Source organism: Streptomyces sp. DT2A-34 (genome assembly GCF_030499515.1).
GTDB lineage: Bacteria > Actinomycetota > Actinomycetes > Streptomycetales > Streptomycetaceae > Streptomyces.
This window is the reverse complement of sequence record NZ_JASTWJ010000001.1, coordinates 1,253,437-1,365,760: the sequence shown is the minus strand read 5'-3', so window position 1 is coordinate 1,365,760 and position 112,324 is coordinate 1,253,437. Positions and strand designations below refer to the sequence as shown.

General features: G+C 71.2%; 101 protein-coding genes, 12 pseudogenes and 1 riboswitch (2 of these 114 running past the window's edge). Of the genes and pseudogenes, 65 read left to right on the top strand and 48 right to left on the bottom strand.

The window, feature by feature from the left end:
• From QQM39_RS05930 to QQM39_RS05920, 3 genes and pseudogenes are all read left to right on the top strand, one after another.
• Positions 1-71, top strand: a pseudogene (locus tag QQM39_RS05930) (ABC transporter substrate-binding protein) (its annotated part extends 145 nt beyond the left edge of the window); the annotation flags it as partial.
• Between the two features lie 148 nt (positions 72-219).
• Positions 220-717 (top strand): FAD-binding protein, encoded by a 498-nt coding sequence (locus QQM39_RS05925; RefSeq protein WP_301995571.1) that lies wholly within the window; start codon positions 220-222, stop codon positions 715-717.
• 45 nt (positions 718-762) lie between these two features.
• On the top strand, positions 763-1,062 hold the full coding sequence (locus tag QQM39_RS05920) for an FAD-binding protein (protein WP_301995570.1): 300 nt from the start codon (positions 763-765) through the stop codon (positions 1,060-1,062).
• Positions 1,063-1,142: 80 nt separating this feature from the next.
• Here the strand turns inward: QQM39_RS05920 and QQM39_RS05915 are convergent, their stop codons facing one another.
• The 5 genes from QQM39_RS05915 to QQM39_RS05895 all read right to left on the bottom strand — a co-directional run bounded on the left by QQM39_RS05915 (position 1,143) and on the right by QQM39_RS05895 (position 5,381).
• On the bottom strand, positions 1,143-2,618 hold the full coding sequence (locus tag QQM39_RS05915; protein WP_301995569.1) for an APC family permease: 1,476 nt from the start codon (positions 2,616-2,618) through the stop codon (positions 1,143-1,145).
• Positions 2,619-2,698: 80 nt separating this feature from the next.
• On the bottom strand, positions 2,699-3,550 hold the full coding sequence (locus QQM39_RS05910) for an energy-coupling factor ABC transporter ATP-binding protein (RefSeq protein ID WP_301995568.1): 852 nt from the start codon (positions 3,548-3,550) through the stop codon (positions 2,699-2,701).
• Complete coding sequence (gene cbiQ / locus QQM39_RS05905) at positions 3,547-4,296, bottom strand: cobalt ECF transporter T component CbiQ (RefSeq protein ID WP_301995566.1); 750 nt, start codon at positions 4,294-4,296, stop codon at positions 3,547-3,549. Before cbiQ ends, QQM39_RS05910 begins: the two co-directional genes overlap by 4 nt.
• Positions 4,297-4,302: 6 nt before the next feature.
• Positions 4,303-4,677, bottom strand: a complete 375-nt coding sequence (locus QQM39_RS05900) for an energy-coupling factor ABC transporter substrate-binding protein (RefSeq protein ID WP_301995565.1) — start codon at positions 4,675-4,677, stop codon at positions 4,303-4,305.
• On the bottom strand, positions 4,674-5,381 hold the full coding sequence (locus QQM39_RS05895) for an energy-coupling factor ABC transporter permease (protein WP_301995564.1): 708 nt from the start codon (positions 5,379-5,381) through the stop codon (positions 4,674-4,676). The genes QQM39_RS05900 and QQM39_RS05895 overlap by 4 nt, the downstream gene beginning before the upstream one ends.
• 29 nt (positions 5,382-5,410) lie before the next feature.
• A riboswitch (cobalamin riboswitch) is annotated at positions 5,411-5,597 on the bottom strand.
• A gap of 65 nt (positions 5,598-5,662) precedes the next feature.
• On the opposite strand from QQM39_RS05895, the gene QQM39_RS05890 reads away from it, so the two are divergent.
• The 8 genes from QQM39_RS05890 to QQM39_RS05855 all read left to right on the top strand — a co-directional run bounded on the left by QQM39_RS05890 (position 5,663) and on the right by QQM39_RS05855 (position 14,347).
• On the top strand, positions 5,663-6,331 hold the full coding sequence (locus QQM39_RS05890) for a hypothetical protein (RefSeq protein ID WP_301995563.1): 669 nt from the start codon (positions 5,663-5,665) through the stop codon (positions 6,329-6,331).
• A 164-nt stretch (positions 6,332-6,495) separates the two neighbouring features.
• Positions 6,496-7,329, top strand: a complete 834-nt coding sequence (locus QQM39_RS05885) for a M55 family metallopeptidase (RefSeq protein ID WP_301995562.1) — start codon at positions 6,496-6,498, stop codon at positions 7,327-7,329.
• Positions 7,322-8,626, top strand: coding sequence for a M20/M25/M40 family metallo-hydrolase (locus tag QQM39_RS05880; protein WP_301995561.1), 1,305 nt, complete (start codon positions 7,322-7,324; stop codon positions 8,624-8,626). Before QQM39_RS05885 ends, QQM39_RS05880 begins: the two co-directional genes overlap by 8 nt.
• A 5-nt stretch (positions 8,627-8,631) precedes the next feature.
• Positions 8,632-10,596 carry a prolyl oligopeptidase family serine peptidase gene (locus QQM39_RS05875; RefSeq protein WP_301995560.1) on the top strand — a complete coding sequence of 655 codons (1,965 nt, stop codon included), beginning with the start codon at positions 8,632-8,634 and terminating at the stop codon, positions 10,594-10,596.
• The gene (locus tag QQM39_RS05870) at positions 10,593-11,531 is read left to right on the top strand and encodes an LD-carboxypeptidase (RefSeq protein ID WP_301995559.1); all 939 of its coding nucleotides are present in this window, start codon (positions 10,593-10,595) and stop codon (positions 11,529-11,531) included. Before QQM39_RS05875 ends, QQM39_RS05870 begins: the two co-directional genes overlap by 4 nt.
• 143 nt (positions 11,532-11,674) lie before the next feature.
• Entirely contained in the window at positions 11,675-13,453 is a 1,779-nt protein-coding gene (locus QQM39_RS05865) for a CocE/NonD family hydrolase (RefSeq protein WP_301995558.1), read from the top strand.
• Positions 13,454-13,509: 56 nt separating this feature from the next.
• Positions 13,510-13,764 carry a LapA family protein gene (locus QQM39_RS05860; protein WP_301995557.1) on the top strand — a complete coding sequence of 85 codons (255 nt, stop codon included), beginning with the start codon at positions 13,510-13,512 and terminating at the stop codon, positions 13,762-13,764.
• Positions 13,765-13,786: 22 nt separating this feature from the next.
• On the top strand, positions 13,787-14,347 hold the full coding sequence (locus QQM39_RS05855; RefSeq protein ID WP_301995556.1) for a GNAT family N-acetyltransferase: 561 nt from the start codon (positions 13,787-13,789) through the stop codon (positions 14,345-14,347).
• Positions 14,348-14,391: 44 nt separating this feature from the next.
• Here the strand turns inward: QQM39_RS05855 and QQM39_RS05850 are convergent, their stop codons facing one another.
• Complete coding sequence (locus tag QQM39_RS05850) at positions 14,392-14,748, bottom strand: VOC family protein (protein ID WP_301995555.1); 357 nt, start codon at positions 14,746-14,748, stop codon at positions 14,392-14,394.
• Between the two features lie 137 nt (positions 14,749-14,885).
• Between QQM39_RS05850 and QQM39_RS05845 the strand changes: the two genes are divergently transcribed.
• Complete coding sequence (locus QQM39_RS05845; RefSeq protein WP_301995554.1) at positions 14,886-15,407, top strand: phage holin family protein; 522 nt, start codon at positions 14,886-14,888, stop codon at positions 15,405-15,407.
• A pseudogene (locus QQM39_RS05840) lies at positions 15,407-16,382 on the top strand (SDR family NAD(P)-dependent oxidoreductase). The gene QQM39_RS05845 and the pseudogene QQM39_RS05840 overlap by 1 nt, the downstream one beginning before the upstream one ends.
• Before the next feature lie 19 nt (positions 16,383-16,401).
• Here QQM39_RS05840 and QQM39_RS05835 read toward each other — a convergent pair.
• Together QQM39_RS05835 and QQM39_RS05830 are read right to left on the bottom strand one after the other, a co-directional pair.
• Positions 16,402-17,493, bottom strand: a complete 1,092-nt coding sequence (locus tag QQM39_RS05835; protein WP_301995553.1) for an enolase C-terminal domain-like protein — start codon at positions 17,491-17,493, stop codon at positions 16,402-16,404.
• A gap of 19 nt (positions 17,494-17,512) precedes the next feature.
• Positions 17,513-18,469 (bottom strand): LLM class F420-dependent oxidoreductase, encoded by a 957-nt coding sequence (locus QQM39_RS05830; RefSeq protein WP_301995552.1) that lies wholly within the window; start codon positions 18,467-18,469, stop codon positions 17,513-17,515.
• Positions 18,470-18,666: 197 nt separating this feature from the next.
• On the opposite strand from QQM39_RS05830, the gene QQM39_RS05825 reads away from it, so the two are divergent.
• From QQM39_RS05825 to QQM39_RS05765, 13 genes are read left to right on the top strand one after another with little or no spacing between them, the layout of a single operon-like run.
• Complete coding sequence (locus QQM39_RS05825) at positions 18,667-20,442, top strand: NAD(P)/FAD-dependent oxidoreductase (RefSeq protein ID WP_301995551.1); 1,776 nt, start codon at positions 18,667-18,669, stop codon at positions 20,440-20,442.
• Positions 20,429-22,276, top strand: a complete 1,848-nt coding sequence (locus tag QQM39_RS05820; protein ID WP_301995550.1) for a transketolase — start codon at positions 20,429-20,431, stop codon at positions 22,274-22,276. The genes QQM39_RS05825 and QQM39_RS05820 overlap by 14 nt, the downstream gene beginning before the upstream one ends.
• Positions 22,273-23,202, top strand: coding sequence for a non-homologous end-joining DNA ligase (ligD, locus tag QQM39_RS05815; protein WP_301995549.1), 930 nt, complete (start codon positions 22,273-22,275; stop codon positions 23,200-23,202). Before QQM39_RS05820 ends, ligD begins: the two co-directional genes overlap by 4 nt.
• 60 nt (positions 23,203-23,262) lie before the next feature.
• Positions 23,263-23,595, top strand: a complete 333-nt coding sequence (locus QQM39_RS05810) for a gas vesicle protein (protein ID WP_301995548.1) — start codon at positions 23,263-23,265, stop codon at positions 23,593-23,595.
• A 52-nt stretch (positions 23,596-23,647) separates the two neighbouring features.
• Positions 23,648-24,073, top strand: a complete 426-nt coding sequence (locus QQM39_RS05805) for a gas vesicle structural protein GvpA (RefSeq protein ID WP_301995547.1) — start codon at positions 23,648-23,650, stop codon at positions 24,071-24,073.
• A complete protein-coding gene (locus tag QQM39_RS05800) occupies positions 24,070-24,840 on the top strand; it encodes a GvpL/GvpF family gas vesicle protein (RefSeq protein ID WP_301995546.1) in 771 nt (256 codons plus the stop codon). The genes QQM39_RS05805 and QQM39_RS05800 overlap by 4 nt, the downstream gene beginning before the upstream one ends.
• Positions 24,841-24,844: 4 nt before the next feature.
• Complete coding sequence (locus tag QQM39_RS05795) at positions 24,845-25,108, top strand: gas vesicle protein GvpG (RefSeq protein ID WP_301995545.1); 264 nt, start codon at positions 24,845-24,847, stop codon at positions 25,106-25,108.
• Positions 25,105-25,920 carry a DNA primase gene (locus tag QQM39_RS05790; protein WP_301995544.1) on the top strand — a complete coding sequence of 272 codons (816 nt, stop codon included), beginning with the start codon at positions 25,105-25,107 and terminating at the stop codon, positions 25,918-25,920. The genes QQM39_RS05795 and QQM39_RS05790 overlap by 4 nt, the downstream gene beginning before the upstream one ends.
• A complete protein-coding gene (locus QQM39_RS05785; RefSeq protein ID WP_301995543.1) occupies positions 25,920-27,044 on the top strand; it encodes an SRPBCC family protein in 1,125 nt (374 codons plus the stop codon). The genes QQM39_RS05790 and QQM39_RS05785 overlap by 1 nt, the downstream gene beginning before the upstream one ends.
• Positions 27,041-27,367, top strand: a complete 327-nt coding sequence (locus tag QQM39_RS05780) for a gas vesicle protein (RefSeq protein WP_301995542.1) — start codon at positions 27,041-27,043, stop codon at positions 27,365-27,367. Before QQM39_RS05785 ends, QQM39_RS05780 begins: the two co-directional genes overlap by 4 nt.
• On the top strand, positions 27,364-28,158 hold the full coding sequence (locus tag QQM39_RS05775) for a GvpL/GvpF family gas vesicle protein (protein WP_301995541.1): 795 nt from the start codon (positions 27,364-27,366) through the stop codon (positions 28,156-28,158). Before QQM39_RS05780 ends, QQM39_RS05775 begins: the two co-directional genes overlap by 4 nt.
• Positions 28,155-28,337, top strand: coding sequence for a gas vesicle protein (locus tag QQM39_RS05770; protein ID WP_301995540.1), 183 nt, complete (start codon positions 28,155-28,157; stop codon positions 28,335-28,337). The genes QQM39_RS05775 and QQM39_RS05770 overlap by 4 nt, the downstream gene beginning before the upstream one ends.
• Before the next feature lies 1 nt (position 28,338).
• The gene (locus QQM39_RS05765) at positions 28,339-28,623 is read left to right on the top strand and encodes a gas vesicle protein K (RefSeq protein WP_274245718.1); all 285 of its coding nucleotides are present in this window, start codon (positions 28,339-28,341) and stop codon (positions 28,621-28,623) included.
• Positions 28,624-28,662: 39 nt separating this feature from the next.
• Here QQM39_RS05765 and QQM39_RS05760 read toward each other — a convergent pair whose 3' ends face one another.
• The 3 genes from QQM39_RS05760 to QQM39_RS05750 all read right to left on the bottom strand — a co-directional run bounded on the left by QQM39_RS05760 (position 28,663) and on the right by QQM39_RS05750 (position 31,330).
• On the bottom strand, positions 28,663-28,833 hold the full coding sequence (locus QQM39_RS05760; protein ID WP_301995539.1) for a hydrophobic protein: 171 nt from the start codon (positions 28,831-28,833) through the stop codon (positions 28,663-28,665).
• A 41-nt stretch (positions 28,834-28,874) separates the two neighbouring features.
• On the bottom strand, positions 28,875-29,696 hold the full coding sequence (locus tag QQM39_RS05755; RefSeq protein ID WP_301995538.1) for a methyltransferase domain-containing protein: 822 nt from the start codon (positions 29,694-29,696) through the stop codon (positions 28,875-28,877).
• 140 nt (positions 29,697-29,836) lie between these two features.
• A complete protein-coding gene (locus QQM39_RS05750; protein WP_301995537.1) occupies positions 29,837-31,330 on the bottom strand; it encodes a bifunctional phosphatase PAP2/diacylglycerol kinase family protein in 1,494 nt (497 codons plus the stop codon).
• A 681-nt stretch (positions 31,331-32,011) separates the two neighbouring features.
• Here QQM39_RS05750 and QQM39_RS05745 point away from each other — a divergent pair.
• Positions 32,012-33,631 carry an ABC-F family ATP-binding cassette domain-containing protein gene (locus QQM39_RS05745; protein ID WP_301995536.1) on the top strand — a complete coding sequence of 540 codons (1,620 nt, stop codon included), beginning with the start codon at positions 32,012-32,014 and terminating at the stop codon, positions 33,629-33,631.
• A 159-nt stretch (positions 33,632-33,790) separates the two neighbouring features.
• Here QQM39_RS05745 and QQM39_RS05740 read toward each other — a convergent pair whose 3' ends face one another.
• Complete coding sequence (locus QQM39_RS05740) at positions 33,791-34,897, bottom strand: Vms1/Ankzf1 family peptidyl-tRNA hydrolase (RefSeq protein WP_301995535.1); 1,107 nt, start codon at positions 34,895-34,897, stop codon at positions 33,791-33,793.
• Between the two features lie 58 nt (positions 34,898-34,955).
• Between QQM39_RS05740 and QQM39_RS05735 the strand changes: the two genes are divergently transcribed.
• Positions 34,956-35,240: a DUF6158 family protein gene (locus QQM39_RS05735; RefSeq protein WP_301995534.1), complete on the top strand. Its 285-nt coding sequence runs from the start codon at positions 34,956-34,958 to the stop codon at positions 35,238-35,240.
• A 101-nt stretch (positions 35,241-35,341) separates the two neighbouring features.
• Here the strand turns inward: QQM39_RS05735 and QQM39_RS05730 are convergent, their stop codons facing one another.
• The 4 genes from QQM39_RS05730 to QQM39_RS05715 all read right to left on the bottom strand — a co-directional run bounded on the left by QQM39_RS05730 (position 35,342) and on the right by QQM39_RS05715 (position 39,047).
• The gene (locus tag QQM39_RS05730) at positions 35,342-37,435 is read right to left on the bottom strand and encodes a catalase (RefSeq protein ID WP_301995533.1); all 2,094 of its coding nucleotides are present in this window, start codon (positions 37,433-37,435) and stop codon (positions 35,342-35,344) included.
• Positions 37,435-37,989: a type 1 glutamine amidotransferase domain-containing protein gene (locus QQM39_RS05725; protein WP_301995532.1), complete on the bottom strand. Its 555-nt coding sequence runs from the start codon at positions 37,987-37,989 to the stop codon at positions 37,435-37,437. The genes QQM39_RS05730 and QQM39_RS05725 overlap by 1 nt, the downstream gene beginning before the upstream one ends.
• 148 nt (positions 37,990-38,137) lie before the next feature.
• Positions 38,138-38,557: a CBS domain-containing protein gene (locus tag QQM39_RS05720; RefSeq protein WP_301995531.1), complete on the bottom strand. Its 420-nt coding sequence runs from the start codon at positions 38,555-38,557 to the stop codon at positions 38,138-38,140.
• An 85-nt stretch (positions 38,558-38,642) separates the two neighbouring features.
• A complete protein-coding gene (locus QQM39_RS05715) occupies positions 38,643-39,047 on the bottom strand; it encodes a DUF2795 domain-containing protein (protein WP_301995530.1) in 405 nt (134 codons plus the stop codon).
• A 134-nt stretch (positions 39,048-39,181) separates the two neighbouring features.
• Between QQM39_RS05715 and QQM39_RS05710 the strand changes: the two genes are divergently transcribed.
• The gene (locus tag QQM39_RS05710; protein ID WP_301995529.1) at positions 39,182-39,337 is read left to right on the top strand and encodes a hypothetical protein; all 156 of its coding nucleotides are present in this window, start codon (positions 39,182-39,184) and stop codon (positions 39,335-39,337) included.
• Here the strand turns inward: QQM39_RS05710 and QQM39_RS46085 are convergent.
• The 3 genes and pseudogenes from QQM39_RS46085 to QQM39_RS05700 all read right to left on the bottom strand — a co-directional run bounded on the left by QQM39_RS46085 (position 39,322) and on the right by QQM39_RS05700 (position 42,133).
• Positions 39,322-39,738: a tetratricopeptide repeat protein gene (locus tag QQM39_RS46085; protein ID WP_367669685.1), complete on the bottom strand. Its 417-nt coding sequence runs from the start codon at positions 39,736-39,738 to the stop codon at positions 39,322-39,324. The two genes, QQM39_RS05710 and QQM39_RS46085, sit on opposite strands and share 16 nt — an antisense overlap.
• Positions 39,739-40,031: 293 nt before the next feature.
• A pseudogene (locus tag QQM39_RS46080) lies at positions 40,032-40,283 on the bottom strand (toll/interleukin-1 receptor domain-containing protein); the annotation flags it as partial.
• Positions 40,284-40,333: 50 nt separating this feature from the next.
• Positions 40,334-42,133 (bottom strand): thiamine pyrophosphate-requiring protein, encoded by a 1,800-nt coding sequence (locus QQM39_RS05700; RefSeq protein ID WP_301995527.1) that lies wholly within the window; start codon positions 42,131-42,133, stop codon positions 40,334-40,336.
• A 247-nt stretch (positions 42,134-42,380) separates the two neighbouring features.
• Between QQM39_RS05700 and QQM39_RS05695 the strand changes: the two genes are divergently transcribed.
• Entirely contained in the window at positions 42,381-43,172 is a 792-nt protein-coding gene (locus tag QQM39_RS05695) for an RNA polymerase sigma factor SigF (protein ID WP_301995526.1), read from the top strand.
• 64 nt (positions 43,173-43,236) lie between these two features.
• Here the strand turns inward: QQM39_RS05695 and QQM39_RS05690 are convergent, their stop codons facing one another.
• Positions 43,237-44,382: a PAS domain-containing protein gene (locus QQM39_RS05690; RefSeq protein WP_301995525.1), complete on the bottom strand. Its 1,146-nt coding sequence runs from the start codon at positions 44,380-44,382 to the stop codon at positions 43,237-43,239.
• A gap of 154 nt (positions 44,383-44,536) precedes the next feature.
• Here QQM39_RS05690 and QQM39_RS05685 point away from each other — a divergent pair, with 154 nt between their 5' ends.
• The 4 genes from QQM39_RS05685 (at position 44,537) to QQM39_RS05670 (ending at position 48,940) form a co-directional block, all read left to right on the top strand.
• Entirely contained in the window at positions 44,537-45,253 is a 717-nt protein-coding gene (locus QQM39_RS05685) for an ANTAR domain-containing response regulator (protein WP_301995524.1), read from the top strand.
• 258 nt (positions 45,254-45,511) lie between these two features.
• A complete protein-coding gene (locus QQM39_RS05680) occupies positions 45,512-46,486 on the top strand; it encodes a hypothetical protein (protein WP_301995523.1) in 975 nt (324 codons plus the stop codon).
• Positions 46,487-46,613: 127 nt separating this feature from the next.
• Positions 46,614-47,861 (top strand): aminotransferase class I/II-fold pyridoxal phosphate-dependent enzyme, encoded by a 1,248-nt coding sequence (locus QQM39_RS05675; RefSeq protein ID WP_301995522.1) that lies wholly within the window; start codon positions 46,614-46,616, stop codon positions 47,859-47,861.
• Complete coding sequence (locus tag QQM39_RS05670; protein WP_301995521.1) at positions 47,858-48,940, top strand: MBL fold metallo-hydrolase; 1,083 nt, start codon at positions 47,858-47,860, stop codon at positions 48,938-48,940. Before QQM39_RS05675 ends, QQM39_RS05670 begins: the two co-directional genes overlap by 4 nt.
• 93 nt (positions 48,941-49,033) lie before the next feature.
• Here the strand turns inward: QQM39_RS05670 and QQM39_RS05665 are convergent, their stop codons facing one another.
• The gene (locus QQM39_RS05665; RefSeq protein WP_301995520.1) at positions 49,034-49,654 is read right to left on the bottom strand and encodes a DedA family protein; all 621 of its coding nucleotides are present in this window, start codon (positions 49,652-49,654) and stop codon (positions 49,034-49,036) included.
• Complete coding sequence (locus QQM39_RS05660) at positions 49,651-50,424, bottom strand: MBL fold metallo-hydrolase (protein ID WP_301995519.1); 774 nt, start codon at positions 50,422-50,424, stop codon at positions 49,651-49,653. Before QQM39_RS05660 ends, QQM39_RS05665 begins: the two co-directional genes overlap by 4 nt.
• Before the next feature lie 84 nt (positions 50,425-50,508).
• Between QQM39_RS05660 and QQM39_RS05655 the strand changes: the two genes are divergently transcribed.
• From QQM39_RS05655 to dnaK, 6 genes and pseudogenes are all read left to right on the top strand, one after another.
• Positions 50,509-50,916 carry a hypothetical protein gene (locus QQM39_RS05655; protein WP_301995518.1) on the top strand — a complete coding sequence of 136 codons (408 nt, stop codon included), beginning with the start codon at positions 50,509-50,511 and terminating at the stop codon, positions 50,914-50,916.
• 328 nt (positions 50,917-51,244) lie between these two features.
• Complete coding sequence (locus QQM39_RS05650) at positions 51,245-53,290, top strand: phage holin family protein (RefSeq protein WP_301995517.1); 2,046 nt, start codon at positions 51,245-51,247, stop codon at positions 53,288-53,290.
• Between the two features lie 90 nt (positions 53,291-53,380).
• The gene (locus QQM39_RS05645) at positions 53,381-54,442 is read left to right on the top strand and encodes an ATP-binding protein (protein WP_301995516.1); all 1,062 of its coding nucleotides are present in this window, start codon (positions 53,381-53,383) and stop codon (positions 54,440-54,442) included.
• Positions 54,439-56,256, top strand: coding sequence for a hypothetical protein (locus QQM39_RS05640; RefSeq protein ID WP_301995515.1), 1,818 nt, complete (start codon positions 54,439-54,441; stop codon positions 56,254-56,256). Before QQM39_RS05645 ends, QQM39_RS05640 begins: the two co-directional genes overlap by 4 nt.
• Before the next feature lie 74 nt (positions 56,257-56,330).
• A complete protein-coding gene (locus tag QQM39_RS05635) occupies positions 56,331-56,759 on the top strand; it encodes an OsmC family protein (protein WP_301995513.1) in 429 nt (142 codons plus the stop codon).
• A 275-nt stretch (positions 56,760-57,034) separates the two neighbouring features.
• A pseudogene (dnaK, locus tag QQM39_RS05630) lies at positions 57,035-58,892 on the top strand (molecular chaperone DnaK).
• On the opposite strand, the gene narI reads toward dnaK, so the two are convergent.
• The 6 genes from narI to QQM39_RS05600 all read right to left on the bottom strand — a co-directional run bounded on the left by narI (position 58,889) and on the right by QQM39_RS05600 (position 67,141).
• Entirely contained in the window at positions 58,889-59,611 is a 723-nt protein-coding gene (narI, locus tag QQM39_RS05625; RefSeq protein WP_301995512.1) for a respiratory nitrate reductase subunit gamma, read from the bottom strand. The pseudogene dnaK and the gene narI sit on opposite strands and share 4 nt — an antisense overlap.
• A complete protein-coding gene (narJ, locus tag QQM39_RS05620) occupies positions 59,608-60,102 on the bottom strand; it encodes a nitrate reductase molybdenum cofactor assembly chaperone (RefSeq protein WP_301995511.1) in 495 nt (164 codons plus the stop codon). The genes narI and narJ overlap by 4 nt, the downstream gene beginning before the upstream one ends.
• Positions 60,102-61,637 carry a nitrate reductase subunit beta gene (locus QQM39_RS05615; RefSeq protein WP_301995510.1) on the bottom strand — a complete coding sequence of 512 codons (1,536 nt, stop codon included), beginning with the start codon at positions 61,635-61,637 and terminating at the stop codon, positions 60,102-60,104. Before QQM39_RS05615 ends, narJ begins: the two co-directional genes overlap by 1 nt.
• Positions 61,637-65,221 carry a nitrate reductase subunit alpha gene (locus QQM39_RS05610; protein ID WP_302003492.1) on the bottom strand — a complete coding sequence of 1,195 codons (3,585 nt, stop codon included), beginning with the start codon at positions 65,219-65,221 and terminating at the stop codon, positions 61,637-61,639. The genes QQM39_RS05615 and QQM39_RS05610 overlap by 1 nt, the downstream gene beginning before the upstream one ends.
• A 92-nt stretch (positions 65,222-65,313) precedes the next feature.
• On the bottom strand, positions 65,314-66,129 hold the full coding sequence (locus QQM39_RS05605) for an SAM-dependent methyltransferase (RefSeq protein WP_301995509.1): 816 nt from the start codon (positions 66,127-66,129) through the stop codon (positions 65,314-65,316).
• Positions 66,130-66,277: 148 nt separating this feature from the next.
• Positions 66,278-67,141 carry a helix-turn-helix transcriptional regulator gene (locus QQM39_RS05600; protein ID WP_301995508.1) on the bottom strand — a complete coding sequence of 288 codons (864 nt, stop codon included), beginning with the start codon at positions 67,139-67,141 and terminating at the stop codon, positions 66,278-66,280.
• 323 nt (positions 67,142-67,464) lie between these two features.
• Between QQM39_RS05600 and QQM39_RS05595 the strand changes: the two genes are divergently transcribed.
• Positions 67,465-67,890, top strand: coding sequence for a hypothetical protein (locus QQM39_RS05595; RefSeq protein ID WP_301995507.1), 426 nt, complete (start codon positions 67,465-67,467; stop codon positions 67,888-67,890).
• Here QQM39_RS05595 and QQM39_RS05590 read toward each other — a convergent pair.
• Positions 67,872-68,702: a helix-turn-helix domain-containing protein gene (locus tag QQM39_RS05590; RefSeq protein ID WP_301995506.1), complete on the bottom strand. Its 831-nt coding sequence runs from the start codon at positions 68,700-68,702 to the stop codon at positions 67,872-67,874. The two genes, QQM39_RS05595 and QQM39_RS05590, sit on opposite strands and share 19 nt — an antisense overlap.
• A gap of 42 nt (positions 68,703-68,744) precedes the next feature.
• On the opposite strand from QQM39_RS05590, the pseudogene QQM39_RS05585 reads away from it, so the two are divergent.
• The 3 genes and pseudogenes from QQM39_RS05585 to QQM39_RS05575 all read left to right on the top strand — a co-directional run bounded on the left by QQM39_RS05585 (position 68,745) and on the right by QQM39_RS05575 (position 70,939).
• Positions 68,745-69,786, top strand: a pseudogene (locus tag QQM39_RS05585) (ADP-ribosylglycohydrolase family protein).
• A 101-nt stretch (positions 69,787-69,887) separates the two neighbouring features.
• Positions 69,888-70,190 (top strand): 4a-hydroxytetrahydrobiopterin dehydratase, encoded by a 303-nt coding sequence (locus tag QQM39_RS05580; RefSeq protein ID WP_301995505.1) that lies wholly within the window; start codon positions 69,888-69,890, stop codon positions 70,188-70,190.
• Positions 70,191-70,195: 5 nt separating this feature from the next.
• Positions 70,196-70,939, top strand: a complete 744-nt coding sequence (locus QQM39_RS05575) for a class I SAM-dependent methyltransferase (protein WP_301995504.1) — start codon at positions 70,196-70,198, stop codon at positions 70,937-70,939.
• Here the strand turns inward: QQM39_RS05575 and QQM39_RS05570 are convergent.
• Together QQM39_RS05570 and QQM39_RS05565 are read right to left on the bottom strand one after the other, a co-directional pair.
• A complete protein-coding gene (locus tag QQM39_RS05570) occupies positions 70,908-71,384 on the bottom strand; it encodes a hypothetical protein (protein WP_301995503.1) in 477 nt (158 codons plus the stop codon). The two genes, QQM39_RS05575 and QQM39_RS05570, sit on opposite strands and share 32 nt — an antisense overlap.
• Positions 71,381-71,878 (bottom strand): hypothetical protein, encoded by a 498-nt coding sequence (locus QQM39_RS05565; protein ID WP_301995502.1) that lies wholly within the window; start codon positions 71,876-71,878, stop codon positions 71,381-71,383. The genes QQM39_RS05570 and QQM39_RS05565 overlap by 4 nt, the downstream gene beginning before the upstream one ends.
• Before the next feature lie 39 nt (positions 71,879-71,917).
• Here QQM39_RS05565 and QQM39_RS05560 point away from each other — a divergent pair, with 39 nt between their 5' ends.
• From QQM39_RS05560 to QQM39_RS05550, 3 genes are read left to right on the top strand one after another with little or no spacing between them, the layout of a single operon-like run.
• Positions 71,918-72,868 carry a YafY family protein gene (locus QQM39_RS05560; protein ID WP_301995501.1) on the top strand — a complete coding sequence of 317 codons (951 nt, stop codon included), beginning with the start codon at positions 71,918-71,920 and terminating at the stop codon, positions 72,866-72,868.
• Between the two features lie 40 nt (positions 72,869-72,908).
• The gene (locus tag QQM39_RS05555; protein WP_301995500.1) at positions 72,909-74,783 is read left to right on the top strand and encodes a rhamnogalacturonan lyase; all 1,875 of its coding nucleotides are present in this window, start codon (positions 72,909-72,911) and stop codon (positions 74,781-74,783) included.
• 52 nt (positions 74,784-74,835) lie between these two features.
• On the top strand, positions 74,836-75,096 hold the full coding sequence (locus QQM39_RS05550; RefSeq protein ID WP_301995499.1) for a hypothetical protein: 261 nt from the start codon (positions 74,836-74,838) through the stop codon (positions 75,094-75,096).
• Positions 75,097-75,145: 49 nt separating this feature from the next.
• On the opposite strand, the gene QQM39_RS05545 is transcribed toward QQM39_RS05550, so the two are convergent.
• Positions 75,146-77,812, bottom strand: a complete 2,667-nt coding sequence (locus QQM39_RS05545; protein WP_301995498.1) for a cellulose binding domain-containing protein — start codon at positions 77,810-77,812, stop codon at positions 75,146-75,148.
• A gap of 239 nt (positions 77,813-78,051) precedes the next feature.
• A complete protein-coding gene (locus tag QQM39_RS05540) occupies positions 78,052-80,967 on the bottom strand; it encodes a glycoside hydrolase family 48 protein (protein ID WP_301995497.1) in 2,916 nt (971 codons plus the stop codon).
• A 251-nt stretch (positions 80,968-81,218) separates the two neighbouring features.
• Between QQM39_RS05540 and QQM39_RS05535 the strand changes: the two genes are divergently transcribed.
• Together QQM39_RS05535 and QQM39_RS05530 are read left to right on the top strand one after the other, a co-directional pair.
• On the top strand, positions 81,219-82,724 hold the full coding sequence (locus tag QQM39_RS05535; protein WP_301995496.1) for a cellulase family glycosylhydrolase: 1,506 nt from the start codon (positions 81,219-81,221) through the stop codon (positions 82,722-82,724).
• A gap of 36 nt (positions 82,725-82,760) precedes the next feature.
• On the top strand, positions 82,761-84,485 hold the full coding sequence (locus QQM39_RS05530) for a glycoside hydrolase family 6 protein (protein ID WP_301995495.1): 1,725 nt from the start codon (positions 82,761-82,763) through the stop codon (positions 84,483-84,485).
• Positions 84,486-84,511: 26 nt separating this feature from the next.
• Here QQM39_RS05530 and QQM39_RS05525 read toward each other — a convergent pair whose 3' ends face one another.
• Positions 84,512-85,282, bottom strand: coding sequence for a phytanoyl-CoA dioxygenase family protein (locus QQM39_RS05525; RefSeq protein ID WP_301995494.1), 771 nt, complete (start codon positions 85,280-85,282; stop codon positions 84,512-84,514).
• Positions 85,283-85,431: 149 nt separating this feature from the next.
• Here QQM39_RS05525 and QQM39_RS05520 point away from each other — a divergent pair, with 149 nt between their 5' ends.
• The gene (locus QQM39_RS05520; protein WP_301995493.1) at positions 85,432-86,334 is read left to right on the top strand and encodes a trans-aconitate 2-methyltransferase; all 903 of its coding nucleotides are present in this window, start codon (positions 85,432-85,434) and stop codon (positions 86,332-86,334) included.
• A 57-nt stretch (positions 86,335-86,391) separates the two neighbouring features.
• Positions 86,392-86,852, top strand: a pseudogene (locus tag QQM39_RS05515) (short-chain dehydrogenase); the annotation flags it as partial.
• A 13-nt stretch (positions 86,853-86,865) separates the two neighbouring features.
• On the opposite strand, the gene QQM39_RS05510 reads toward QQM39_RS05515, so the two are convergent.
• Positions 86,866-87,561: a glycoside hydrolase family 75 protein gene (locus tag QQM39_RS05510; protein ID WP_301995492.1), complete on the bottom strand. Its 696-nt coding sequence runs from the start codon at positions 87,559-87,561 to the stop codon at positions 86,866-86,868.
• A gap of 145 nt (positions 87,562-87,706) precedes the next feature.
• Here QQM39_RS05510 and QQM39_RS05505 point away from each other — a divergent pair, with 145 nt between their 5' ends.
• A complete protein-coding gene (locus tag QQM39_RS05505; protein WP_301995491.1) occupies positions 87,707-88,318 on the top strand; it encodes a hypothetical protein in 612 nt (203 codons plus the stop codon).
• Between the two features lie 72 nt (positions 88,319-88,390).
• Here QQM39_RS05505 and QQM39_RS05500 read toward each other — a convergent pair whose 3' ends face one another.
• From QQM39_RS05500 to QQM39_RS05490, 3 genes and pseudogenes are all read right to left on the bottom strand, one after another.
• On the bottom strand, positions 88,391-89,227 hold the full coding sequence (locus QQM39_RS05500) for an aldo/keto reductase (protein WP_301995490.1): 837 nt from the start codon (positions 89,225-89,227) through the stop codon (positions 88,391-88,393).
• 103 nt (positions 89,228-89,330) lie between these two features.
• Positions 89,331-91,157, bottom strand: coding sequence for a long-chain fatty acid--CoA ligase (locus QQM39_RS05495; RefSeq protein WP_301995489.1), 1,827 nt, complete (start codon positions 91,155-91,157; stop codon positions 89,331-89,333).
• A 353-nt stretch (positions 91,158-91,510) separates the two neighbouring features.
• Positions 91,511-91,912: pseudogene (locus QQM39_RS05490) on the bottom strand (MFS transporter); the annotation flags it as partial.
• Here QQM39_RS05490 and QQM39_RS05485 point away from each other — a divergent pair.
• Positions 91,912-92,091: pseudogene (locus tag QQM39_RS05485) on the top strand (Lrp/AsnC ligand binding domain-containing protein); the annotation flags it as partial. The pseudogenes QQM39_RS05490 and QQM39_RS05485 sit on opposite strands and share 1 nt — an antisense overlap.
• Here QQM39_RS05485 and QQM39_RS05480 read toward each other — a convergent pair.
• The gene (locus QQM39_RS05480) at positions 92,088-92,951 is read right to left on the bottom strand and encodes a LysR substrate-binding domain-containing protein (protein WP_301995488.1); all 864 of its coding nucleotides are present in this window, start codon (positions 92,949-92,951) and stop codon (positions 92,088-92,090) included. The pseudogene QQM39_RS05485 and the gene QQM39_RS05480 sit on opposite strands and share 4 nt — an antisense overlap.
• A gap of 193 nt (positions 92,952-93,144) precedes the next feature.
• On the opposite strand from QQM39_RS05480, the gene QQM39_RS05475 reads away from it, so the two are divergent.
• Positions 93,145-94,182 (top strand): bile acid:sodium symporter family protein, encoded by a 1,038-nt coding sequence (locus QQM39_RS05475; RefSeq protein ID WP_301995487.1) that lies wholly within the window; start codon positions 93,145-93,147, stop codon positions 94,180-94,182.
• Here QQM39_RS05475 and QQM39_RS05470 read toward each other — a convergent pair.
• The 3 genes and pseudogenes from QQM39_RS05470 to QQM39_RS05460 form a co-directional block, all read right to left on the bottom strand.
• Positions 94,118-95,355: pseudogene (locus QQM39_RS05470) on the bottom strand (DUF4185 domain-containing protein). The gene QQM39_RS05475 and the pseudogene QQM39_RS05470 sit on opposite strands and share 65 nt — an antisense overlap.
• A gap of 10 nt (positions 95,356-95,365) precedes the next feature.
• Entirely contained in the window at positions 95,366-97,255 is a 1,890-nt protein-coding gene (locus QQM39_RS05465) for a sialidase family protein (RefSeq protein WP_301995486.1), read from the bottom strand.
• 132 nt (positions 97,256-97,387) lie between these two features.
• Positions 97,388-98,305 (bottom strand): zinc-binding dehydrogenase, encoded by a 918-nt coding sequence (locus QQM39_RS05460; RefSeq protein WP_301995485.1) that lies wholly within the window; start codon positions 98,303-98,305, stop codon positions 97,388-97,390.
• 103 nt (positions 98,306-98,408) lie between these two features.
• Between QQM39_RS05460 and QQM39_RS05455 the strand changes: the two genes are divergently transcribed.
• Both QQM39_RS05455 and QQM39_RS05450 read left to right on the top strand, forming a co-directional pair.
• Positions 98,409-98,846 (top strand): MarR family winged helix-turn-helix transcriptional regulator, encoded by a 438-nt coding sequence (locus QQM39_RS05455; RefSeq protein WP_301995484.1) that lies wholly within the window; start codon positions 98,409-98,411, stop codon positions 98,844-98,846.
• A gap of 19 nt (positions 98,847-98,865) precedes the next feature.
• Complete coding sequence (locus QQM39_RS05450; RefSeq protein WP_301995483.1) at positions 98,866-99,390, top strand: isochorismatase family protein; 525 nt, start codon at positions 98,866-98,868, stop codon at positions 99,388-99,390.
• 192 nt (positions 99,391-99,582) lie between these two features.
• Here QQM39_RS05450 and fdhD read toward each other — a convergent pair whose 3' ends face one another.
• The 4 genes and pseudogenes from fdhD to QQM39_RS05430 all read right to left on the bottom strand — a co-directional run.
• Positions 99,583-100,437, bottom strand: coding sequence for a formate dehydrogenase accessory sulfurtransferase FdhD (fdhD, locus tag QQM39_RS05445; RefSeq protein WP_301995482.1), 855 nt, complete (start codon positions 100,435-100,437; stop codon positions 99,583-99,585).
• 23 nt (positions 100,438-100,460) lie between these two features.
• Positions 100,461-101,140 (bottom strand): annotated as a pseudogene (locus QQM39_RS05440) (2Fe-2S iron-sulfur cluster-binding protein).
• Positions 101,137-101,994 (bottom strand): annotated as a pseudogene (locus QQM39_RS05435) (NADH-ubiquinone oxidoreductase-F iron-sulfur binding region domain-containing protein); the annotation flags it as partial. The pseudogenes QQM39_RS05440 and QQM39_RS05435, both read right to left, overlap by 4 nt.
• A pseudogene (locus tag QQM39_RS05430) lies at positions 101,993-102,196 on the bottom strand (ketopantoate reductase family protein); the annotation flags it as partial. The pseudogenes QQM39_RS05430 and QQM39_RS05435, both read right to left, overlap by 2 nt.
• Before the next feature lie 306 nt (positions 102,197-102,502).
• Between QQM39_RS05430 and QQM39_RS05425 the strand changes: the two are divergent.
• The 5 genes from QQM39_RS05425 (at position 102,503) to QQM39_RS05405 (ending at position 106,711) form a co-directional block, all read left to right on the top strand.
• The gene (locus QQM39_RS05425; protein ID WP_301995481.1) at positions 102,503-103,834 is read left to right on the top strand and encodes an OFA family MFS transporter; all 1,332 of its coding nucleotides are present in this window, start codon (positions 102,503-102,505) and stop codon (positions 103,832-103,834) included.
• Positions 103,809-103,937: a hypothetical protein gene (locus QQM39_RS05420; RefSeq protein ID WP_301995480.1), complete on the top strand. Its 129-nt coding sequence runs from the start codon at positions 103,809-103,811 to the stop codon at positions 103,935-103,937. Before QQM39_RS05425 ends, QQM39_RS05420 begins: the two co-directional genes overlap by 26 nt.
• A gap of 424 nt (positions 103,938-104,361) precedes the next feature.
• On the top strand, positions 104,362-104,688 hold the full coding sequence (locus tag QQM39_RS05415; protein ID WP_301995479.1) for a hypothetical protein: 327 nt from the start codon (positions 104,362-104,364) through the stop codon (positions 104,686-104,688).
• Between the two features lie 242 nt (positions 104,689-104,930).
• On the top strand, positions 104,931-105,869 hold the full coding sequence (locus tag QQM39_RS05410) for a beta-ketoacyl-ACP synthase III (protein ID WP_301995478.1): 939 nt from the start codon (positions 104,931-104,933) through the stop codon (positions 105,867-105,869).
• A gap of 164 nt (positions 105,870-106,033) precedes the next feature.
• Positions 106,034-106,711 (top strand): GntR family transcriptional regulator, encoded by a 678-nt coding sequence (locus QQM39_RS05405; RefSeq protein ID WP_301995477.1) that lies wholly within the window; start codon positions 106,034-106,036, stop codon positions 106,709-106,711.
• A 37-nt stretch (positions 106,712-106,748) separates the two neighbouring features.
• On the opposite strand, the gene QQM39_RS46075 is transcribed toward QQM39_RS05405, so the two are convergent.
• Both QQM39_RS46075 and QQM39_RS46070 read right to left on the bottom strand, forming a co-directional pair.
• Positions 106,749-106,985 carry a hypothetical protein gene (locus QQM39_RS46075; RefSeq protein ID WP_367668909.1) on the bottom strand — a complete coding sequence of 79 codons (237 nt, stop codon included), beginning with the start codon at positions 106,983-106,985 and terminating at the stop codon, positions 106,749-106,751.
• A 34-nt stretch (positions 106,986-107,019) separates the two neighbouring features.
• The gene (locus tag QQM39_RS46070; RefSeq protein WP_367668908.1) at positions 107,020-107,304 is read right to left on the bottom strand and encodes a hypothetical protein; all 285 of its coding nucleotides are present in this window, start codon (positions 107,302-107,304) and stop codon (positions 107,020-107,022) included.
• Between the two features lie 281 nt (positions 107,305-107,585).
• On the opposite strand from QQM39_RS46070, the gene QQM39_RS05395 reads away from it, so the two are divergent.
• From QQM39_RS05395 to QQM39_RS05380, 4 genes are all read left to right on the top strand, one after another.
• A complete protein-coding gene (locus QQM39_RS05395; RefSeq protein ID WP_302003491.1) occupies positions 107,586-108,767 on the top strand; it encodes an ROK family transcriptional regulator in 1,182 nt (393 codons plus the stop codon).
• A 102-nt stretch (positions 108,768-108,869) separates the two neighbouring features.
• Positions 108,870-110,390 (top strand): sugar ABC transporter ATP-binding protein, encoded by a 1,521-nt coding sequence (locus QQM39_RS05390; protein WP_301995476.1) that lies wholly within the window; start codon positions 108,870-108,872, stop codon positions 110,388-110,390.
• Positions 110,387-111,406 carry an ABC transporter permease gene (locus tag QQM39_RS05385; RefSeq protein WP_301995475.1) on the top strand — a complete coding sequence of 340 codons (1,020 nt, stop codon included), beginning with the start codon at positions 110,387-110,389 and terminating at the stop codon, positions 111,404-111,406. The genes QQM39_RS05390 and QQM39_RS05385 overlap by 4 nt, the downstream gene beginning before the upstream one ends.
• A gap of 17 nt (positions 111,407-111,423) precedes the next feature.
• A protein-coding gene (locus tag QQM39_RS05380) for a substrate-binding domain-containing protein (protein ID WP_301995474.1) crosses the window boundary here: on the top strand, positions 111,424-112,324 show its 5' portion. It continues 149 nt past the right edge of the window; 901 of the gene's 1,050 nt are visible here — the first part of the coding sequence; its start codon is at positions 111,424-111,426; its stop codon lies off the right edge, out of view.

Here is a 112,324-nt window from a genome sequence, read left to right as displayed (position 1 = left end):
TGTTGCTGGGGTTCGGGCCGCGGACGCCGTTGGTGATCGACATCCTGGTCGACCGCCTTCATCGGGCCTGAGGTCAACTTCCGGGCGGCGCAGGGGAGTTGAGTTGAGGGCGGCGGCATCTGGCGGCCCTGAGACTCCCTCGGCTACCGTCGCCCCCTCGCGCAGGCGCCGGTCCCGGCCTTCGCGGCCTCGGGCGCGGCGTCGGACGCGGACGCCGTCGTGGTCGGCCATGGCCTGGCGGGACTGGTCGCCACGGCCGAACTGGCGGCGGCGGGACGCAAGGTGCTGCTGCTGGACCAGGAGCCGGAGGCCGGTCTGGGCGGGCAGGCGTTCTGGTCCTTCGGCGGGCTGTTCTTCGTCGACTCCGGGGAACAGCGGGTGATGGGCATCAAGGGCTCGCACGACCTCGCCCGGCAGGACTGGCTGGGCACGGCCGGCTTCGACCGCGGGATCTCCGACCCGTCGGGGCAGGACCGCTGGGCCTACCAGTGGGCGGAGGCGTATGTGGATTTCGCCTCCGAGGAGAAGCGGGCCTGGCTCGCCCGGCTCGGCATGGGCAGTGGTTCCCGATCGTCGGCTGGGCCGAGCGCGGCGGCGGGCTCGCGGACGGGCACGGCAACTCGGTGCCGCGCTTCCATGTCACCTGGGGCACCGGGCCGGCCGTGGTCGAGCCGTTCGAGAAGAAGGTGCGGGCGGCCGTGGCGGACGGGCTGGTGACCTTCAGGTTCCGCCACCGGGTGGACGAGTTGATCGTCACGGGCGGTGCCGTCACCGGCGTACGCGGAGCCGTCCCGGAGCCCAGCGACGCGGCCCGCGGCAAGCCCAGCTCCCACCGTCGTCGGCGACTTCGACGGGGTGGCGAGCCGGGCGGGCCGGAGCGCGGGCCCTTTGATCGCCGTACGCCTCAACATCCTCACCCGCAAGACCCTCGGCGGCCTCCAGACCGACCTCTCCGGCCGGGTCCTGGACGCCTCCGGCACGCCGATCTCCGGGCTGTACGCCGCCGGAGAGGTCGCCGGCTTCGGCGGTGGCGGCGTGCACGGCTGCCGCTCCGGCCCCTAGAGGCACCTTCCTCGGCGGTTGCCTGTTCTCCGGCAGCGCGGCGGGGCGGGCGGCGGCAGCGGCGACGGCGACCTGAGAGCTTACGGGTCGACCACACCGGGGCGTTCCGACCAGAAGGCGGGAGCCACCAGCCGCCACACGACCATGAGGAGTACGCCCGTGGCGGTGATGCCGATGCCGATGACGAGTGGGGGACCGAGTCCGAACCACGAGTCGCCGCTGTAGGAGTTGGCGGGGTCGGACATGTCGATGACCGATTCCACCAGCAGCCATGCCAGCAGCCCGGCGCCGACGAGCGGGCCGAGACCGATGAGAACGAAGTGGTGGACGCTGCTGGTGAGTTGGCGCCGGTAGTACACGGCGCAGGCGACTCCGGTGAGCGCGTAGTAGAACGCGATCAGCAGCGAGAGCGCGGTGAGCGAGTCGAACAGCGCGTTGGCGCTGATCTCGTTGACGGCGAGATACCAGGCGATGGCGATGGCGGCGACCCACCACGTGCTCACGTCCGGGGTGCGGAAGCGCGGGTGGACGCGGGCGAAACGCGCGGGCAGCGCACGACGGCGCGCCATCGACAGCGCTGTGCGGGACGCCGGGATGATCGTCGTCTGTGTCGACGCGAGCGCGGACGTCGAGACCGAGAGCAGGACCACCCAGTCCCAGCCGCCCATCACCTCGCCGGCGAGCAGGGCGAAGACGAACTCCTCCTCCGCCGCGTTCTCGGCCAGGTAGGCGGTTCCGGCATAGGCGACCACCGCGAAGCCCACCGCCACATAGGTCACCAGCAGAATGACCGTCGACCACACGGCCGCCCTGCCGGGAGCGGTGGCGGAGTCCTCGACCTCCTCGGTGAGATTGACGGCCGACTCCCAGCCCCAGTAGATGAACACGCCGAGCAGCAGGGCCCCGGTCAGGGACGCCCCGCCGGCTCCGAAGGGGTCCAGCCAGCCGATCGACGGTTCGACGGAGCCGAGCGTGCCGGTGTCGGCGTAGACCCGGTACAGCGCCACCACGGCGAAGGCGAGCAGACAGACGACCTGGGCGATGATCAGGACGTTCTGCACCTTCGCCGACACCTCGGTGCCGATGACACACACGGCCGTCATCAGCAGGATGACCAGCGCCGTGAGCAGCCGGCGTACCGCGTCGTTCTCGGCCCAGCTGTCGAGGCCGAAGGCGAGCAGGGCGAAGGTCACGGCGATGTCCGCCAGCGATCCGACGACCAGCACCCCGGTCATCGTGATGGCCCAGCCGCCGAGCCACCCGGCCCACGGCCCCATGGCCCGGGTGACCCAGGAGAAGGTGGTGCCGCAGTCCTGGTCGGCCTTGTTGAGGTAGGAGAAGGCCGAGGCGATCAGCAGCATGGGCACGAACGACGCCAGCATCACGCCGGGCGCGTAGATCCCCACCAGCGCCACGACCGGGCCGATGACCGCCGCGACCGAGTACGCCGGGGAGGTGGAGTTGAGCCCGATGACGAGCGCGTCGACGAACCCGATCGCATCGGGCTTCAAGCCGGCGGACCGCGGTGGGCCCGGATCCGCGACGTCCTTGGCCATGTTCCCTCACTCCCCGAACTCCCGTCGTACGTCGACCCATGGAACAGGGAGTGAGAGAAAATATGAGTCATTGATGGCTTTCAGCGGTCATATGTCGCCTCCGAGACGAGGGCGGCCAGGTCCTCGGCGGTGCGCGGACCGGCCGCCGACTCGGTCAACAGGCCGTGCGAGCACAGGAGTCGGGCCGCCGCCACCCCCCACGGCAGCCGCAGGCCGGCCTGGTGCAGGAGATCGGTGCGGGCCAGCATCGCGGGCGCCGGACCGGTACGTGCACCGGACGGGGTGAGCAGCGCCGCGTCGTCCGCCCAGCGCAGAGCCAGGTCGACGTCGTGGGTGGCCATGACCACCGTGGTGCCCCTCGCACGCAACCCGTCGAGGGTGGCGAGCAGACGCTCCTGTCCGTCCGGGTCGAGACCGGCGGTCGGTTCGTCCAGGATCAGCACACGCGGCCGCATCGCGACGGCCCCCGCGATGGCCGTCCGCTTGCGCTGCCCGTACGACAGCAGGTGCGTCGGCCGGTCGGCCAGCGCGGTGATGTCCAGGGCGGCGAGCGCCTCGTCGACCCGCGCGCGCACCTCGACATCGGGCAGACCGAGGTTCAGCGGGCCGAACGAGACGTCCTGGGCGACGGACGCGGCGAAGAGCTGGTCGTCGGGGTCCTGCACCACCAACTGCACGGTCGTACGCAGCCGGGTCAGCCCCTTGCGGTCGTACGTGACCGGCACGCCCTCCACCGTCAACCGCCCGTCGTGCGGGCGCAGTCCGCCGCTGAGCAGCCGCATCAGCGTGGTCTTGCCGCTGCCGTTGCGGCCGAGCAGCGCCAGCGCGCGCCCCTCGCGGACGTCGAAGTCGAGGTCGCTGAGGACGACGGGGCCGTCCTCGTAGGCGTAGGACGCGCCCCGCAGGGCGACCAGTGCGGTGGGCTCGCTCATGGCAGGGCCCTTTCCAGTACGAGGGTGACGGCGGCCAGCGCTGCGAGGAGTGCGCAACTCGCGGCCGTGAAGCGGACGGAGACCCGGGCCTCGGGCACCAGGACGCGCAGGGTGCCGTCGTAGCCGCGCCCGGCAAGCCCGGCCTGGAGCCGGGTGGCCCGGTCGAAGGCCCGTACGAACGCGGTGGCCCCGAGCCCGGCCAGGGAACGCCACTCCGCGGCCCGGCCGGCATGCCCGAGCCGGGCCGCCTGGGCCTCCCGGATCCGGCGCATCGAGTCCAGCAGCAGGAAGCTCATGCGATACGTCACCAGGGCGACGTCGACGACGGGCGCGGGCACCCCGGCCTTCACCAGGCGGGGCAGCAGGTCGGACATCGGGGTGGTGAAGGCGAACAGCAGTACCCCGAGCGAGGCGGCCGAGGTCCGCAGCAGCAGCTCACCGGCGCGCAGCGGACCGTCGTCGGCGAGGGACACGAAGCCCTCCGGCCCGCTGACCTGGACGAGCAACGTGACCGCGCCGGTCACGCAGAAGCCCAACGGCACACGGTAGGCACGCCACAGTCGGCGGCCAGGCACGCCCGCCGGCCCCAGCAGCACCACGAGAGACGTCAGGAGCACCAGGGCCGCGCCCGGCCAGGGCGGCAGTGAGATCGCGAGCACGGTGAGACCGAGCCCGAGCACGGCCTTGTCCACGGGGTGACGGCGGCGCCAGCGACTGCTGTGCGCCGCCGCGTCGATCGGCAGCACGCGGGCTCAGTCCTGTTCTGCGGGGGACTTCCCCGAGGTGCCGCTGGGCACGCTCTCGGTCTCCGGCTCCCGTTCCAGCGCCCGCTGCTCACCCTGCCGCCGCCCCCGCCGCAGGCCGAAGTAGTAGGCGAGGACACCGGAGCCGAGGGCCGCCTGGAGGGAGAACAGGCCCGACTCGATCTCACCGGACGGCGGCTCGTACAGCGGCGAGAACCACGGCTTGTAGTCCGGCTCGATCTCGCTGATCGCGGACTCCGCCTCGCCGTCGGCGCCCGTGAACGGCTGCTCCTTGTGGTCGCCGAGGCCGAGGGCCAGCGGCAGCACGGCGAGGGCGGCCACGACGAGCAGCAGCAACAGGTTGATCTTCGTGTTCCTGCTCATCGGCCCACCGCCTCGGTCTCGGTCTCGGTCCCGGACTGCTTCTTGGTGAGGAGCACGCCCAGCCGGGTCAGTTCCCCCTTGCTGGACTGCACCAGCAGCCGCATCACGAGCACCGTGAGCAGGCCCTCGCTCACCGCGAGGGGGATCTGGGTGACGGCGAAGATGGAGCCGAACTTGCCGAGCGCGCCCAGGAATCCGCTGCTCGGGTCGGGGAAGGCGAGCGCGAGCTGGACGCTGGTGACGCAGTAGGTGGACAGGTCGGCGACGAACGCCCCGAAGAACACCGCCACCATCAGCGGTACGCCGTACCGCCGCAGCAGTTTGTAGAGGGCGTATCCGGCCCAGGGCCCGACGATCGCCATCGAGAAGACGTTGGCGCCGAGCGTGGTCAGGCCGCCGTGCGCGAGCAGCAGCGCCTGGAAGAGCAGAGTGATGGTGCCCAGGACCGCCATGATCGGCGGCCGGAACAGGATGGCGCCGAGGCCGGTGCCGGTGGGATGCGAGCAGCTGCCGGTCACCGAGGGCAGCTTCAGCGCGGACAGGACGAACGTGAAGGCTCCGGACGCGCCGAGGAGCAGTGTGCTCTCGGGGTGCTCCCTGACCTCACGGGTGAGTGACTTGACTCCGTGGACGACGAATGGCGCGGACGCGACGCCCCAGGCGACCGCGTGCGCCGGAGGTAGGAAACCCTCGGCTATGTGCATGGCTCAGCAGACCCTCTCCAGCACCTCGTGGATGGTTGACGCGCCTTGGCCGGTCTCCTGGCTGACGGGTACCACCGCCCGTGCTCCGCCTTCCCGGGTCCCGAAGGACCCAGTGGCTGCCCGTGAGGGCCGGAGCCGGACTTCCCGATTCACAGTGGCGAGGGCCGCACCGGCATCACACCGGATTTCCCGTTCACCAAGGCGTGGTGACAGTAGTGCCCGTACAGGGTGGCTGACAAGCGCGCCTCGGGGGCGCGAAAGTGGCGTTCGCCTGATGGGACATGAGGATTCTCCTCGCCCGGGGCGACCTGACACGCAGGGCGAATGTGGGGCTCATCGGCGCGCTGGGCGCGACGTGGGCGGTCGGCCGCGAGGGCGGCGACGCCTCGGGGTCCGGCGGTTCGTCGGGGAGCGGGGCAGCGGACGAGAGCGTTCTCGTGGGGTCCTCCGTCCAGGACGCGCAGGACGTGGTGTCGCCGCACACGGCGACGACGGCCTGGGACCAGAACGACGCGGTCCTCCTGACGAACCCGGACGGGACGCTGCGGCTCAGGACCGCCTGCACCTCGGCGGAGATCGAGCAGTTCTACGCCACCGACGTCGCCACCGCCCACAACGACATCCGGGCCACGTTCCTCTTCATCACCTGGCCCGACGGCGTCGTCGGTGAGATCTACTGGGGCGAGCCGCCGTGGGCGCCGGCCTTCGACGTCATGCAGCCCAAGACGCTCACCCACCTGCTGGTCGCGTACGAGAACGCCTGGCGATCCGGCGACGTGGACGTGCGGCTGGCCCTCATCGAGGACCAGACCTGCAGCGTCGTACGCGTGGCCCGCACATCCGGCACCCGTCGCAGCCGCTACGTCGCCCGGACCAAGGACGAACCGCGGGCCGCCTGGACGCCCGTCGGTGTCGGCGAGCTGAGCTACTCGCTGGAAACGGAGCTCTGACGCGGCGCCGAGCGCCGGACTCAGGCCATCCTGGGGCAAAGCCACGTCGACACGACGATGTCGGTCTACACTCACGCTGCCCTCGCCGACGAAACCGATGTCGATCATTGATGTCACCGAGCCGTGGCGGCCGGCTCTCTGACCCGGAGAGGACAGGGCCTGGTATGAAGATCCTCATCAGCGCCGACATGGAGGGCGCCACCGGCGTGACCTGGCCGGCCGACGTGCTGCCCGGGACGCCGCAGTGGGAGCGGTGCCGGGGGATGTTCACCTCGGACGTCAATGCCGCGGTGCTGGGCTTCTTCGACGGCGGTGCCTACGAGGTCGTCATCAACGAGGCGCACTGGACCATGCGCAACCTCCTGCTGGAGCGGCTCGACGAGCGGGCGGAGATGCTCACCGGCCGGCACAAGGCGCTGTCCATGGTCGAGGGCGTGCAGCACGGCGACGTCGACGGCATCGCCTTCGTCGGCTACCACGCGGGCGCCGGTATGGAGGGCGTCCTCGCACACACCTACCTCGCCAACTCCATCACCGGGGTGTGGCTGAACGACGTACGGGCGAGCGAGGGGCTGCTGAACGCGCACGTCGTCGCCGAGTACGGCGTGCCCGTCGTGCTCGTCACCGGCGACGACGTGGCCTGCGAGGACGCGCTCGGATACGCGCCCGGGGCGTTGAAGGTCGCCGTCAAGGACCACGTCTCACGGTACGCGGCCGTGTGCCGTACGCCGGCCAGGACCGCCGCGGACATCCGGGCCGCCGCCAAGGAGGCGGCCGCGCTGGCGGTCCGTCAGGAGCCGGTGAGCGGCGGCCCCTTCACCGTCGCCGTCGAGTTCGACGCCGAGCATCTCGCCATGGCCGCCACCGTCGTCCCCGGTGTCGAACGGATCGGGGAGCGGAAGGTGGCGTACACCAGCGAGCGGATGTACGAGTCGATCCGTACCTTCAAGGCAGTGACCACGATCGTCTCGGCCGCGGTGGAGGAGCAGTATGGCTGACGGGCAGGCACTGGACGAGGTCGTGACGTTCACCTCCGACCTCATCCGCATCGACACGACCAACCGGGGCGGCGGCGACTGCCAGGAGCGGCCCGCCGCCGAGTACGCCGCCGCGCGGCTGGCCGAGGCGGGCCTGGAGCCCACCCTGCTGGAGCGCACGAGCGGCCGTACGAACGTCGTCGCCCGCGTCGAGGGCACCGACCCCTCGGCGGACGCGCTGCTCGTCCACGGCCACCTGGACGTGGTGCCCGCGCAGGCCGCCGAGTGGAGCGTGCACCCCTTCTCCGGGGAGATCCGCGACGGGGTCGTCTGGGGCCGGGGCGCGGTCGACATGAAGAACATGGACGCGATGGTCCTCGCGGTCGTCCGGGGCTGGGCGCGGGAAGGCGTGCGGCCCCGGCGGGATGTCGTGATCGCGTTCACCGCCGACGAGGAGGCGAGCGCCGAGGACGGCTCCGGATTTCTCGCCGACCGGCATGCGGGGCTCTTCGAGGGCTGCACCGAGGGCATCAGCGAGGCCGGTGCCTTCACCTTCCACGACGGTGGCGGGCGGCAGATCTATCCCATCGCGGCCGGGGAGCGCGGCACCGGCTGGGTCAAGCTCACGGCACGCGGGCGGGCCGCGCACGGCTCCAGGCCCAACCGGGAGAACGCGGTCACCCGCCTCGCCGCCGCCGTCACCCGGATCGGCGCCCACGAGTGGCCGCTGCGGCTGACCCCGACGGTCCGTGCCGCCCTCACCGAACTCGCCGCGCTGTACGGCCTGGAGGCCGACCTGGACGACGTGGACGGCCTGCTGGAGAAGCTCGGCCCGGCGGCCGGGCTCGTCGAGGCGACCGTCCGCAACAGCGCCAACCCGACGATGCTGGAAGCCGGTTACAAGGTCAACGTCATCCCGGGCGAGGCCGTGGCCTACGTCGACGGCCGCTGTCTGCCCGGCATGGAGGACGAGTTCGACGCCACCCTCGACGAACTCACCGGGCCCCACGTGGAGTGGGAGTTCCACCATCGCGAGGTGGCGCTCCAGTCGCCGGTGGACTCGCCGACGTACGCCAGGATGCGCGCCGCCGTCGAGGAGTTCGCGCCCGAGGGGCACGTCGTGCCGTACTGCATGCCCGGCGGCACGGACGCCAAGCAGTTCTCCCGGCTCGGCATCACCGGCTACGGCTTCTCCCCGCTGAAGCTGCCGGACGGCTACGACTACGGGGCCATGTTCCACGGCGTCGACGAGCGGGTGCCGGTGGAGGCGCTGCATTTCGGCGTCCGTGTCCTCGACCGGTTTCTGCGGACGGCTTAGGGGAGTTGAGACAGACAGTGCGGACGCTGGCGTATGGTTCCTGGCCCTCGCCCATCGACGCGGCCCTCGCCGCCACACACGACGGGCATCCCGAGTACGTGGGCTTCGTCGGCGACGAGGCGTGGTGGACCGAGGCTCGGCCCGCGGAAGGCGGGCGGCGCACACTCGTGCGGCGGTGGGCCGACGGCCGGGAGGAGTCGGTGCTGCCCGCTCCGTGGAACGTGCGCAGCCGGGTCGTCGAGTACGGCGGACAGCCCTGGGCGGGGATGCTGGTCGACGGCCGGCCGCTCGTCGTCTTCGTCAACTTCGCCGATCAGCGGCTCTACCGGTACGAGGAGGGCGGCGAGCCGCGTCCGCTCACTCCCGTGTCCGCCGTGGGCGGTGGACTGCGCTGGGTGGAACCGCAGGTGCGGCTCGAACTCGGTGAAGTGTGGTGCGTAATGGAGGAATTCACGGGAGACGGGCCCACCGATGTGCGACGCGTCCTGGCGGCTGTCCCGCTGGACGGCTCGGCGGCCCAGCACCGGGACGCCGTACGCGAACTCACCGACGACCGGCACCGGTTCGTCACCGGGCCGCGGATCTCGCCCGACGGGCGGCACGCGGCGTGGCTCGTCTGGGACCATCCGCGGATGCCGTGGGACGGTACGGAGCTGCTGGTCGCGGAGGTCGGCGCCGACGGCACGCTCGGCGGCCCGCGGGCCGTCGCCGGGGGCCCGCAGGAGTCCATCGCGCAGGTGGACTGGTCGCAGGACGGCCGGTTGCTGTACGCGAGCGACCGCAGCGGCTGGTGGAACCTCTACCGCGACGGCGAACCCCTGTGCCCGCGCGAGGAGGAGTTCGGCGGGCCGCTGTGGAAGCCGGGCCTGCGCTGGTTCGCCCCGCTGGCCGGCGCACTGATCGCCGTCGTGCACGGCCGCGGGTCGACCGCCCTCGGGATCCTCGACCCGGAGACCGGCGAGATCGTCGACGCGGCGGGCCCCTGGACGGAGTTCGAGCCCACCCTCGCGGTACACGGCGAGAGGGTCGTCGCCGTCGGCGCCAGCCCCCGCAGCGCGCACGAGGTGATCGAGCTCGACACCTGTACGGGCCGGGCCCGGGTCATCGGCGCCGAGCACGACGACGCCGTCGACCCCGCCTACTACCCCGAACCGCAGATCCGCACCTTCACCGGCCCCGCCGGAGACGAGATCCACGCGCACATCTACCCGCCCCACAACCCCGGCTGCGTCGCCCCCGGCGGCACACCGCCGCCGTACGTCGTCTGGGCGCACGGCGGCCCCACCTCACGGGCACCCCTCGTGCTCGACCTGGCCATCGCCTACTTCACCTCGCGCGGCATCGGGGTCGCGGAGGTCAACTACGGCGGCTCCACCGGCTACGGCAGGGCCTACCGCGACCGGCTGCGCGAGCAGTGGGGCGTGGTCGACGTCGAGGACTGCGCGGCCGTCGCGCTCGCCCTCGCCGACGAGGGCACCGCCGACCGCGACCGGCTCGCCATCCGCGGCGGCAGCGCGGGCGGCTGGACCGCGGCCGCGTCGCTCACCACGACCGACGTCTACGCCTGCGGCACGATCCTCTACCCCATCCTCGACCTGGCCGGCTGGGGCGCCGGAGAGACCCACGACCTCGAGTCGCAGTACCTGGAGACCCTGGTCGGACCGCTCGCCGAGGTACCGGCACGCTACGCGGAACGCTCACCCGCCGCGCACGCCGACCGACTCACCGCGCCCTTCCTGCTGCTGCAGGGCCTGGACGACGTCATCTGCCCTCCCTCCCAGTGCGAGCGGTTCCTGGCCCGCCTGGAGGGCCGCCGGGTACCGCACGCCTACATCGCCTTCGAGGGGGAGGGCCACGGATTCCGGCGGGCGGAGACGATGATCCGTGTCCTGGAGGCCGAACTCTCCCTGTACGCCCAGGTCTTCGGGCTGAACCCGCCCGGGATCCCGAAGCTGGAGCTCGCCAAGTGAAGGCGCCCGTACGGCCACTCGTACGGCCGTCCCGACTCGCTCCCGGCGCCCGCGTGGCCGTCGTCGCCCCCAGCGGGCCCGTGCCCGAGGAGCGGCTGCAGGCCGGGCTCGACGTGCTGCGCGGCTGGGACCTCGACCCGGTGGTGGCGTCCCATGTGCTGGACCGGCACGGCGAGTTCGACTATCTGGCGGGCACGGACGCCGACCGGGCCGCCGACCTGCGGGCCGCCTGGTGCGATCCGTCCGTGGACGCGGTGCTGTGCGCCCGGGGCGGGTACGGAGTGCAGCGGATGATCGACCTGCTCGACTGGGAGGCGATGCGGGCGGCCGGACCGAAGGTGTTCGTCGGCTTCAGCGACATCACCGTGCTGCACGAGGCGTTCGCCGCTCGGCTGGGTCTGGCCACGCTCTACGGGCCGATGGCGGCGGGCGTCGACTTCATCAAGAACGCGCGGGCGCAGGAGCATCTGAAGGCCACCCTGTTCGCGCCGGAGTCGGTCCGCACGATCACCTCCACCGGCGGCTCCGCGCTGGTCCCCGGCCGGGCGCGCGGCGTCACGCTCGGCGGCTGCCTCTGCCTGCTCGCCGCCGAGGCGGGCACCCCGCATGCCAGGACCTCCGCACGCGGCGGCCTGCTGTGCCTGGAGGACGTGGGCGAGGAGACGTACCGGCTCGACCGCTACCTCACCCAACTCCTGCGCGCCGGCCTGTTCGACGGCGTGCGCGGGGTGCTGCTCGGGTCGTGGCAGGAGTGCGAGCCGTACGAGCGGGTGCGTGCGCTGCTCCTGGACCGACTGGGTGGCCTCGGTGTGCCCGTTGTGGAGGAGTTCGGGTTCGGGCACGGTGAAGGGGCGCTGACGATTCCCTTCGGGGTGGGCGCCGAACTCGACGCCGACGCGGGGACCTTGACCCTCGACGAGCCCGCCCTCACCTGACCCACCTCCACTGAATCTCCGTCAAGAAACCTCCGTCACGGCGATTGACCTCGTCTGACACGTGTCACACCATGACAACCGGCCAGTACTTACTGGTCGGTAAGCAGGGCTGTTACCCAGCGTGCCTCAGTGTGGAGGTCCTTGTGTCCCGTCGGTTGCCCAGATTCCGAGCCCCACTCGCCCTCGTCCTCGGCGCCACGCTCACCGCACCCCTCGCGCTCACGGCTCCGGCCGCCGCCGCGACCGGCCAGTTCACCGTCACCGCCCTGAAGTTCACCGTCCAGGCAGGCGGCCGCACCTGCACCGTCGACGCCGACCTGTACCGGCCCGCGGGCGTGGACCGCGCCCACCTCGCGCCCGCCGTCCTCGCCACCAACGGCTTCGGCGGCAGCAAGTCCGACGGCTCGACCGACGCCATCGGCAAGGCCTTCGCCCAGCGCGGGTACGTCTCCCTCGTCTACTCGGGGCTCGGCTTCGGCAGGTCCGGCTGCCTGATCTCGCTCGACGACCCCACCATCGACGGTGTCGCCGCCGCACGGCTGGTCGACTTCCTGGGCGGCACACGCGCCGCCGACGACGGCACGAAGGCCGACTTCGTCACCCTCGACGCCCCCGGCGACCCGCGCGTCGGCATGGTGGGCGGCTCCTACGGCGGGGCCATCCAGCTGGCCACGGCCGCGGTCGACCAGCGCCTCGACGCCCTGGTGCCGATGATCACCTGGAACGACCTGGCCTACTCCCTCGACCCGAACAACGCCGTCGGCAGCGGCAGCGTGCCCGGCGCCTTCAAATGGCAGTGGGCCAACGGCTTCTACCTCATCGGCGAGGGCCAGCCCCTGCTGGAACCGAACCTCGACCCCTCCCGCATCAACTCCCTGGCCTGCCTGCACTTCGTCACCAAGGCCTGCGACACCGTCCGCACCCTCAACTCCGGCCGTTACCCGGCGAAGCAGACCGCCGAACTGCTCGCCTACGCGCGCAGTGTCTCGCCGGTGTCGTACCTGAACCGCGTCAAGGCACCCACCCTCCTCGTCCAGGGCCAGGCCGACAGCCTCTTCAACCTCAACGAGGCGACAGCGACGTACAAGACGCTCAAGGGCCAGGGGACCGCGACGAAGATGATCTGGCAGTCCTGGGGGCACAGCGGCGGCATCAGCGACCCGGCCGCCGGTGAACTCAACCTCGGCCAGGGCAACCTGGAGACCAGCTACGTCGGCCGCCGCATCCTCGCCTGGTTCGACCGCTACCTGGGGAAGAAGAACGTCGACACCGGGCCGGCCTTCGCCTATTACCGCGACTGGATCACCGACCCCAACGGTACGTACGCCACCGCCGACCGCGTCCCCGCGCTCAGCCGGACCCTCTACCTCTCCGGCGACGGCAAGCTCGTCGACAACCGAGGCAAGGTCGCGCGCGGCAGCCGTACGTACACCAACTGGCTCGTCTCCACGAGCCATTCGGAGAGCTCGCTGTACGGGGTCCTCGGGCTGCCGGACCCGGCGCCGTACGACACCCCGGGCACCTACCTCGGCTGGACCAGCGAGCCGCTCGCGCGCACCACCGACGTCGTCGGCGCCCCCCGGGCCACGCTGAAGGTCGTCTCCCCGAAGGCCGAGCGGGCCCAGCACTCGCAGGACGCCGCCGACAAGCTCGTCCTGTTCGCCAAGCTGTACGACGTCGCGCCCGACGGCAAGCAGACGCTGGTGCACCGGCTGGTCGCACCGGTCCGCGTGCCCGACGTCACGAAGAGCTTCACCGTGACCCTGCCGGGGATCGTGCACCGGTACGAGAAGGGGCACCGGCTGCGGTTCGTGATCGCCGCGAGTGACGACGCGTACTTCGGGAACCGGGGGATCAAGCAGGTGACGGTGGTCAGCGCGCCCGGGGAGACGGGGGTGCTCCGGCTGCCGGTCGTCGGCTGAGGGCACTGCCGGCCGCTCACCGTGCGTGAGCGCGCGCTCGGGAGCATTCTTGTCATATGACCGCGAAGTCTTCGAAGATCGGCGGGAGGGGCGGCGGGCGGTGGGGTGGCCTGCGCGAGGCGCTGACCCCCGCCAGGGTCGCCGTGCTGGTGCTCGTCGCCCTCGCGCTGATCTTCATCTTCGAGAACACCCGCGACACCGAGATCCGGCTGCTGATTCCCGAGGTGACGATGCCGCTGTGGCTGGCGCTGCTCGGCACGGGCGTCATCGGGGCGCTGTGCGGTGCGCTCTTCATGGGCCGGCGTCGTTAGGGCGCAGTCGTAGGCTGGCGGAATGCCTCATCCCGCGTCCCGTTATCTCGCCGAAGGCCCTCGCGTGGGCATACGCCACTTCACCTACCAGGACGGTGGTGAGTTCACCGCGCGTGTCCGGGAGAGCAAGGAACTGCATCAGCCGTGGCTCTTCCCGCCGGACAGCGCCGCCGCGTACGCCGCCTACGCGGGGCGGCTGATCGAGGATCCGACCAAGGCGGGGTTCCTGGTCTGCGCGAAGGACGACGGCGGCGGGATCGCCGGGTTCATCAACATCAACAACATCGTCGCGGGCGCCTTCCAGAGCGGGGCCCTCGGTTACGGCGCCTTCGCCCACGCGGCCGGGCGGGGCCTGATGCGGGAGGGCCTGGACCTGGTGGTGGGCCACGCCTTCGGGCCGATGCGGCTGCACCGGCTGGAGATCAACGTCCAGCCCGCCAACACCGCCTCGATCGCCCTCGCCCGCGCCTGCGGCTTCCGCCTGGAGGGCTTCTCGCCGAGCATGCTCTTCATCGACGGGGCCTGGCGCGACCATCAGCGGTGGGCCGTCACCGCCGAGATGCGCGCTCGACGTCGATCCTGATCGCGTGCCGAGCTCGCCGGCCTGAAGACTCCGGACGGCCTCAGCTACGACGCCGATCCCTGACGGTCCACGTACTCGTAGATCGCCCCGTCCGGATGCATGGCGATCAGATTGCGGCCCACCGGCGTCGGCACCGGACCCGCGATGATGTGCGCGCCCAGCTCGCTGAGCACCCGGTGGGCCTCGTCGACGTCCTTGACGGCGATCGTGGCCGCGACCTTGCGCAGCACCTCCAGCTCGGCCTCGGGGCCGCTCATCAGCAGGAAGCAGCCGATCGCGGCCACCTGCACGCCACCGCGTTCGAAGCGGAGGGCTGTGCCGCCCGCGAGGCGCTCGTAGAAGGGGACTGCCCTCTCCAGGTCGTCGACGCATACGCGCAGCGTGGTTCCCAGAATCTCCATGCGGACGAGCCTAGTTGGGGGCGCTCGCAGAGGGAGATCGTTTCACGCGATCCCCTCACTCCGGCGGTGGCTCACGCGCCGGTACCGGAGCGTGACCGAGCGCGTTACCCGTACGCGCGTACGGGTACTCGGCGGCCATGAACCGCTTGGATCATCTTGAGCACCTGGACAAGGAACTGGTCGACGAGCTGGCGCAGGTGGCGCGCGAGACCGTGCGGGACGAACTGCGCGAGCAGACGCGCCGGCAACGCCGCCGGGCCATGCTGTACGCCGGCTCCGGCGCCGTCGCCCTGTACGCGGGCGCCGCCCTCGCGCTCGCCCTGGGGCTGGGCCTCGCCACCGGGCTGCCGGACTGGGCCGCCGCGCTGATCACCGCGGTCATTCTCGGCGCCGTGGCGTATGTGCTGCGGAGCGCGGCACGCCCGTCGGCGTCCCGGCCGACACCGGAGCACGAGGCCGAGCCGGCCGCCGCCCATGGACGCACCGTCGGCGGCACGGCCCCGGCCGCCCCGCCGGGCGGCCTCGGTCTGCCGTACCCGCCGATGCCGCCCGGCCCGCCCGGGACGGGAGTGTCCGGCGCGGTGACGCCGGACATGCCCGACGCGCGGACGCCGCATCCGGACGACATCGACCCCGAGCAGCCGCACCACCGGGCGTGATGCGCGTGCGCGGGCCGTGGGAGACCGCCCTGCCGGGACGTGGCAGGGCCGTCGTGGTGACGGGGGCCAGCGGCGGCGTCGGCCGGGCCGCGGCCCTCGCCTTCGCCGCGCGGGGCGACTGGGTCGCCCTGCTGGCCCGGGGGGCGTGAGGGCCTCGCCGGGGCGGCGGACGAGGTGCAGCGGGCCGGTGGTGAGGCCCTGGTCGTGAGCGTGGACATGGCCGACGCGAAGGCCGTCGACGACGCGGCGCAGAAGGTCGTCGACGCTCCCCCACTGCCTTAAGGGCGTGGGGGACCCCCATGGGCGCATCGACGTCTGGGTCAACAACGCCTTCGCCGGCATCTACGCGCCGTTCACCGAGATCACCCCGGACGAGTTCCGGCGGGTGACCGAAGTGACGTACCTGGGCTATGTGTTCGGCACCCGGGCCGCCCTGCACCACATGGCAGTGGGGGAGAGTCACTGCGGTGCGAGCTGCTGCGCGAGGGCAGCCGGGTGCGTACGACGATGGTGCAGCTGCCGGCTGTCAGCACCCCGCAGTTCGACTGGGTGTTGAACCGACTCCCGGGGCGGGCCCGGCCGGTGGCGCCGGTGTACCAGCCCGAGGTCGCCGCACGGGCGATCGTGCATGCGGCCGGCCACGGACGGCGGCGGGAGTACTGGGTGGGGGGCTCCACGGTCGCGACACTGGTGGCCAACGCGGTCGTTCCCGGCCTGCTGGACCGCTATCTGGCGAAGACCGGTTTCGAGGCACAGCAGGACGAGGGCGAACAGCCGGGTCCGGGGAACCTGTGGACACCGGCGGACGGGGCGCGGGGACGTGACTTCGGGGCGCACGGGCGTTTCGACGACGAGTCCCATCGGGGCAGCTCACAGGAGTGGCTCTCGCGGAATCGCGGCCGGATGGGACAGGCACTCACGCTCGGCGCCGGTGTGCTCGCGGCACGACGGCTGAGCCGCCTGGTTCGCCGATAGGGGCTCTGTCGGGCCTGGCCTAGGCGACCCGGTACTCCTGCACATCCTCCGCCCTAAGCGTCAGCCCGTGACCGATACCCTGCGTCGGGGTCACCGTGCCGCCCCTCGGGTCCAGGGCGCCGTCGAAGAACATGTCCTCGATGCGGACGTGGTCGTGGAACCACTCGATGTGGCGGAGGTTGGGGATCGCGGCGCACGCGGCGGCGTGGGCGTGCGGTGCGCAGTGGGCCGAGACCTGCAGGCCGTGGGCCTGGGCCAGGGCGGCGGCGCGCAGGAACTCGGTCAGGCCGCCGCAGCGGGTCGCGTCGATCTGGAGGCAGTCGACCGCGCCCGCGGCGATCATGCGGGCGAAGTACGGGAGGTCGTAGCCGTATTCGCCGGCCGTGATGTCGCACGGCAAGGCGTCGCGGATCAGGCGCAGGCCCGTCAGGTCGTCCGAGGACACCGGCTCCTCGAACCAGCCGACGCCGTGCTCGGCGAGGGCCCGGCCCACGCGGACCGCCTGCTTTCGGGTGTAGGCGCCGTTGGCGTCGACGTACAACTCGGCCTCGGCGCCGATCACTTGGCGGGCCGCTTCGACGCGGGAGAGGTCGCGCAGGACCGCGCGGCCCCAGTCCTCGCCGATCTTGATCTTCACCCGCGGGATCTGCTGGCCGTGCACCCAGCCGTTCAACTGCGCGGCCAGATGCGTGTCGTGGTACGTGGTGAAGCCTCCGCTGCCGTAGACCGGGACGTCTTCCCGGCAGATGCCCAGCAGCCGGGCCAGGGGCAGTTCGAGGAGGCGGGCCTTGAGGTCCCACAGGGCGATGTCCAGCGCGGAGATCGCGCAGGCGGCGACGCCCGGGCGGCCCGCGTTGCGGATCGCGCGGGACATCGCCTCGTGCGCGGCGGGGATGTCCAGGGCGTTGCGTCCCTCGACCAGGGGCGCGAGATGGTCGCGCAGGAAGTCGCCGACCGCCGCCGGGCCGTACGTCCAGCCGGTGCCGGTCGCGTCCCCCGCCGTCACCTCGGCGATCACCACGGTCGTGGAGTTCCAGGCCAGCGTGCCGTCCGCCTCGGGGGCGTCGGTGGGCACCGTGTACACGGAGACGACAGGGAGACGGAGTTTCATCGCGTGGGCCCGCCCCTCGTCACCGCTGCAGCTGCGGCAGCACCTTCGTACGGTAGAAGTCGAAGAAGCCGCGCTGGTCGGGGCCGATCTGGCTGACGTAGACCCGGTCGAAGCCCGCGTCGGCGAAGGCGTTCAGCTCGGACAGGTGCTCGTCGACGTCGTCCCCGCACACCGTGTTCTCGCTCACCATCTGCTCGGTGACCAGCGGTTCCAGCTGCTCGAAATGGCGCGGCGAGGGCAGGATCTGGGCCATCTCGCCGGGCAGCAGCTGGTTCGACCACATTCGCCGTACGGTCCGTACGGCCTCGTCGCGGTCGGTGCCGTAGCAGACCTTCGTGCCGCCCATGACCGGCTTGCCGTGCCCACCGCCCTTGCGGAACTGGGTCACCAGCTCCTCGTCCGGCATCATCGTGATGAAGCCGTCGCCGACCCGGGCCGCCAGTGACGTCGCCGCCGGGCCGAAGCCGGAGATGTCGATCTGGACCGGCTCGTCGGGGACCGTGTAGAGGCGGGCGTTCTCCACCCGGTAGTGGCTGCCGTAGTGGCTGACCTCCTCGCCGGTGAACAGCCGGCGCATGATCTGGATCGCCTCCTCCAGCATCTCCAGGCGCACGCTCGCGGGCGGCCAGACATGGCCGAGGATGTGCTCGTTCAGGGCCTCGCCGGAGCCGACGCCGAGCCGGAAGCGGCCGTTCGTCATGACCGCGGAGGTCGCCGCCGCCTGCGCCACCACCGCCGGGTGGATCCGCACGGTCGGGCAGGTCACGGCCGTCTCGATCGGCAGCGACACCGCCTCCGAGATCGCGCCGATCACCGACCACACGAACGGGCTCTCGCCCTGTGCGTCGTTCCACGGGTGGTAGTGGTCCGAGATCCACAGCGACTGGAATCCGGCCTGTTCCGCCATCCTCGCCTGCTCGACGAGTTCGGCGGGACGGAACTCCTCGCACGCCAGGAAGTAGCCGTACTCGGGCATGGGGACACCTCCGGGACTGCCGCGTCGAGTGTGCGGCGGGGACGGGTCGCCGTCCGGGTACCCGGCGGCCCGGCGGGAAACCGGGCCGGCCGGGACGGCGTGCCGGAGACCGGCCCCGGCCGGAGGCGACGTTTGGGGGCCTTGACCAGGGGGACGCGGAAGGCTCCCGAGGTACGCCACAGCCCCGGAGGCCAACCGTGAGTCGACCCCGCATAGTGATCGTCGGCGCCGGATTCGCCGGGTACCGGGCAGCCCGCACCCTGTCCCGGCTCACCCGGCACCAAGCCGACATCACCCTGCTGAACCCGACCGACTACTTCCTGTACCTGCCCCTGCTGCCCCAGGTCGCCGCCGGCATCCTGGAACCGCGCCGGGTGACCGTCTCGCTCTCCGGCACCCTGCCGCACGTCCGGCTCGTGCTGGGCGAGGCCGAGGCCATCGACCTCGACGGGCGCACTGTCCACTACACCGGTCCCGAGGGCGACGGCGGGACGCTGACCTTCGACCGGCTGATCCTCGCCGCGGGCAGCGTCAACAAGCTGCTGCCCATCCCCGGCGTCGCCGAGCACGCGCACGGCTTCCGCGGCCTGCCCGAGGCGCTGTATCTGCGGGACCACGTGACCCGGCAGGTGGAACTGGCGGCCGCCGCCGACGACCCCGAGAACTGCTCGGCGCGGTGCACCTTCGTGGTGGTGGGCGCCGGATACACCGGTACGGAGGTCGCCGCGCAGGGCAAGCTGTTCACCGACGCCCAGGTACGCAAACACCCCCTGCGGGCAGGTATACGGCCCCGTTGGCTGCTGCTCGACATCGCCGACCGCGTCCTGCCCGAGCTGGACGAGCGGCTGTCGCGCACCGCCGACCGGGTGCTGCGGCAGCGGGGCGTGGAGGTGCGGATGGGCACCTCCGTGAAGGAGGCCACACACGGCGGAGTGCTGCTGACCGACGGCGAGGTCGTCGACACGCGCACGCTGGTGTGGTGCGTCGGCGTACGGCCCGATCCGCTCGCCGAGTCCCTCGGGCTGCCCCTGGAACGGGGCCGCCTCCTCGTCGACCCGCACCTCCAAGTGCCGGGCCGGCCCGAGGTGTTCGCCGCCGGGGACGGGGCCGCCGTGCCCGACCTGGAGAAGCCCGGCGCGTACACGCCGATGACCGCCCAGCACGCCTGGCGGCAGGGCAAGGCCGTGGCCCACAACGTCGCCGCGTCCCTCGGCATCGGCGAGCGGCGCGCCTACCGCCACCGTGACATGGGCTTCGTCGTGGACCTGGGCGGCGTCAAGGCGGCCGCCAACCCGCTCGGCGTCCACCTGTCCGGCGTGGCGGCGGGCGCGGTCACCCGCGGCTACCACCTCGCCGCGATGCCCGGCAACCGCATCCGCGTCGCCGCCGACTGGCTCCTGGACGCCGTACTGCCGCGCCAGGCCGTCCAGTTGGGCCTCGTACGGGCCTGGTCGGTACCGCTGGACACCGCGTCGCCGGAGGTGGCTCGGGTGCCGGGGCGGGCGGAGCAGGAGGGGGCGGGGGGAGCGGGGGGTCGGGCTGGGGGTGAGCCTGCGAAGGGGGCGGGGGCAGGGACCGCCACGCAGGGCTTCGAATCGCCGAACCCCGCAGATCACCCCAATGCAGCCGAGGCCCAGAACAGCAAGCGCTTCGGCGCGCCCCTTTCCGTCCGGCGCCCCGATGCCGTCAAGGGGGGCGGGGCTTCGGGTTCGGGTGGCCGCGCCGGCAACCCCGAGAAGTCCGAACCCCCCGACCCTGTCCAGGACCCCGACGCCGCCAAGCACGCCGAACCCCCTGGCCCCGTGAAGCGGCCCGACCCCCCACCGGGCGGCGAACCCCACCCCGGCACCCCCGCGCCCGGCACCCCATCCACCCACAAGCCCCACCCCGACACCCCCACAGCCCCCGAACCGCCCGAACCCCTGAACCCCGCTCCCACAACCCCTCCGAAGGAGCCTCATGAACACCGCTGAACTCGTCGAGCTCGCCCAGCAGTTGCGGGTGGACAGTGTGCGGGCCTCAGCTGCGGCCGGGTCGGGGCATCCGACGTCGTCGATGTCTGCCGCCGATCTGACGGCCGTACTCCTCGCGAACCACCTCCGCTATGACTTCGACCGGCCCGCCCACCCCGGCAACGACCGCTTCGTCCTGTCCAAGGGACACGCCTCGCCCCTGCTGTACTCGGCGTACAAGGCGGCGGGCGCCATAGAGGACGGCGAACTGCTCACCTTCCGCAAGATCGGCAGCCGTCTCGAAGGGCACCCCACGCCGCGCCGGCTGCCGTGGCTGGAGACGGCCACCGGATCGCTCGGGCAGGGGCTGCCGATCGGGGTCGGGATCGCGCTGGCCGGGAAGCGGCTCGACCGGGCCGGGTACCGGGTGTGGGTGCTGTGCGGTGACAGTGAGCTCGCCGAGGGGTCCGTGTGGGAGGCCGCCGAGCACGCGGCGTACGAGCATCTGGACAACCTCACCGCGATCGTCGACGTGAACCGGCTCGGCCAGCGCGGCCCGACCCGGCACGGCCATGATCTCGACGCCTACGCCCGCCGCTTCCAGGCCTTCGGCTGGCACACCATCGAGGTGGACGGGCACGACGTGGACGCCATCGACCGGGCGTACGGGGAGGCGCGGTCCACCAGCGGGCAGCCCACCGTCGTCCTCGCCCGCACGCTCAAGGGCAAGGGCGTCCAGTCCGTCCAGGACCGTGAAGGACTGCACGGGAAGCCGCTGCCGGACGCCGACGAGGCGATCGCCGAGCTCGGCGGCCCCCGCGACATCCAGGTGCGCGTCCACGAACCGCCCGCCGCCCGCATGCTGCACGCCGTCCCGGCCGGGCACCTCGAACTGCCCCGCTGGGAGAAGGGGGAGGAGGTCGCCACACGGAACGCCTACGGCGAGGCGCTCGCCGCCCTCGGCGCCGGCCGCGGTGACGTCGTCGCCCTCGACGGCGAGGTCAGCGACTCCACCCGCGCCGAGTTCTTCGCCAAGGCACACCCCGACCGCTTCTTCGAGTGCTACATCGCCGAGCAGCAGTTGGTCGCCGCCGCGGTGGGGCTCTCGACGCGCGGCTGGGTGCCGTACGCCTCCACCTTCGCCGCCTTCCTGACCCGCGCCCACGACTTCGTGCGCATGGCGTCGGTCAGCGGCGTCGGCATCAACCTCGTCGGCTCGCACGCCGGCGTCGCGATCGGGCAGGACGGGCCGAGCCAGATGGGCCTGGAGGACCTGGCGATGATGCGCGCCGTGCACGGCTCGACCGTGCTGTACCCGTGCGACGCCAACCAGACCGCCCAGCTCGTCGCCGCCATGGCCGGACTGGAAGGCGTCCGCTATCTGCGCACCTCCCGCGGCGCCGGCCCGGTCATCTACGGCCCCGACGAGGAGTTCCCCGTCGGCGGCAGCAAGGTGCTGCGGTCCAGCCCCTACGACCGGCTGACCGTCGTCGCCGCCGGCACCACCGTGCACGAGGCCCTCGCCGCCGCCGACGCCCTGGACCGTGAGGGCATCCAGGTCAGGGTCGTCGACCTCTACTCCGTCAAACCCGTCGACCGGGCCACCCTGCGCCAGGCCGCCGAGGACACCGGCTGCCTGCTGACGGTGGAGGACCACCACGAGGAGGGCGGCATCGGCGACGCCGTCCTCGACGCCTTCCTCGACGGGCGCCCCGTGCCGCGCCTGGTGCGCCTCGCCGTCCGCGTGATGCCGGGCTCGGCGTCCCCGGACGAGCAGCTGCACGCGGCCGGCATCGACGCCGCGTCCATCGCCGCCGCGGGCAAGCTGCTGGTGGAGGAGGCCGTCGTACGATGACCGGCGACGACGCCACGAGGAAGGTGCGGGCCGGTCGCCGTACCGTCGAGGTCCAGCGCGTCGACAAGGTCCTGTTCCCCGGTGGCGGCGGCGCCAAGGAGTACACCAAGGGCGACCTCGTCGACTACTACCGGTCCGTCGCCGCGTTCATGCTGCCGCATCTGCGCGGCCGCCCCTTGATGCTGGAGCGGCTTCCCGACGGCGTCGACGGGCCGAGGTTCATGCAGAAGAACACCCCGGAGAACTACCCGGAGTGGATCACGCGGGTCGAGGTGCCCAAAGAGGACGGCACCGTCTGTCACACGGTCTGCGACGACACCGCGAGCCTCGTCTTCCTCACCGACCAGGCCTGCCTCACCCTGCACCGCTGGCTCTCCCGCACCGACCGCCTCGACCGGCCCGACCGGCTGGTCTTCGACCTCGACCCGGGCCAGGACTCCTTCGCGCAGGTCAGGGAGGCGGCCGGGCTGCTCGGTGAGCTGCTCGACGAGTTGGGGCTGCCCTCGGCGCCGATGACCACCGGCTCGCGCGGACTGCACATCGTCGTACCGCTGAACGGGCACCACGACTTCGACGAGGTCCGGGAATTCGCCAAGGACGTCGCCGGCCTGCTCGAGTCGGCCCACCCGGACCGGCTCACCACCGCCGCCCGCAAGAAGGACCGCGGCGACCGCCTCTACCTCGACGTGCAGCGCAACGGCTACGCCCAGACCGCCGTCGTCCCCTACACCGTCCGCGCCCGGCCCGGCGCACCCGTCGCCACGCCCCTGACCTGGGCCGAGCTGGACGACCCCGACCTGGACGCCCGTCGCTGGAGCATCGCCGACGCCGTGGAGCACGCCCGCACCAACCCGTGGTCCGGGCTGCTGGACCGGGGCCGCGCCCTCGCACCGGCCCGGCGCCGGCTCGACGCACTGCGGGGTTGAAGAAGCCGCCCCAGGGGGTTTGGCCCGCGCCTTCCTGGCCACTCGGCGCAGGAGGCGCCCATGAATGATTCACAGAACACACCCAAGTCATCCAGACGGCAGACGGGCGGGGCGGACGAGCGACCGACCCCGATGGAGGTCCTGCGCCAGGCACGGACCCAGCTCGCCGAACTCACCGGCATGAACGCGGAGACCGTGTCGTCCTTCGAGCAGACGGAGGACGGCTGGACGCTCGAGATCGAGGTCCTGGAACTGGTCCGCGTCCCCGACACGATGAGTCTCATGGCGAGCTACCAGGTAGATCTCGACCCCGAGGGACAGCTCACCGGGTATCGGCGCGTGCGCCGCTACGAACGTGGCCGTTCCGACGCACACAGGCCAGGCGGTCGGTAGGCCGCCCGCCCACGCCCAGCACACCGTGATGAGACAAGGAGGAACGGTCGGCATGACCGTTGTCCCGGCACAGCAGACCGGCGGCGGAGGCGGCAGCAGCGGCCTCTACGACGTACTGGAGCTCGTCCTCGACAGGGGGCTGGTGATCGACGCTTTCGTGCGAGTCTCCCTGGTCGGCATTGAAATACTGAAGATCGACATCCGTGTCGTCGTCGCCAGCGTCGACACCTATCTCCGCTTCGCCGAGGCGTGCAACCGGCTCGACCTGGAGGCCGGGCCGCGCAAGTCGCCGGGCCTGCCCGACATGGTCGGTGAGATCACCGAGTCCGGCGCGCGCGGCAAGTCCAAGGGGGCATTGTCCGGTGCCGCGGAGACCATCTCCGACGCCTTCAAGCAGGCGCGTGGGGAAGGCGAGGCGGAGCCCAGGCAGCGCACCCGGAAGTCCACCACGACGCGCAGGAAGGAGGAGCAGGAGTGAGTACGTACGTGTACGGCATCACCGCGAGGTCGCATCCCGACCTTCCGAAGGACCTGGGCGGTGTCGGCGACCCGCCGCGCCCCGTGCGCGTCCTGAAGGAGGGTGCGCTCGCCGCCCTGGTCAGCGACGCCCCCGAAGAGCTGCGCCCCAAGCGCAAGGAACTGCTCGCCCACTCGAACGTGCTCGCCGAGGCGGGCGCGGCCGGCTGCGTTCTGCCCATGCGGTTCGGCAGTGTCGCCCCCGACGACCACACGGTCACCGGGGTGCTCGCCGAACGTGAGGAGCACTACAAGGAACGCCTGCGGGCCCTCGACGGCAAGGTCGAGTACAACGTGAAGGCCACGCACGCCGAGGAGGCCGTGCTGCACCGCGTCCTGGCCGAGAACCCGGAGATCCGGGCCATGACGCAGGCCAACCGGCAGTCCGGCGGCGGAACCTACGAGGAGCGGCTCCGGCTCGGCGAGATGGTGGCCGCCGCGGTCAAGGCCCAGGAGGCCGAGGACGCGACCGATGTCCAGCACACGCTGCAACCGGTGGCGGACGCGGTCAGCGTGGGTCCCGAGTCCACCGGCTGGCTCGCCAACGTGTCGTTCCTGGTCGCCCGGGACTCGGCCGAGACGTTCATGACCGCCGTCGAGCAGCTCCGCAAGGGCCATCCGCACCTCGACCTGCGCGTCAACGGCCCGCTGCCGCCGTACAGCTTCGTCGAGCCCGGCCCCGCCGAGCCCGCGGACAGCATGTCCGGCGGCGAAACGGCGAAGGAGTGAGGTCGTGGGACTGATCGGAGAGGTCCTGCTGCTGCCGTTCGCCCCGGTGCGCGGCAGCGGCTGGGTGATCAGACAGGTGCTGCACGAGGCGGAACGCCTCTACTACGACCCGGCCGCTGTACGGGCCGAACTGGCGAGCCTGGAGGAGCAGTTGACCGCGGGCGAGATCGACGAGGAGGAGTTCGACCGCCGGGAGGACGAGCTCCTCGACCGGCTGGAGATCGGCCTGCGCGCAGGCTACGGGAACGGCGACGGGACGGCACGATGAACCGAGTGGGACTGGGCCTCGCGGTAGGGGCCGGATACGTCCTCGGACGGACGAAGAAGATGAAACTGGCGTTCGCCGTCGGCTCGCTCGTGGCAGGCAAGCGAATGAATCTGAGCCCGCGGGCCGTCACGGACCTGGTGTCCCAGCAGCTGCAGAACAACCCGCAGCTCAAGGAGATCGGGGACCAGCTGCGCGAGGACCTGCGCGGTGTGGGCGGGGCGGCGTCCGGCGCCCTGGTGGAGCGCCGGCTCGACGCGTTCGCCGACCGGCTGCACGGACGCACCGCCAAGATGCGCGAGCAGCTGTCGGGGGCGGTGCCGACGCCGGATCTCGGCGGGCAGGACGAGGAGTCCGAGGAGGAGACCGAGGACGAGGAGCCGCGCGCCGAGGACGAGGAACGCGCATCGGACGAGCCCGAGGGACGCGAGGAACCCGAGGAATCCGAGGAACCCGAAGAATCCGGGGAACCCGAAGAATCCGAGGAACCCGAAGAATCCGAGGAACCCGAAGAATCCGAGGAACCCGAAGAATCCGAGGAACCCGAAGAATCCGAGGAAGGGCCCGAGGGCGAGGAGCCGTCCCGGAAGGCGACGGCGCAGCGGGGCGCGCCGAAGAAGACCGCCAAGAAGGCGGCCAAGAAGGCACCCGCGAAGAAGACGGCGGCGAAGAAGACCACCGCCGGCAGGACAGCGCCCAGGAAGGCGGCGGCGAAGCGGAGCGGGACGGCCAAGTCGGCCGACCGGAAGACGGCCGGGGCCCGCGGATCCGCCCGCAGCGGCCGGGCGCGCCAGTCGAAGGGCGGTGACGGGTGATGACCGAGACACTCGGATCCGCGAGCTCCGCCGCCCGCGGAGCAGCGAAGCAACCACTCGCCGGCGTGGCCCACAGCGAGGCCGCCGACCGGCTCAAGGCCGAACTCCAGGAGTACCTCGCCGCGCAGGCCCAGCGGATGCTGGTCGGCGCCGGCCGCAAACTCGGCGAGGCCACGGTCAAGCTGAACGACATAGCCGAGGGCAACAGCCCGGGCCTGGCCAAGCTGGCCCTCGACGGCGGCCGCAAGCTCGCCGACGGCAAGGGCCCGCTGCGCACCGCGCTGGAGGTCGGCGCGACAAGCGCCAAGGACAACGTGGTCGGGGCGTTCAAGAACCTCACCGGCAAGGGGGAGGACGGCAAGGGGAAGGGCAAGGGCGCGGCGGGCAAGAAGCCCACCGTCATCATCGAGTACGTCGACGTCGGCGTACCGCTGCGCTCCGCGTACGACCAGTGGACCCAGTACCAGGAGTTCAGCACCTTCGCGAAGGGCGTGAAGAGCGCCGAGCGCGCCGATGACACGACCTCCGACTGGCAGCTCAAGGTCTTCTGGTCCAACCGCAGCTGGAAGGCGCACACCACCGAGCAGATACCGGACGACCGGATCGCCTGGACGTCGGAGGGCGCGAAGGGCACCACGAAGGGCGTCGTCTCCTTCCACCGGCTCGCCGACAGCCTCACCCGCGTCCTGCTGGTGGTCGAGTACTACCCGAAGGGCCTGTTCGAGAAGACCGGCAACCTCTGGCGCGCCCAGGGCCGCCGGGCCCGTCTCGACCTCAAGAACTACGTCCGCTTCGTCACCCTCAAGGGAGAGCCGGAGGACGGCTGGCGCGGCGAGATCCACGACGGCGAGGTCGTCCGCAGCCATGAGGACGCGGTCGCGGAGGAGGACGAGGAGTACGACGAGAACGAGGTGAACGGCGAGAACGAGGTGAACGGCGAGAACGGCGAGAACGAGGAGAACGGCGAGTACGCGGAGGACGAGGAGCCCGAGGACGCGTACGAGGAAGAGGAAGACGAAGAGGACGAGGACGAAGAGCGCGAGGACGAAGACGAACCCGAGGACGCGTACGAGGACGAGGACGAGGACGTACCCGAAGACGCCGGCGGCGGGAGCCGACGATGACGATGTCCAGCCGGCTCCCCGAGCCCTACGGCCAGGGCAGCGGCGCCAATCTCGCCGACATCCTGGAAAGGGTGCTGGACAAGGGCATCGTCATCGCGGGCGACATCCGGATCAACCTGCTCGACATCGAGCTGCTCACCATCAAGCTGCGCCTCATCGTCGCCTCGGTCGACAAGGCGAAGGAGATGGGCATCGACTGGTGGGAGGACGATCCGGCACTGTCCTCAGGCGCCCGCCGCAAAGAACTCGCCCGGGAGAACGCCGAGTTGCGCGAGCGTCTGGCCCGGCTGGAGCCCGCCAGGGAAGAGGAGGAGGCCCCATGACCGGCCTGCGCTACGTCTACGCCGTCTGCCGCCCCTTTCGCTCCGCCCTGCAGGCCCAGCTGTCGGGGGTCGCCGGGGCGCCGCCGAAGCAGCTGACGCACCACGGCCTGATCGCCGTGGTCAGTACGGTGCCGGAGGCGGACTTCGCCGAGGAGCCGCTGCGCGCCCACCTGGAGGACCTGGACTGGCTCACGGCGACGGCCCGCGCACACCAGACGGTCATCGACGCGCTCACCGCCGTCACGACCCCGCTGCCGTTGCGGCTGGCCACCGTCTTCCGGGACGACAGCGGCGTACGGGCCATGATGGAGGCACGCGAGGAGGACTTCCGCCGCGTCCTCGACCGGCTGGACGGGCGGGTGGAGTGGGGCGTCAAGGTGTACGCCGAAACGGAACCGGCTCAGGCCGCGAAGCCCACCGAGCCTCGGCCCGAGGCGAAGGCCGTGTCGGGCCGTGACTATCTGCGTCGGCGCCGTACGCAGACACAGGCCCGCGAGGACGTGTGGCACCGGGCCACCGCATTCGCCGGCCGACTGCACGAAACGCTTTCCTCGTTCGCCGAGGATTCCCGGCTGCACGCACCGCAGAACTCCGCGCTTTCCCGCGCACCCGGGCAGAATGTGCTCAACGCCGCCTATCTGGTGCCGCGTGCGGATTCCGAGGAATTCGTGGAGCTCGTGGACCGCGCCAAGGACGACGCCCCCGGAATCCGGGTCGAACTCACCGGGCCTTGGGCGGCCTATTCCTTCACCGGGGAGTTCGCGGTGGAGGAGCCGGAGGTGGGCCCGTGACCGTCGTCGAACGCCGCGAGATCGCGCTCGTGGACCTGCTCGACCGGCTGCTCGCCGGAGGCGTCGTCGTCACGGGGGACATCACCCTGCGCATCGCGGACGTCGACCTCGTCCGTATCGACCTGAACGCGCTGATCAGCTCCGTCAACGAGCAGGTCCCGTCACCCTGGGGGAGTTGACATGACGTCCCGACGCAACCGGCTGGACCTCGAGCCCGACACCGTGGAACGCGACCTGGTGAAACTCGTCCTGACGGTCGTGGAACTGCTGCGCCAGCTCATGGAGCGCCAGGCGCTGCGCCGCTTCGACGAGGGTGACCTGAGCGAGGAGCAGGAGGAACGGATCGGGCTCACGCTGATGCTGCTCGACGACCGTATGACCGAGCTGCGCGAGCGCTACGGACTGCGGCCCGAGGACCTGAACCTGGACCTCGGGCCGCTGGGACCGCTTCTTCCCAGGGAGTGAAATGAGTTCCCCGTTGATTTCCCTGGGAGTGAAATCAACTCACCACCGATACCAGCGGCCCCTGCCGCCTGCCGTGGTCGTGCCACGCAGGACGAAACCGAGGAGCCACACCACGAGAACCGCGATCGCGATCCACCACAGGGCCTTCAGCGCGAATCCGGCACCGAAAAGGATCAGGGCCAGCAGCAACACGAGCAGAATAGGAACCATGATTTGACCTCCTGCTCGCCGAGTCACCAGAAATTCGCGATTCAGACTTCCTTACGGCACAGAATCTCCCCGTGCAGCACGCTGAACCAGCCGTCCTCCTGCCGCCCCCACTCCCGCCACGCCTCCGACACGGCCCGCAGCTGCTCGGCACTCGCGTGCCCGCCCTCCGTGGCCCGCTCGGCATACGCCGAGGCCAGCGTGCGGTCCGCCCACAGGCCGCTCCACCAGGCCCGCTCGTCCGGCGTGGCGAAGGTCCAGGTGCCCGAGCCGGCCGTGATGTCCGTGAGCCCCGCTCGCAGCGCCCAGGCCTTCAGCCGGCGTCCGGCGTCCGGTTCGCCGCCGTTGGCGCGGGCGACCCGGCGGTACAGGTCCAGCCAGTCGTCCATCCCCCGGGACGCGGGATACCAGGTCATCGCCGCGTAGTCCGAGTCGCGGACCGCGATGAACCCGCCCGGTTTGGTGACCCGCCTCATCTCGCGCAGCGCGCCGACCGGATCGCCGACGTGCTGGAGCACCTGGTGGGCGTGGACCACGCAGAACGTGTCGTCCGGGAAGTCCAGGGCATGGACGTCCGCGACGGCGAACTCGACGTTCGTCAGACCTCGTCCGATGGCCGTGGCCCGGGCCTGCTCCAGGATCTCCGGCGCCCGGTCGACACCGGTGACATGCCCGTCGGGGACCAGGGCCGCCAGGTCGGCGGTGATCGTGCCCGGTCCGCAGCCGACGTCCAGGATCTTCATGTGCGGCTTCAGCGAGCCGAGCAGATAGGCCGCCGAGTTGGCGGCGGTGCGCCAGGTGTGCGAGCGCAGCACGGACTCGTGGTGCCCGTGCGTGTAGACGGCGGTCTCCTGTGCCTTCGACATGGCTGTTCCCCTCGTCGCGTCGTACCGGCTCACGGGGCTCACGGCCCCGCCGGGCGGTACGCGACACCGTACGCCCGCATGTCGAATGGTGAGACCTGCGTTTTAGTATCCGGACTGACGGAGGATCAGGAGATGGCTGCTCAGGAGCCGGACAGCGGACGATAGACCGTCAGCGCCTCCGGCAGCTTCTCCAGCGTCACCTCGCCCCCCACCTCGGTGACTTCGCCGTCGTACGCGAGGAGCGCGCCCGGGGTGACGCCCGACAGGTGCAGTCGGCCCACCTGGACCGCCGCATGGGCCGGGGAGCGGGTCAGCGGGCCCGCGAGGGCGGCCGCGAGCAGGCGCAGGGCGGGGCGGCGGCCGCCGTGCACGACCCGTACGTCGAGCACGCCGTCCGCGAGGTCCAGGCGGCGGGCGGGGGCGAGGCCCAGCCGGTGGTAGGTGCCGTTCCCGGCGAACAGCAGCCACAACGGGTGGGCGCGGCCGGCGACTTCGGCGTGCAGCGGGTGGCGGTCGCTGCGCAGGACGCGCAGGGCCGCGAGCACGCCGGCCGGCCAGGCACCGATCCGGGGCGCGAAGCGGTCGCGCTTGCGCACGAGCTCCGGATACACGCCCAGGCTGCAGGTGTTGAGGAACAGACCGTGCTGTCCGTCGCAGGTGAACCGGCCCACGTCCACGCGCACGGCCTCGCCCCGCTGGACGGCCCGGGTCAGATCGCGTTCGCCCTCCACGCCCAGGTCGTGGGCGAAGTGGTTCAGCGTGCCGCCGGGCAGCACGGCGAGGGACAGACCGTGCCGCAGGGCCACCTCCGCGGCCGCGTTCACGGTGCCGTCGCCGCCGCACACGCCGAGCACCCGCGCGCGGGTCGCCGCCTTCTGCAACTCGGCGCGGACATAGCCGGGTTCGCACTCGACGACCTCGGCGCGCGGCAGCGCGTCCAGCAGGGCGTGCACCCGGTCCGCCGTGCCCGCCCCCTTGTTGGCCACCATCACCAGGCCGGCTCCGTCCGGCAGCGCCGGAACGTCCGTACGGGGCCGGGCCGGCGGGATCAGCCGGTCACGCGTCGGCACCATGCCCCGCACCGCGAACGCCGCGCCCGCGCCCAGGGCCGCGCCCGCCAGCACGTCGCTCGGGAAGTGGACGCCGGTGTACACGCGGGACAGCGCGACCGACCACGCGATCGGGGCCACCGCCAGGCCCCACGCGGGCGACTCCAGGGCGACACCGGTCGCGAACGCGGCCGCCGACGCCGCGTGCCCCGACGGGAACGAGGTGGTGATCGGCTGCCGCTTCAGCTGCCGGACCAGCGGTACGGGGTCCAGCAGAGGGCGGGGGCGGCGTACCGATCGCTTGCCGAGGGTGTTGATGGTCAGCGAGGCCAGGCTCAACGAGGCGAGCCCCCGGGCCGCGGCCCGGCGGCCCCGTGGGGTGCGGCCGGCGGCGATGGCGGCGGCCGTCGCGAACCACAGCACTCCGTGGTTCGCGCTCCGGCTCAGCCGCGGCAGGACTCGCTCGGCATACGGCCAGTTCCGTTCCGCGGCGAACTCGAACAGCCGGGAGTCGAGGACGAGGAGTCGGTCGCGCAGGGCGTGCCGGCCGGGTTTCGGGACGGTGAGGTCGACGTCTGGGCTCATACAGGGCTGAGTACCCTGAACTGGCCGGTTCCTGTCCGGTCGGAGGGGGCCGAGGCACGGAGGACGGGCGTGCGCCGCGAGTTCTCGCCCCCGCCGCCCCTACCCGTCCCGTCCCCCAGGGGCTGCCGCCCCTTCGACCCCGCCCCCTGGGGGCCTGCGGCCCCCAGACCCCTGCTTCGGCCCTGAACGGGCCTCGTCCTCAAACGCCGGACGGGCTGAATGACGCGGGCTGGTGTGGAGTGGCGAGGCCACCAGCCGGGTGGGTGGGGGCTGGGGATGGTGTGGGCTCGTCCTTGGGCGCCGGACGGGCTGAATGACGCGGGCTGGTGTGGAGTGGCGAGGCCACCAGCCGGGTGGGTGGGGGCTGGGGATGGTGTGGGCTCGTCCTTGGGCGCCGGACGGGCTGAATGACGCGGGCTGGTGTGGAGTGGCGAGGCCACCAGCCGGGTGGGTGGGGGCTGGGGATGGTGTGGGCTCGTCCTTGGGCGCCGGACGGGCTGAATGACGCGGGCTGGTGTGGAGTGGCGAGGCCACCAGCCGGGTGGGTGGGGGCTGGGGATGGTGTGGGCTCGTCCTTGAACGCCGGACGGGCTGGATGATGCCGGCCGGTGGCCGAGAGGGACCGTGAGTGTCGGATAAGCGTTTGCCCCGTGCCGTCGGTGGACCTCAGAATTCGGCCCCATGGGACATCTGGAAGCCGCGCACCTCGAGTACTACCTCCCCGACGGGAGGGCGTTGCTCGGCGACGTGTCCTTCCGGGTGGGCGAAGGCGCTGTCGTGGCGCTGGTCGGGCCCAACGGTGCCGGCAAGACGACGCTGCTGCGGCTGATCTCCGGCGAGCTGAAACCGCACGGCGGCACCGTCGCCGTCAGCGGCGGCCTCGGCGTGATGCGGCAGTTCGTGGGGTCCGTACGGGACGAGACGACCGTACGCGACCTGCTCGTGTCGGTCGCGCCGCCCCGCATCCGCGAGGCCGCGAAGGCCGTCGACGCCGCCGAGCACGCCCTCATGACCGTCGACGACGAGGCCGCCCAGCTCACGTACGCGCAGGCGCTCGCCGACTGGGCCGAGGCGCGCGGGTACGAGGCCGAGACGCTGTGGGACATGTGCACCACGGCCGCGCTCGGCGTGCCGTACGACAAGGCGCAGTGGCGACAGGTGCGGACCCTGTCGGGCGGCGAGCAGAAGCGGCTGGTGCTGGAGGCGCTGCTGCGCGGCACGGACGAGGTGCTGCTGCTCGACGAGCCGGACAACTACCTCGACGTGCCCGGCAAGCGCTGGCTGGAGGAGCGCCTGAAGGAGACCCGCAAGACGGTCCTCTTCGTCTCCCACGACCGCGAACTCCTCGCCCGCGCCGCCGAGAAGATCGTGTCGGTGGAGCCCTCGCCCGTCGGCGCGGACGCGTGGGTGCACGGTGGCGGCTTCGCGACGTATCACGAGGCGCGACGTCAGCGCTTCGCCCGCTTCGAGGAGTTGCGCAAGCGCTGGGACGAGAAGCACGCCCAGCTGAAGAAGCTGGTGCTGACGCTCCGTCAAGCGGCCGAGAACAGCACCGACATGGCCTCCCGTTACCGGGCCGCCCAGACCCGGCTGCGCAAGTTCGAGGAGGCGGGGCCGCCGCCGGAGCCGCCGCGCGAGCAGGACATCAGGATGCGGCTGAAGGGCGGCCGTACCGGGGTGCGGGCCGTCACCTGCGAGGGACTTGAGCTCACGGGGCTGATGAAGCCGTTCTCCCTGGAGGTCTTCTACGGCGAACGCGTCGCCGTCCTCGGCTCCAACGGCTCCGGCAAGTCGCACTTCCTGCGCCTGCTGGCCGGCGAGGACGTGGCGCACAGGGGGGAGTGGAAGCTGGGGGCGCGCGTCGTGCCCGGGCACTTCGCGCAGACGCACGCGCACCCGGAGCTCGTCGGCCGTACGCTCCTCGACATTCTGTGGAAGGAACACGCCCAGGACCGGGGGGCCGCGATGTCCCGGCTGCGCCGCTACGAGCTCACCCATCAGGCCGAGCAGGCCTTCGACCGCCTCTCCGGTGGCCAGCAGGCCCGCTTCCAGATCCTGCTGCTGGAGCTGGAAGGGGCCACGGCCCTGCTCCTCGACGAGCCGACCGACAACCTCGACCTGGAGTCCGCGGAGGCGCTCCAGGAAGGGCTGGAGGCCTTCGAGGGCACGGTGCTGGCGGTCACACACGACCGCTGGTTCGCCCGGGCCTTCGACCGCTACCTGGTCTTCGGCAGCGACGGACGGGTGCGCGAGACGGCGGAGCCCGTGTGGGACGAACGACGGGTGGAGCGAACGCGATAGCTTCTTCCGACCCCGGCCAGGGATCTTTCAGCCCGTCCGGCGTTTGAGGACGAGGCCCGTTCAGGGCCGAAGCGGGGGCCTGGGGGCCGCAGGCCCCCAGGGATGGGACGGGTAGGGGCGGCGGGGGCGAGGAAACTCAGCGGACCGTACCGGTGGCGGTCACTGCCAGCGCAGCAGCGCGCCCAGGCCGCCCACCGGAGCCTCCCCCTGGCTCGCCGGGGTCACCGACAGCGCCGGCGCCCCCGTCGCGACCGCGCAACGGATCAGCGCGTCGTCCGCACGCGCCGCCCAGGAGCGCTGCTCGCCGAGGATCTTCAGATCCGTACGGCGTACCGCCACCTGGTCCGGCTCCTCACCGATCCACACCTCCCGGTGCGCGTCGGGACCGTCCGGACGAATCAGAAGCTCGTCGATACGGTGCTCCCGGGCGGCCTCGATCAGCGCGGGCACGCCCTCCACCGCGGCGGAGCGCCCCTCGGAATCCGGCGCACGGGCCGCCAGGAACCGCTCCAGCTCACGCTCCGCCCGCTGCCGTACATGCTCCTCACGAGCCCGTTCGACGTCATCGTCGAGCAGCCGGCTGCCGGTGCCGTGCGGGGCCTCGACCACGAGGTCCTGCAGCCGCCGCGGCAGCCGTTCGTGCACGGTCCGCCGCTCCCGGTCGTCACCCACGAGGATCAGCAGGTCGGCCCGCGTCTCCTCCTGGCAGACGGTGAGCGCGTCGGCGATCTCGGCCGCGTTGTGCTCCCAGGTGTTCTCCACCTTGAGCTGAAAGTGCCGTTCGGACCAGTCGGACGTACTCGTACGGTGGATCGGATGCTGCCGGCCGGTGACCGAACCCACGTCCTGCCGGCCCAGCGCGCTGCGCAGCTCGAAGGCGGCACCCTTGCGGTCGACGTAGGCCACCACGCAGACCGGGTCCTCACCTGCCAGCTCCAGCAGCGGCGCGGTGTGCGGCAGCGGCGCCCAGTGGGCGCTGTCGCGCATCGGGGCGCGGGCCAGGGCCGGATCGAGGACCACCTCACCGGCGCGGGCGAAGACCGCACGCCCATGGGGCTCGGAGGAGTGCTCCAACTCCTCCAGCGCGTTCCGTACGGCCCGGCAGGTCGCGTCGTCGGCGCCCTGCTCGGCCAGTTCCCGGGACAGGGCCTGGGCGGTCAGCCGGCGCTCATGCGGTGTGTCCTCCGTGTGCCGGGAGGTGTCCACGTACACGGAGGCCCAGGGCCCGGAGTGTTCGTACAGTGGATGCAGAAAGGCGAGATCCATGGTCTCTCCCGTACGCCGCTCGGGGGCTGTGTGCTCCACGGGCGGGTACCCGGACCGCATGAATGAACACGACGAGCGGGGCACCACCATGACCGGAGTCGACCCCGGCCGGCTGGACGACCAACAGCTCATGAAAGAGCTGGAGACCATCCACCGGACGCGCCACGACACGCTGCTGTACGGCTCGAACGACGCACTGCGGGCCCACAACGAACGCATGGCGCAGTTGGAGGGCGAGTACCTGCGCCGCAACCCACGCCGTACGGTGGCCGCGGGCCGGACCCGCGAGGGCGCCCGCGACCGCGGCGCGGGCGGCCCGGAGCCGACGGGTCCGCCGATGTGAGCGCGAAGATGTGAGCGCACAAAGCGCACAAAGCGCATAAAGGGACGAGGCCGGGCCGCAGCCCAGCCTCGCCTCGTCGATCCTCGCCGCGGTCGGCCTGCTCAGCAGTGCACCGGCGGTCGGCCCCAGTGGCGGTGGGCCGCGAGGGCGGAGGTGAAGGCGCGCAGGAAGTCCTCGCTCGCCGGGCCCGGCGAGGTGTCCGTCACCACGCCCTGGTCGCTCACCGTGCGGTGGAACTCGGCGGACAGGCGCACGCCCTCCGGCTTCAGGGAGGACAGCACACCCACGCCCGAGCCGAGCGCGCCCACCGGCTTGCCGTGCCGGTAGGCGTCCCGTACGAAGCGCATCGCGTCCTGGTCGGCGGCCGTGGGCGGAGTGCCCACGGGGCCGCCGGGCAGCAGTACGGCGTCGTACAGCACGGAGGCGACGGTCGGCAGGGCGCGGTCGACCGCGAGCTCGTCACCGTGGGCGCCGGTGACCGTGCCGTCCGTCGGGGCCAGCGCCTCGACGATCGCGCCCTCGGCCGTGAGCGCCTCACGCACCGACGCGACCTGCGCGGTGTCGACGCCGTCGGCGACGAGGACCGCCACCTGCCGGGTGCGGACCGAGCCGTCGCCGCGCAGCGACTCCAGGCTCAGCGCGGGGGAGGACTGCTTGTCCGCGGCCTGGGTCCCGGACGGTTCCGGCACGCCGATGCCGCGTGCCACCTCGACCGCCAACTCGCCGTTCACCTGGGCGAGATGCTCGACCGTACGGGAGCGCACGGGTTTCGCGCCGACCTTGCCGAGCTCGAACCGGAACGCCTCGACGATGTGCTGCTTCTCCCAGTCCGCCATGCTGTTCCAGAACATCGCGGGCTGGGTGTAGTGGTCCTGGAAACTCGGGCTGCGGCGGCGGATCTTGGCGCCGTCGACGCGTTCGGCGTAGTGCGTGTACGCGCTGCCGTCGACGCCGGCGTGCGCGGGGCAGCCGCCGCCGAGGGAGTTCGGGAAGTAGTTCGTGCCCCGGTGGATCGCGCCCTGGTGGTAGCCGTCGCGCTGGTTGGTGCGTACGGGGGCCACCGGCCGGTTCACCGGCAGCTGAGCGAAGTTGGGACCGCCCAGCCGGATCAACTGCGTGTCCAGGTAGGAGAAGTTGCGGGCCTGGAGCAGCGGGTCGTTGGTGAAGTCGATACCGGGGACGACGTTCGCCGTGTGGAACGCGACCTGTTCGGTCTCCGCGAAGAAGTTCTCCGGGTTGCGGTTCAGCACCATCCGGCCGATCGGCCGCACCGGCACCTGCTCCTCCGGGATGATCTTCGTGGCGTCGAGCAGATCGAAGTCGAAGGCGAACTCGTCCTCCTCCGGCACGAGTTGGACACCCAGCTCCCACTCCGGGTACTCGCCCGCCTCGATCGCGTCCCACAGATCGCGCCGGTTGAAGTCCGGATCACGGCCCTGGCACTCCTGCGCCTCGTCCCACACCAGCGAGTGCACGCCGAGCTTCGGCTTCCAATGGAACTTGACGAAGGTGCCCTTCCCGTCCGCGTTCACGAACCGGAAGGTGTGCACGCCGAAGCCCTGCATCATGCGGTAGCTGCGCGGGATCGCCCGGTCCGACATCAGCCACATGATCGCGTGCAGCGTCTCCGGCTGCAGGGACACGAAGTCCCACAGGGTGTCGTGGGCGGAGGCGCCGGTCGGGATGTCGTTGTGCGGCTCCGGCTTCACCGCGTGCACGAAGTCGGGGAACTTGATGCCGTCCTGGATGAAGAAGACCGGGAAGTTGTTGCCGACCAGGTCGTAATTCCCCTCCGACGTATAGAACTTGGTCGCGAAGCCGCGCACGTCCCGCACGGTGTCCGCGGAGCCCTTCGGCCCCTGCACGGTGGAGAACCGCACGAAGACGGGGGTCTGCACGGACGGGTCCTGGAGGAAGGCCGCACGGGTGAACTCCTCGCAGGACTCGTACGGTTCGAAATAGCCGTACGCGCCCGCGCCCCGCGCGTGCACCACCCGCTCCGGGATCCGCTCGTGGTCGAAGTGGGTGAGCTTCTCCCGGAAGTGGAAGTCCTCCATCAGCGTCGGACCGCGTTCACCGGCGGCCAGTGAGTCGTCCGTGTGGTCGACCTCCACACCCTGGTCGGTGGTGAGCGGCCCGCCAGTCGGGTCGTCCGCCCGGAAGTCCTCCCGCTGCTCCTGTTTGCGGTCTCCCATCAGGCGGCCTCCTCCTTGGACTCCTTGGCGAACACGTCGAGGAACGCCTCGCAGAACGCCTTCAGGTCGTCCGGCTTACGGCTGGTGACGAGCTTGTTGGGGCCGTGGTCGCAGATCCGCACCTGCTCGTCGACCCAGGTGCCGCCCGCGTTGCGGATGTCGGTGCGCAGACTCGGCCAGGAGGTCAGCACCCGGCCGCGCACGACGTCCGCCTCCACCAGCGTCCACGGGGCGTGGCAGATCGCGGCCACCGGCCGGCCCTGCTCGAAGAAGTCCCGCACGAACGCGACGGCCTTGCCGTCCATCCGCAGAAAGTCCGGGTTGGCGACCCCGCCCGGCAGGACGAGTCCGCCGAAGGAGTCGGCCGACGTCTCGCCGACGACCTCCTGCACGGGGAACTTCTCCGCCTTGTCGAGATGGTGGAACGCCTGGATCGCGCCCGGCTTCGTCGACACGAGCACCGGCTCGTGCCCCGCGTCCACCGCCGCCTGCCATGGATCGGTGAGCTCGACCTGTTCGACACCCTCGGGTGCGGTCAGAAAAGCGATACGCATGATGTCTCGATGTCCTTCCGTGGCCCTGAGAACGGGCCTCCTCGCCAGTCGGGCGCTTGTGGTTCCGTCGGGCGCCAGTTGTTCCGTCGGGCCGTACGCATGCCGACACGACCGGGAACCTCAACGGTCCGGTCCCGTCTCGTGCGCCTCACTCGTCCGGAGCGGCGCGGCTGATCTCGGCCAGCGCGGATTCGGGGTCCTGGGTCTCGGCCAGGTCGCCGAGGCTGACGACGCCGACCGGCAGGCCGTTCTCGACGACCGGCAGCCGTCGTACCGCGTGCTCGCGCATCAGGGAGACCGCGACGGACACGCGCTCGCCCGGCTCGATCACCACCGGGTCCCGGCTGCACACCGACTGGACGCTCACCGTCAGCGGATCGGCGCCGTCCGCGACCGCCCGCACCGTGATGTCACGGTCGGTGAGCACGCCCACGACGTGCTGTCCGTCGGCCACCACCACATCGCCGATGTCCTGCGCGCGCATCAACTGCGCGGCCTCGACGAGCGAGGCGTCCGGACGGACGGCGACCACCCCCGGTGTCATGACGTCCCTCACGAAATCAGCCATCTCTGGCCCTCCTGCGTTCCCCGGCCGGTACGGGTGCCGCGGCCGCGTCGGCGTGACCCGCCCGCAGTACCCGCCGAACGGGCCCCTATGCGTTCCTCCGCCGCGTGGACCGCTCGGCCCCGGTCACGGCCTCGGCCAGTTCCTGGACGTTGGCGTAGCGCGACGAGCGCGGCAGCCGCTCCAACGGCTCGACCAGGGCGTCGGGCGCGTACCCGCGGCGCAGCGCGGCGATCAGCTCCCGCGGGGTCGCCGGGAAGGTGCTACGGCCCAGAATCCGCGCCAGCTCGAGCCGGACCGTCGCCAGGGACGCCGGGGCGGGCCCCGGCCACCCCACCGGCCCGCCGGCGACGTCGGGGTCGTCGTCGGCCGACGGCTCCGGATCGTGCCACTCCTCGGTCCGGGTGGGGTGCCCGGACCTCAGCAGCCCCTGCAGTTCGTGCTTCATCTCGTCGTCACGGTGAACGCTCAGCCGGTCGCTGCCTCGCTGCATGACTCCCTCCAGATCTTCGGGCGTGCGCACCGCTACCCGCGCATCCGGCGCCGACACAGGGGTTTGCACACCGGAAGGAGGGAGACCCGTTCCCGCACCCCCCACGTACTTCGGTTCCGGGGAAGGACCAGGCCATGGCGCTGCTCGCTGTGCTACTCCCGCTCCTCATGCTCGGCGTGGTGCTGGCACTGGGCCGGTACGAGGAACTGGTGCTGCCGCGAAGGGAGCCCGATCCCTTCGCGCCCGCCACACCGCCGGCTGCCAAGGTGCGCCGTCAGACTCTGGGCTGACCGTCGTCCGCCGTGCGATGCCGGAGCGCCGCCAGCACGTCCTTGGTGCGCAGGGTGTCGGGGTGGCCGGCGCCGAGGACTCGTCGCTGTCGCTCGTAGGCACCCTCGGCCACGACCCGCGCCTCCCGCAGCCGCAGCGTGCCGGCCAGACGCCTGGCGAGGACAGAGGCCGTGCGCAGGGTGTCCGGGGCGTCGTCACCCAGGGTCCGCCGCCGTCGCTCGTAGGTGTCCGCGGTCAGGCTCAGCGCTCTGTCCGCATGCCCGAGGCGCGCCAGACGGTCGGCGAGGTGGGTGGCCGCACGCAGCGTGTCGGCGTGGTTCTCGCCCAGGAGCCGGCACTGCCGCTCGTACGTGTCCTCGGCCAGGGCACATGACTCCTCCGGGTTCCCCGCCTCGGCCAGGACGATGCCGAGGTGGGCGGCGACGCGCAGGGTGTCGGGATGGTCGGGACCGAGTGAAGCCGTCCAGCCGTCGTGAAGTTCCCGCAGCCGTCGCAGGACGCTCTCGGTCTCGCCCCATTCGTAGAGGTACCGGCAGGCCTCGCCCGCCGCGTGCCGGGCGTCCGAGGTGACGAGGTCGCCGGGGGGGGGTGCGGGCGTGCCGGTGCGGGCCCCGGACGTGCAGCGAGGACTGCCGGCCCGCGCCGGATCCGCCGGTGCCCTCGACGGGTTCCTGGGCCGTCCCGTCCCCCGTGCTCGGCGCGACGTCTGTACTCGGGGGAGGCGACGACAAGGACGTAGTCGGCTTCCGCGAACTCCCGCTCCATCCAGCGCGCCCAGTCCTTGGGCGTCGCGGCCGCGTACAGGTCCATCCTCGCGTCCAACCCGTCCGCGCGCAGGAGTTCGTAGAGCGTCTCCACCTGCTCGATGTGGGCGGCGTCGTCATGGGCGTACGAGATGAACACCCGCGGCCTGTGCTGCTCCGCCGCGTTTCCCCCGTGCTCCATCCCCCGAGCCCCCTTCCGCGCAGGAGCTCAGGGTAGTAGGGCGAGCCGGGTCAGTGGTGCTTCTTCTCCCGCCCCGGCAAAAACTCCTGCATCTTCGCCTTGAACCCCTGCCTGACCATCGAGCCCCGGTCCGCGTCCCCCTTCAGGATCGACGCCGCCGTCGCCTCCATCTGCTCCCACGTGGCATGCGGCGGGATCGGCGGTACGGCGGGGTCGGTGAGGAACTCGATCACCGCGGGGCCGTCGGCCTCCAGGCCCGCGCGCCAGCCCGCCTCGACGTCCTCGGGCTTCTCCACGCGGATGCCCGTCAGGCCGAGGGAGCGGGCGAAGGCGGCGTACTGGACGTCGGGGAGCTCCTGCGAGGGCAGGAAGGACGGGGCGCCCTCCATGGCGCGCATCTCCCAGGTGACCTGGTTGAGGTCGTGGTTGTTCCAGATGCCGACGACCAGGCGCGGGTCCTCCCACAGGTCCTTGTACTTCGCCGCCGTGATCAGCTCCGCCAGGCCGTTCATCTGCATCGCCCCGTCGCCGACCAGCGCGATCGCCGGGCGGTCCGGGTGGGCGAACTTGGCGCCGATCGCGTACGGCACCCCGCAGCCCATCGTCGCCAGCGTCCCCGACAGTGACGAGCGCATGCCGGGCCGCATCGTCAGGTGGCGGGCGTACCAGTTGGCCGCCGAGCCCGAGTCGGACGAGATGATCGCGTTGTCGGGGAGCAGCGGGTCCAGGGCGCGGGCCACGTACTCCGGGTTGATCGGGTCGGCCGACAGGTTCGCCCGCCGCTCCATGACCTCGCGCCAGGTCGTCACGTTGTCGCACACCGTGTCGTACCACTCGCGGCCCCGGCCCTCCTCGATCAGCGGGATCAGCCGCTGAAGCGTCGCCTTCGCGTCGCCGACGAGATTCACCTCGTACGGATAGCGCATCCCCACCATGTGCGGGTCGATGTCGATCTGCACGCCCCGCGCCTTGTCGAAGTCCGGCAGGAACTGGGTGTACGGGAAGGAGGACCCGATGGTCAGCAGGGTGTCGCAGTCCCGCATCAGCTCGTACGACGGGCGGGTGCCCAGCAGGCCGATCGAGCCGGTGACGTACGGCAGTTCGTCGCTCAGGGCGTCCTTGCCGAGCAGCGCCTTGGCCACGCCGGCGCCCAGCAGTTCGGCGATCCGCTCCACCTCGGCCCGCGCGCCGGACGCACCCTGGCCGATCAGGATCGCCACCTTGTCACCGGTGTTGAGGATCTCGGCCGCCCTGCGGATCGAGTCGTCCGAGGGGATCGCCGTCCAACTGCTGCGGTCCAGGCTGGAGGGCACCATCTTGAACTCGTGCGTCGGCGGCGAGTAGTCGAGCTCCTGGACGTCACCGGGGATGATGATCGCCGTCGGGGCGCGGCGCGCGTACGCGGTGCGGATCGCCCGGTCCAGCACGTTCGGCAGTTGTTCGGGGACCGTCACCGTCTCCACGAAGTCCGAGGCCACGTCCTTGAACAGCGTGTGCAGGTCCACCTCCTGCTGGTACGAGCCGCCCATCGCGGTGCGGTGCGTCTGGCCGACGATCGCCAGGACGGGCACGTGGTCGAGCTTGGCGTCGTACAGGCCGTTCAACAGGTGGATCGCGCCCGGGCCGGACGTCGCCGCGCACACTCCGACACGGCCGCTGAACTTGGCGTAACCGACCGCCTGGAACGCGGACATCTCCTCATGCCGGGACTGGATGAAACGGGGCTGGTTCTCGGCCCGCCCCCAGGCGGCGAGCAGACCGTTGATGCCGTCGCCGGGATAGCCGAAGACGTGCTCCACACCCCACTCGCGCAGGCGCTGCAGGACGTGGTCGGCGACCTTGGTGCTCATACGGGACCTCCTGGGCTCCGAGGGACTGCGCGGCACCGCTCCGAGTGACCCTGGGGGCAGCCGGAAAACCTGGCCGCGGTGTTTGCGGGCCGGGGGTCAGGGCAGGCGAAGGAACAGTGCTTCGGACAGGAGGCACGTCCGTGGGAGCGGGGATCACCCGCCACGGGTGTGTCCGGCTCCGGTGCACGCCCGCACTCCCACGGTGACCGTCCAAGCCAGAGCGCAACCAAGGGAGTTGTGGCGCATCATGCCCACCTCAGTGAGCGCGAAGCACCACCCGCACGACGACGCCCCCGACACCGCGGAGGACTTCCGCACACTCGCCGCGCTGCCCGAGGGCCAGCAGCGCGACACCCTCCGCGACAGGATCGTCGAGGCGTGGCTGCCCATGGCCGACCGGCTCGCCGGGCGTTTCCGCAGCCGTGGCGAGAGCTTCGACGACCTGCGGCAGGTCGCCGCCCTAGGGCTGGTCAAGGCCGTCGACCGGTACGACCCCGAGCGCGGCAACGCCTTCGAGAGCTATGCCGTGCCGACCATCACCGGCGAGATCAAGCGGCACTTCCGCGACCACATGTGGACGCTGCATGTGCCGCGCCGGGTGCAGGACCTGCGTAACCGTGTGCGGTTCGCCGTTCAGGATCTGCAGACCGTCTCGGGCCGCAGGCCCACGGTCGGGGAGATCGCCGAGCACGCGGACATGAGTGAGGCCGACGTCCGGGTCGGGCTGGAGGCGCTGGAGAGTTTCACCGCCCTGTCCCTGGACGCCGAGCTGCCCGGCAGCGAGGACGGGTATTCGCTGAGCGACGCGCTGGGTTCCGTGGATCCGGCGCTGGACACGGTCGTCGACCGTGAGGCCGTCGCGCCTCGGCTCGCGGCGCTGCCCGAGCGTGAGCGGGCGATTTTGTACATGCGGTTCTTCGGCGACATGACCCAGAGCCGGATCGCCGAGCAACTGGGTATCTCGCAGATGCATGTGTCCCGGCTCATCAGCCGGTGCTGCAGCCGGGTGCGGGAACAGGTGCTCAGCGACGTGGCGTAGGTCTGGAGAGCAGCGCCGTGGGGGCGTGGGGCCGGCTGCGGATCGCGGCCGGCCCCACGCCCCTTCAGGGCGTTCCCGCGACCGCCACTGCCATGTGCCGGGACATCGTGTCCATCGCCTTGGCCTCTGCCATGGAGAACGCCGGGCGGGCTCCGCATCTGAACAGCGTCAGGACGCCCCGCACGGTGCCGTCGACCGTCACGGGCACGCACAACAGTGACGTGACGTTCGCCTGTACGAGGACGGGGGCGCCCTCGGCGGTGTGGCCGAAGGCGGCCGGGTCCGGTGGGCGGACCTGGAGGGCCGGGGAGGCGGTGCGTGCCGTCTGCACGACCAGGGGGCACGCCGTGGGGGCCTGAGCCGCCAGCGCCTTCGCCTCCTTCTCCGACGGGGCCAGCACCGTCGTACGGGACAGCTCGGCCGTGCCCGTGTCGGCGATCACCCAGTCGGCGAAGCCGCCGTGCAGGACCTGGGCCGCCCGCTGCAGGACCGCCTCGCGGTCGCCGCGTGCTGTGGTCAGCAGCGTCGTGGTCATCTCGTCCGCGAGGTCCGCCAGAGCCGTGTGCCGGGTGGTCTCGCCGAGGTCGGGAACCTGGGCCGCCTGGCTCTCGCCCGGGCCCGGGGCGCCGGGTGCGCGCAGGTCGCCGGGCTGCAGCACCACGAGCACGGTGGTGTGCGGCTCCCCGCTCGGGCGTACGGCGGTCAGGGTCGCGTGGACCGGCGCGGACGGCCGCTGCTGGAGGTGCACGGTGAGACTACGGTCGCCCTCGCCCCGCGCCACCGCCGCGGCCTGGGAACGGAAGGCCGCCCGGTCGGCATGGGTGAGCAAACCGGTCAGGGGCCGGCCCGTCGCATAGCCCGCCCGCACGCCGGTGAAGGACGTCGCCGCGAAGTTCAGCCGACGCACCACCGCCTCCCGGTCCACCAGTGCCACCGGCAGCGGAAACCGCTGGAACACCGCCCGCAGCAGATGGTGCTCCTGACGGTCGGCGGACGCCGTACGGGGCACTCCGCCCGAGGAACCCGAGAAGCCCGAGGACAGCCGCTCGTACCAGGGCCACAACTGGTCGGCGACATGGTCGAGTTCGAAGATCGCCGCGTCCAGGACCGTCGGCAGGTCCCCTCCCGAGAGGGACCGCGCCGCCTTGAGTTCCGCGACGCGGCGCACGAAATCCGCAAGCTCTTCACCGAATTCGTCCGTCTGCGTCATGGGAACGAACCTAGCTGGCGGTGAGGCGTCGCGGAGCGGCGGGTGCCAACTGGTTCTCCCTGTTCTCCGCCGCATTCCCTGTTTTCCCCGCGCGGGTCCGGGAAAGCGCACGGAAGCGGGTCCGGGAACGCGCAGGGAAGAGGAGGAGTTGAGGATGCCCGCTCACGAACAGGTGGGTCACTGGGGTGACGAGTCCGCCGAGGCCGCCCTTCCGGGGCGCAGGCTGTCCGAGTTGGCCGAACAGGCCGTGCGCTGTACCGCCGACTGCTGCGGAGCCAGCAGCCTGGTGGCCGAGGCGGGAGCCGAGCGGCCCGCCGCCGTGACCCATCCCGACCTCGCCGGACTCGTCGCCGTGCAACTGCGGTCCGGGGACGGGCCCATTCCGGCCGCCCTGGAACGGGGCAGGCCCGTCGACTCGGCCGACCTGCTGCGCGACGAGCGCTGGCCGGAGTACCGCGCCATGGCCCTCGACTCGGGCGTGCGCTCCAGTGTCACGCTCCCGTTCCGACGGTCCGGCCTGACGGTCACGCTCAGTCTCTACAGCTTCCGGCCCGGCGCCCTCGGTGACGCCGCGCACGGGCCTGTGCACGCCCTGGGCGAACTCGCCGCGAGCTGCCTGGTCCGCGACCGCTCCTACCGCGCCGCGCTCACCGAGCTCGACCACCTCGGCACCGCCCTGCGCTCCCGGCCCGTCGTCGACCAGGCGTGCGGCATCGTCATGCACGTCCTCGGCTGCGACGCCGACGCCGCCTTCGGCGTACTGCGCCGCATCTCGCAGGGCACCAACCGCAAGCTGTCGGACGTCGCGGCCGGCGTCGTCAGCAGGCGGGGGCGCGGGCTGGAGCGGGACCTGGCGGCGCTGATGAACTGACGGGGTGAGCTGGGATACCGGACGCACTGGGGTGAACTCGGTTCGGAAATCCAACTGGCCAAATGGCTTCGGTCGACGCCTCCAGGCCTCCACGCCTTCCCGCCTCGACACCTCGATGCCCTCCGCGTCACCCGCTCGGCCGTCCACCGTCCCGCGAATGGTGCCCGGCCGCGCGCGCCCGGACGCCGGGCGGGCTGTCATGGCTGCGGGGGCACGAACGCCGTACCCCCGCAGCCGTCGGCCGAAGGAGTTCACCCCATGCGCCGCACCGTCCGTGCCCTGTCCGTCGCCGCTCTGGCCGGTGCCGTCGTCGGCAGTACCGCCTCGGCCGCCTCCGCGGACCCGGCCGCGGAGGTCAGCCCCGGCACGGTCCCGCCGGGCGGCAGCGTCACCGTCTCGGTCTCCTGCGACTCCCTCGGCGGGTCCGCGCCGGCCGCCCTCGAAGCCACCTCGGAGGCGTTCGAGGAAGGCACCGTCCAGCTGAAGAAGGTCTCCGGCAAGGACGAGAAGCAGGCCGGGGCCGCCTACAGCGGAACGGCCCGCGTCCCCCCGGCCGAGAACGTCGAGGGCGACCCGGACGCGGCCGGACCGGCCTCCGCGTGGACGGTCGACGGCACCTGCCCGGCGGCAGCCGGAGGGGAGGGCAAGCCGTGGAGCGCGACGTTCACGGTGGCTCAGGACAGTGGTGGCGGCAAGGGTGCCGCGGAAGGGGGTGCTGCGGATGGGGGTGCCGCGGACGGGGGCGGAAGTGGCACCGAGGGCGGCATGGGGGACGGCGAGGGCGACGGGGGCGGTGCCGAGGGCGGCAAGGGCGGCGTCGACGGGGGCGGCAAGGGCGGCGTCGACGGGGGCCAGGGCAGCAGCGAGGGCGGCAGCCGGCCCTGCGGTGAGCAGCACTCGGGCAACACCGAGTCCCATGGGGACAACGCCGAGCCCTACGCGGACAGCACTGAGTCCTACGCGGACAAGGCCGCGCCCTATACGGACAAGGCCGACCCCTCCCTGGACAAGTCGGAACCTCACTCGTACGAAACCGAGCACCATGCGGACACCGGCGGGCAGCACTCGGAAGACTGCGGCGGCGAGGCGATCCATCGTGGCGTGGAGGCCGGAGCGGGCGGTGCCTTCACCGACTCCGTCCCCGCCCTGGCGGCCGGAGGCCTCCTGATCGCGGGCGCGCTCGGCGGTGCGGTGTACCGGCTGCGCCGCAAGACGCCCTCCGCGGAGGACTGACAGACCGTATGTGACGGGCGCAACCTCAGCGGAGGCTCATGGGGTTGCTCGACGATGGGTACGCAGAGCGCGGGAGCACCGGACCACGACGGACCACCAGGACACCAGGCATTGCGCGGAGGCACGGATGCGCCGGACGGACCCCGAAGACCACGGCCCCGTCCGTTTCGGGCCGCCGCTCCCGGACGACGGGCTGCCCGTGCTGCCCGAACTGGCCGCCGTGCTCGCCGCGGCGGCGGGGCGGGCCGAGAGCGAGCCGGTCGGCGGCGGTGCCGCACTCCTGGAGGCCGCGTGCGGCTACTGGGACCGGCGTGGCCTGCCGACCGAGCCCGGCCGGGCGGTGGCCGCTCCCGGGGCGCCCGCGCTGCTGCTCGCGTTGACCGCCGCGCTCGGCGGCGACGTCCTGGTGCCGCGGCCCTGCGCGGCCTGGTGGGCGCCGTACGCACGCCTGTTGGGCAGACCCGTCTTCCATGTGGCGACACCGGCCGAGTGCGGCGGAGTCCCGGATCCGTACGCCCTTCTGGAGACCGTCCGCCGAGTCCGTGCGGAGGGCGGTGACCCCCGGCTGCTCGTGCTGTCCGTCGCCGACGACCCCACCGCCACGGTGGCCCCGCCCGAAGCGCTGCACGAGACCCTGGAGGCCGCCACCGACGAGGGGCTGCACCTGGTCAGCGACGAGACCTGGCGCGACACCGTGCACGCCCCGCACGACACCGTGCTGCTCAGCCCCGCCGAGATGCTGCCCGACCAAGTCACCGTCGTCACCGACCTGTCCGGCGCCCACCTCCCGCCGGGCTGGCCGGCCGCGGTCGCCCGGTTCCCCGCGGGCGAGGTCGGCGACAGCCTTCACGCGCGCGTGCTCGACGTGCTCACCGCGCTCGGCGCCCGCGTCGCCGGCCCGGTCGCCCTCGCGGCCGGGTACGCGCTGGCCGAGCCCGAGCCGGTCACCGCGCGGGTCACCGCCGCCGTACGCCTGCACGCGCGCGTGGCCGGCGCCATGCACGCGGCCGCTGTGGGGGCCGGGGCCCTGGCACGGCCCCCACAGGCCGGACGGCACCTGTACATCGACCTCGGCCCGCTGCGCGCCGGGCTGTCCGCGCACGACGTGGGGGACGCGCAGGACCTGGAGGACTACCTCGCCGCCCGGCTCGGCCTGCCCGCCCCGGGCGGGCACCGCTTCGGCGACGACCTCGGCGCGCTGCGCGTACGGCTGTCCACCGGGCCGCTGCTGGCCGGCAGCGACGAGGAACGCGCGGAATGCATCACATCACCCTCGCCGTTGGAACTGCCCCACGTGCAACGCGCATTGATCCACTTGAAGACGGTCTTCGACGATCTCCGTGACGACGCTCAGCGATGGGAGCCTCCTCGATGACGCAGCAGTCCGAGTCAGCCATGTCGACCACGCCGCGTACGACGACCACGCCGCGTACGACGACCCGGGAAACCGACGCTCCGGCGGAACCGTCACCACTCTCGCCCCCGTGCCCGCCGCTCGCCGCACCCCGCCCGCTGGGTGAACGCCGGGCGTGGCCGCGGACCTTCCACGACCGTCTCACCGCCCCGCTGCCCGGCTTCAGGACCCTCGCCCGCTTCGCCCGCGAGGGCGCCGTACGCCCCGGCCGCGAGGGCCTGGCCGACATCCCCCGGCTGCCCTTCGAACCGGCCCCGCTGCCCCGCGTGGGCGCGCGCACCGTCGCCGTCTCCTGGGCGGGGCACGCCAGTTGGGTGGTGCGGATCGGCGGGCTGACCGTCCTCACCGACCCCGTCTGGTCGCGCCGCATCCTCGGCACCCCGGCCCGCATCACCCCCGTCGGCATCCCCTGGAGCGCCCTGCCGCGCGTGGACGCGGTGGTCATCAGCCACAACCACTACGACCACCTGGACGCCCCCACGCTGCGCCGACTCCCGCGCGACACCCCCGTGTTCGTGCCGGCCGGCCTCGCGGGCTGGTTCCGTCGCCGCCGCTTCACCCAGGTCACCGAGCTGGACTGGTGGGAAGCGGCCGAACTGTCCGGGGTCCGCTTCGACTTCGTGCCCGCCCACCACTGGTCCAAGCGCACCCTCACCGACACCTGCCGCAGCCTGTGGGGCGGCTGGGTGCTCACCGCCCCCGACGGACAGCGCGTGTACTTCGCGGGCGACACGGGCTACGGCCACTGGTTCCCCCGCATCGGCGGGCGCTACCCCGGCATCGACCTCGCCCTGCTCCCCATCGGCGCCTACGACCCCCGCTGGTGGCTCAGCGACGTCCACTGCGACCCGGAGGAAGCGGTCCGCGCCGCCCAGGACCTCGGCGCGAGGCGGATGGCGCCGATGCACTGGGGCACGTTCGTCCTGTCGGCGGAGCCGGTTCTCGAGCCGCTCACACGCGTGCGGGCGGCTTGGAAGAAGGCGGGGCTGGACCGGGAGGACCTGTGGGACATGCCGGTCGGCGCTTCAAGGGTGCTGTAGTGCGGCCGCCCAGGGGCGCGGGGCTGTATCGATGTGCGGCTCCGCCGCGTGGGCGCGAGCAACCACGAACGACCCGCACTCCGCGACGAATCATCACCTGGCAGATCGAACCCGCCGCCACACACTCGGCGCCACGCTGATGACCAGCGTCAACGCAACCGCCGCGACCACACCCTCCCACGGCTCACTGAACAGCGACCCCCCAAGAATCCCGATCAGCTGATACGTCACCGCCCATGCGAGGCACGCCGGCAAGTTCCCCCGCGCGAACCGCCGCATCGGCCACTTCGCCAGCAGACAGGCCAACATCACCGGCAGCCGCCCCGCCGGCACCAGCCGGGACAGCACCAGCACGGCCACCCCATGCGTGGCGAGCTTCCCCTGCGCCTGAGCGAGCCGTTCCTCCGGGGCGCGCGAGCGGATCGCCTCCAGCCAGCGCGAGCCGTTCTTCGACCGCATCCCGCGCCGCCCCAGCCAGTACAGCGTCGCATCGCCCAGGAACGCGGCGGTCGACGCCGTCAGGAACACCAGCGCCAGCGAGAACGGCGCCGTCTGGTGGAACGCCACCACCGCCGCCGAACTCACCAGCGCCCCGGTCGGCACTATCGGCACCAGCGCCCCGATCAGCACCAGCAGGAACAGCGACGGATAGCCGATCGCCTGCTGCGTCGACTCGGTCGGCACCACCGTCGCCGTGGCGGCCAGCACCGTCACCGGGTCACCTCCAGACGCACGCTCTCCCCGTGTGTGAGCCGGTGCACCGATACGCCGGGCGCGCGCTCCGCCGCGAGCCGCGCGAACTCGTCGCCCGGCGCATGGAATTCATGGGGGCGCACGGCGTCCATGCCGATCGGCCAGTACGTGCCGTAGTGCACCGGCACCGCACTGCGCGGCGCGAGCAGGGCCAGCGCCTCGGCGGCCCGCCCCGCGTCCAGATGCCCCTCCCCGAGATACGGTCCCCAACCGCCCACCGGCAGCAGCGCCACGTCGACCGGCCCGACCTCCTTCGCCATCGACTCGAACAGCCCGGTGTCCCCGGCGAAGTACGTACGGCCCTCGCCCTCGATGACATAGCCCAGGGCGGGGGAGCGGTGCGGTCCGACGGGCAGCCGCCGCCCGTCGTGCCGCGCGGGCACGGCCCGTACGGCCAGCTCGCCCACCGTCGTCACGTCCCCGGGCGCCATCTCGGTCACCCGCAGATGCGTGAGCCGGCGCAGTGCCGGCACCGCGCGGGGCGCACCCCGGGGCACGAGCAGACGGGTGCCCCGCGCCAGCCTCGCCAGGGACGGAACGTGCAGGTGGTCCGCGTGGAGGTGGGAGACCGCGGCGACGTCCGCGCGCCAGGCGCCGGGCGGTGGCAGCGCGCCCCGGCGGCGGCGCAGATGTGCGAGCCGGCGCGCGAACAGGGGGTCGGTGAGAACGCGTACGTTCGAATCGTCGACCGTGCAAGTGGCGTGACCCCACCAGGTGATCTCCACCGGCACCTTCTTTGCCTCCTTCGCGCGACTCCCCGAAGCGTACGGGCTGGAGTAGGGTCGGCGGCGAAACCCGGAGGTGAGGGGGACGCCATGGGGTCATCCGTAGTGCGTGTCACGGCGATCGCCAGTCTGACGCCTCTCGAAGAGCTGGACGCCGACCCCTTCCTGGTGGACTCCCGCAGCCAGCACGCGATGTGCGCGCACTGGGCCGCCGAGCACGGGTACGTCGTCGCGCGCGAACTCCTCGTACGCCGGTTGCGGGCGGACCACAGCGTGCTGTGGGAAGGCGTGCGGCCCGGCCTCGACCTGTTCGTGGCGCCCAGCCGGAGGGTGCTGGAGAGCGCGCTGTCCTCCGTCGAGGAGTTCACCGCGGAGTGCGCCCGGCGGGGAGTGCGGGTGGAGATCGTGGGGCGCGCGGAACCGTTGTACGACGCGCAGATGAAGGCCCGGGTCCATCGGAGACTGTCGATGCCGACGGCCGGCTACGACGGACGTTGACACATTCCAGCCACTCTCAACGCCGGCCCGGGCTTTTCAGCCCGTCCGGCGTTTGAGGACGAGGCCCGTTCAGGGCCGAAGCGGGGGTCTGGGGGCGGCAGCCCTCAGCGGGGTCGAAGGGGCGGAGCCCCTTCAGGATGGGACGGGTAGGGGCGGCGGGGGCGAGAGGGCAGGGCCCGAGCTGTGGCACCGGCCGGTGTCGGTGCCGTGTGCCACGCTGGGGGGCGTAGAGGCCCGGGTCGGGGCGGGGGGTCGGACGTGAGGTGGGCTGGGCGTGCGTGGTGGGCGTTGGCGGCGGGTTGCCAGTCAGGTCGGGCGGAGCGTCACCGTGTGGGCGGTCTCCACCGTCACCATGCTCGTGCTCGCCGGGATCCTGCCCGACTTCCAACTCCAGTCCGCGGACGGTGACAGCGCCACCAGCATCGCCGTCACCGCGGCCCTCGGCGCCGGCGCGTTCGGTCTGCTCTCGGCGATCTTCTGGCCCCTCCTCGTACGGCTCCTGCTGCTGGTGCCCGCCCTGGTGCTCGGCCTGCTGGTGTTCTTCCTCAACGGCTCGCTGCTCATCGTCGCCCTGCGCCTCGTGCCCTCCGGCGACAGCGCGGCCGCCCCCGAGACCGCCGTCATCGTCGCCGCCGTGATGTCCGCCGTCGCCTCCGCCACCGGCGCCGCCCTCGCGGTACGGGACGACGACGCGTACCGGCGCAGGCTGTACCGCCTCGCCGACCGCCGCCGCAGAGCGCTGCCACCCGGCCCGTCCAGCCCCGGCACCGTCTTCCTGCAACTCGACGGCGTGGGCCACGACGTCCTGCGCGCCGCCGTCGACAAGGACCTGATGCCCACAATCGCCCGCTGGCTCGGCGACAGCGCCGGCCATGGCACCGGCGGCGGCGCCCGCCCCACCCACCGGCTCACCCCCTGGCGCACCGACTGGTCCAGCCAGACCGGCGCCAGCCAACTCGGCATCCTGCACGGCAGCAACCACGACGTGCCCGCCTTCCGCTGGTACGAGAAGGCCGGCCGCGAGGTGATGGTCTGCAACCGCCCCACCAGCGCCGCCGAACTCCAGCGCCGCGCCATCGACCGCACCGGCGACGGCGGACTGCTCACCGCCGACGGCGCCAGCCGCGGCAACCTCTTCAGCGGCGGCGCCGACGAGCAGGCCCTCGTGCTGTCCATCGCCACCAAACGCCGCAGCCGCGAGAACCGCTCCCGGGCCGGCTACTTCGCCTACTTCTCCGACCCGGCCAACGCCGTGCGCACCGCCCTGTCCTTCGTCGCCGAGGTCGGCCGCGAGATCGGCCAGTCCACCCGGGCCCGCGCCCGCAAGGTCCGGCCGAGGGTCTCCCGCGGCGGCCTCTACCCGTTCGTCCGCGCCTTCGCGACCGTCGTCGAGCGGGACGTCGTCGTGGCCGCGGTGATGGGCGACATGCTCGCCGGGCGCACCTCCGTCTACGCCGACCTCGTGGCGTACGACGAAGTGGCCCACCACTCGGGGCCGTGCAGCCGGGACGCCGAGAAGGTCCTCGAACGCCTCGACCGGGCTATGGCGTTGATCGAGAAGGTCGCCGAGCATGCGCCGCGGCCGTACCGGTTCGTCGTGCTGTCGGACCACGGCCAGAGCCCCGGCGAGACCTTCCGCGCCCGCTACGGCCTCGGCCTCGGCGACCTGGTGCGGGCCGGCTGCGGGCTGCCCGTGCCGCGCAGGGCGCAGCGCACTCACAGCGGGGCCGAGGCCCGTGCGGCGGTGCGCGCGGCGCTGCGCATCCCCGTCGAGGAGGGCGGCGAGCAGCACCGCCCCTCGCGCCGCCGTTCCGAGCCGATCGTGCTGGCCTCCGGCAACCTCGGCCTGGTCTCCTTCCCGGACGTGCCGCACCGGATGACCAAGGAGGAGATCGACGCCCGCCACCCCGCCCTGCTCGCCACCCTCGCCAACCATCCCGGCGTCGGTTTCCTGCTCGTCCGCAGCGAGAAGCACGGCGGGCTCGTGCTCGGCGCGTACGGCGCGGAGATCCCTCTCGACCAACTGGACGACAAACCCGGGCCGTTGGAGGTCTTCGGGCCGGGCGCCGCCGACGCCGTACGGCGCACGCACTCCTTCCCGAACGTCGCCGACATCATGGTCAACTCCGCGTACGACCCGGCCGACGGCGGCGAGGTCCTCGCCTTCGAGGAGCAGATCGGTTCGCACGGCGGGCTCGGCGGCGCGCAGGGCAAGCCGTTCCTGCTGTCACCGCTCGCCTTCTCCGTGCCGGTCGACGACGGGGAGGACCTCGTCGGCGCCGAGCACGTGCACCGCGTGCTGCGGCGCTGGCTGCGCGAATCGAACGGCCCCCAGGTGCCCTTGGTGGCGGAGCCGGAGGAGCGGGCCGCCTGAAAATCGGCTGCGTCCGAGCGGCCGCAGGCCCACACTGTTCGAGTCGCAAAGTCGCAAACCTCTCGAACACACCCCAAGGAGCACCCTGCGTTGCAGGCAGCCGTCACCGTCACGCCCGCCCGAATCCCCGAACTCCTCCTCGGCCTCGCCACCGTGCGGCCGGTCTTCCTCTGGGGCGCCCCCGGCATCGGAAAGTCTTCCCTCGTCAGGGATTTCGCCGAGTCGCTGGGGCTGGAGTGCGTGAGTCTGCTCGGCACCCAGCTCGCGCCGGAGGACCTGATCGGCGTGCCGCAGATCCGGGACGGGCGGTCGGTGTTCTGCCCGCCGGAGGCGATCGCCCGCGACGAGCCGTACTGCCTGTTCCTGGACGAGCTCAACGCGGCCACCCCGGATGTGCAGAAGGCGTTCTACTCGCTGATCCTGGACCGCCGTATCGGCAACTACGAGCTGCCCAAGGGCTCCATCGTGATCGGCGCCGGCAACCGGGCGACGGACAACGCCCTGGCCCGCCCCATCGCCTCCGCGCTGGTCAACCGCCTGACCCACGTCCACCTTCAGGCCTCCGCCAAGGACTGGCTGGCCTGGGCCGCGAACAACGGCATCCATCCGTGGATCCTGGACCACCTCACCGACCGGCCCGACCACCTGTGGTCCAAGCCGCCGAAGACCGAGGAGCCGTTCTCCACGCCCCGCTCCTGGCACATGCTCTCCGACGCCCTGCACTCCTTCGGCCAGGGCCTCGACGAGGCGACGCTGAAGCTGCTCGCGCACGGCACGCTGACGCCCGTGCACGCCACCGCGTTCTGCGGCTACGTCAAGATCGTGCGCAGCCAGTTCGGCATCGAGGCGATCATCAAGGGCGACGCCCGCTGGCCGCACCGTATGGAGGACCGCGACCTGCTGTACTACCTCGCCGAGTCCTTCCGCGGGCGCCTCGTCAAGGAGCTGCCCGTCAGCAAGGAGCACATGTCGGCGAGCGGCCGGCAGACCGCGTACCGCGCCAAGTCGCTGCTGGTGCAGCTCGCGGAGATCTCCGTCGAGGTCGCCCAGAGCGTCATCGCCTCCGACGCCGACGGCAACCCCGTCCTGCCCGCCTGGTTCCTGGTCGAGGCGGCGCGGGACATGCCGCGGCTGGTGGAGGCGCGGCGATGAGCCGCACCGGCGGCAAGGGGCACAAGGGCGGCAAGCAGGACAAGAAGCGGGAGCGCGCGGAGCAGGCCCTCGCACAGGGGCTGAGCCTGGTGCGAGCCAACCCGGCGCTGTCGACGGTCGAGTTCACCCTGTGCCGCGCCGAGGAGTGCGTACAGGCGCCCCGCGAGGGCCTCGTCCGCGTCGACTCCGACGGCACGCTGCACGTCCGCGCCGACCGGCTCGCCGAACCCGCCGCCTGGGCCTGGGCCATCGCCCACGCCGTCCTGCACCTCGGCTTCGGACACGTCCCCGCCGCGAAGGGCGTGCCCGTGCAGCCCGACCGCTGCGCCGTCACCGCCGGCTGCGTCGTCGTCAACCGCTTCCTGCTCAACTTCCCCATCGGGCAGACCCCGGACCACCTGCCCCTGTCGTACCCGGACGGCGACGAGGAGCAGCTCGCGGCGGGGTGGCGGCAGGGCGGCATCCCGGCCGCGTACGAGCGCTGCGGCACGGCCGGCTCGGAAACCGACCAGCTGCTGGTGGAGTGGCAGAGCTGGTTCGGTCAGCCTCCGGACCACCAGCTGGCCTTCGCCACCGCCCTGACCCGCACCGTCTCCACCGCGATGGACATGGCGGGCGGACGCCGCGACTCCATGGACGGCGAGCCGGTCAAGAAGCGGCCCTGGCAGTGGGCGCTGGAGTGGTTCATCACCTCCTACCCGCTGCTCGGCGGCATCGCGGCCGGCATCAAGCTGGTCGCCGACGCCGAACTCGCCCGCGCCCACGGCATCTCCGTCGCCGCCGTCAACGCCGAGGCCGGCGAGATCTACATCAACCCGCTGCGGACCTTCGGGGACGAGGAATGGCGGTTCATCCTCGCCCACGAGATGCTGCACGCCGCCCTGCGCCACGGCGACCGCTGCGGCGCCCGCGACCCGTACCTGTTCAACGTCGCCTGCGACTACGTCATCAACGGCTGGCTGCGCGAGATGCAGATCGGCGAGATGCCCCAAGGGCTGCTGTACGACGCCCGGTTCACCGGCCTGTCCGCCGAGGAGGTGTACGACCGGATCGTCGGCGACCTGCGCCGGATGCGCCGCCTGGCCACCCTGCGCGGCAAGGGCGTCGGCGATGTCCTGGGCGCCCCGCTCGGCCCGCCCGGCGACACTTGCGACCTCGACGAGTTCTACCGCCGGGGCCTCTCGCACGGCCTGGACCTGCACCAGCAGCAGGAGCGCGGCTTCCTGCCCGGCGGCCTGGTCCAGGAGATCCGCGCGCTGAGCCATCCGCCGCTGCCCTGGGACGCCCGACTGGCCCGCTGGTTCGACGAGTTCGTGCCGCGCCCCGAGCCGGTGCGGTCGTACGCCCGTCCCTCGCGCCGCCAGTCGTCGACGCCCGACATCCCGCGCGCGGGCCGCTGGTTCCCGCCCGAGGAGATCGCCCGCTGCACCTTCGGCGTGGTCCTGGACACCTCCGGCTCCATGGGAGCCGTCCTGCTCGGCAAGGCGCTGGGCGCCATCGCCTCCTACGCGGCGGCCCGGGACGTACCGGCGGCGCGGGTGGTGTTCTGCGACGCGGCCCCGTACGACGCCGGGTATGTGCCGGTGACGGAGATCGCCGGGCGGGTACGGGTGCACGGCCGGGGCGGTACGGTCCTGCAGCCCGGGATCGACCTGCTGCAGCGCGCGGACGACTTCCCGCCGGGCGCGCCCGTCCTGGTCATCACGGACGGCTGGTGCGACGTGTTGCGGGTGCGGCGCGAGCACGCGTACCTGATCCCCCAGGGTCGTCGCCTGCCGTTCACCCCGCGTGGGCCGGTCTTCCGGGTGCAGTGAGCCCGAGTGTGATCGGATGGGGGACACGGAACCCGTACCCGGGACCTCCCCGTAAGCATGTGAAGGGATTCATCGTGGCAACCACGCGCTCCGCACACACCGTGTGGGAAGGCAACCTGTTCAAGGGCAACGGCGTCGTCTCCTTCGACTCCTCCGGCAGCATCGCCGAGCAGCCGGTGACGTGGGCGTCGCGCGCCGAGGACGCGAACGGCAAGACCAGCCCGGAGGAGCTGATCGCCGCCGCCCACTCCAGCTGCTACTCCATGGCCTTCTCGAACATCCTCGACAAGGCCGGCACCCCGCCGACCAAGCTGGTCACCTCCGCCGACGTGACCTTCCAGCCCGGGGAAGGGATCACCGGAATCCACATCACCGTCGAGGCCACGATTCCGGGCATCTCCGAGGAGGACTTCCAGGCCAGGGCCGAGGACGCCAAGGTCAACTGCCCGGTCAGCCAGGCGCTGAAGGCGGTGCCGATCACGCTGTCGGCGAAGTTGGCGTAGCGGGTCGCCTACGGGGGTGCCGCGGCGGCTGTGTGGCGTCTGCGGCGCCGTGGGGGCTTGTCGCGCCCACGCGGCGGAGCCGCATATCGATACAGCCCCGCGCCCCTTGGGGGGCGGCCCTGCGGGCCTGCCCCCCAAGGATCCCCCGCGCAGAGACTGAGCGGGCGCTCAGTTCCCGTTTGGTACCCGTCCCCCCGGTCACCCGTCCCATTGACAAGAACCCACTCAAGTTTTGTGCTGGAGTTCAAGGGGCGCCCTGGCGGAAGGGGACAGCGATGGCACGCGCGGTCGGGATCGATCTCGGGACCACGAACTCGGTGGTGGCCGTCCTTGAGGGCGGCGAGCCCACGGTCGTCGCCAACGCGGAGGGGGCCAGGACCACACCGTCGGTCGTGGCCTTCGCCAAGAACGGCGAGGTACTCGTGGGTGAGGTGGCCAAGCGGCAGGCGGTGACGAACGTCGAGCGCACCGCCCGCTCGATGAAGCGGCACATGGGTGACGGACCCTGGCGCTTCCCGGAACAGGGGGACATCGACGGCGCCCGCTACCGGGCGCAGGAGCTGTCGGCCCGGGTGCTGCAGAAGCTGAAGCGGGACGCCGAGTCCTATCCTGGGCGAGGACGTCACCGACGCGGTGATCACCGTGCCCGCGTACTTCGACGACGCCCAGCGGCAGGCCACCAAGGAGGCCGGGGAGATCGCGGGCCTGAAGGTCCTGAGGATCATCAACGAGCCCACGGCCGCCGCCCTCGCCTACGGCCTCGACCGGGGCGAGGAGCAGACGGTGCTGGTCTTCGACCTCGGCGGCGGCACCTTCGACGTCTCGCTGCTGGAGATCGGCGACGGCGTCATCGAGGTCAAGGCCACCAACGGCGACACGCACCTGGGCGGCGACGACTGGGACCAGCGGGTCGTCGAGCACCTCGTGAAGAAGTTCAAGGGGCAGTACGGCATCGACCTCGGCAACGACAAGATGGCGCTGCAGCGGCTGCGCGAGGGCGCCGAGAAGGCCAAGATCGAGCTGTCCTCCTCCTCCGAGACGACGATCAACCTGCCCTACATCACCGCCTCCGCCGAGGGCCCCCTGCACCTCGACGAGAAGATGACCCGCGCCCAGTTCCAGGAGCTCACCGCCGACCTCCTCGACCGCTGCAAGACCCCCTTCCACCAGGCGGTCAAGGACGCCGGCATCAAGCTCTCCGCGGTCGACCACGTCATCCTCGTCGGCGGCTCCACCCGCATGCCCGCCGTCACCGACCTCGTCAAGGAACTCACCGGCAAGGACCCGCACAAGGGCGTCAACCCCGACGAGGTCGTGGCCGTCGGCGCCGCCCTCCAGGCGGGCGTCATCCGCGGCGACGTCAAGGACGTCCTGCTGCTCGACGTCACCCCGCTGTCCCTCGGCATCGAGACCAAGGGCGGCATCATGACGAAGCTCATCGAACGCAACACGACGATCCCCACCCGGCGTTCGGAGATCTTCACGACGGCCACCGACAACCAGCCCTCCGTCGGCATCCAGGTCTACCAGGGCGAACGCGAGATCGCCGCGTACAACAAGAAGCTCGGCGTCTTCGACCTCACCGGCCTGCCGCCCGCGCCGCGCGGCGTCCCGCAGATCGAGGTCGCGTTCGACATCGACGCCAACGGGATCATGCACGTCTCCGCCAAGGACCTCGCGACGGGCCGCGAGCAGAAGATGACGGTGACGGGCGGCTCGGCGCTCCCGAAGGACGACATCGACCGCATGATGCGGGAGGCCGAGCAGTACGCCGAGGAGGACCGCAACCGCCGCGAGGCGGCCGAGACCCGCAACCAGGCCGAGCAACTCGTCTACCAGACCGAGAAGTTCATCCGCGACAACGAGGACAAGGTCCCGGCGGACACCAGGTCGGAGGTCGAGTCGGCGGTCACGGAACTGAAGCGGCAACTGGAGCAGAACGCCGACACGAGCGCCCTGCGCACGGGAATCGAGAAGCTCGCCTCGGTCAGCCAGAAGATGGGCCAGGCGATGTACGCGTCGGCCTCCGGCGGTTCGGCCGATGAGCCGAAGGCGAGCGCCCCTGACGAAGAGGGCGTGGTGGACGCGGAGATCGTCGACGACGAGAAGGAGCAGAAGGGCGGGGCGGCCTAGCGACGGCTCGTCTCCCCGCCCTGTTTGTCCGGGCGCGGTCCCAGCTGTCGGGGGTCACGCGCCCGGTACACCACATACGGCCGGAACAGATACTGCACCGGCGCACTGAACATGTGCACCAGCCGCGTGTACGGCACCAGCGCGATCAGCACCATGCCGAACACCGCGTGCACCTGGTACAACACCGGCACACCCGCCATCAGGTCGGTGTCCGGCCGGAGAGCGAACAGGCCCCGGGCCCATGGTGCGATGGACTGACGGTAGTCGTACCCGTCGCCGGAAGCGTGGGCCAGTTCGGCGACCATGCCCAGCACGATCGCCGCGAGCAGGACGACGTACATGAGCTTGTCGTTGGCGGTCGTCGCACGGAAGACGGGGGCGTTGGCGCGGCGGCGGTATAGAAGCAACAGGATCCCGGCGACCGTGAGCACGCCGGCCGCCGTGCCGCCGTAGAGGGAGAACAGGTGGTAGGTGTGCTCGCTGACGCCCAGCGTGTCTGTCCAGGACTCCGGGATGAACAGACCCACCACATGGCCGACCAGCACGAACAGGATGCCGTAGTGGAAGGCGGGCGAGGCGATGTTCAGGAGCTTCGACTCGTACACCTGGGACGAGCGTGCGGGCCGGCCGAACCGGTCGTAGCGGTGGCGCCAGACGAGGCCGGCGACGAGCAGGGCGAACGTGACGTAGGGCAGGACGCCCCACAGGAGTGTGGTCATGGCCGCGCCCCCGTCTGTGCGGTCGGAAGGGTGGCGCATACGGCGTCCAGGACGGACGCGTACGGTGTGCCGAAGTCGGTGAGCCGGGAGCGGAGCTCTTCCAGGGCGTCCCGGTGTTCCAGCAGGAGGTCGGTGTTGCCGGTGCGGGCCGTGAACTCCAGTACCGCGGGCAGGAAGTCGGGCAGCTCCTCGCCGGTGCACTCCAGCCCGTGCGCGCGGTAGACGTCCTTGAAGCGGACCAGCGACATGCCACGCCGCCGCGTGTCCCCGTCGCGCCACCAGCTCAGGTGCAGGCTGTGGCGGTTCCCGAAGTCGAAGACCTGGACGTAGTGGGCGGCCAGCTCCTGCGGGGGCGTGACCCTCGCGTGGTCGGTGAACTCGCGTAGTTGCGGGGCGGCTTCGCGCAGGAGCGGCAGGCGGGCGCGGAAGTCGTCGTCGGGGTAGGTCAGGCAGAGCGCGGCCGCCTGGTAGAGCACCTCGAAGGACGGCATCAGGCCTCCTCGGTGTCGGCTGTGAGGGTGGTGTGCGCCGCGTCGTCCGCGGTCTGTCGTCCGCGCAGGAGGTGGAAGTTCTCCACCGGCACCAGCGGCAGCAGCTTGCGGCCCGAGTCCCGGCCGAAGGGGCCGTCCCCGCCCATCCCGGGCCCGCCGTCGTAGTCGAGGCTGCAGCCCTCCGGGAGCGCCGACTCCTCCAGTCGCCGGGCGTCCCCGACGGCGGCCGTCGGAATCACGTACCGGTCCTCGGACTTGGCGATCGCCAGCAGCCGGTACATCTGCTCGATCTCGTAGACCCCCATGCCCACCGCGGCCGGCACCGAAGGATCCGGCTCCTCGCCGAGGTTGACCGCCCGCATGTGGGAGCGCATCGCGGCCAGCTTCTCCAGCGAGGACCGGACCGGGCCGACGTCACCGGCCGTGAACAACTCCGCCAGGTACTCCAGCGGGATGCGCAGACTGTCGATCGCGCCGAACAGGTTGCCCGCGTCCTCACCGTCGTGCCCGGTCTCCGACAGCGCGTCCACCACCGGGGAGAGCGGCGGGATGTACCAGACCATCGGCATCGTCCGGTACTCCGGATGCAGCGGAAGCGCCACCCGGTACTTGCTGATCAGCGCGTGCACGGGGGAGCGACGGGCGGCCTCCAGCCAGTCGTCCGGGATCCCCGCGTCCTCGCACGCCCGCCGCACCGCGGTGTCCTCGGGGTCGAGAAAGACACCCAACTGCGCCTCGTACAAGTCGCGTTCGCCGCGCACCGAGGCGGCGGCCGTCACCTTGTCGGCGTCGTACAGGATCACCCCGAGATAGCGCAGCCGTCCCACGCACGTCTCCGAGCAGACCGTCGGCAGACCGACCTCGATCCGCGGATGGCACATCGTGCACTTCTCGGCCTTGCCGGTGCGGTGGTTGAAGTACACCTTCTTGTACGGGCATCCCGTCACGCACATCCGCCAGCCCCGGCACCGGTCCTGGTCGACGAGGACGATGCCGTCCTCCGCCCGCTTGTACATCGCGCCGGACGGGCACGACGCCACGCAGGACGGGTTGAGGCAGTGCTCGCAGATGCGCGGCAGGTAGAACATGAAGGTCTGCTCGAACTCGAACCGCACCTTGTCCGAGGCGTGCCGGCGTGCCCGCTCGACCATGGGGTCCAGGTCACCGTATGCCGGGGCGTCGCCGCCCGGCGGGGCGTCGGTGAGGTTCTTGTAGTCGTACGTCCAGGGCTCGTAGTAGTCCTTGATGTCCGGGAGTTCGGGGTCGGAGAAGATCCCGGCGAGCTTGCGCAGCCGCCCGCCCGCCTTCAGTTTCAGCGCGCCGCGCCGGTTCAGTTCCCAGCCACCGCGCCAGCGCTCCTGGTCCTCGTAGCGGCGCGGGTAGCCCTGGCCGGGGCGGGTCTCGACGTTGTTGAACCAGACGTACTCCATGCCCTGCCGATTGGTCCACGCCTGTTTGCAGGTGACCGAGCAGGTGTGGCAGCCGATGCACTTGTCGAGGTTCATCACCATCGCGATCTGGGCCATCGGACGCATCAGTACTCGACCTCCTGGCTGCGGCGGCGGATGACCGTCACCTCGTCGCGCTGGTTGCCCGTCGGGCCCAGGTAGTTGAACGCCCAGGACAACTGGGCGTAGCCGCCGATGAGATGGGACGGCTTGAGGGCCATCCGGGTGAGTGAGTGGTGGATGCCGCCGCGCCTGCCGGTGGCCTCCGTCTTCGGGACGGCCACCGTGCGTTCCTGCGCGTGGTGCATGGAGACCGTGCCGGGCGGCATGCGGTGCGAGACGACGGCCCGGGCGGCGACCACGCCGTCGTGGTTGACGGCCTCGACCCAGTCGTTGTCCACGACGCCGATCGCCTCCGCGTCCTGCGGGGACATCCAGATGTTCTGGCCGCCGCGGGAGAGGGCCGACAGGAAGAGGTCGTCCTGGTACTCGGAGTGGATGGACCACTTGTCGTGCGGGGTGAGGTGACGCACCGTCACCTCCCGTTGCCCGTCCGGGCCGAGGCGCGGCTCGCCGAGGAGTCTGTTCATGTCCAGCGGTGGCCGGTAGACCGGGAGTGCCTCGCCCAGCTCGTGGATCCAGTCGTGGTCCAGGAAGAAGTGCTGGCGGCCGGTGAGGGTGTGCCAGGGCTTGAGATGCTCGGTGTTGAGCGTGAAGGCCGTGTAGCGGCGCCCGCCCGACTCGCTGCCCGACCACTCCGGCGAGGTGATCACCGGCACGGGCGCGGCCTGGGTGTCCGCGTACGTGATCCGCTTGCCCTCGTGCTCGGCCGTCAGGTGCGCCATCTCCTGCCCGGTGCGGGCCTCCAGCGTGCGCAAGCCCTGGGTGGCGAGGCGGCCGTTGGTGGTGCCGGAGAGGGCGAGGACGGTGTTCGCCGCCTTCACCGCCGTATCGAGCAAGGGGCGGCCGTCGGGGGTCACGCCGTTCAGCCGCCGGAGGTCCTCGACCTCCTCGTCCGCCCTCAGCGTGATGCCCTTGGCCGGCAGGCCGAGCTGCTCCACCAGCGGACCGAGCGAGGCGAACTTCGCGCCGATCGCCGTGTAGTCCCGCTCGACGACGGTCAGGTTCGGCATGGTCTTGCCGGGTACGGGATCGCACGCGCCGCGCTTCCAGTCCCGGACGACCCCGCCCGGCTGGGCGATCTCGCCCGGGGTGTCGTGCTGGAGCGCAGTCGCGACCAGGTCCTTGCGCGCCCCCAGATGGCCGACGGCGAGCTCACTGAGCCGCTCGGCCAGCGCCTTGAACGTGTCGAAGTCGGTGCGGGCCTGCCACGGCGGATCCACGGCCGGGGTGATGGAGTGCATGCAGGGGTGCATGTCCGTGCTGGACAGGTCGTGCTTCTCGTACCAGGTCGCGGCCGGCAGGACGACGTCCGACAGCAGCGTGGACGACGTCTGCCGGAAGTCCAGCGTGAGCAGCAGATCGAGCTTGCCCGCGGGCGCCTCGTCGCGCCAGGTCACCTCCCGCGGCCGTACGTCCTCGGCAGCCTCCTCCGCCTGGAGGGACGAGTGCGTGCCCAGCAGGTGCCGGGTGAAGTACTCGGCCCCCTTGGCCGACGAGCCGAGCAGGTTGGCCCGCCACAGCGTCAGCACCCGCGGCCAGTTCTCCGGCGCGTCCGGGTCCTCGCAGGCGAACTTCAAGGAGCCCGCCCGCAGTTCGGCCACCACCCGCGCCACCGGATCGCCGAACAGCTCGCCCAGCTCCAGCGGATTGCGGTCGAAGGTCGGATACGACGGCATCCACCCCGCACGCGCCGACAGCGCCAGACAGTCCGCGCCCGCCATCCCCCGGAACCGGCCCGTGCCGAGCGGCGAGGCCAGCATGTCGGCCGTGAACCGGTCGTAGCGCCACTGGTCGGTGTTGAGGTACCAGTACGCCGTGCCGATCATCTGGCGCGGCGGCCGCGACCAGTCCGACGCGGCCGCGAGCGTCGCCCAGCCGGTCACCGGACGGCACTTCTCCTGGCCCGCGTAGTGCGCCCAGCCGCCGCCGTTGCGGCCCTGGCAGCCGGTGAGCTGGAGCAGCGCGAGGAAGGCGCGGTAGATCGTCTCGGAGTGGAACCAGTGGTTGGTGCCGGGGCCCATCAGGATCATGCAGCGGCCGTGAGACCGCTCGGCGGTCTGCGCGAACTCCCTTGCGATTCGTATGCACTTGCTTGCCGGGACGGAGGTGTGGGCCTCCTGCCAGGCCGGGGTGCCGGGAGCGTCGGCGTCGTCGTAGGAGGCGGGCCAGGCGCCGGGGAGCCCGGGACGCGGTACACCGTATTGAGCCAACAGTAGGTCGTATACGGTCGTCACGAGGTGTCCGGTCGACCCGCCCAGCCGCGTCGCCGGCACCCCGCGCCGCACAACCGCCCCGCGCCCCTGCCCGTGCGCCCCGCCCTCGGTGTCGAAGCGCGGCAGCAGCACCTCGACGCCAGCGGCGACCTCACTGCCGTACAGGGTCAACCGCGGGCGTATCTCGCCGAGTTCGAGATTCCATCTGCCCTCGCCCGACTCGGACCAGCGGAAGCCGAGCGAGCCGTTCGGGGCGACCGCGCGGCCCGTCACCTCGTCGAGTACGACCGTCTTCCACTCGGCGCTCCCGCCCCCCTGGCCCAGTTCGCAAGCGCGCAGGAACTTCGCGGGGACGTAGGCACCGTCCCGCTCCTCCAGCGTGACCAGGAAGGGCAGGTCGGTGAACTGCCGTACGTAGTCCGCGAAGAACGGGGTCTCACGGTCGACGAAGAACTCCTTGAGGATGACGTGTCCCATGGCGAGGGCCAGCGCGCCGTCCGTGCCGGGGTGCGGGTGGAGCCACTCGTCGGCGAACTTGGCGTTGCCGGCGTGGTCGGGGGCGACGACCACGACCTTCTGGCCCCGGTAGCGGGCCTCCGCCATCCAGTGGGCGTCGGGTGTGCGGGTCGCCAGGACGTTCGAGCCCCACCTCATCAGATACGCCGCGTCCCACCAGTCGCCCGACTCCGGTACGTCGGTCTGGTCGCCGAATACCTGCGGGGAAGCCACGGGCAGATCGGCGTACCAGTCGTAGAACGACAGCATCGGGGCGCCGATCAGGGAGTGGAAGCGGGCGCCCGCCGCGTGCGACACCATCGACATCGCGGGGGCGGGGGAGAAACCGGCGATGCGGTCGGGGCCGTACGTCTTGATGGTGTGGACGTGCGCGGCGGCGACGAGCTCGATCGCCTCGTCCCAACTCGCCCGCACCATACCGCCGTTGCCGCGCGCCCGCTGGTAGCGGCGGCGGCGCTCGGGGTCGTTCTGGACGTCCGCCCAGGCCAGGACGGGGTCGCGCAGGCGTTCCTTCGCCTCCCGGTACATCTCCAGGAGCACGCCGCGGATGTACGGGTGGCGGACCCGGGTGGGGGAGTAGGTGTACCAGGAGAAGGCGGCGCCGCGGGGGCAGCCGCGGGGCTCGTAGTCGGGGCGGTCGGGGCCGACGCTCGACCGATCCCGGGAGAAGGCGTCCGCCTCCCGCCCGCCGGTCAGCTCCACGCTGTGCCGATCGGGCGCGGGCGTGCCCGGCCGGAAGAACCTGCCCGCCTTCAGCAGCGCCGCGCCCGGCTCGGCCGGCGGGTCGGCGGGCGGCTCGGCGGGCTGGGTGGGCGGTATCCGCGTGTCGGTCACAGGCGCTCCCTTGCTTGCCCTGGTCCCGAACCTAGGGCGAGGCGCGGGAGCGCACCCCTTCACGGCAGCCGTACGGGTCAGTTCTTGCGGGCGACCCCCGCGTACACCGGCACGATGCCCTCCGCCTGGGCCGCCACGTCCGCCGGCTCCGGACGCCAGCCGTGGACGGGGATGACGCCGGGGCCGAGCAGTTCCAGGCCGTCGAAGAAGCGGGAGAACTCGGCCAGCGACCGGGGGAAGAAGGGGGTGCCGCTGCGCCGGAACTGGTTCGCCGCGTTCTCGATGGCCTCCGGGCTGAGGTCCGGGGTGACCTGGGACAGGATCAGATAGCTGCCCGGGGCGAGCGCGGCAACGTACTTCCCCAGCAGGCCGTACACGTCGTCGCCGTCCGGATCGTCGCCCAGGTAGTGGGTCAGCGCGACCAGCGACAGCGCGACCGGCTCGGCGAAGTCCAGCGACTCGCCCGCCCGGCCCAGCAGGGCATCGACGTCGCGCACATCGGCGTGCACGTAGTCGGTGCTGCCCTCGGGGGTGCCGTGCAGCAGCGCCTGCGCGTGCCGCAGCACGATCGGGTCGTTGTCCGCGTAGACGACCTTGGACTGAGGGGTGACGCCCTGTGCCACCTGGTGCAGGTTGGGCTCGGTGGGGATGCCGGTGCCGATGTCCAGGAACTGGCGTATCCCGGCCTCGGCGGCGGTGCGCACGGCCCGGTGCATGAACCGGCGGTTGGCACGCGCCCCGCGCAGGACCGTGCCGTCCACGGCGAGGATCTTCCGGGCCAGCTCCTCGTCCACCGGGTAGTTGTCCTTGCCGCCCAGCCACCAGTCGTAGACGCGGGCCGGATGCGGTCGGCTGGTGTCGACGCGGGTGGGCTCGGCCTTGGATCCGGTCATGCGGTGTGTTCTCCTCGGGTCTCGGATCTCGGAACGGAGCTGGGGGAGTCACTCGGAAGTCGCCGCACGGGGCGCGAAGGTTGCCGTGAAGGACCGGGAGGATCGGGGCGTGCGCCGCTCAGGAGTCCTCGCGTCAGGAGTTCTCGCGTCAGAAGTCCTCGCGATGCTCCCGCAGGATCTTCTTCGTGCGCTCGGCCGACGCGGCGGCCGTCGACATGTGGTCCAGGACCTCCAGATGCGCGGCGACCTCCTTGCGGGAGTCGAGATACAGGGCGCCGGTCAGGTACTCGGTGTAGACCATGTCGGGCAGCTCGGGCTCGGCGAAGCGGAACAGCGTGAAGGGGGCGTATGTCCCCGGGTGCGGGCCGGAGGCGAACTCGGCGATCTGCAGGGTGACCCGGTCGCGCTCGGCGAACTCCAGGAGCTTGTCCACCTGGTCGCGCATCACCTCGCCGCGGACGCTCACCGGGCGCCGCAGCACCGTCTCGTCCATGATCACCCACAGGTGGGGCGGGTCCGGGCGCTCCAGCAGCCGCTGCCGCGCCATGCGCAGCGCCACATGCCGCTCGATGGTCTCCGGCCCCGTCTGCCCGATCGTCCCCGCCTCCATCACGGCACGCGCGTACTCCTCCGTCTGCAGCAGACCGGGCACGAAGTGCGGCTCGTAGGAGCGGATGATGCGGGCGGCGCCCTCCAGACTGACGTACAGGCTGAACCAGTCCGGCAGCACGTCGTGGAACCGCTGCCACCAGCCCGGCAGGTTGGCCTCCTCGGCCAGGGCGACGAACGCGGCCGCGTCCTCCTCGGGCACCCCGTACGTCTCCAGCAGCACCTGCACGTACGGGATCTTCAGCGCGACCTCGGCGGTCTCCATGCGGCGTACGGTCGCCGCGGCCACCCGCAGGACCCGTGCGGCCTCGTCACGGCCCAGGCCGGCCGCCTCGCGCAGCTCCTGCAGGCGCTTGCCGAGCACCACCTGGCCCACGGTGGGGGCCGGTCGCCGCTCACTCACGCCACACCCTCCCCTACGGGCCGAAAGTACGGAGGCAGTGTGCCATGCTCCGGGTGCCCATGGGGTGGCCACTGTTGTATGCGGTCTGCGGGTTCTTGGGGGCTGGTCGCGCCCACGCGGCGGAGCCGCATATCGATACGGATCCGCGCCCCTGGAGGGCGTTGCCCGCACGTCGGCCGAACAGCCGACCGCATTACCTTGCGGGTAATCGACCCGTCTGCCCATCCGCGGGATCGTGAAGGTACCGAGTCCCGGGACGGCGCACTCCGTCCCGGGATCCGGGTCCGGCACCGCAACTCGACCTCGACGGAGGGTGATTCGTCATGTCCGCCACCTCGCTCGCCTCGCTCGCCCGGACCTCCGACCCGCAGACCGTGCTGCGCCGATTCCTGGCCCTGGACGCGGTGGTGACCGGGGCGAACGGGCTCGCCTATCTCGTCGCGTCCGGTCCGCTGGGGCGGCTGCTCGGAGTCGACAGGGCGCTGCTGCTCGCACTCGGTGCCTTCCTCACCGTCTACGCCGCCGCCGTCGGCCTGCTCGCCTCCCGTGCCCGCCCCGCCGCGTTCCCGGTGCGGGCCGTGATCGAGGCCAACCTCGCCTGGGCGGTGCTGAGCCTCGTGGCCCTCCTGGTGTGGCTGACGCCGACCACGGCGGGCGCGGTGTGGACCGTGCTCCAGGCGCTCACCGTGGCCGGGTTCGCCGGGTTGCAGTACGCGGCACTGAAGGGCCGTCAGGACATCAGCGACTGAAGGTACTTGACCGTCGCCGGGTCGGCCGGGAGGAGCGTTTCGATGGCCAGCTCGGCGACGGTCACGTCCATGGGGGTGTTGAAGGTCGAGATGGAGGAGATGAAGGACAGGACCCGGCCCTCGTGCTCGACCTGCATCGGCAGCGCGAAGTACGGGACGGGCTCGGCGGGTTCGGCGTCCGACGCCTCGTCCGGCACCGGGTACGCCGCCACCTCCTCGTACAGCCGGCGCAGCGGCTCGGAGCGGTGCAGCGCGATCTGCCGGTCCATCTGGGCGAGCAGATGCCCGCGCCACTCGCGCAGGTTGCGGATGCGCGGCGCGAGACCCTCCGGGTGCAGGGTCAGACGCATCGCGTTCAGCGGGGGCGCGAGAAGGTGTTCGGGGATGCCGTCGAGCAGCATCAGGACGCCCCGGTTGGCCGCGTGGACGTTGTACATCGCGTCGACCACGAGGGCCGGGTAGGGCTCGTAGCCCTGGATCAGCTGCTCCATGCCCGCGCGGACGGCGTCCAGTGCGGGATCGTCCAGCGGGGTCTCCGGGTAGCGCGGGGCGTAGCCGGCCGCCAGCAGCAGCGCGTTGCGCTCGCGCACCGGCACCTCCAGGTGCTCGGCCAGCCGCAGCACCATCTCCTCGCTCGGCCGCGAACGGCCCGTCTCGATGAAGCTGATGTGCCGCGCCGAGGAGTCGGCCCGCAGCGCCAACTCCAGCTGACTGACGCGCCGTTGCACCCGCCAGGCCCGTAGCAGGGGGCCGACGCCCTGCTCGGCGGGGGTAGTGGCAGGCGTGGCAGCGCCCGACGGGACAATGGTCATGAATACGACCGTAGTCGAGTAGCGCGTGGAATGAAGCCGTGGATGTCGTCTCTGGCGGACGAGGCCGTGTACCGGGCCCGAGTACGTGGCTGTCTGCTGGGCGGTGCCCTCGGTGACGCCCTCGGCTATCCGATCGAGTTCAGCTCCTTGGAACGGATCCGTGCCGCCAACGGTGACCGCGGGGTCACGGGACTCCTCTTCGCCGGTGACAGCGACGTGGCCCGCATCAGCGACGACACGCAGATGACCCTTTCACCGCCGAGGCGCTCATCCAGGCCCACCAGCGGGAGCGGCTCAGGGGCATGGGCGGTGGCTGGGCCGTCCTGGTGCGCTGGGCGTACGAACGCCGGCTGGAGACCCAGCGCCACCCCGGCCCGGAGCACGCCGCACCGCCGCAGAGCGGTGCCCCCGAGGGCGGGCTCATCACCCAGGCATGGCTGTACGCCCCCGACCCGCTGCTCGCGCTCGATGGCAAGCCGGGCGAGGTCAACCCCGACTCCAAGGGCTGCGGCGCGGTGATGCGCTCGGCACCCTTCGGCCTGATGAACACCGCCGACGGAGCCTTCGCCATGGCCGCCCGCGCCGCCCAGATCACCCACGGTCACCCCACCGGCTACTGCGCGGCGGGCGCTCCCCCAGAAGGGGGGACCCCCAGGCCGCGATCGTGGCGCACCTCGTCGCGGGCGACTCCCTGGAAGGCGCGGTCCTGCGCACACTACGGCTGCTGCGCCGCCACCCCGGCCACGAGGAGACCTCGGCCGCGCTCACCGAGGCCGTCGACCTGGCCGAGCAGGGCTCACCCACCGCCGAGAAGGGCGAGTCCCTGGGGGAGGGCTGGGTCGCCGAGCAGGCCCGCGCCATCGGCGTGTACCGCGCGCTCGTCACCCCCTCCGTGCGGGACGCCCTGCTGCTGTCCGTCAACCACTCGGGCGACAGCGACTCCACCGGCTCCGTCTGCGGAAACCTGCTGGGCGCCCGGTACGGCGACCTGGGCCTCCCGCACGACTGGCTGGAACGCGTCGAGGGCCGGGCGCAGATCGCCGCGCTCGCCGACGACCTGGCGGCCGAAGGTGTCCGCCGCTGACCATCGGGGAACCCGTCTGACCAGGGCCGCCGCACACCCCGGCTGTGGCCGGCTGAAGACGACCCCTCCCGCAACCCTCCCGTTCAGGAAGGAGCGAGGCCATGCCCCTCGAACCGCTGTCGCAGAAGGAGATCGAGGACCGGCTCGCGGAGCTGCCGGGCTGGTCACTGGACGGCGACCGCATCGCCCGCTCCTACCGGCTCCCCTCGCACTTCGCGGCCACGGCGATGGTCGTGCACATCGCCCAGGTCCAGGAGGAGCTCGACCACCACTCCGACCTCACCCTCGGCTACAACACGGTGTCCGTCACCGTGAACACCCACACCGTGAGCGCGGTGACCGAGCGGGACTTCGCCCTCGCCCGGAAAATCGAGGATCTCGCTCCCGGCCACGGGGCACACTGACGGGCGTGCTGGACTACGACAAGGAAGCGGAGCGGTACGACGCCTCGCGCGGCGGCGAGCCCCGGGCGGCGGCCGCGGCCGAGGCGGTGCTGGGGCTCCTGCCGGACGGGACCCGGCGCCTGCTCGACGTCGCCTGCGGCACCGGCATCGTGACGCGTCGGCTCGCCGCCGCCCGGGACGGCCTGTGCGTGACCGGTGTCGACCTCGCGCCCGGCATGGCCCGGCAGGCCGCCGCCCGCCTGCCCGGCGCCGTCCTGCTCGCCGACAGCCGCCGGCTGCCGCTGCGGGACGGCCGGTTCGACGCCGTCAGCAGCGTGTGGCTGCTCCACCTGGCGCAGACCGACGAGGACGTGCGGACCATCGTCGGTGAGTGCGCCCGGGTGCTGCGGCCCGGCGGGGTGTACATCACCACGGTCGACAAGGCCGCCGCGCACAACGTGGGCAGTGACATCGATGCCGTGCTGGCCTCCCGCCCGCGCCGCCCGGCCCGGGACGAGGCGGCGCTCGTCGAGTCGTACGCCCTCGACCACGGCCTGGTCCCGGCCGGGCAGGCCCGCTTCACCGGCCGCGGCCAGGGACGCAGCCCCCGCCGTACGGTCGCCGACCTGCGCCGGGGCTGGTTCGTCGCCCTGCCGCCCGGCGGCGCGCTCGCCGACGAGTTCGCCGCCCGGCTGGCGGGACTGCCGGACCAGGACCGACCCCGGCCGGACCCGGTGTTCAGCCTCCGGGCGTATCGGAAGCCCGAGTGAAGTCCATGACCCAGTTGGTCAGCCAGGTCTCCCCGCCGTCGACGGAGAACGCCTGCTCCCAGCGGGCCGAGCCGGCGGATACGCCCGACCAGACGAACCGCACCCGCACGTCCTTCGCGTCGTGAGTGTCGTCGCCGTAGAACTCCCCGTGGTCGCCCTCGAACCGGCCGATGACCGGCGGGAACAGCTTGCCGCTGCCGCTGGAGGACCAGTTCAGCGACCAGCGCTCGGTCTCCCGGTCGAACAGGCGCAATGTCAGCCCCTTCGAGCCCAGGTACGGCATGTCGATCTCGTCGACATTGGCGGCCCCGTCGAACAACGGCCGGCAGTGGCTGGTCGCCGGGAATTCCTCCCAGCCGCTGTCCGGGTCGAGGAAGTCGGTGCGGCGGCGGTTGAGGACCTCCCACTCGCCGTGGAAGAAGTCGAAGTCGTGCGGGCTGCTCATGCGCGGTCTCCAGTGGTTCCTGGGGGCAGGGAGTCGGCCAAGTAGGCCTTGAGGTCCGGGACTTCGGGCGCGAGCAGGTGCCGCACCCAGGCGTCCCGTTCGTGCAGGATCGGCGGGAGTTCCCAGACGCAGCCGATCCACGGCAGGTCGGGCGTGACGAAGTGGGTCGGATCGTGGTCGGGGCAGCCCAGCACCGGCTGGCCCGCCGCCGCGCCCTTGAAGTGCAGGACGTTGTCCCACACCCAGCTGTAGGCGTTCAGGTAGGCGCCGTCGTCGCCGCCCCGGTGCAGGACCACGAACGTCGCGGGCGGGGTGCCGTCCGGCTCCGGTAGCAGGTCCGGCAGGGTCTCGTACGCCGCCTTCTCCACCTCGGGCGCGATGCCCGCGGGGTCGGCGGTGACGTGGTAGCGCTTGATCCAACGCCCTGCCACCTCGATCGGCGGGGGCACGGTCAGCAGTTTCTCGGCGAAGGCCGGTTTCTCCGTGAAGGCCATGACGGCACGCTAGGAGCCCTTCACTGACACCATGTGTCAGTGAAGTCCAGCCGACTCGTCTCCATCCTCCTGCTGCTCCAGACCCGCGGCCGGATGACCGCCGCCCAACTCGCCGAGGAACTGGAGGTGTCGGTGCGCACGGTCTACCGGGACGTCGAGGCGCTGAGCGCCGCCGGCGTCCCGCTGTACGGCGACGCGGGCCACGCCGGTGGCTACCGCCTCCTCGACGGCTACCGCACCCGCCTCACCGGACTCACCGCCGACGAGGCCGAGGCCCTCTTCCTCGCCGGAGCCCCCGGCCCCGCCGCCCAGCTGGGCCTCGGCTCCGTCCTGGCCGCCGCCCAGCTCAAGGTCCGCGCCGCCCTGCCGCGGGAACTGCGCCCCCACGCCGACCGGATCAGCGGCCGCTTCCACCTCGACGCACCCGGCTGGTACGCCGACGCCGACGAGACGCCGTACCTCCCCGCGGTGGCCGACGCCGTCTGGAACAGCCGCGTCCTGCACGTCCTGTACCGCCGCTGGCGTGAACCCACCGACGTGGAGCGCCGCCTGGAGCCGTACGGACTCGTCCTCAAGGCGGGTCGCTGGTACGTCGTCGCGGGCCCCGGCCCGCGTACGTACCGCGTCGACCAGATCCTCCAACTCGCCGCTGCCGAAGAGGAGTTCACCCGCCCCGAGGACTTCGACCTGGCCGCCTACTGGGCGGCGTACCAGCGGGACTTCCTCGACCGGCTCCGCCCCGGCGAGGCGGTGGTCCGGCTGGCGCCCGGCGTGACCCTCGACCGCGCCGCCAACCCCCGCACCGAGGCGGACGGCTGGACCCGGGTCACCGTCCCCATCGAGTCCGTCGACCACGCCCACGCCGAGTTCCTGCGTCTGGGCTCCGGCGTCGAGGTGCTCGAACCGCCGGAACTGCGCGCGAAGATCGCCCGGACGGTGGCCGAACTGGCCGCAAGATACGGCAACTTGAGGGCGCGCGGCGGCGACTGAGGGAACGGAACCCGTCCGTCCTCCCGAGGAGGTACGTCACGTGCAGCACCCGCGCAAGCACCGTAGACGCCGAACCGCCCTCTCCGCGACCTTCGCCGTGGCCGCCCTGGTCGCCGCCGGACTCACCACGCTGAACGGCGCCGGCACTGCCGAGGCCGCCACCGCCCGCCAGGTCGAGGCCCTCGACCGGGGCGTGGTCAGCGTCCACACGGCCGGCGGCAACCTGGTCAGCTGGCGCTGGCTGGGCACCGACCCGAACGACGTCTCCTTCAACGTCTACCGGGCCGGTACGAAGGTCAACCCGACCCCGATCACCGGCTCCACGAACTACTTCCACTCCGGCGCCCCCGAACAGGCCGACTACAGGGTCCGCGCGATCGTGAACGGCGTCGAGCAGGGCGACTCCGTGCACGCCGTCCAGTTCCGCACGGGGTACAAGGACGTCCCGATCAGCCCGCCCGCAGGCGGGACGACCCCCGACGGGGTGGCGTACACCTACGAGGCCAACGACGCCTCCGTCGGCGACCTCGACGGCGACGGCGCCCTCGACATCGTCCTCAAGTGGCAGCCCACCAACGCCAAGGACAACTCCCAGTCCGGCTACACCGGCAACACCATCGTCGACGGCATCAAGCTCGACGGCACCCGGCTGTGGCGCATCGACCTGGGCCGCAACATCCGCTCCGGCGCCCACTACACGCAGTTCCAGGTGTACGACTACGACGGCGACCGCAAGGCCGAGGTCGCCATGAAGACGGCCGACGGTACGCGGGACGGCACCGGCGCGGTGATCGGCAGTTCGTCCGCCGACCACCGCAATGCGAGCGGCTACATCCTCTCCGGGCCCGAGTACCTGACCATGTTCAACGGGCAGACCGGCAAGGCGATGGGGACGGTCGACTACGTGCCGGCCCGGGGCACGGTGTCCTCGTGGGGCGACTCGTACGGCAACCGGGTCGACCGGTTCCTGGCCGGAACCGCCTACCTGGACGGCGCCCGTCCCTCCCTCATCATGGCCCGCGGCTACTACACCCGCACGGTCATCGCCGCCTGGGACTGGCGGAACGGCACCTTCACCCGCCGCTGGACCTTCGACACCAACTCCTCCACCAACAACGGCCAGGGCTACGACGGTCAGGGCAACCACAGCCTGTCCGTCGCGGACGTCGACGCCGACGGCAAGGACGAGATCGTGTACGGCGCCATGACCGTGGACGACAACGGCTGGGGGCTGTGGACCACGAAACTGGGCCACGGCGACGCGGGCCACGTCGGGGACCTCAACCCGTCCCGCGCGGGCCTGGAGTACTTCAAGGTCTCGGAGGACTCCAGCAAGCCCGGCTCCTGGATGGCCGACGCGCGCACCGGCTCGATCCTGTGGCAGACGGCCTCGGGCGCCGACAACGGCCGCGGCGTCGCCGGTGACATCTACGCCGGCAGCGCGGGCGCCGAGTCCTGGTCCGCCTCGGACACCACTCTGCGCTCGGCGACCGGGGGCTCCCTCGGCCGGGAGCCGTCCAGCATCAACTTCCTGTCCTGGTGGGACGGCGACCCCGTCCGCGAACTCCTCGACGGCACCCGCATCGACAAGTACGGCACCTCCTCCGACACCCGCCTGCTGACCGGCTCCGGTGTCTCCTCCAACAACGGCACGAAGGCCACACCCGTCCTCTCCGGCGACATCCTCGGCGACTGGCGCGAGGAGGTCATCTGGCGCACCAGCGGCAACACCGCGCTCAGGATCTACTCGACGCCGTACGAAACGAGCACGAAGATCACGACCCTGCTCCACGACCCGATGTACCGTACGGCCCTGGCATGGCAGAACACGGCCTACAACCAGCCCCCGCACCCGAGCTTCTTCATCGGCAACGGCATGCCGACGGCGCCCCGGCCGACGGTGTACACGCCCTGAGCTGACCGACTCGCCCGACCTGGCAGCCCGGACGTAGTGACGGGCTGCCAGGTTGCTTCGCGCGCCCCAGGCCGACAGCGGCAACGCCAAGGAGCCCGCCGCCGAGAAGAGCAGCGCCGCGCCCGACGTCGCCAAGGTCGTCGACAACGCCAAGTCCAGCGACGAGTTCTTCGCCCCCGAGTCCGGCAACCGGTGGATCGGCGTGCAGTTCCAGCTCGTCAACACCGGCACCAAGGTCTACTCCGACGCTCCCGTGAACGGGGCGAAGATGACCGACGACCAGGGCCAGCAGTTCGGGGAGTGGACGCTGTAGCGGAGCACAGAGGGCGCGTGCCGTCGCCGGCCCGCGCCCTCGGGCTCGCTCAACTCACCGTGCAGCTCTGGTCGCCCAGCTTGAACGCGGTGGGCTTCGCGTTCGCCCCCGACCAGCTTCCCGTGAACCCGAAGCTCACGGACGCACCGGCCGCCACGTTGCCGTTCCAGCCGACGTTCTTCGCGGTCACCGCCGAGCCAGACTGGGTGCGCTCGGCGTTCCACAGCTGCGTGATCTGCTGACCGTCCGTGAAGGACCAGCCGAGCGACCAGCCGCTCCAGGCACTTGAACCGGTGTTGGACAGCTGTACGTCCGCCTGGAAACCGCCCGACCACTGGCTGGTGACCTTGTACGTCACCGCGCAGGCGCCGGTCGGCGTCGGGGTGGGATCGGTTCCGCCACCGCCGCCGTCTCCGCCACCGGTGTCGGACGTGTCGCCGTAGATGACGCCCCGGCCGTTCGTCGAGACGTACACCCGGCCGTACACGCGCGGATCACCCGTGATCGCCGCCCCGGTCCAACCCCACTGGTGGGCGTCGTCGTTGATACGGGTCCAGGTCGCGCCCTTGTCCGTCGACCGGAAGATGCCGCGTACGCCGCCGATCTTCGCGCTGGTGTACAGCGTCTGGTACGACGCTCCCGTCGCCGCCTTGCCGAAGCCGATCGTGTCGGCCTGCTCGACGTTCGAGAGCTTCGTGAAGCTCGTGCCGCCGTCGGTCGAGTGCCACAGCCCGTACGCCCCGTCCGTCGCACCCCCCGCCAGCCACACGTCCCCCTTCACCCCGGGCAGCGCCTTGAAGCGGACGCTGTCACCGCTCGGCAAGCCCGTCGCCGATGATGCGGTGAAGGTCGCCCCGCCGTCCGTACTGACGTAGAACTTCCCGGACTTGAAGCCGTAGAAGACCTTCGGGTCGACCCGGTCCGACTCGACGATCGCCCCCGCCGGAATGCCGCTGGAGGCCGACCAGGAGTTGCCGAAGCCCGTCGTGTACTGCACCCCCGTACCGGCGGGGCTCCACACGAACCGGCTGCCGTCCGCCGCCGCGGCCACGGTGCCGCCCTCGCTGACGCCCGAAGGGTCCGTCCCCGCAAACCAGTTGGCGCCGTTGTCCGTCGAGAACGCGATGTGCGGGCCGGAGTCGAGATTGCCGACCCGGACGACCGTGTCGGGGTTGGACTCGGCGTAGTCCAGGCTCGTCGTCGTGGTGAAGTTCGGCTGCGTGAACATCATCGACGGCACTTTGGTGAGGTCCGTGTGCCGGAAGCCGCCGATGTCACCGAGGGCGCTCAGGAGCGGGGCGCCCGACGAGGGAGAGGCGAGGTCGTTGACGGCCGTCTCCTCCAGGCCCTGCACCATCGGTTTGATGGTGAACTGACTTCCGCTGTCCCACTTCGTCAGATCCTCGGTGCCGTAGATCGTCGCGCCCGTCCCGTACATCATCCGGTTCGAGTCGAACGGGTCGATCTCCAGCGCCTCCGTCATCCACCCCAGCTTCGGCGTCTGCTCGGGCGGCGACGGGTTCGCGCCCCAGGTCAGCCACGGCGACGACGAGACGTCCATCGTGTAGCGGTTGGCGCGGTTGGGATGCGACGTGTAGTCCCAGGCCTTCGTCCAGGTGCCGCCGCTGTCCGTCGAGCGGAAGATCTGCGTGTCCGGCCACCAGGAGCTGTACGCCGTCGCCATCACCGTGCCGGGCTTCTGCCGGTCGACGGTCAGGCCGGCGAAGCCGTAGTACGTGTCGGCCTCGGCGACCGGGCTGATGTCCGTCCAGGTGCCGCTCGCCGTCGCGTACCGCCACAGCCGGCCCTTGCCGCCGTCGTACGGCCCGCCCTTGTCGCTGTAGGCGAGGTAGAGGTAGCCGTTCGTCGCGTCCAGCACGCCCTTGTGGGCCAGGTATCCCGTCGGCTGCCCGGCGACCCGCGACCAGGTCGCGCCCGCGTCCGTCGACCGGTACACCGCGTTGTCCTTGTCGGCCACCCCGACGTAGATCGTCTTCGTCGCGTTCCCGGACGTCCCCGTGGACTCGTCGAAGGTGACCCAGACGATCCCCTGGTTGTCGCCGGCGTACCCGCTCGTGTCGCTCGGATCCTGCACGTAGTTACCGACGTTGGGGAAGTTCCCCACCTGCGACCAGCTCACCCCGGAGTCGGTCGAGCGCCACAGCCCCTTGCCGCTGGGGGCGCCCAGATACAGCACGCTGTTCTTGTTCGGGTCGACCGCCAGCCGCTCACCCATGCCGCGGCCCGGCATGTTGCCGCCCAGCTTGAACGGCAGGTCGGTCTTCTGCCAGCCGGCGCCGCGGTCGGAGGAGCGCATGACCGCGCCGTTCTTCGGGTCCCAGCTGTTGGTGTACGTCCCGACCGCCGCGTACACCTTGTCCGGGTCCACGGAGTCGGACGCCATGCTCACCACACCCGTGTGCCCCCAGTCGTCCCAGCCGACCGAGTCCAGCAGCGGCGTCCACGTCTTCGTCGACTCCTGCCAGCGGTAGGCGCCGCCGATGTCGGTGCGGGCGTAGGCGAGGTTCTTCTCGGTCCGGTTGAAGACGATGCCGGGGACGAAACCCCCGCCGTCGATGCGGGCGTTCTTCCAGGCGTAGGTGTCGGCGCTGATCGACACGTCCTTCGCGGCGTCGGCGGCCAGCGCGGGCGGGGTGCCCGCGAGCAGCCCGGCCGCGAGGGCCAGCGCGGCGGTGAGGATGCGGGTTCTTCGCACGGTGGGGTCCTTCCTTGGAGAGGAACGCGCGACGACCGGGCGGCCCCCAGTGCGGGAGGGGGCCGCCCGGCGGTTCGGCCTCGCCGTCAGGTGACGAGACCACGTACGCGGAGCTTTCAAGCGGTTCCGAGGAAACGCCGTGCTTGGGAGCGCCCTTAAGGGGCGCGGGGAACTGCGCGACCAGCCACAACGGACCCGCAGACAAGTCACGGCCCAACCCGCGGAGCGCCCGGCGGGGACTATTCGAGAAGCTCCGCGTACGAACCCATGGCCAAGGCAATGTCCGCCTGGGCCCAGAACCGGTGATACGTGAACGACGGCGCCGCCCCGCCCGCGAGATACGCCTCGATCTTCGACCAGGCCGGGTCGTCCTTGTAGAACGAGCGGATCGAGTCGAAGGTCGACGACGAGTTGATCGCGTCACCGTTCGGCATGGTGCCGGTCCAGCCGCTCGGGACGTAGATCCCGTCGTCGAAGCGGTTGTAGTCGGCGCGGGTCTCCGGGACGGCGATACCGAGATCGTCCTGGTGGTTGTCCCACATGCCGTCCAGCAACGCCTTGGCCGTCGTCGCGGCCTCGGTGTCACCGGAGCGGTCGGCGTAGTACGTCAGGGTCTTGGCGTACGCGGCCGCCACACCGACGTCGTTGGTGTAGTCGGCGACGGTGACGTGAAGTCCGTTGTTCGCGCCCGGACTTGACGGGTTCCAGGTGTCGGGCTGGCCCGACCACTGGAGCGTCGACGGGATCCGGAAGGTGCCGTCCGGGTTCACGGTCGTCTCGGACAGCGCCCAGTCGACCCACTTGTCGAGGACGGTCTTCGCGGCCGCGTTCCCCGTCTGCTGGTAGTACTCGGCCACCCGCTCCATCGACCACGCCTGGAAGCCGAACCACTGGTTGGACGGCGGGTCGTGGTAGACGGGCTGCTGGTCGTAGTACATGCCGTAGAAGGTCGACTTGCCGGCCGGCGGTGTCGCGTACCGGCCCGCCCAGCTGTTGGTCGCACCGCCCGCGATCGCGCCCTCACTGGACTGCAGCCAGCGATAGAACTCGACCTGCCGCTCCAGCGACTTGGCCCAGTCCGCCTGTCCCGTGGCCGACTTGGGCTTCAGGTCGGCGTAGTTGGCCAGGGCGTACGCGGCCATCGGGTTCTGGTAGCCGCCGTGCGCGTGGCTGGAGCCGATGCGCCAGGCCCAGCCCGCCGAGGTGTCGGTGGCGCCGCCCCAGGCGTAGTACCAGGAGAGCAGATAGTGCGAGGCGTCCTTGCCGGTGCCCGCCGGGCAGCTGGAGGCGCCCACACAGTTGCCGACCTTCTTGAAGTACTTGTCGTACATCGCGTAGCGCAGGTAGTCGCCCATCTTCGCGGCCTTGGCCACGGTCGCGGAGATGTCGCCGCCCTTGCCCTGCTCGTCGGCCCACTTGTCGGCCCAGTACGCGGCCTGCACCGCACGGGCGTCGGCGTCCGGGGCGTTGGTGAACTTCCACTGCTTGGCGTAGGAGGCGTCACCGGTGAACAGGTCCAGGTAGCCGTTGGTTCCGCCGTACTTGAAGGCGTCGCAGGTCGGCTGCGGCACCGTCTCCCACACCGACTCCTGCGCGCCGCGCTGGAAGGTGTTGATGTACGACGGCCCGGTGTCCGTCGGACCGGCCTCGCACTTGCCCGGCGAGTTGCCGAAACCGTAGGTGTTGTCGACGTCCTGCAGCCAGTGCATACCGTAGACATCGTCCGTACCGTATGCGGTCTTCAGTTCCCCGGCGATCGGATCCGAGCCGACCGGGACCGCCGCGTCGAGCTTCGCCGGGTACTCGTTCGGGGTGTCCAGCTCGGGCGCGTACGTCGCCGGCTTCGAGGCGTTGTAGAAGGAGTTGGTCGGCTGGTCGGCGTGGGTCGGGATCATGTACTTCTCCATGATCTCCCAGGCGCCGTTGAACTTGGTCCAGTCGCCCGTGACCTTGCCGTACATCGCCTGCAGCCAGAGAAGGTAGCTGTAGGCCTCGGACGTCGTCTCGTGACCGTGGTCCGGTGCCTCGACGATCAGCGTCTCGACCGAGTGGTAAGGGATGCCCTCGGGGGAGAAGTAGCCGTTCGCCGGGTTGGTGATCTTGCCGTACAGCTCCAGGAAGCGGGCGTCGTACGCCTTCGTCGCCGCGATCTGGGTCACCGTGACCGACGCCTTCGCGTGCCCGTTGGCCGTCGACTCGAAGGTCGCCGCGCCGGTGCCGGAGTTGTCGGCGGTGATGGTCACCTGTCGCGCGGTGTTCCAGTTCGACGGGGTGAAGGTGAGCGAGGCGCCGCCGGTCACCGACAGACCCGAGTTGCCGCTCGCGCGGGCGGTCGTGACGGTCACGTTGGACGACGGCTGGGTCGACAGCTTGACGTCGTACGAGGCCGACTTGCCCTGTTGAACGGGGAGTTGGGTCTGCGAGGCCACCACGGCGGGACCCGAGGCGACCGTGATGCCGACCGGCGTCGACTCCGCGGACGCGCCCAGACTGTCGTACGCCTTCGCGAGCAGGGAATGACTGCCCACGGTCAAACTTGAGACCGAGAGCGAGTACGGCGCCGTCGTGTCCGTGCTCAGCAGGGTGGTGTTGTCGTAGAACTCGACCTTGCTGATGGTCGCGTCGTCAGCGGCCGCGGCGGTGGCTGCGAGCGGGACGGCGTCGCCCTGCGAATAGACGGCGCCCGCCGCCGGGCTGGTCAGCACGGTGATGGGGGGTTGGTGGGCGCCGGTGCAGGAGGTGCCGTTGATCGCGAAGTTCGTCGGAGCGGCGTTGGCGCCGCTGTAGGTGAACTGCGCGCCGGTGGTGACCGCGGCTCCGGCGGCGACCCTGCCGTTGTAGCCGGCGTCCTTCACCGTGATCGACTGGCCGGACTGGGACCAGGTGCCGTTCCAGCCGTTGCTGAGCTTCTGATTGCCCGCGTAGCCGTACGTCAGGGTCCAGCCGTCGATGACCTCCGTACCGCGGTTGGTGATCGTCAGCTCCGCGGTGAAGCCGGAGCCCCAGTCATTGGTCTTGTAGTCGACACTGCACTGAACTGTCGCCGCCTGAGCGGGTGTCGAACCCGTGCTCAGCATCGTCAAGGGAAGCGCCAGGGCCGCGGCGACGGCCGTCCACAACCGTCGTACGGTTCTGCGTCTGCGTGGGGGATGCACGTGCTGGTTCCTCCTTGCGGCTCGGAGAAGTCAAGGCTTGAACCAGTGGGAGCGCTCCCATAGTGGGGACGGGGGTGCAAGGGGTCAAGGTGCTTGAAGAGTCGAAAAGATTCGACGGATTTAGTTGAGGGAAAGTCAGCGACTCCTCTGTCCTTTACCGACACTTGGCGCTAGCTTCATTGACACCAGTGGGAGCGATTCCATCAGTCGACGCGTCCGTCACGGCGCGCCTGATCTGCAAGGAGTCGCTCATGCGACACCCCCCGCGTTCAGTACTTTTAGCCGTCACCGGCGCGACCGCCCTCATCGGGGCCGTGACGGTGCCGGTGGTCACGGCGCAGGGAGCCACACCCGCCTGCACGGTGGAGTACTCCGTCACCAGTCAGTGGGACAGCGGCTTCCAGGGTGCCGTGGAGATCACCAACAACACGGCCGCCGTGAGCAGTTGGAGCCTGACTTTCGACTTCGCGGGCGGCCAGAAGGTCACCCAGGGCTGGAACGCCAAGTGGTCCCAGTCCGGTACGACGGTGACCGCGGCCAACGAGAGCTGGAACGGCGCGCTCGGGACCGGCGTGAGTGTCAGCGCCGGGTTCATCGCGTCCTGGTCGGGGAGTAACGCCGTACCGACGGCGTTCAAGCTCAACGGCACCAGCTGCAATGTCGACGCCGAACCGTCGCCCACCGATCCGACGGACCCCACGGACCCCACGGATCCGACCGATCCGACGGGCCCCGGTGACGGCACGGCGCCGGCCCTGCACGTCTCCGGGAACAAGCTCGTGGACGCCGACGGCACCACCCGTCGCCTGCTCGGCGTCAACCGTTCCGGCGGCGAGTTCATGTGCGTCCAGGGCTACGGCATCTGGGACGGTCCCGTCGACGACGCCGCCATCAAGGCGATCGCCGACTGGAACGCCAACACCGTCCGCATTCCGCTGAACGAGGAGTGCTGGCTGGGCCTGTCCCACATCAAGCCCGAGTACGGCGGCGCGAACTACATCAACGCCGTCAAGGACCTGGTCGCCCGAGTGAAGGCGCACGGCATGACGCCGATGCTAGAACTCCACTGGTCCTGGGGCCAGTACACCGGCAACTCGGCGGGCTGCTCCGACGTGCACGCCAGCTGTCAGAAGCCGATGCCCAACATGCAGTACACACCGGCGTTCTGGGCGTCGGTCGCCAGTACCTTCAAGGACGACCCCACCGTCGTCTTCGACCTGTTCAACGAGCCCTATCCCGACCGCGCGACGTCCACGACCACCCAGGCGTGGCAGTGCTGGCGGGACGGCGGCACCTGTCCCGGCATCGGGTACGAGGTCGCCGGCATGCAGGATCTCGTCGACGCCGTACGGGACACCGGTGCCGACAACCTGATCCTGCTCGGCGGGCTCGCGTACTCGAACGACCTGAGCCAGTGGCTGACGTACAAGCCCACCGACCCGGCGGGCAATCTCGCCGCGGCATGGCACGTCTACAACTTCAACACCTGCGCGAACGAGAGCTGCTGGAACTCCACGCTCGCCCCCGTCGCGGCCCAAGTGCCGCTGGTGGCGGGGGAGATCGGGGAGAACACCTGCGCACACTCGTTCATCGACCAGGTCATGAAGTGGTTCGACGACCGCGGCCTGTCCTACCTGGGCTGGACCTGGAACACCTGGAACTGCAACTCCGGGCCCGCCCTGATCTCCAGTTACGACGGAACTCCCACGTCGTACGGCACAGGGCTGCGTGATCATCTGCGCGCCCTCGACGGATAACCCCTCTCACCCCTCACGGAGAAGGAACCCGCACTCATGAGTCGTACCAGAACAGCGATGCTCGCCGCCCTGGCGCTGGTCGCCGGGTCCTCGGGAACCGCGCTCGCCGCGGCCGTCCCCGCGGACGTCGGCACGGCCGCCGTACCCTGCACCGTCGACTACAAGGTGCAGAACCAGTGGGACACCGGCTTCACCGCCGCCGTGACCGTCACCAACAGCGGCGCCGCCAAGTCCAACTGGTCGGTGAAGTGGTCGTACGCCGGAAACCAGAAGGTCACCAACGGCTGGAACGCCAAGATCAGCCAGAGCGGCGCGGCCGTCACCGCCACCAACGAGACCTACAACGGGACACTGTCGACGGGCGGTTCGGTCAGCTTCGGCTTCCAGGGCACCTACAGCGGCACCAACGCCATCCCGGCCACCTTCACCCTCGACGGCGTGACCTGCAACGTCGACGGCGGCGGCGGCCCCACGGACCCGCCCGACCCCGACCCCGGCCCCACCGGGCCGAAGGCCGACAACCCGTACTCCGGCGCCAAGGTGTACGTGAACCCGGAGTGGTCCGCCAACGCCGCCGCCGAGCCGGGCGGCAGTCGCATCGCCAACCAGCCCACCGGCGTCTGGCTGGACCGGACCGCCGCGATCAACGGCGTCGGCGGCAAGATGGGCCTGCGCGCCCACCTCGACGAGGCCCTGAAGCAGAAGGGCAGCGGCGAGCTCGTCGTCCAGCTGGTGATCTACAACCTGCCGGGCCGCGACTGCGCCGCGCTCGCCTCCAACGGTGAGCTCGGGCCGACGGAGATCGACAAGTACAAGACGCAGTACATCGACCCGATCGCCGCGATCCTCGCCGATCCCAAGTATGCCTCGCTGCGGATCGTCAACACGGTCGAACTCGACTCGCTGCCGAACCTCGTCACCAACGTCTCGCCGCGGGTCACGGCCACCCCGAACTGCGACACGATGAAGGCCAACGGCAACTACGTCAAGGGTGTCGGCTACGCGCTGAACAAGCTCGGTGACATCGCCAACGTCTACAACTACGTGGACGCCGGGCACCACGGCTGGCTCGGCTGGGACGACAACTTCTCGGCGAGCGTCCAGTTGATCAAGCAGGCCGCGACGGCCGAAGGCGCCACCGTCAACGACGTGGCCGGTTTCATCACCAACACCGCCAACTACAGCGCGCTGAAGGAGCAGTACTTCACCATCAGCGACTCCGTGAACGGCAAGTCGGTGCGCGAGTCGAAGTGGGTGGACTGGAACCGCTACGTCGACGAGCTCTCCTACGCCCAGGCCTTCCGGGCGGAGGCCGTGAACCAGGGCTTCCCCTCGGGCGTCGGCATGCTGATCGACACCTCCCGCAACGGCTGGGGCGGCAGTGCCCGGCCGACCGGTCCGGGCGCCATGACGGACGTGGACACCTACGTCAACGGCGGTCGCATCGACCGGCGCATCAACACCGGCAACTGGTGCAACCAGTCCGGAGCCGGTCTCGGCGAGCGCCCGCAGGCCTCCCCGGCGGCCGGGATCGACGCCTACGTGTGGATGAAGCCCCCGGGTGAGTCCGACGGCGCCAGCAGCGCGATCCCGAACGACGAGGGCAAGGGCTTCGACCGGATGTGCGACCCGACGTATACCGGCAACCCGCGCAACAACAACAACATGTCCGGCGCCCTGGCGAACGCCCCGCTGTCCGGCCACTGGTTCTCGGCGCAGTTCCAGCAGCTCATGCAGAACGCGTACCCGCCGCTGTCGTGACGCGGTGAATCCGCGGTCCGCCGGGGTCAGCTCTCTCGGGACAGGCCCCGGCGGATCGCGAACTCCGCCACCGAGTAGTCGCCGTCGGCCCGCTCCAGCTCGTACGGCACCGCCGTGTGCAGGGGCGGTTGCGCCATGAAGCGGGGCCGGGTGCCGTGGTGGGGCTGGGCGGCGTGGACCAGGAAGGGGTGGCACAGGTAGACGTCGCCGGGGCTGCCGGTGGCGTGGGCGAGGGGGCGGTGCGCGGAGGCCTCGGCGACCTTCGGGCCGAGTTCCAGGAAGGAGGCGCCGGCCTCGCCGTACGGTTCCAGGACCGGCGGTACGTCGAGATGGGAGCCGACCCGGATACGGGTCGGGGCGTCGTCCTCGGTGACCTCGCTGAACAGGAACAGCATCAGCAGCGCACGGTCCTTCGAGCGCACGTTCGTGTGCGGGTGCTCGGCGCCTTCGGGGACGTAGCTGGCCTCGATGTGCCAGCCCGCGTCGTCCGGTTCCTCCTCGTGCGGGAACCGCAGCGGGAAACTGCCCAGCGAGTAGCGCGACTGCCAGCGGCCCTCACCCACCAGCACATCGAAGGCCTCGTGCAGGGCGGGGGTGTTCACGGCGGCCGCGAAGGGGCCCTGCGCCATGTCGTACACCCAGTGCACGGGGTCCTTCCAGGTGTCCGGATCCTCCGGGTCGCACCCCGTCTCCCGCCACAGCAGCCGCGCGCAGTGCTCGGCGACGCGCGGCGGAAAGGCGCCCTCGATCTTCACGAACCCGTCTTCGAGGAAGCGTCTCACCATCTCGTCGTCCATCGGGCCATCGTGGGTGATCGGTCATGCGGGCCGCATCCCATTTTCGCCGCCGCTTTTTGCCGCCGCTTTTTGCCGTTGCGGCAACGACAGTGGCCCCGCGACGGTGCGTCGGCGCACGCTGGCCCCATCCGAAGGAGAGGCTGACGAGCATGGCGCACCACCACCACGGAGACCACCAGGCCGGTCACCATCACCCTCACCACGACCACACCGACATCGACTGGAACGAGATGGCCCCGCTGCTAGAGGCGCAGGCGGAGCTGTTCACGCCCCTGTACGAGCACGCCATGGCCTGGCTGGCCAAGTGGCAGACCGAGCCCGGGCTGATCGTGGACGTGGGCAGCGGACCCGGTGTGGTCGCCTGTCTGTTCGCCGACACCTTCCCCGGCGCGCGGATCGTCGCCGTCGACGGATCCGCACCGCTCCTCGATCGGGCCCGGGCGCGGGCCGAGCGACTCGGCGTCGCCGACCGCTTCGGCACCCTTGCCGGTGAACTCCCGGGCGTCCTCGCTGACTTGGACTACCCGGCCGATCTGCTCTGGGCGAGCCGCAGCCTGCACCACCTCGGCGACCAGCGTGCCGCCCTCGCCGCGTTCGCCGCCCGCCTCACGCCCGGCGGCACCCTGGCCCTCCAGGAGGGCGGCCTGCCGGCCCGGTTCCTGCCGCGCGACCTCGGCTTCGGGCGTCCCGGCTTGCAGGCGCGCCTCGACGCGCTGGAGGAGGAGTGGTTCGCCGCGATGCGCGCGGACCTGCCCGGCTCCGTCGCCGAGACCGAGGACTGGCCGGCGCTGCTCGCCTCCGTCGGCCTCAGGCCCACCGGAACCCGCACCTTCCTCCTCGACCTGCCCGCCCCGACCACGGACCGGGCCCGCGCCTACGTCGTCGCCTCCCTGACCCGCACCCGCGAGGGCCTCGGCGACCACCTCGACGCCGATGACCGCGCGACGCTCGACCAGCTCCTCGACCCGGACGACAAGGCGAGCGTGCACCACCGGCCGGACGTGTTCGTCCTGGCGGCGCAGACGGTGTACACGGCGGTACGGACGAAGTGAGCCTTGACTTCGAGAACTCCTCCAAGTGATGGAATCCCCGTCGTCCGGACGAGACGGGCCGTCACCGGCCGCGGCGAGGCGCGGCTGCGGGGCTTCGCCGAGGAACTCGGCGATCCGGAGGGCCTGTTGACGATCGTGGGGAACGCGGCCGAGTACGGCGACGTACAGGCGCTCATCCGCGCCTCCATCGACGCCCTCAAGGAGACCCGCAGCCGGATCGTCCTCGTCGGAAGCGTCGCCGGGTTCGTGCCGGGGCCGGGCAACATCTACGGGGCGACGATGGGGATCCCCCGCTCGATCGAGCGGGGGGATCCGAGAGTGGGGGAGGGCGGTGTCGGCGTGACCACATCGCGCCCGGCCGCGTCGAGACACCGTTCTGGGACAGCTACGGCAGCCTGCCGCCGGGGCATCTGCTGACCGCCGACCAGATCGCCGACTCGGTGGTGTGGGTCATCCGGCAGCCGGACGGCGTCGACGTCAACACCGTCGTCGTGCGGCCGCTCGGCCAGCCCAACTGACGTACGGGCAGCCTCAGTTGTCCCGGATGAACTCCCGCGCCAGCCGCTCGCCCAGCGAGACCGCCGCGCTGTGGCTCTCGATGGGCGAGACGCGGGAGTCCTCGAAGAGGATGTACGTCACGCCGGAGGCGGTGCCGCCGGTCGCCGGGTCGGGGTCGATGCCGAGTGCCTCGGCGGCGGCGTAGGAGGCCTCGCCGATGACCTCCTGAGGGCCGGTGTCGCCGACGACGGCGTACAGGACCTGGTCGTCATGGATGACGGCGACCACGCTGCCGCCCTCGATGCCCGCCGCGGAGTGGTCCCAGATGTCGCTGATCCTGGGGACGACGACATACGGCAGCGTCTCGGAGCGTAGCGGCAGGCCGTCGGACTGGTGGAAGGCCGTGTCGGGCTGGAACCAGGGGTCGGTGTCCTCGTTGCACTCGTCGGTGCGCTGCCCGTCGCAGTCGATGTCCATGTCGGCCGTCCAGAAGACGGCGCCGTGCCTGCCGCACACGGGGACGGTGGCCGAGGTGCCCTCGTCGGTGCGGTACTTGCCGTGGGAGATCTGCGAGCAGGACGTCACCTTCGCGAGCAGGTCGGCCGCGCTGACCGAACCCTCCCGGGCGGACGGCGGTCGTGACGTGCCGGAGGCGCTCGCGGGGAACAGTCCGGCGGCGAGCAGCGCGGCGACGGAGGCCGCGGCGAGGGTCAGTGTTCGGATGCGCACTGGGGAAAGGGCCTCTCTTCCAACTCTTCTTCACAGGTCTATTAGGAAACTTTCCTGACTTGTGCTGATTGCGACGCAATGACCCCAATAGAAGACTGGGCATGCCGAAGATTTCGGATGTGGGCCCGGATTTCCGGGAGGTGTCATGTTCGTACGCGCCATCTACACGACCGGCGATCCCGCGAAGATCGACACGGCCATCAGGGCGATGAACACAGAGGGGCGGGACCTGTTGGAAGACCGTCCGGGGTACCGCGGAGCAAGTGTCTTCGTGGACCGGGCGCTCGGGAAGCTGCTCGCGGCGAGCTGGTGGGAGTCGGAGGAGGACCGGCGCAACAGCGACGAGGTGTTGCGCGAGCGGCGGGCGGCCATGCTGGAGCCGTTCGCGGGGACACTGGCGGTCTTCAACTACGAGGCGCTGGTCTTCCATCAGGTCAGGCAGCCGCAGGCGGGCGGTGGACTACGGCTCACCAGGCTGGAGTTCGACCCCATGGACGCCGACCTGCTCGCCGACACGTTCCGCGCGACGGTGGTGCCCAAGCTGGACACCCTCGCGGGGCTGGCCCGGGCGTCGCTGATGGTCGACCGGGAGCGGGGCCGGGGGATGGTGGGAGCGATCTTCGTCGACCAGGCGTCCCTGGCGGCGTCCCGCGCGGGCCAGGCGGCGGCCCGGCACGAGGGTGCGGCCAAGGCGCATGTGTCCGTGACCGGGCTGGAGGAGTTCGAGGTCGTCTTCACCGACGTGCGCGGCGACTGAGGCGCCCCCTGCGCGTCCGCCCGCCGCCCATACGGCTGAGCGGCGGGCGGACGGTCGTGCCGAAGGGCGGGGTCAGGCTCCGTCGAACGTCGCCGGGTCCGGACCGATCCGCCGGTCCTCGTTCAGCGCGCTGATCGCCGCGAGGTCCTCGGCGTCCAGGCTGAAGTCGAAGACCTCGATGTTCTCCTTGATCCGCGACGGCGTCACGGACTTCGGGATCACGACATTGCCCAGCTGCAGGTGCCAGCGCAGCACGATCTGGGCCGGGGTGCGGCCGTGCTTCTGCGCGATGGCGACGATCGCCGGGACCTCCAGCAGCCCCTTGCCCTGACCGAGCGGCGACCAGGCCTCGGTGGCGATGCCCTGCTCGGCGTGGTATTCACGGGAGGCGTGCTGCTGCAGGTGCGGGTGCAGCTCGACCTGGTTGACCGCCGGGACGACCGACGTCTCGCCGATCAGCCGACGCAGGTGCTCCGGAAGGAAGTTGGACACGCCGATCGCGCGGACCCGGCCGTCGGCGTAGAGCTTCTCGAAGGCCTTGTAGGTGTCGACGTACGTGTCGCGGGCCGGCAGCGGCCAGTGGATGAGGTACAGGTCGACGTAGTCGAGACCCAGCTTGCCCAGCGACACGTCGAAGGCGCGCAGCGTGGAGTCGTATCCCTGCTCGCCGTTCCAGAGCTTGGTGGTGACGAAGATGTCCTCGCGGGGGATGCCGGCGGCGGCGATGGCCTTGCCGGTGCCCTCCTCGTTGCCGTAGATCGCCGCTGTGTCGATGCTGCGGTACCCGGCCTCCAGCGCGGTGCCGACCGCCTGCTCCGCCTCGTCGTCCGGCACCTGCCAGACGCCGAAGCCCAGCTGGGGCATCTCGACGCCGTTGTTGAGGGTGATCTGGGGGACCTTGCTGCTCACGAGCTCTTGATCCTTACGGTTGTCGTCAGGTGGTACTGACATCGTCAACGATCACGGGCCGCGATGCATTCCTGACCGGAGAATCCGTGGGAATCCGTGGGCCTCAGGCCCGGTACAGCGCCTCGACCTCGTTGGCGTAAGCGTTCTCGATCGCCTTGCGCTTCAGCTTCAGCGACGGCGTGAGCAGTCCGTGCTCCTCGGTGAAGGGCTGGGCGAGGATGCGGAAGGTGCGGATCGACTCGGCCTGTGAGACAAGGGTGTTGGCGGCGACGACGGCGCGTCGCACCTCGGTCTCCAGGTCGGCGTCGCGGACCAGCTGGGCCGGGGTCATCTGGGGCTTGTCGCGCATCATCAGCCAGTGCTCCACGGCCTCCTGGTCGAGGGTGACCAGGGCCGCGATGTAGGGGCGGTCGTTGCCGACGACGATGCACTGGGCGACCAGCGGGTGGTCGCGGACGCGCTCCTCCAGCACGCCCGGCGAGACGCTCTTGCCGCTGGCGGTGACCAGGATCTCCTTCTTGCGGCCGGTGATGGTGAGGTAGCCGTCCTCGTCGAGGGAGCCCAGGTCGCCGGTGGCCAGCCAGCCGTCGTGCAGAGCCGCGTCGGTGGCCTTCTGGTTGTTGAGGTAGCCCTGGAAGATGTTGGCTCCGTGCAGCCAGATCTCGCCGTCGTCCGCGATGTGCACGGTCGTGCCCGGGATGGGCTGGCCCACGGTGCCGTAGCGGGTGCGGTAGGGCGGGTTGGCGGTCGCGGCCGCCGTGGACTCGGTGAGTCCGTACCCCTCGTAGACATGGACGCCGGCGCCCGCGAAGAACAGACCGAGCCGCCGGTCCATGCCCGACCCGCCGGTCATCGCCTGCTTGATGCGGCCGCCCATCGCGGCCCGCATCTTGGAGTAGACGAGCTTGTCGAAGAGCTGGTGCTGCATGCGCAGACCGGCCGACGGGCCGGGGCCGACGCCCCACGCCTTGGCCTCCATGGCGTCCGCGTACTTCACGGCGACCTCGACGGCCTTCTCGAAGGCGCCCGACCTGCCCTCCTTCTCGGCCTTGCGGCGGGCGGCGTTGAAGACCTTCTCGAAGATGTACGGCACGGCCAGGAAGAACGTCGGCTTGAACGCGGCCAGGTCCGGCAGCAGCGCGGCCGCGTTCATCTGCGGCTGGTGGCCGAAGCGGACCTTGCCGCGGATCGCGGCGACCTGCACCATCCGCCCGAAGACGTGCGCGAGCGGCAGGAACAGCAGCGTCGCCGCCTCGTCGCCCTTCTTGGAGTGGAACACCGGCTCCCATCGCTGGATGACCGTGTCCGCCTCGTACATGAAGTTGCCGTGCGAGATGACACAGCCCTTGGGGCGCCCCGTGGTGCCCGAGGTGTAGATGATCGTCGCGATGGAGTCGGGGGTGACCGCCTGCCGGTGGCGGTGGACCACCTCGTCGTCGAGGTGGGCGCCGGCGTCGTACAGCTCCTGCACGGCGCCCGAGTCCAGCTGCCACAGCTGGTGCAGCCGGGGCAGCCGGTCGATGACGGTGGCGATCGTCATCGCGTGGTCCTCGTGCTCGACGACCGCCGCCGAGCACTCGGCGTCGTACAGCGTCCAGAAGCACTGTTCGGCCGAGGAGGTCGGGTAGATCGGCACGACCTGGGCGCCGATCGTCCACAGCGCGTAGTCGAAGAGCGTCCACTCGTACCGCGTACGGGACATGATCGCGACCCGGTCGCCGAACCGGATGCCGCGGGCGAGCAGGCCCTTGGCGAGGGCGAGCACCTCGTCCCGGAACTCGGCGGCGGTGACGTCCCGCCACTGCCCGTCTTCGTCCTTGCGGCCGAGGGCGACATACAGCGGATCCTCCCGCGCATGCTCGAAGACGGCGTCGGCCAGGCCGCCCACCGGCGGTGCCAACGCCAACGGAGGGTTGGTGAACTCGCGCAAACCCCGCTCCCCGCTCCGAATGCCTCGGCTGAAGCTCCGCTCAGCGCGGTGAAAGCTACCCCACCCGCGTTTCGGACGGGAGGGGGCCGGAAATCGACGGGTGCTCAGGTATGCACTGGTCAGTGCGGGAAAATACGCTCACATGGGGAAGGGTCGGACAGAAAACTGACGGTTGAGTAAGTTTCGGGCCCGTAATCTTCACCGAATCTGTACGACCCGATTACCCGGTACGGGCCCTGTCGATCATGTCATCCCCGGCGTGCCGGCGACTGCTGGTTCGTCTCTTCCCTCGCCTCTTCGCCCCTCTCCTCTGTCAGCGTGCGAGGGGCCGAAGCTGTCACTCCGGTTTTTTGTCACGGCCCTCCCGACCAGGCGAGCACCAGCACCCCGGCCACCAGCGCGGTCGACCCCGCCGCCACCGCCACCGCGTCGAGTCCGTCGGCGAAGGCGGAGCGCAGCCTCTCCTCGCCGAACGCGCCGCGCAGCGCACCGGCGCCCCCGCCCGCCAGAGCGTGGGCCGCCTCCCGCGGCAGCGTGTCCTGCATCCGCGAGGTCAGCACCGTGCCCCACAGGGCGATGCCGAGCGCATACCCGAGCTGCCGGAAGGTGTTCACCGCACCGCCCGCCATACCGGCCCGTTCCTGCGGTACGGCGGCCGGCGCGGCGCCCGCGATGCCGGGCGACACCAGCCCCGTACCGACACCCACCAGCACCAGCCCCGGAACCAGGGCCCCCGCCGTCGACCCGGCGTCCAGCCTTCGCCAGCGCCACGGCCGGCCCGTCCAACCTGGTCGCGACCGCCGTCGTCAGAGACACCGCGGGCCTGTACGCCTACCTGAGCGGCCCGCTCGGGCGGTTGGAAGGGGTGCAGCACGTGGAGTCGTCGGTGTTCCTGCGGCGGGTGAAGCAGCTGACGTACCGGCGACACCCCTAACGCCGGTGCAACCGGTCCCCGCCCGCCAAAATCGCCCCCGCCAACGCATCAGCCGCCCCCTGCGCAGCCGTACGCCGCCGCCCGTGCACCAGCACGAAGTCGACCCGCCCCAGCTCCGGCAGCCCCGATCGGTCGGGCACCCGCACCAGACCCGGCGGAATCAGCCCCCGCGAGTGCGCCATCACCCCGAGCCCCGCCCGCGCCGCCGCGACCAGCCCGTTGAGACTGCCGCTCGTGCACACGATCCGCCACTCACGCCCCTGCCGCTCCAGCGCCTCCAACGCAAGCGCCCTGGTAATCCCCGGCGGCGGATAGACGATCAACGGCACCGGACGATCCGGCTCCAGGCGGAGCCTCTCCGCGCCGATCCACACCAGCCGGTCGTGCCAGACCAGCTCGCCCCGAGGATCCTCGGGGCGCCGCTTGGCGAGGACCAGGTCGAGCTTCCCGGCGGCCAGCTGTTCGTGGAGCGTGCCCGAGAGTTCGACCGTCAGCTCCAGGTCGACCTCTGGGTGGTCGTAGCGGAAGCCCTCCAGGATCTCCGGCAGGCGGGTCAGGACGAAGTCCTCGGACGCGCCGAAGCGGAGCCGGCCGCGCAGCCGGGTGCCGGTGAAGAACGCCGTCGCCTGCTCGTGCACCTCCAGGATCCGGCGGGCGAAGCCGAGCATCGCCTCGCCGTCCTCGGTCAGCTCCACGGAGTGGGTGTCCCGGGCGAACAACGGCCGCCCGGTGGCGTCCTCCAGACGCCGCACGTGCTGGCTCACGGTCGACTGACGCAGCCCGAGGCGACGGGCCGCCTGCGTGAAGCTCAACGTCTGGGCCACCGCGAGGAACGTGCGCAGATGGGAGGGGTCGTACACGTCCCCAGGCTACCCGCCGTGATCGCGAAACGTGATGACAGTCAGAGCGGTATGCCGGATTCCCGATCGCTGATCGCCGGAGCACGATGGAGAGGGCACGTCCGTGCCGGGAACCCGAAGTTCGGCGAAGCGACAGCCGAGTACGACAGCGAAGTAGTGGAGCACAGTGAAACGCCTGCGATGGCCGCGTTGGATGCCGATCGACCCGTACATTCTGCTGCTGCTCGGGACCGTGGGCCTCGCGGCCCTCATCCCGGCGCGCGGGACGGCCTCCGACGTGGCGTCCGGCGCCTCCACGGCCGCGATCGCCTTCCTCTTCTTCCTCTACGGCGCCCGGCTGTCCACCCGTGAGGCGCTGGACGGTCTGAAGCACTGGCGGCTCCACGTCACCGTTCTGGCCTGCACCTTCGTCGCCTTCCCACTGCTCGGCCTGGCTGCCCGCGGCCTGGTCCCGGTGCTCCTGACGGACCCGCTCTACCAGGGCCTGCTCTTCCTCACCCTCGTCCCGTCGACCATTCAGTCGTCGATCGCCTTCACCTCGATGGCCCGCGGCAACGTGCCCGCCGCGATCTGCGCGGGCTCCTTCTCCTCCCTCGTCGGCATCGTCCTCACCCCGCTCCTCGCGGCGGCCGTGCTCGGCGGCAGCGGCGGCGGCTTCTCGGCCGACTCGCTTCTCAAGATCGTGCTGCAACTGCTGGTGCCGTTCGTCGCCGGGCAGGTGCTGCGCCGCTGGATCGGGGGCTTCGTCGCCCGGCACAAGAAGGTCCTCGGGCTGGTCGACCGCGGCTCGATCCTGCTGGTCGTCTACACCGCGTTCAGCGAGGGCGTGGTCCAGGGCATCTGGCACCAGGTGAGCCCGATACGGCTGGCCGGCCTGCTCGCCGTCGAGGCCGTGCTGCTGGCCGTCATGCTCGCCCTGACCTGGTACGGCGCCAAGGCGCTGCGCTTCGACCGCGAGGACCGCATCGCGATCCAGTTCGCCGGCTCGAAGAAGTCCCTCGCCTCCGGGCTGCCCATGGCGAGCGTCCTGTTCGGCGCGCACGCCTCGCTGGCCGTGCTGCCGCTGATGCTGTTCCACCAGATGCAGCTGATGGTGTGCGCGGTCATCGCCAAGCGCCGGGCACACGACGCCGAGGCCGACGCCGACACCGACGCCTCGGAGCCCGTCACCGAGTCGGAGCCAGCCGCAGCGTCACGAACCGCGGTCGGTACAGGGACACGTTCCGGTTGAGCTGCGCCGCGGCGCCGCCCGTCTCCAGCCCGTTGACGTCATAGCTGACGACGAGACGTCCGTCGCCGCTCAGCTCGGGGTGCGTCTGCGGGTTGTAGGCGGCGACCTGGCCGCCCTGCGGCAGCGCCGGGCTGAAGTCCTTCGTCGGCCCGTGCCACGGGCCGGTGGGGGAGCAGGCCCAGTACGACGTGACAGTGGTCAGCCCCTCGGTGCCCGCGGCCATCGTGAACAGGACGTACGTCCCCCGCACCCGCACCACCGAGAACGCGCTGCCCACCCCCTTGCGCTCCCCGTCCCCGAGCACCGCGCGCGGCCGGGCGTCCCCGGCCTTGCCCCACGTGGAGCCGTTCCAGTACTGCCAGGCACCCGGCTCGGCCAGCCTGCCCTCGGGTACGCGCGCGACGTAGGCGTGCGAGGCCGGTCGGGACGCGGCCTGCCCGTCGTCGCCGCCGAAGACGTAGGTCCAGCCGTCCTCCTCGACGAGTGTCGTGCCGAACAGGACCCGCCGGGAGGGATCCGGCACCAGCTGCTGGTCGAGGACCTTGACGACCGACTCGACCCGCAGGTCGGGCAGCGAGAGCGTGGCGACCTCGGTGGCGGTGGGCACACCGTAGATCCACGGGGCCTGCCCGGCCGTGCGTACCCACAGCAGCACCCGCAGGACCTGCTCGGACGAGCCGGGGGAGCGGGGCTCGACGCGGGCCGCCACCGGCCAGCGCCACTGGTTCGGGGCCGGGTCGGGGAAGAGCGGGGTGGGCAGGGTGCGCTCCAGGCGTCCGTCGCGCATGACGACCGCCGAGTTGCGCACCAGGGGGCGGCCGTGTCCCGCCAGGTGTGGGACTCGCCGAACGGGTTGGGCGGGGCGTACACCTGGCCGAGGTAGGTGTCCGAGAACAGCCACAGCAGCCGGCCGTCCGGCAGCCGCACCGAGTGGGTGCCGTCGCCGCCGGTCCAGTCGTCGGTGCGGGCGGGGTCGTCGCCGTAGCGGGCGAACTCGGCGGTGAGGCCGTCGTCGGCCTTCCAGGACGCGACCGAGTGCGGGGCACACGTGCCACCGCCCTCCCGTTCGCCGTCGTCCGGGAGGGCGGTGAGCAGCACGGCCCCGAGAACCAGGGCCAGCAGGAGTCCGAGGCCGGTCGCGGTGCGCTGCCGTGCTCGTGTGTCGTCGGGCACGCCCGGGACGTTAGTGGCCTCGGCGCACCTGGTCCATGGGCAGCCACAGGACGGTGCCCGCGGTGGCCGAACCCTTACGGGCGGTGACCCGTGCCGCGGCGTCGATTTCCGCGTCGCCGAGCGCCCGGTTCCACACGTGGACGTCGTCGATCGCGCCGGTGAGGAAGGCCCGGCTGTCCATGCGCTGGCCGACGTGCACGCCGAACGGCGAGTTCCGGCTGACCGAACCGGGCACGTCCGCGGTGCTGATCGCCGTACCGTCCAGGAACAGCGTCAGCCGTCCTCCGCCGCGCCGCAGGGCGAGGTGGTGCCACTCGCCGTCGTTGTGGGCGCCGGTGGCCCACACGGACGCGGTGCGCACGGTCCCGAACCCCTGCCGGGTGGTGATCAGGGCGCGCACCCGGTCGTTGTCGGGCTCGCCGCGCAGCCAGATCTGGGGCTGCGTGGAGCCGATCCCGCCCATCCACAGGAACGGCTGCTCGCCGGCGGTGGCGGAGTAGCGGAAGAACAACGAGGCCGTGAAGTCACCGGTCCCGAGCGGAAGTCGGGACCGATACGGCAGACGTACGGCGTCGTCGTCGCCGTCGAACTCCAGGGCGTCGCCGAACACGCCGTCCGTCTCCTCGGCGCCGCCGAGGACGGTCGCGCGGGGTGCGCCGGGGGCGAGGTCGGCGGTGGTGGGGTCGGGGCCGCGGCGCGGTCCGAGCCAGGCCTCGTCGAAGCGGGCGAAGCGGATCTCGTCGCGCGCGTCGACGGCGCCGCCCTCGTACATCAGGCCCACCGTGGACGCGTCGATGCCCACCATGTCGGAGTAGCCCGACCAGTCCGTGGTCACGACCTTGCCGCGGTCCACGCTGTCCCAGGTGGTGCCGCCGTTCCAGGACGACCGGATCATCATGGTCCGGCGGCGGTCGGGGTCGCCGGGCGCGGACAGCAGGAGGCGGTTGCCCAGGCGGAGCGTGGCGCCCTGGACCTGGGGCGTGTAGAGGTCAGGAAGGTCCCGGAACGGGCCGGTGAAGCTGTCGCCGCCGTCGCGGCTGTACGTCTGGGAGCGGTGGCCGAGGTCGGTGCCGTCCTGCTCCCGGCCGCTGATGAGGATCGTGCCGTCCGTGCGCTCGGTGAGGGTCACTTCGGACGGCTTCTGCCGGAAGGTGCCGTCGGCCGCGGCGATGGGCCAGGAGTCGGTGGCGCCGATCCGCCAGCTGTCGCCGCCGTCGTCGCTGACGATGAGGGCGGCATGGTTGGCGGTGACCCGACTGCCGTCCCAGGTCTCGGTGTTGACGCCGAAGACGAGCCGCCCGGCGTGCTTGCCCCTGGTGAGCTGGATGCCGTGCACGGGGCCGGTGGCGTACCAGGAGTTCCAGTTCGCGGGCAGTATCTCGTCGCTCAGATCGCGCGGTTCGGACCAGGTCCGGCCGTCGTCGTCGCTGTACTGGAGATAAGGGGTGCGCTCGCAGGGGACGGAGCAACTGCCGCTGTCCGTACGGCCCGGGTTGTACGTCTCCGCCAGCAGGATGCGGCCGGTCTCACGGTCCACGATCGGCGCCGGGTTCCCGTGCGTGTCGCCGTCGCCCTCGTTGACGACCTGGAGCGGCCCCCAGGTGCGGCCACCGTCCGTCGACCGCTTGAGAACGATGTCGATGTCGGCGGCGTCACCGCAGTTGAGCACCCGCCCCTCGGCGAACGCCAGCAGCGTGCCGTCCCCGGTCTTCACGATCGCCGGGATCCGGAAGCAGGCGTAGCCGGGGTCCTGGGAGGCCTTGAAGAGCACCTGCTGCTCGAACAGCGGTGCCCGGCCGGCTGGTTGGGATGGCGCCGAACCTAATGTCGCGGCCGTCGCCGTAGTGGCGACGGCCGCGACGAGGGCAGCTCTGAGACGTGCGCGAACTCTTGACGGCATGGTGCGGCCCGCCCTTCATCGTCTGGTCGTGCGTCCAGGCATCTGAACATTCGGACATCCCACGTCCAAAGTGCGCATCACAGACGTTAGTTGGGCTATCGCACACATCACAAGAACCGTGCACGTGTCACCTCACGGATGGAGTACGACTTTCCCTCGGTTGACCCGGGACTCGATCGCCGCATGCGCCTCGGCCGCCTCCTCCAGCCCGAACTCCCCGTGCACGGCGGGCTTCAGCGCGCCTTCGGCGAACAGCTCCCACAGCTCCCTGCGCCACCGCTCGTACAACTCCGGCTCCTCGCGAGCGATGCGCCCCATCTGGAACCCGACGACGGACTTGGCGCCCACGAGAAGGTCGTATGCCTGGACTGTCCCGCCACCCGAGCTGTACGCCACGAGCCGCCCGCCCGGGGCGAGTGCGGCGAGGGCCCGCGTGAGCAGGTCGCCGCCGACCGCGTCGAGGACGTAGTCGACGGGGGCTCCCCAACCGCCCTCCCGGTACGCGACCACGTCGTCGGCGCCGAGGGAGCGCACGAAGTCCGCCTTGGCCGGGTCGGACACGGCGCCCACGACCCGCCCCGCGCCACGGGCCCGCGCGAGCTGCACGGCGAGATGCCCGACACCGCTCGCCGCCGCGGTGACCAGTGCCGCCTCTGCGCGCTCGGCCCGGGCGGCCTCCAGCGCGCCGAGTGCGACCAGGCCGCTGCGGACGAGGGCGACGGCGTCGGTGGCGGTGGCGGTGTCGGGAATCGGGGAGGCCATGGCCTCGTGCAGCAGCGCGTAGTCGGCGTATCCGTGCCCGAAGCACAGGCCGGTCACACGGTCTCCGGTTCGGAAGCGGGTGGCCCCTGCACCCAGGGCCACGACCCTGCCCGCGATCTCGCCGCCCAGCGGGACGGGCTCGGGGGCCTCGGTGACCTTGCGGACGACGGGGAGCGTCACGCCGATCGCCTCGCGGCGGACGAGGAGCTCACCAGGACCCGGTTCAGGGGTGGGGGCCTGCTCCAGGAACAGGGGGCCACCGGTGGACTCGTAGCGGACGCGGCGCATCGCACCTCCAGGAGTCATTGGGAAGACCAACGGTTTCGACGACGACGGCGACGATATCGACCAGTCGTTGGGAAGTCCAATGAAATCCCGGTAGGGTGCCCGCATGGCCGAAGCCCCGCTCCCCGCGATCCGCTCCCTCCCCAGCTGGCTGCTCGGCCGTGCCGCCGCCCGGGGGCGGTCCCTGGTGGCCGAGGCGCTGGCCGCGGAGGGCATGAAGATGTGGCACCACGTGGTGCTCTCCGCCGTCCGCGACCTCGCCCCCGTCGCCCAGGCCGACCTGGGGCGCGGCGTCCAGCTCGACCCCAAGGACCTGGTGGGCATCCTCAACGACCTGCAGTCCGCCGGCCTCGTCGTGCGCGAGCCCGACCCCCGAGACCGCCGCAAGAACGCGGTCTCCCTCACGGACGAGGGCGGACGCCTGCTGACGCGCTGCGAGAAGGCGGCCCGCGAGGCCAACGACGCACTCCTCGCCCCGCTCTCGGCGGCCGAACGTGACCGTTTCATGGACCTGTTGATCCGGATCTCCGGTACGCAGAGCTGACGACGGATAACGTTCCGTCATGACCGCACCACTCGCGCTCGAAGGCGCACGCACCGCCCTTGTGCTCATCGACCTGATGGACCGCATCGTCGCGCTGCCCCTGGAGCCCCGCAAGGGAACCGAAGTCCTCGCGACCTGCGAGGAGTTGGCCACCAGGTTCCGCTCCGCGGGGGCGACCGTCGTCCTCGTCCGCGTCGAACGCCCCTCGGTCGCCGAGCAGCCGCCCGGCAGCGGTCTGGTGGCAGGGCTGCTCAAGGACGGCGACATCGAGATCGTGAAGCGCACGATCGGCGCTTTCCAGGGCACGGGCCTGGATGACCGCCTCCGCGAACGCGGCGTCACCACCCTGGTGTTCGGCGGCATCGCCACCAACCTCGGCGTCGAGTCCACCGCCCGCGCCGCCGGCGACCTGGGCTACGAGCTCGTCTTCGTCGAAGACGCGATGACGGCGTTCACGGCGGCGGAGCACGAGGCTTCGGTGCGGCTCGACTTCCCCAGGCTGGGCTCGGTGGTGCGGGCGTCGGACGTGACCTTCAGGATGTGAGCTTCAAAGCCACCTGAGCCGGCCGACCAGCCCACACCGACACCGGGCAAGGGCCCACCAACTCGCACGGGGCCGACGACACCGGCTGAAAGTGCCCGTAGGCGACCGAGCAGTCAAACACAGCGGGGCCCCTCGCGGCGCAGGGGGCGCTCCCCGCCACTCGGGCCCCGCCGCCGTGCCACGGGGAGCCGGTCAGGCCTGGGCGGCCGCGGTCCGCAGGGCGAGCCGGTGTTCGCCCGCATACACGTTCATGGAGCTGCCCCGCAGGAAGCCCACCAGCGTCAGTCCCGTCTCCGCGGCCAGGTCCACCGCGAGGGACGAGGGCGCCGAGACCGCCGCCAGGACCGGGATGCCGGCCATGACCGCCTTCTGGGCGAGCTCGAAGCTGGCCCGGCCGGAGACGAGGAGGACCGTGCGGGACAGGGGCAGGCCGCCGTTCTGCAAGGCGCGGCCGACCAGCTTGTCGACCGCGTTGTGCCGGCCCACGTCCTCCCGTATGTCCAGCAGCTCGCCGTCCTCGGTGAACAGGGCCGCCGCGTGCAGGCCCCCGGTCCGGTCGAAGACCCGTTGGGCCGCGCGCAGCCGGTCGGGGAGGCATGCGAGCAGGTCGGGGTCGAGCCGGACCGGGGCGCCCTCACCGTCGTCGATGGGCCAGCGGGCCGTCGTACGCACCGCGTCCAGCGACGCCTTGCCGCACAATCCGCAGGACGACGTCGTGTAGACGTTGCGTTCGAGGGTGATGTCGGGGATCGCCACCCCCGGGGCCGTCCTCACGTCCACCACGTTGTATGTGTTCGAGCCGTCCACCGTCGCGCCCGCGCAGTACACGATGTTCTGCAGATCGGCCTGCTCCGCGAGCACCCCCTCGCTCACCAGGAACCCCGCGGCCAGCGCGAAGTCGTCGCCCGGGGTGCGCATGGTGATCGCGAGCGGCTTGCCGTTGAGCCGGATCTCCAGCGGTTCCTCGGCGACCAGCGTGTCCGGGCGGCTGGAGACGGCCCCGTCCCTGATCCGGATCACCTTGCGTCGTTCCGTGACTCGTCCCATGTCCCTGTCCCCACCAGTCCTGATCAGTCCCGGTTCTGTACATGCTGGTAGCCGAAGCGGCCCTTGATGCACAGGTTGCCGTGGGTCACCGGATTGTCGTGCGGCGAGGTGACCTTCACGATCTCATTGTCCTGCACGTGCAGGGTGAGGTTGCAGCCCACACCGCAGTACGCGCACACCGTGGCCGTCTGCGTCTGCGCCGACTCGTCCCAGGTACCCGCCGCCCGCATGTCGAACTCGGACGTGAAGGACAGGGCCCCCGTCGGGCACACCTCGATGCAGTTCCCGCAGTTCCCGCAGTTCCCGCAGTACACGCAGGCCGAACCGGTCCGGTTTCGCCTCGTACTCCTTGATCCACTCGGCGACGTGGGGAGTGGTCGACAAGTCGACCGACGAGGCGAGAAGCTCCAGGACGATCTTGCGGCTGTGCCCGGGCGCGCTCGGTGTCGGTCTTCACCTCCATGCCGGGCTCGGCCTTGCGCGAGCAGGAGGGCACCAGGGTCCGGGCCCCCTCGACCTCGACGACACACACGCGGCAGGCGTTCTTGGGTCGCAGCGTGTCCCCCTCGCACAGGGCAGGGATGTCCTTCCCGGCCGCCCGGCAGGCGCCGAGGATCGTGGAGCCCTCCGTGGCGCGCACGGGCTCCCCGTCGATGGTGAACTCCAGCAGCCGGCGCGGGATCCCCAGCGGTGTCACGGTCATTCGTACGCCCCCAGACGGTCGATGGCGGATTCCACGGCGTTCCACGCGGTCTGCCCCAGGCCGCAGATCGAGGCGTCCCGCATCGCGCGGCCGACCTCCCTGCGCAGGGCGATGTCATCGGCGGCCGCCGCACCCGTGCGCTCCACGATCCGGTGCAGCGCTTCCTCCTGCCGTACGGTCCCGACCCGGCACGGCACGCACTGCCCGCAGGACTCGTCGCGGAAGAACTCGGCGATGCGCAGCAGCAGCCGGGGCAGCGGGACCGTGCGTCGAAGGCCATGACCACGCCCGAGCCGAGAGCCGTGCCCGCCGTCCGCGTGCCTTCGAACGTGAGCGGGATGTCCAGCTCGTCGGGCCGTACGAAGCCGCCCGCCGCACCGCCCAGCAGCACCGCCCGCAGCCCGTCCCGCACTCCGGCGAGCTCCAGCAGCTCACCGAGCGTCGCGCCGAAGGGGAGTTCGTAGATGCCGGGCCGGTCCACGCTGCCCGACACGCAGAAACAGCTTCGGCCCGGTGGACTTCGCGGTGCCGATCGCCGCGTAGGCCGGTGCCCCCATCGTCAGGATGGGCAACACATTGACCAGCGTCTCCACGTTGTTCTCCACCGTCGGCTTGCCGAACAGCCCTTTCTCCACCGGAAACGGCGGCTTCGAGCGCGGCTCGCCCCGGTAACCCTCGAGGGAGTTGAACAGGGCCGTCTCCTCGCCGCAGATGTACGCGCCCGCGCCGCGCCGGACCTCGATGTCGAAGGCGTAGCCCTGCCCGAGGATGTCGTCCCCGAGCAGTCCACGCGCGCGTGCCTGCGCGAGGGCGTGTTCCAGGCGGTGCAGGGCGCGTGGGTACTCGCCGCGCAACCGGGCCGACGTCGGCCGGGTCGTCGGTGGCGTGGGCGCGGGCGGTGAAGTCGCCGCGCGGACTGAGCACCCGCACCCCGTGCTGCCTCATGGCCGCCAGATGCGGTCCACGGGCGATGAGGTGCACGTCGGCGCCCGCGCGATGCAGCGCGGCTCCGACGTAGGCGCCGATGGCACCGGCGCCGAGGACTGCAACTTTCACTTCGGAACGCTCCGTTCGGTCGAGGGAGTACCGCGGAGGTGGCTGGGAAGTGCCGACTGGCTCGGAAGTACTGACTGGCTCGGAAGTACCGATTGGCAGGGAAGTGCCGATTGGCTGGGAAGTACCGATTGGCTGGGAAGTTGCCGCCGAATCTTGTCGACGAAATATTGTCTACAGTATGGATGCGGGGTCAGCAAGGGTTCGCGCACGACGTTCGACCGTTCGTCGCGCCCGGCATACCGTTCATCGCATACCGTCGACGCGCCGCCTTCTCAACTCTCCCGCTGCTCCCTACCGTTCGGGATCATGAGTCCCCCTGTCGCTCCCCCGGGATGGAGCCGCTGGCTGGTTCCGCCCGCCGCTCTGTCGGTCCATCTGTCCATCGGCCAGGCCTACGCCTGGAGCGTGTTCAAGCCCCCGCTCGAGTCCGCGCTCGGCCTCAGCGGCACCCAGAGCGCGCTGCCGTTCCAGCTCGGCATCGTCATGCTCGGCCTGTCGGCCGCGTTCGGTGGCACGCTGGTGGAGCGCAACGGGCCGCGCTGGGCGATGACCGTCGCCCTCATCTGCTTCTCGTCCGGCTTCCTGCTCTCCGCGCTGGGCGCGGCCACCGAGCAGTACTGGCTGATCGTCCTCGGCTACGGCTTCGTCGGCGGGATCGGCCTCGGCATCGGCTACATCTCGCCGGTCTCGACGCTGATCAAGTGGTTCCCGGACCGGCCCGGCATGGCCACCGGCATCGCCATCATGGGCTTCGGCGGCGGCGCGCTCATCGCCTCGCCCTGGTCGGCACAGATGCTGGAGTCGTTCGGCGCCGACAGCTCCGGGATCGCGCTGGCGTTCCTGGTGCACGGGCTGTCGTACGCCGTCTTCATGCTGCTCGGCGTGCTGCTGGTCCGGGTGCCGCGCACCGAGAAGCCGGTCGGTGACGGGCCCAGCGTCTTCGACGGACCGCAGGTGTCCGCCCGCAACGCCGTGCGCACGCCGCAGTTCTGGTGCCTGTGGATCGTGCTCTGCATGAACGTGACCGCGGGCATCGGCATCCTGGAGAAGGCCGCGCCGATGATCACGGACTTCTTCGCGAACACCTCGACAACGGTGTCGACGTCGGCCGCCGCCGGCTTCGTCGCCCTGCTGTCCGCCGCCAACATGGCGGGCCGGATCGGCTGGTCGTCGACCTCCGACCTGATCGGACGCAAGAACATCTACCGTCTGTACCTGGGCGTCGGCGCCCTCATGTACGGGCTGATCGCGCTGGCCGGCGACTCGTCGAAGCCGCTGTTCATCCTGTGCGCGCTGGTGATCCTGTCCTTCTACGGCGGCGGCTTCGCCACGATCCCCGCCTACCTGAAGGACCTCTTCGGGACCTACCAGGTCGGCGCCATCCACGGACGGCTGCTCACCGCCTGGTCCACGGCCGGCGTCCTTGGCCCGCTGATCGTCAACTGGATCGCCGACCGGCAGGAGGAGGCCGGCAAGGACGGCTCGTCCCTGTACACGATGTCCCTGTTCATCATGATCGGGCTGCTCGCCGTCGGCTTCGTCGCCAACGAACTCGTCCGGCCCGTCCACCCCCGCCACCACATCCCCACCCCCGAGTCGAAGGAGGCCCCAGATGTCCAGCGACAGCAGCCCGCCTAGCCGACGGGGGCTCATCGCCTTCGCCTGGGTGTGGGTGGGAGTGCCGCTCGTCTACGGGCTGTACGAACTCGTACAGAAGGCGACGCAGTTGTTCACCGGATGAGGAACTGATGTCGGACACATGAGGACGGTGGGCCGCGCGGTGCGGCAGTCGTCGTTCCCGAAAACGTGAATCCTGTTGTCGGGGCGGGCTGCCGCGGTGCCCGCGCGGGCCGCCGCCCTGGGGTGTTTCCTTTCGCAGGTTCTGCTCTGCGTGGTGATCTGGGTGGCGGTCAGGATCCTGTCGGGGGAGGAGCAGGTCCTTTCGGATGTCGGCCCGGGCTTTCTGACCATCGCGACCGTTGTCGTCCTCGGCACGCTCGTCGTCGCCACCGCGAAACTTCTCAGTGTTCTGCTGACGCGATCGACAATCCGCAGGCCGCTTTCAGTACGCAGGTCGAGAACTTCCATCTCGGCGACAGGATTCAGCAATTCGGCGACCGGGACGTGGGCAAGGTGGCCTGAATGTGAATGGGGAAGGCGGCGCGATGAGTGGCGGCATTCACTTCGGTGACGACGTCACCCAGTTCGGTGACCACAATGTCGGCATGATCAAGAACCAGGCTCCGGTGGACCCCCGCACCGCACTGCGGGAGACGGTCGCGGCCGTGCGGGTTCTCAGGGGTGAGCTGTCGCCCGCCGATCTGCAGGTCGTCGACGAGTCGCTGGGCGCCGTCGGAGACGGCGAGAACGTCGACCGCGGGACACTGCGCCGTGCGCTCGGCGCCATCGCGGGAGTCGCCGCCATGGTCGATCAGGTCGGGTTTCCCGTGCTCGATGCGGTGCGCCGGGCGACGGCGGCCCTCGGCATGTGACAGCGTGCGTCCCAGGTGGTGCCGCACGCGGTGAGGCGGCTTCCCGTACGGGGAGGGGCTGACTGCCAGGACGGATGCCCCGACTGCCGGCACGGATGGTCCGACTGCTATGACGTGCGACGGCCTGAGGGAAATCAACAACCCCGGGGTCCCAATCCTGTGCCATCACCTGCACCGCTACTCGTGAGTCACTGATCAGACTGGTGAATCCCGCTACCCAAGGCAACGAGGGGGATCCACTCATGAACGGCTCGCGCATCGCCGCTGTCGGCCACTACCAGCCCGCCAAGGTACTCACCAACGAGGACCTGGCCGGCATGGTGGCCACCAGTGACGAGTGGATCACGAGCCGGGTGGGCATCCGTACGCGCCACATCGCCGGGCCCGACGAGCCGGTCGACGAACTGGCCTCGCACGCCGCCGCCAAGGCGCTCGCGGCGGCGGGCCTCGCGCCCGGCGACATCGACCTGGTCCTGGTCGCCACCTCCACCGCCATCGACCGCTCCCCGAACATGGCCGCCCGGGTCGCGGCCCGGCTCGGCATCCCGTCGCCCGCCGCGATGGACATCAACGTCGTCTGCGCGGGCTTCACCCACGCCCTGGCCACCGCCGACCACGCGGTCCGCGCGGGCGCGGCGGCCCGGGCCCTGGTGATCGGCGCCGACAAGATGTCCGACGTGACCGACTGGAGTGACCGTACGACCTGTGTGCTGGTCGGGGACGGGGCCGGCGCGGCCGTCGTGGAGGCGTCCCAGGAGGCCGCCATCGGGCCCGTGTTGTGGGGTTCGGTGCCCGAGATGGGGCACGCGGTGCGTATCGAAGGACAGCCCGCGAGGTTCGCGCAGGAGGGGCAGAGCGTCTACCGCTGGGCGACGACGCAGTTGCCGGCCATCGCCCGCCGGGCCTGCGAGCGGGCGGGCCTCGGGCCGGAGGACCTCGCCGGAGTCGTCCTGCACCAGGCCAACCTGCGCATCATCGAGCCCCTCGCCGTCAAGCTCGGCGCCGTCAACGCCGTGGTCGCGCGCGATGTCTCGGAGTCCGGGAACACCTCGGCGGCGAGCATTCCGCTGGCGCTCTCCAAGCTCGTGGAGCAGGGGCGGATCTCGTCCGGGGATCCGGTACTGCTCTTCGGGTTCGGGGGGAACCTGTCGTACGCGGGTCAGGTCGTCCGCTGTCCCTGACCCTTGTTGCCCCGTGTCACCCCTTCGTGTGACGAGGCCAACTCCCTGGTCTCCTGGTCTTTGTGCGCCGTAGACTGTAGACGAAAGACAATCGATACTGGCTTTCCAGGACGGCCGGCTACCGGATGCAGTCGCCGCCCGGTGTTCGCCCAGGAGGGGGACCGATGTTGTCGACAGGACTGCCGCAGGGTGCGGTGCCCAAGCTCGAACGGCCCGGTCCGCTGCGCGACCGCGTCTGCGAGGCGCTGCTCGAACTCATCACCACCCGCGCCCTCCAGCCCGGCCAGCACCTGGTCGAGAGCGAACTGGCAGGCCACCTCGGTGTGTCCCGGCAGCCGGTGCGCGAGGCGCTGCAGCGGCTGAACACCGAGGGCTGGGTCGATCTGCGGCCCGCGCAGGGCGCGTTCGTGCACGAGCCGACGGAGGAGGAGGCCGACCAGCTGCTCACCGTCCGCACGCTCCTGGAGGCCGAGGCCGCCCGGCTCGCCGCCGCCCACGCCGACAGCGCCGGCATCGCGGTCCTGGAGTCGCTGTGCGCGGAGGGCGAGAAGGCCGTCGCCGCCGACGACGTGGACGCGGCCGTCGCCCTCAACGCCCGCTTCCACGCGAAGATCATGGAACTCGCGGGCAACGCGGTCCTCGCCGAGCTCGCCGCACAGGTCGACCGCCGCGTCCGCTGGTACTACACCCCCGTCGCCCGCCAGCGCGGGCAGCAGTCCTGGACCGAGCATCGCGGCATGATCGCCGCGATCACCGAGCGGGACGAGCAGCGGGCCACGGAACTGATGCGCGAGCACACGGAGCACACGCGGCGGTCGTATCACGCACGGCAGCGGTCGTAGTCCCGAGAGGTCCTTTCGGAACGCGTGAGAGGTTCTTTCAGAACGCGTCCGTGTGCGCCCGTGCCCCCTGCTCGAAGGTGCGCGGTGTCTGTCCGGTGACCTCCTGGACCGTCGGCAGCACCTGGGATTCGTCCAGGATCCCGTCGACGAAGAAGCGGAAGAACGCGTCGACGTACGGGGCCGGGAAATGAGCGCCCATCGCCGCGCGTGCCTCGTTGTCCGTGAGGCCGACGGTGCGCAGTTCACGGCCGAGCACCTCGCCGAGGATCCGCACGCGGTCCGAGGGCGGCAGGGATTCGGGTGTCCGGTCACCGTGTGGACGCGGCCCTCGTGCCCGGCCGAGCGGAGGGCGCGGGCGGCCACCTGGGCGATGTCGTACGGGGAGATGTCCGCCGTGCGTACGCCGGGGAAAGGTACGCGCACCTCGTCGCCCTTGCGGATCTGGTCCGCCGGCGCCAGCGCGTTGGACATGAAGCCAGGTCGCCCGCGACGGCCTCCACTCCCGGCGACAATCCCTCGGCCCGCCCGGAGCGGCTCAAGGCGCGCACCGGCTCCCCGGCCTCCGCCAACGCCCGGACGACTTCGGCACCCACGTTCCCCGTGGCACCCGTCACCAGAAACACCCGGCCCCCCTCTCCCTGCCCCGGGCCCCGGCAGGCCCGGCGTCGGGCTCATCCTGCGGGGCCGGGGCGGATGGCACCAGAGGGCACCCCGCAGCTTTGTCCTGTGAGTGGAGAAAGTTGAGGGCAATCTCTGCGCAACTTCTTCCCACTCCCGGCAGCCGCTGCTACGTTCCCCTCGAAAGCAGGCCACGCGAGTGGCCGAAACCCGGCGCGCGCAGGCCGATTGAGGCGGGGAGGGGCTCGTGAGACGCATGACGGCGCGACCCGCGAACGCTCATCAGGCCCGGCTGCTCAAGCTGTTGCGCGACGGAGGGCCCAATTCCCGGGCCCAGCTGGGCGACCAGGTCGACCTCTCGCGGTCCAAGCTGGCCGTGGAGGTGGACCGCCTGCTGGAGACGGGCCTGGTGGTGGCCGACGGACTCGCCGCCTCGCGCGGCGGCCGCCGCTCCCACAACGTCCGGCTCAACCCCGGGCTGCGCTTCTTCGGCGTCGACATCGGCGCGACCTCGGTCGACGTCGCCGTCACCAACGCCGAACTGGAGATCCTGGGACACCTCAACCAGCCCATGGACGTCCGCGAGGGCCCGGTCGCGGTCTTCGAGCAAGTCCTGTCCATGGCAGCGAAGTTGAGGGCCTCCGGGCTCGCGGAGGGGTACGACGGCGCCGGCATCGGCGTCCCCGGACCGGTCCGCTTCCCCGAGGGCGTCCCCGTGGCTCCGCCGATCATGCCGGGCTGGGACGGCTTCCCCGTGCGGGAGGCGCTCAGTCAGGAACTCGGCTGCCCGGTCATGGTCGACAACGACGTGAACCTCATGGCGATGGGGGAGCAGCACGCGGGCGTCGCACGCTCCGTGGGCGACTTCCTCTGCGTCAAGATCGGCACCGGCATCGGCTGCGGCATCGTCGCCGGCGGTGACGTCCACCGCGGTGTCACGGGCAGCGCGGGCGACATCGGGCACATCCAGGCCGTGCCCGACGGCCGCCCCTGCGCCTGCGGCAACCGGGGTTGCCTGGAGGCCCACTTCAGCGGGGCGGCCCTCGCCCGGGACGCCGTGGAGGCGGCCCAGCAGGGGCGGTCGGAGGAACTCGCCTCCCGGCTGGCGGCGAACGGCACCCTGACCGCCGTGGACGTCGCCGCCGCGGCCGCCGCGGGCGACGCCACCGCCCTGGACCTGATCCGCGAGGGCGGCAACCGCGTCGGCCAGGTCATCGCCGGACTCGTCAGCTTCTTCAACCCCGGCCTGGTGGTGATCGGCGGCGGGGTGACCGGCCTCGGCCACACCCTGCTCGCCGCGATCCGCACCCAGGTCTACCGCCAGTCGCTGCCCCTGGCGACCGGCAACCTGCCCATCGTTCTGGGGGAGTTGGGCCCCACCGCCGGAGTCATCGGCGCGGCCCGGCTCATCAGCGACCACCTGTTCTCACCCGCGTAAGCACCGACTTCAGCACGGATCACACCAGTACGGCTCCCTGCTCTGCCCTGCCCTGCTCTGCGGCTGCCCTGATGCGGCCCGCACGCCCGCCAAGGGGACCTCATGGCATCAGAACCACCGCTGCTCAGCATGTCCGGCATCACCAAGTCGTTCCCCGGAGTCCGCGCCCTCGACGGCGTCGACCTCGACGTCCAGGCCGGTGAAGTGCACTGCCTGCTCGGCCAGAACGGCGCCGGCAAGTCCACCCTCATCAAGGTCCTGGCCGGCGCCCACCAGCCCGACACCGGCACGATCCACTGGCGCGGCGAGCCGGTCACGCTCCGTTCGCCCATCGCCGCCATGCGCCTGGGCATCGCCACCATCTACCAGGAACTCGACCTGGTGGAGCACCTGTCGGTGGCCGAGAACGTCCACCTCGGCCATGAACCCACGGCCGCCGGTTTCGTCGTACGGGGCAAGGTGGCGCGTTCATCAACTGCCTCTCGCCTGAAGCGACTTGGGCATCCGGAGATCGACCCGGCCCGCCTGGTCGGCGAGTTGTCGGCGGCGCAGCAGCAGATCGTCTCCATGGCGCGGGCGCTCTCCCACGACGTACGGCTGATCGTGATGGACGAGCCGTCCGCCGCCCTCGACCCGGACGAGGTCGACAACCTCTTCCGCATCGTCGGCGACCTGACCGCCGACGGCGTCGCCGTCGTCTACATCTCGCACCGGCTGGAGGAGATCCGCCGCATCGGCGACCGGGTGACCGTGCTGAAGGACGGGCGGGCCGTGGCGGGCGGGCTTCCCGCGAAGTCGACGCCGACGCGCGAGGTCGTGGCGCTGATGACGGGACGCAATGTGGAGTACGTCTTCCCCGAGCGGCCGACCAGGGATGTGACGGCCGGGAAGCCGCTGCTGGAAGTCCGAGGTCTTGCCCGGGACGGCGAGTTCGAGCCCTTCGACCTGACCGTGCGGCCCGGCGAGATCGTCGGACTCGCCGGACTGGTGGGCTCGGGACGATCCGAAATACTGGAGACTGTATACGGTGCGCGAAAGCCGACAGCCGGTCAGGTGCGGGTCGACGGGCGACCGTTGAAGCCCGGCAGCGTACGCGCCGCCGTCCGCGCCGGCCTCGGGCTCGCCCCCGAGGAGCGCAAGGCGCAGGGCTTGCTGATGCTGGAGTCCGTCACCCGCAACGTCTCGGTCTCCTCCATGTCCCGCTTCTCCCGCGGCGGCTGGATCGACCGGACCGCCGAACTGGGAGCCGCCCGGGCCGCGACCCGCGAGCTCTCGCTACGGCCCGACAACCCGAACGTGCCGGTCCGCACCCTGTCCGGCGGAAACCAGCAAAAGGCCGTCCTGGCCCGCTGGCTGCTGCGCGGCTGCCGCGTCCTGCTGCTCGACGAACCCACCCGCGGCGTCGACGTGGGCGCCCGCGCCGAACTGTACGCGGTCGTCCGCCGACTGGCCGACGAAGGCCTCGCCGTGCTGCTCGTATCCAGCGAAGTGCCCGAGGTGCTGGGCCTCGCCGACCGCGTCCTGGTGCTCCGCGAAGGCCGCGTCGTCCACACCGCACCGGCCCGCGAACTCGACGAACACCGCGTACTCGACCTCGTCATGGAAGGAAGCCCGGCGTCATGACGCAGCACGCCTCCCCGCCCCGGGACAGCACCGGCAAGGTGCCGTCGGCCAGTGCACCGCCCGCCTGGCGTGGCCTGATGGCCCGCGCCGACGTGCGCACTCTCTCCCTGCTCGGCGTCCTCGCCGCGCTGATCGTCATCGGCGGCATCACCAAGCCGGACGAGTTCCTGGACACCCGCAACCTCCAACTCGTTCTCACCCAGGCGTCCGTGATCGGTGTCGTCACCGTCGGCATGACCTTCGTCATCACTTCCGGCGGCATCGACCTGTCCGTCGGTGCGATCGTCGCGCTCGCCTCCGTGTGGGCGACGACGGTCGCGACCCAGGAGTACGGCTTCGGCGGCATCCTCTTCACGGCGGTGATCGTCGGTGTGGGGTGCGGCCTGGTCAACGGGCTGCTCATCGCGTACGGCGCGATGGTCCCGTTCATCGCCACGCTCGCCATGCTGGCCTCCGCGCGCGGACTGGCGCTGCAGATCACGGACGGCAAGACGCAGATCGTGACCGTGCCCTCCGTGCTCGACCTGGGCGAGCGCGACGCGTATGTGCTCGGCATTCCGCCGCTGGTCATGGTGTTCGCGGTCGTGACGATCATCGGCTGGCTGATCCTGAACCGCACGACCTTCGGACGCCGCACGGTCGCCGTCGGCGGCAACGCGGAGGCGGCCCGGCTCGCCGGCATCGACGTGCGCCGCCAGCGGCTCTACCTCTACCTGCTGTCCGGGCTGTGCTGCGGCATCGCCGCGTTCCTGCTGATCATCCTGTCCGGCTCCGGCCAGAACACCAACGGCAACCTCTACGAACTCGACGCCATCGCGGCCGCGATCATCGGCGGCACGCTGCTCAGCGGGGGCCGCGGCACCATCACCGGCTCGATGCTCGGCGTCCTGATCTTCACCACGATCACCAACATCTTCGCCCTGAACAACCTGCAGAGCGACGTCCAGCAGATCGCCAAGGGCGCGATCATCGTCGCCGCCGTGCTGGTCCAGCGCCGTACCGCGAGCACGACCTGAGGAAAGGGTTCACCGCCATGCCAGAGACCATGAGCCGCTTCACCAGTCGCAGAGGGATGCTGTTCGGGACCGCCGCCGTAGGTGCCGGTGCCCTCCTCGCAGGTTGCACGAGCAACGAGTCCGACGACGAGCCGGCCGCGAACGACCAGCCGGCCGCCGACGACAAGCCAGGCAAGCAGGTCACCATCGGCTTCGCCGGACCGCAGGCCGACCACGGCTGGCTCAACGCCATCAATGACAATGCCAAGAGCCGCGCGAAGAAGTACTCCGACGTGACGTTGGAGATCACCGAGGGGTCGAACGACACCGCCGCGCAGATCGGCCAGATAGAGACGCTGATCAACAAGAAGGTCGACGTGCTGGTGGTGCTGCCCGCCGACGGCAAGGCGCTCACCCAGGTCGGCCTGAAGGCGATGCGGGCCCAGATCCCGGTCGTCAACCTCGACCGGGTCTTCAACTCCCCCCAGGCGTACCGCTGCTGGATCGGCGGCGACAACTACGGGATGGGCCTGAACGCCGGTCACTACATCGGCGAGAAGCTCAAGGGGAAGTCGAACGCCCGCGTCATCGAGCTGGCCGGGCTGGACAACCTGGAGCTGACCCAGCAGCGCACCCAGGGCTTCGACGACGCACTGAAGAACTACCCCAACATCAAGAAGGTGGCCCGTCAGGCGGCCGAGTTCACCGTCGAGTCCGGACAGGCCAAGATGGCCCAACTCCTGCAGGCCCAGTCGAAGTTCGACGCCCTGTGGAACCACGACGACGACCAGGGCGTGGGCGCCCTGCGCGCCATCGAACAGGCCGGGCGCGACGACTTCCTGATGGTCGGCGGCGCGGGCGCGCTGTCCGCCTTCCAGGCCATCAAGCAGGACGACGGCGTCCTCAAGGCCACCGTCCTGTACCCGCCGACCATGGCCG

Coding starts and splice junctions, on each gene's coding strand:
- QQM39_RS05915 (WP_301995569.1), bottom strand. CDS start 2,618: ATGGCCAAGGACGTCGCGGATCCGGGCCCACCGCGGTCCGCCGGCTTG.
- QQM39_RS05910 (WP_301995568.1), bottom strand. CDS start 3,550: ATGAGCGAGCCCACCGCACTGGTCGCCCTGCGGGGCGCGTCCTACGCC.
- QQM39_RS05900 (WP_301995565.1), bottom strand. CDS start 4,677: ATGAGCAGGAACACGAAGATCAACCTGTTGCTGCTGCTCGTCGTGGCC.
- QQM39_RS05895 (WP_301995564.1), bottom strand. CDS start 5,381: ATGCACATAGCCGAGGGTTTCCTACCTCCGGCGCACGCGGTCGCCTGG.
- QQM39_RS05890 (WP_301995563.1), top strand. CDS start 5,663: ATGAGGATTCTCCTCGCCCGGGGCGACCTGACACGCAGGGCGAATGTG.
- QQM39_RS05885 (WP_301995562.1), top strand. CDS start 6,496: ATGAAGATCCTCATCAGCGCCGACATGGAGGGCGCCACCGGCGTGACC.
- QQM39_RS05880 (WP_301995561.1), top strand. CDS start 7,322: ATGGCTGACGGGCAGGCACTGGACGAGGTCGTGACGTTCACCTCCGAC.
- QQM39_RS05860 (WP_301995557.1), top strand. CDS start 13,510: ATGACCGCGAAGTCTTCGAAGATCGGCGGGAGGGGCGGCGGGCGGTGG.
- QQM39_RS05855 (WP_301995556.1), top strand. CDS start 13,787: ATGCCTCATCCCGCGTCCCGTTATCTCGCCGAAGGCCCTCGCGTGGGC.
- QQM39_RS05850 (WP_301995555.1), bottom strand. CDS start 14,748: ATGGAGATTCTGGGAACCACGCTGCGCGTATGCGTCGACGACCTGGAG.
- QQM39_RS05845 (WP_301995554.1), top strand. CDS start 14,886: ATGAACCGCTTGGATCATCTTGAGCACCTGGACAAGGAACTGGTCGAC.
- QQM39_RS05835 (WP_301995553.1), bottom strand. CDS start 17,493: ATGAAACTCCGTCTCCCTGTCGTCTCCGTGTACACGGTGCCCACCGAC.
- QQM39_RS05830 (WP_301995552.1), bottom strand. CDS start 18,469: ATGCCCGAGTACGGCTACTTCCTGGCGTGCGAGGAGTTCCGTCCCGCC.
- QQM39_RS05820 (WP_301995550.1), top strand. CDS start 20,429: ATGAACACCGCTGAACTCGTCGAGCTCGCCCAGCAGTTGCGGGTGGAC.
- ligD (WP_301995549.1), top strand. CDS start 22,273: ATGACCGGCGACGACGCCACGAGGAAGGTGCGGGCCGGTCGCCGTACC.
- QQM39_RS05810 (WP_301995548.1), top strand. CDS start 23,263: ATGAATGATTCACAGAACACACCCAAGTCATCCAGACGGCAGACGGGC.
- QQM39_RS05805 (WP_301995547.1), top strand. CDS start 23,648: ATGACCGTTGTCCCGGCACAGCAGACCGGCGGCGGAGGCGGCAGCAGC.
- QQM39_RS05790 (WP_301995544.1), top strand. CDS start 25,105: ATGAACCGAGTGGGACTGGGCCTCGCGGTAGGGGCCGGATACGTCCTC.
- QQM39_RS05785 (WP_301995543.1), top strand. CDS start 25,920: ATGACCGAGACACTCGGATCCGCGAGCTCCGCCGCCCGCGGAGCAGCG.
- QQM39_RS05780 (WP_301995542.1), top strand. CDS start 27,041: ATGACGATGTCCAGCCGGCTCCCCGAGCCCTACGGCCAGGGCAGCGGC.
- QQM39_RS05775 (WP_301995541.1), top strand. CDS start 27,364: ATGACCGGCCTGCGCTACGTCTACGCCGTCTGCCGCCCCTTTCGCTCC.
- QQM39_RS05765 (WP_274245718.1), top strand. CDS start 28,339: ATGACGTCCCGACGCAACCGGCTGGACCTCGAGCCCGACACCGTGGAA.
- QQM39_RS05760 (WP_301995539.1), bottom strand. CDS start 28,833: ATGGTTCCTATTCTGCTCGTGTTGCTGCTGGCCCTGATCCTTTTCGGT.
- QQM39_RS05755 (WP_301995538.1), bottom strand. CDS start 29,696: ATGTCGAAGGCACAGGAGACCGCCGTCTACACGCACGGGCACCACGAG.
- QQM39_RS05750 (WP_301995537.1), bottom strand. CDS start 31,330: ATGAGCCCAGACGTCGACCTCACCGTCCCGAAACCCGGCCGGCACGCC.
- QQM39_RS05745 (WP_301995536.1), top strand. CDS start 32,012: ATGGGACATCTGGAAGCCGCGCACCTCGAGTACTACCTCCCCGACGGG.
- QQM39_RS05740 (WP_301995535.1), bottom strand. CDS start 34,897: ATGGATCTCGCCTTTCTGCATCCACTGTACGAACACTCCGGGCCCTGG.
- QQM39_RS05735 (WP_301995534.1), top strand. CDS start 34,956: ATGAATGAACACGACGAGCGGGGCACCACCATGACCGGAGTCGACCCC.
- QQM39_RS05730 (WP_301995533.1), bottom strand. CDS start 37,435: ATGGGAGACCGCAAACAGGAGCAGCGGGAGGACTTCCGGGCGGACGAC.
- QQM39_RS05725 (WP_301995532.1), bottom strand. CDS start 37,989: ATGCGTATCGCTTTTCTGACCGCACCCGAGGGTGTCGAACAGGTCGAG.
- QQM39_RS05720 (WP_301995531.1), bottom strand. CDS start 38,557: ATGGCTGATTTCGTGAGGGACGTCATGACACCGGGGGTGGTCGCCGTC.
- QQM39_RS05715 (WP_301995530.1), bottom strand. CDS start 39,047: ATGCAGCGAGGCAGCGACCGGCTGAGCGTTCACCGTGACGACGAGATG.
- QQM39_RS05710 (WP_301995529.1), top strand. CDS start 39,182: ATGGCGCTGCTCGCTGTGCTACTCCCGCTCCTCATGCTCGGCGTGGTG.
- QQM39_RS05700 (WP_301995527.1), bottom strand. CDS start 42,133: ATGAGCACCAAGGTCGCCGACCACGTCCTGCAGCGCCTGCGCGAGTGG.
- QQM39_RS05695 (WP_301995526.1), top strand. CDS start 42,381: ATGCCCACCTCAGTGAGCGCGAAGCACCACCCGCACGACGACGCCCCC.
- QQM39_RS05690 (WP_301995525.1), bottom strand. CDS start 44,382: ATGACGCAGACGGACGAATTCGGTGAAGAGCTTGCGGATTTCGTGCGC.
- QQM39_RS05685 (WP_301995524.1), top strand. CDS start 44,537: ATGCCCGCTCACGAACAGGTGGGTCACTGGGGTGACGAGTCCGCCGAG.
- QQM39_RS05680 (WP_301995523.1), top strand. CDS start 45,512: ATGCGCCGCACCGTCCGTGCCCTGTCCGTCGCCGCTCTGGCCGGTGCC.
- QQM39_RS05675 (WP_301995522.1), top strand. CDS start 46,614: ATGCGCCGGACGGACCCCGAAGACCACGGCCCCGTCCGTTTCGGGCCG.
- QQM39_RS05670 (WP_301995521.1), top strand. CDS start 47,858: ATGACGCAGCAGTCCGAGTCAGCCATGTCGACCACGCCGCGTACGACG.
- QQM39_RS05655 (WP_301995518.1), top strand. CDS start 50,509: ATGGGGTCATCCGTAGTGCGTGTCACGGCGATCGCCAGTCTGACGCCT.
- QQM39_RS05640 (WP_301995515.1), top strand. CDS start 54,439: ATGAGCCGCACCGGCGGCAAGGGGCACAAGGGCGGCAAGCAGGACAAG.
- narI (WP_301995512.1), bottom strand. CDS start 59,611: ATGACCACACTCCTGTGGGGCGTCCTGCCCTACGTCACGTTCGCCCTG.
- narJ (WP_301995511.1), bottom strand. CDS start 60,102: ATGCCGTCCTTCGAGGTGCTCTACCAGGCGGCCGCGCTCTGCCTGACC.
- QQM39_RS05615 (WP_301995510.1), bottom strand. CDS start 61,637: ATGCGTCCGATGGCCCAGATCGCGATGGTGATGAACCTCGACAAGTGC.
- QQM39_RS05605 (WP_301995509.1), bottom strand. CDS start 66,129: ATGACCGGATCCAAGGCCGAGCCCACCCGCGTCGACACCAGCCGACCG.
- QQM39_RS05595 (WP_301995507.1), top strand. CDS start 67,465: ATGTCCGCCACCTCGCTCGCCTCGCTCGCCCGGACCTCCGACCCGCAG.
- QQM39_RS05590 (WP_301995506.1), bottom strand. CDS start 68,702: ATGACCATTGTCCCGTCGGGCGCTGCCACGCCTGCCACTACCCCCGCC.
- QQM39_RS05580 (WP_301995505.1), top strand. CDS start 69,888: ATGCCCCTCGAACCGCTGTCGCAGAAGGAGATCGAGGACCGGCTCGCG.
- QQM39_RS05570 (WP_301995503.1), bottom strand. CDS start 71,384: ATGAGCAGCCCGCACGACTTCGACTTCTTCCACGGCGAGTGGGAGGTC.
- QQM39_RS05565 (WP_301995502.1), bottom strand. CDS start 71,878: ATGGCCTTCACGGAGAAACCGGCCTTCGCCGAGAAACTGCTGACCGTG.
- QQM39_RS05535 (WP_301995496.1), top strand. CDS start 81,219: ATGCGACACCCCCCGCGTTCAGTACTTTTAGCCGTCACCGGCGCGACC.
- QQM39_RS05530 (WP_301995495.1), top strand. CDS start 82,761: ATGAGTCGTACCAGAACAGCGATGCTCGCCGCCCTGGCGCTGGTCGCC.
- QQM39_RS05525 (WP_301995494.1), bottom strand. CDS start 85,282: ATGGACGACGAGATGGTGAGACGCTTCCTCGAAGACGGGTTCGTGAAG.
- QQM39_RS05520 (WP_301995493.1), top strand. CDS start 85,432: ATGGCGCACCACCACCACGGAGACCACCAGGCCGGTCACCATCACCCT.
- QQM39_RS05505 (WP_301995491.1), top strand. CDS start 87,707: ATGTTCGTACGCGCCATCTACACGACCGGCGATCCCGCGAAGATCGAC.
- QQM39_RS05475 (WP_301995487.1), top strand. CDS start 93,145: ATGCCGATCGACCCGTACATTCTGCTGCTGCTCGGGACCGTGGGCCTC.
- QQM39_RS05465 (WP_301995486.1), bottom strand. CDS start 97,255: ATGCCGTCAAGAGTTCGCGCACGTCTCAGAGCTGCCCTCGTCGCGGCC.
- QQM39_RS05460 (WP_301995485.1), bottom strand. CDS start 98,305: ATGCGCCGCGTCCGCTACGAGTCCACCGGTGGCCCCCTGTTCCTGGAG.
- QQM39_RS05455 (WP_301995484.1), top strand. CDS start 98,409: ATGGCCGAAGCCCCGCTCCCCGCGATCCGCTCCCTCCCCAGCTGGCTG.
- QQM39_RS05450 (WP_301995483.1), top strand. CDS start 98,866: ATGACCGCACCACTCGCGCTCGAAGGCGCACGCACCGCCCTTGTGCTC.
- fdhD (WP_301995482.1), bottom strand. CDS start 100,437: ATGGGACGAGTCACGGAACGACGCAAGGTGATCCGGATCAGGGACGGG.
- QQM39_RS05425 (WP_301995481.1), top strand. CDS start 102,503: ATGAGTCCCCCTGTCGCTCCCCCGGGATGGAGCCGCTGGCTGGTTCCG.
- QQM39_RS05420 (WP_301995480.1), top strand. CDS start 103,809: ATGTCCAGCGACAGCAGCCCGCCTAGCCGACGGGGGCTCATCGCCTTC.
- QQM39_RS05415 (WP_301995479.1), top strand. CDS start 104,362: ATGAGTGGCGGCATTCACTTCGGTGACGACGTCACCCAGTTCGGTGAC.
- QQM39_RS05410 (WP_301995478.1), top strand. CDS start 104,931: ATGAACGGCTCGCGCATCGCCGCTGTCGGCCACTACCAGCCCGCCAAG.
- QQM39_RS05405 (WP_301995477.1), top strand. CDS start 106,034: ATGTTGTCGACAGGACTGCCGCAGGGTGCGGTGCCCAAGCTCGAACGG.
- QQM39_RS05395 (WP_302003491.1), top strand. CDS start 107,586: ATGACGGCGCGACCCGCGAACGCTCATCAGGCCCGGCTGCTCAAGCTG.
- QQM39_RS05390 (WP_301995476.1), top strand. CDS start 108,870: ATGGCATCAGAACCACCGCTGCTCAGCATGTCCGGCATCACCAAGTCG.
- QQM39_RS05385 (WP_301995475.1), top strand. CDS start 110,387: ATGACGCAGCACGCCTCCCCGCCCCGGGACAGCACCGGCAAGGTGCCG.